Raw genomic sequence first — 115,343 nt, 5'->3', positions numbered from 1 at the left:
ACAAAATATTTCTGTTTAGTTTTTGTCTTGGAAAAATTCTTGACAAAACATGGTCAATCAAGTACTTTTTAGCAGGCTGAATGAGCATTCACTTCTGTCGTAGAAGGGTAGTCGTTCTTGCTCTTATATAACTCGACATACAGACGTACTCTGGTGGGAAAGAATCGCCACCAGGTAGCAGAAAAAGAAAGGACACGATATGAATGGTTTCTCTGAAGGCTGTCCGGCTCAGTCAACAGTTGAATTGGTGGCTGAAGCAAATTTACCAACTGAGCATGGAGATTTTCGAATTATCGGGTTCCGAAGTTTAACCAGCGGTGAAGAGTTTGTGGCGCTTACGATGGGAACACCCCAGGCTGACCAATCAAGTTTGGTCCGGATTCACTCCCAGTGTTTGACTGGGGATGTGTTTCATTCAATTAAATGTGATTGTGGCCGGCAACTGACCCGGGCAATGGAGATGATTGCCGAAGAAGGTCACGGTGTGATTGTGTATCAGCATCAGGAAGGCCGTGGAATTGGCATCCTGAATAAAATTCGAGCCTATGCGCTTCAGGACCAGGGCGCTGATACCATCGAAGCCAATCTGCGATTGGGACTCGAAGTTGATACCCGCGATTACACCCAGTGCGCTGAAATTTTACAGCTCCTGGGTTTGCAAAAAGTTCGGGTGATGTCCAACAACCCCGAAAAAATCTCGACGCTACGTGAAGCTGGCCTGACCGTTGTTGAACGGGTGCCGATTGAAAGCCAGCCGTTTGAACCGTCAATGAATTACCTGCGCACCAAAAAAGAGCGAATGGGCCATTTGTTGAATCTTGTCTAAATTTTTGGCGCACGAATTGCAAGATATTTTTTTGAAATCAATTGCAACCTAAATTTGAGCAAAAAGCTCACACTTTCTGAAAACAAAGACATTAAAGCGAAATCTTAAACATTATCCGGAACGGTTTGGTGAGGATTCCCCGAACCGGTTTCGCTCACTCTGGAGGTTACATATGGGAAAAGTTCATGGCATTGCGAAAATTCATGTCACTGAGGAAAATCGTTTCTCAACGTTTGTCAAAAGCCGAAAGTCCGAAGCGTATCGTGATCTTGAAGCCTGGCAACGCTGGTTTGCCGACCGTGGCATTCCGTCAATTATTGCCAGCACGCCGAGTGGATATGCTTTATACCGCGATGGGTTGGTTGAGGTTGACATTCATGATGAAAGTGTTTTCCAGGCTGCGTAGTTCTTTAGGTAACCCATAGGGAACAAAGGACTAATCTGGATTTGATCTTCTCAATTCGCACCCATTTCGTGTCCTTCGGCTTCTTACACTCAACCATAATTGTATGGTTCTTTCGTTCCCTACGGGTTACCTTGTCCCGCCTCTTTTTCCACTGAGTTCTCTGCGTCCACAAGTTCCTCCACGACGTCAAGTACCGCTTTTGGCAGTAATTTCCCCTTAAAGAAAATGACGGGTCCAACAACACCGGCAAGGTGTTCGTCTGTGACTTTGAGTCGGTCGGAAACAGCCAGAATGAGGTTTTTCATGCCGGCCCGACGCACCTTGTCAAATTTCCGTCGCAAATAATCCGGGTGCCAGAACCCCACGATTTCGACATGAAATACCTGTCCTGATGGATGGCGAAGCGCAAAATCAGGCACCATGACAGTCCCTTTTAAATCAACAATTTCAACTTCTCGTTCAAGTGTCCACAGGGTATCGTGCCGTACCCATCGTTCGACAAAGGACGCTTCGAGCAGGCTGTCATACGCTGGTGGTTTGGGATAGTGTGAGCGCAATGCGGCTTGCGAAGTGACGTGATAGGTGGCAGGCACACCTTTGATTTTTAACTCAGCTTCGATTTCCCAGCGTGTGATATGCAACAACGCTGGAAAAAATGCCGCCATTTTGACACCGTACTTTAAATTTTGACGGAAAAGACTGGCTGGACCATCCACAAAGACCCGATACCCATCGTCCAAATTGCCCTCAACGGCATACATCAACCCATAAAACTTAATCAAATGAAATAATTTTCGATATTCGCCTGGTACATTGCGATGGGCTTGAATGACGATTTGACGGGCGTAATACAGTAACCCCTGAGCCTGAGCCAGATTGTACCGGTCAATGAGTTGTTCAGGCGTTTGGTCTGGAACTGAAACCAGCATGTGATTTTCGGGCAAATCAGCATAAAATGCTTCCCGGAGCATTTCCGGATCCAGCCCAAACCGGTTTGCCAGTTCATTCAAAATATTTTGAACTTCACGTGGTCGGTGACCATGCTCGGCAGCCAGGGTAAAGGCTTCCTGGCGAAGTTCTTCAGGGGGAATTGGGGAAACCACTGAAAAAACAGCATCTTCCAGGGCGAGATGGGCCAGACCACGTACCAGACGATAATCCGGCGAATTGCCTTCAAGGGTTTTCAACGCTTCCATCACCACACTGCGGGGTTTTTGCAGGCAACCAGTAATGGTTTCCAAAACACTGGTCGCCCATTTGGTCCGGGGCCCGTTCAAAAATTGTGGATATGCCTGACCGCCGCGTACGCGATAGGTCAAAAGTTCTGACGGAAGCACAAACGGATCACCTTTCTGGAAAAATTGAAGAATGTGGGTAGTGGTTAGTGATTAGTGGTTAGTGGTTAGAAATCAATACCTTCAAAGAAGAACCACGCATCAAGAACCAAAAACAAACCACTAAGGGAGCGTTAAAAAATAAGTTCCTCGGGCGCGTTCTGCCACGTCCAGGTTTTGGTCTTGCACCGCGAAGCGTTGCCGTTCGGATAGCCGGTCGGTTGGCCGCTTTGGGCCTACCACCGGATCCAAAGGCCACCCCTTGGTGCTCCCACGCTTCGCCCGCGCCCCTGCGGGGCGCGGGCGAAGCGGGGGAGCACTGGACAGAACGAACCTGTTCCCGGTGGTAGCTCACAAAGCCTCGCAACCACCGGCTATCCGAACTGCAGCCCTCCGGGATGCTCAATCCAAATGCCTGATTCCCAAACGAAAACGGGAAGTTGATTTTTTACAGTCCCTAACCACTAATCACTAACCACTAACCACTTGTTCTTCATTCTTCATTCGTCTAGCGGCCACGCCTTCTTCTCGGGTTTGGCGGGTGATGACTTCATAGAGCACCGCTTTTTTGCCTTCAACGCGTCGCAAAATGCGTCCGAGACGCTGGACAAACTCTCGACGAACGGCACTGCCCGATAAAATGACACCGATTGAGGCATCTGGCACGTCCACACCTTCATTTAAAGCTTTGCTGGTAGCCAGGGTTCGGTAGGTTCCATTTCGAAACTGGGTCAAAATGTGGTGGCGCTCTTTAATTGGTGTCTGGTGGGTAATGCAGGGAATCAGGAATTTTTTGGAAAGTTCATACACGGTGGCGTTGTCTTCGGTAAAAACGACGGCTTTTTCCTGTGGATGTTCGGCCAGAATCAATTCCAGTGCCCTCAGTTTGGCTGGGGCGGCGTGCGAGAGCCGCCGAAGTTCCTGATGAGCGTGCATTGCCTGGCGGCCTTCGATGGTCCGGGAAGAAACCATCACAAACCGACTCCATCCATCGAGTTGCTTCAGTGAGATGTTGTTGGCATCGAGGAAGGCATCCCGTTGGCGCTGGGCCGCCGTGTACGCTTCCCGTTCAGTACTGGTGAGTTCCACATACAGTCGTTTGATCTGGTAGGGAGCCAGTACATCTCCGGCCAGATCTTCCGGGTCACAGTGATAGACCAGCGGTCCAATCAGGTTGAATAAATCCCGGTGGCGCATATCGCTGCGTTCCAGCGTCGCAGTCAGCCCGAGCCGATAGGGGGCGAGCGAAAATTCAGCGATGCTTCGGTAAAACTCAGATGGTAGGTGATGGACTTCATCAGCAATCAGGACGCCATACTGATTTCCAAGCCGTTCCATCTGGCGGGCGGCTGAGTCGTAGGTGGATACCAGCAGCGGGCTCGCATCGTGATAGCCGCCTCCGAGCAACCCAACTTCGGTTTCCGGGAAGGCCGCTTTGAGCAAGGCAAACCACTGGTGCATCAGGTCAATTGTCGGGACAATCACCATGCCGCTTCGGCCACAGCTTGCCAGAGCCTGCATTCCGATCAGGCTTTTTCCCGCACCCGTCGGCAGCACCACCAGCCCACGGCGACCAGCTTTGGTCCAGGCTTCGAGCGCCGCCGTTTGGTGAGGATATGGTTCAAATGAAAGTAATGGAGAAAGCTTTAACCGCTGGTATCGTGGTGCTCGATTGGCATCCAGGTCCGGTCCCAATTTTTCGACAATTTCCCGATACTGCTCACAGGAGGCTCGAAACGCGTCAACGCGTGGGTCAAATCGAAACAGACCTGTCACCGAAGCTGGAAGGTCAGTGCTCCCCTCAAGTAATAATGTTCCTCGATCAAACCGAAGTGTAAAACCCATGCCAGACCAATGAAGAATGAAGAATTGAGAATGAAGAATGAAAACCTGGTAAGTCGTTAGGTTTCAATCTTTACAGGCTGGACAAGTCCAAATTTTTCAGCCATGACCAGCAGGATTGGCATAATGGCTCCCCACACCAGGCCGACGACAATCATTGAAAAGGTGGGGTCATATTTAAAGGTGACTGCGCCAAATTTAGTACCGGCCAGGTAGCTTAACGGACCACCAATTGCCCCAAACACTGCCCCAATGACATAGCGCCGGTGCATCCATTCAAGCGAAGTACTAAAACTGCTGGCAAAGAGTACCCAGAGCGAAATAATCCAGGCTGGGGCGAGCCATTGTAGCCGCACAAAGTCATCCATATAGGCCAGCACGCCATACATTTTTTGCAGGCTGTCAGCCACTGCTCCCAACACACCGACAGCCAGTATAAATTTTACTTCACGGAGGCGGTCAGGTGCCACCAGCAGGATGTGTCCAATCAAAAAGAGAACCACAACGAGCGGGCCAAGCCAGACATACCCCTTGGCCGCACCAACCACGCAGGCAAACCAGCCGACCTGGAGGGCAATAAAGTTGAGAATTTTTGAGAGCATAGGTATCGAGGATAAACGGGAGGTTCAAAGTGAACACCCGAGCTTACTCTAAGAATAGCAGTTGATAAAAGCGGCAGTTCCCGCATTGGGTCGCGTTCACTCAGGCAGGTTACCACGAAGTTCAAACCATTTGTTGACATTGTTCGATGGGTAAATAGCTCGATAAAATAAACTTAGTGAGTGATTAACTACTAACTGCTGACGCCTGACTATGTTCAGTTTGAACGCTTGTTCGCTAATGACAACCCAAAATCCCACAAGCGGGCACCGGCCCTGGAATGGACCGCCAGGGTTTGTCTTTCCCGGCATTAAGTGCTATCTGAAAATGATAGAATTCTCGTTGAATTTCCGCGTTTCAAAAAATCAACCAGTCGAAAGTATACCGGCCATCAGTACAGATAAACCTTGTTAATAGAAAGATTTAGCTGAGTGATATTTCGTGGGTGAGTTACCAATCCCAGGTGATACCCCAAGGCAAATCTGATAAACCTGATTGAAAAGAAAACCTGTGGCATAGCATTCGCCTTTTGGCCTGTTGAATCCAATTCAACAGCAGACTTCAACATATGTATTGGGTGCCACATCAGGGCCCAAGGCATAAGGAACTATGGACATCCAACGAAGCAAATCCGTCGCACGAAATCGCCAATTACGCCACGTTGCACTTGCCTTTGTCGTGCTGTGCGCCGTGGTTGGGGTGAGTTTATGGGTTTCCCGATTGAAGCCCGCCGCTCCGACAGTTGACCGGGCAACAGTCTGGATTGACACCGTCAAACGCGGGCCGATGCTGCGTCAGGTTCGGGGACTGGGGACGCTGGTACCCGAAGAAATCCGGTGGATCCCAGCGGGGAGTCAGGGGAAAGTGGAAAATATTCTGGTCAAACCCGGAGCGGAAGTCAAAGCCGACACGATTTTGATGGAATTAAGCAATCCAGAGCTTGAGCAAAGCGTTCTCGATGCCGGACTCCAACTCAAAGCTGCCGAAGCTGAGTATGCCAGCCTCAAAGTCCGGTTGGAAAGCACGCTCCTTGACCAGCAAGCGGCTGCTTCATCGGTCAAATCCGACTTTATCCAGGCCAAAATGCGATCAGACTCAGATGAGCAACTCGCCAAAGATGGGTTGATCTCAGATCTCAACCGAAAATTGTCTCGTGTTACGGCGGACCAGTTGAAAACGCGCACTGAAATTGAACAAAAACGACTGGCCATTCACGATGATTCGGTCAAAGCTCAGCTTGGCGCCCAGCAGGCACGCATCGAACAACTCAAAGCCCTGGCTGACCTGCGCAAGAGCCAGCTCGCTGACTTGAAAGTCAAAGCTGGAATGTCTGGGGTGGTGCAGTTAATTCCGGTTCAGGTTGGACAACAGGTCACTCCAGGCACCAACCTGGCCCGGATTGCCGATCCAACCCGGCTCAAAGCTGAGATTCGGATTGCCGAAACCCAGGCCAAAGATGTGCTTGTCGGGCAATTGACCACTGTGGACACCCGCAACGGCACGGTGAATGGGAAAGTTGTCCGCATTGATCCATCAGTGCAAAATGGCACGGTCACGGTGGATGTCAGCCTGGAAGGCGAACTGCCAAAAGGCGCCCGACCTGACCTGAGCGTTGACGGAACGGTTGAACTTGAGCGGCTCGATGATGTGGTTTTTGTGGGCCGTCCGGTTCAGGGCCAGCCCAACAGCACCATTGGCATATTCAAAATCGAATCCGATGGCAAACACGCGGTTCGAGTCCCAGTGAAACTGGGGCGGAGTTCAGTGAACACTATCGAAGTCGTTGAGGGTCTTAAACCCGGTGAACAGGTCATACTTTCAGATATGTCGGCCTGGGATGCCGTTGATCGAATTCAGCTTAATTGAAAAGAGTTATTCGTCAGTAGTCAGTAGTCAGTAGTCAGTAGTCAGTAGTCAGTAGTCAGTAGTCGAGTGTTGGGAAGTGAGAAATTCTGTCAAGTGTATTCGGTTCTATTTGAGTTATTTAGGAATAATTCTTTTCAAAAATCCCGCAGATTCAACGATCCGGGTTTTATCTACTGACTACTGACTCATCAACTACTGACTACTGACTACTGACTTATCAACTACTGACTAAAAATGAAGGTGGTGCTATGGATTGGGAACGCTGGTGGCAAGATGTACTTGAAGATATTGAAACCTGGTGCCGGAACAAATCCCCGATCTGGCGGGCGATTTTGCTGCTCTATTTCGGATATGCCGGTGTCCATTCGGTGTTTGATCCGGAATATCAAAATTTCTTTTCAGGCATTACCTTTGGCATTCACGAACTCGGCCACGTTATGTTTGGCTTTGCTGGGCTGTTCATTTCGGTTTTGGGTGGGAGTCTGGCTCAGGTGGCGGCACCGATCATCGTCATCGGGGGATTTCTCCACCAGCGTGATTATTTCGCGGTGACAATTGGCAGTAGCTGGCTCTCGCTCAGTCTTTCCAATCTGGCCACGTATGTCGGAGACGCCCGCGCCCAAAGCCTTCCCCTGCTGGGTTTGACGGATGACCCGATCCACGACTGGCATTATTTGTTGTCAGCACTGGGTTTACTGAGTTTTGACACCAAACTGGCGCTCCTGATCCGCGTACTGGCCCTGGGGATTATTCTGGCATCTCTTGCCAGCGGCGCCTGGATTTGTTACCGAATGCACGTGCTGGCTCAAAAAGAATAGTCTTCAACCAAAAAGGCATTGAGATGGTCTACCGTCAAATAGGCGCCGGGATCAACCGTGCTCCGGCTGGCCAGAACCTGCAAGACTTCCCCGTCTGGATCCCCAAGCGATGAAAGCACCATCAGTGCTTCGCTAAAATCTTCCATTTCAGTATAGCGATTGATGGTGATAAGACACCGCAATCCGGCCTGTGTGGCGGCAAGTAACCCGTAGCGGGAATCTTCAATCACCAGCGTTTGCTGAGGATCAAGTCTCAGTTGATCAATCGCCAGATGGTAAATATCTGGAAACGGCTTTTTTCGATCCACTGAATCCCCAGCCAGCACCAGCGCAAACCGGTCCGCCAGTTCTGGGCCGACGCTATGACGTAACACGGCGCCAACGGCATCAGGAGCACTGGTTGAAGCCACCGCCAGTTGCCAGCCATCTGCCACGGCTTCGGTCAACAGCCTCAGAACCCCAGGCCGCGGAGGAATTCGTCCCGAAGCCAGAATCTCAGCATAAATTTGGGTTTTCCGGCGATGCCAGCGCTCAACTTCGGCCAGTTGCTCAGTTTCGTCATCAGAAAGACCGAGGTGCGCCACAAAATCTGGCGTCAATAAACTGGCCAGCCGCTCTTTCCCACCGTTAATCGCCAGATGGCCACCATATTCCTGGGCCGACCAGTTCACCGGCAGACCAAACTCTTCAAACATCTGATTAAAGGCAGGTAAATGCCCAAATGGCTCAGTGTCGGCTAACGTTCCATCGCAATCGAATATCAGGGTTTTTGTCATGGGGCTCGGAATTTAGGGTTCAGGGTTCAGGGTTTGAAAAACCAGGGCTGAGGGCTTGGGGTTTGGGGCTGAAAATCCAGGTTCGAGTTCAAGTTTTTTAAAATTTGGTCTTTTTCGTCTTTTTTGTCCTTTTCAGGAGCAAAAAACAACCTTATCCGGAATTTAGATCTCAAAAAAGTGAAATTTCATGTTACGTCGTTGTTAAATCTGTGTTACAACATAACAGCAAATTGCTGTGGCCTTGCAAGCCGATATCTCATCTATATGGAAGGAGGGGCTTTCACAAATGAATCAGACCTTCAATGTTCGTTCCGCAGCTTCGTCTGAAGCTACCATGCCGCTTCCACACCAAACAGGGGCTGAACAGCAACAATCGATTTTGCCTAATTTTCTTGAATTAGGTCTCGCGATGTTTGGTGGATTGTTTATCCTGTTGCTCGGTATCTGTCTTGACCCTAATCACCTCGGCATCCTGGAGCTCCTCCGGTAAGGCATATCGCCCCACACAAGAGCAACTGTCACAGGATCAGATTTAACCTCTGGCCGGCTTGAGTCCCGCTCAAGCCGGCCTTCGTTTTTCCCTGCCATCCTCAGTCAAGTTGGCGATGACGAACTAAACTTCAATCCCAAAATTCCAACCACAATCAAACCAATGCAAAGAATGCGGGCAAGTTCGCGTGGTTCGTTAAAAAGCACCATTCCCAGGATCGCCGTTCCCACCGCGCCGATTCCGGTCCACACCGCATAGCCAGTGCCAACCGGAAGCGTTCGCATCGCCAGCGAGAGCAGAAAGAAGCTGACGCCCATTGCGGCCAGCGTCCCGAGGCTGGGCCAGAGTTTGGTAAATCCTTCGCAGTATTTCAGCCCAATCGCCCACACAATTTCGAGCAACCCGGCAATAATCAAATAGGTCCAGGCCATAAGCTCCTCATTTAAATATTTAGATGTTTGAGTTTGGTCAAGGTCAAAAACTTCGCGTCAATCCAGATTCTGGTGTAAATGATTTCCCTGTCACTCCAAGGTCTAAAGCAACCACCGCCTGCTCTCTCACCACATCACTCATGGTAATCATTCCAAGCAACCGGCGTTCATCTTCACGATCAACAACAGCTAAGTGTCTGATCTGAGAAGAGTTCATAATGACTACGGCTCGGACAAGTGCATAATCAGGGAAGACGGTGGGAACTCTTTCCACAATATCGGCAATGGTTTGTTTCCCCTGGTTCAAGGCCAGATTTCGCCGAACACGCGCCCGGCTGACCAACCCAAGATACTCACGCTGGGTGCCAACAACCGGGAAGGTGGCAAAGTCATAAGGTGACATCACCTCCAGAGCTTCGGGTAAAGCCATATCGGCTGGAATGGTTATGAGGTCGGTGGTCATGGCGTCCCCCACTCCGATTTGCTCAAGGGCATGGGTTACTTTCCCTGAGGGGTGTGGAAGAAAAATATTGTCCTGTTCCAGCAAAGCCTCATAGATCGGAGTTGGCCGCCATTTTCGCGCCAGACGATAAGCAATCATGTTGGCAATCATGAGTGGCAAGACGAGTTCATAACTGCCTGTCATTTCAAAAATGATCAAGACTGATGTAATCGGCGCCCGAATGATTCCCGCAAAAACTGCCCCCATCCCAACCAGGGCAAAGGCTCCGATTTCAGCACTACTGTGGTGAAACAAACCAACGTCCAGATACCCGATCACACCACCAACCATGGCCCCAATAAACAGCGATGGCGCAAAAATTCCACCAGCGCCACCGCTACTGTAAGAGAATGTCGTAGCCAGCACTTTCATTGCGCACAGAACCAGCATCACCCGTATATCCAGCACTCCGGCCAGTGCCCGGTTGAGTGTTTCATATCCGCCACCAGTTATGCCTGATTCGTTCAACCATAAGAGTGCCACCACGGCCAGAACCCCAGTGACAAGCCCTCCAATTGCTGGGCGAGCCCAGCCAGGCAAGACCCGACTCTGACGAAATTTTTTGCGGAGAACGAGCAGTAAATCAGTGAATACAAGCGAAACCAGGGCTGCCACAACTCCCAACACGGCATACAGCAGGAGGGATGAGGTGTGGTGCAATCCATATCCGGGTGGAATGTGTAAGATCGGATGGGCCCCCAACACATTATGCTCAATCACAGCCGCCAGGGCGGCTGCCACCACTATTCCTGACAGAAGTGTTTGATCAAGGTCTCCGACAATCTCTTCAATGCTAAACGTGACTGCCGCCAGTGGGGCATTGAACGCGGCGGCGACTCCGGCAGCGGCGCCAACTGGCAATAACCGCGTGAGATTCTGGCGTGACAATGCGGCGGCCTGGCCAAATAAGCTGGCAATCCCGGCACAAATTTGGACCGTCGGGCCTTCTCTCCCTAAAGAGGCGCCGGAACCAATTTGCAATGTGCCAAGCAGAAATTTTCCAACAACAGTTCGAAGTGCCAGCCTCCCATCGTGAACCACATATGCCACCTTGACTTGTGGAATCCCACTTCCGCGAGCATCTGGCACCACAAACTCCAGCAAAATCCCGCACACCAGTCCACCCAGTGTTGGAAGTAATATGACCCACCAGATCCAGGAATACCCAGGTGCCGCCTGGGCCCGGTCAATCAAATGTGTTTCGGCAAAATGAATGGCCAGATGAAAAGCCACTGCCGCAATGCCACAGATGGCACCAACAAAAATCGTCAACGCAAAGACGCGTTGGCCTTCTTCAGGAATGAGTTTTAGAAAGACCCGTAACCCGGCAACATTGGCCCGGTGCAGGCGAAACCGCCACAATCGAACAGCGGCTCGAAACCGATGCCCATAATCTTTCACAAGCCCTCCTTTCTACCGCTGACCAGCCTCACATTTATTGTGAGCGCCGATTCAATAGTAATACCAGTTTGTAGTCAGTAGATCGTAGTCAGTAGTTCACTAAATTCAATTGATTGAATTACTTGACTGTTCCCTAATACGATAACTTCATTCCAAAATGGTATAAGCTTATGGATCCCCACAAAGTAAGCACAATCAAAGCGATCCCACTCAGCACAAGCCCCAATTTGAAACGCACTGGCTCAAACCGAAACTCAACCTGATGCTCGCCCGCCGCCAATTTCACGGCCCGCAACGCATGGTCAGCTCGCCAGAGGGGTTGTTTTACACCGTCAACGTACACATTCCAGCCCGGATAGTATGTATCAGACAATACCAGCACCCCGCCGGATGCACTCTTCGCGGCAATCCGAATGGTATTGTTTTGATACCTCACCATTTTGACAAAATCATCTGGCGCCGGACGATATACAACCTCGCCTTGGGCACCTTCTCCTTGAACATAGGCCGTTTGAAGCGGGTCAAACCCTGGGGCTTTGATCAATTTCACAATTTCATCTGGGATTGAGTCTTTCTTGCGAGCCAGCGGTGTGTCAGGCATCCCAATCGCACGAGGGACAAAAAATGCACGGGGTTTGGCCTTTGGATTTTCGTAAATGCGCACGCCTTCCCCGGTGAAACGTTCGACATAGTGTTCCGGCACAAACGGCGTGTCGTCGTTGGTAATCAGATATTTCACATTCCACAGGTCATACCAGGGCGACTGGAGCGGGTCAAAAACCACGTGGCTCAGGTAATTCTGGCTCTGCACCGCAGAAGCCATTTCCCGATACCAGCGCGGAAAAAGTTGATCTTTGCCGCTGATGGTTTGAATGCGATAGGGCACCAGGGTATTTGGTGGAGCGACAATTTTTCGGAACTGGCTGACCTGTCCTTTGGTGCTGAAATTCGCCGGTGCCACGACCACCCGAAACACATCTGGATCCGATTGCAAAAATGTGGTCGCCGCGCTGGAGTGATACACCAGTGACCGGGGGTAACTTTCATTCAACTGACTGGCATTCCATCCCAAATCCACCACGGCCACCACCAGCAACACCGCACAAAACACCGGCTGGCTCAAGCGTCCACGCCGCCAGGCCAGAAACAGCGCAAACACCACGCCAAAAAACACGAGCGGAATCAATGTTCCTGGGAAATAGTCTACATTGGTGAGATCAAAGTTTTCCGAAATGGCCAGCGGGGCCCGGATCATTCGCCGCAAACTGTTGTAGTTAAACATCATTCCCTGATACCAGCCGGTTTGGGCGATGGCTGAAACCACGGTGATGACCAGTCCCATCAGCGAGAGATAGAGCATTCCCAGGCGTTTGATCCAGCGAGTGAAACCATCCAGGACGTCGCCTTCGAGTTGCAACAGGAAGTGCAATCCGTAAGCCACCACGGCTGCCGTCGAAAAAGTAAACAGCACACTCACCCGATTGGTCACCCGGATGGTCTGTAAGACCGGAATGTATTGTGTGATATGGACATAGAGCGGCACCGCGCACATCACAAAGGTCGAAAACACCAACAGAAACAGAAAATACCCAAGTCGCAGCCGGTCTTCAGTCATCAAGGCTGTAACCTTGCGCCGCACCCACCACACATAGCCGCCAAAGCTCCCCAACAACACGCCGCTCAGCCCAAAGTACACCGTGTGCGCATGGGAAACACCGATTCCGACAAACAACACCGCAAATTTGGGGTCATAGGCTTCGCCAAACACGTGCGGGAGCAATGCCGTGATGAGATACCAGGGCGGCAGCCAGTTTGGTGCCAGTTCCGTTGGAACAATTTTCCGATTTGAATATCCAAGCAATTCAAAAATTGGCATCCATTGGGCCGCCGAAAGCGTCATCCCCACCACCAGCGAAATCACCAGCAGTTTGGCAATTGGCACCTTTGCCAGCCATTGATGTACCGAACCAGAAGCTTTGAATTTCGGATTGAAGAGTGCCTGAAATCCATAGTAGGTCACGATGGCGCCGAGATAATAAATTTGATTCGGCATATATCCGCAGTAAAACTGCATCGCCAGACAGACCCCAACGCCAACTGCCGCCCAGTGTGAACCACGTTCAATCGCCCGATCCAGACTCAAGAAAATCAACGGCAGCCACATCAACCCGCCAAGCCACCCGGAACTGGTCACGTGAAAAATCGTCAGGCTGGCAAACATAAAGGTCATCGCCCCGAAAAGTGACGAAAACGGACCAAGGCGGATGTTGATGAAAAACAAATAGGTAAACAGTCCCATCAAAAAGAGTTGCAGCAGGCAGGTCAGATCATAGGCACGCGGAACGTCAAATATCCAGTACAAGACATTGAATGGCGAGAACATGCGAAACACGCCATCCGCATAAATCGGATGCCCGCCCAGGTTATAAGGGCTCCACATTGGCCATTCGCCCTGTTTGTAAGAATCCACCAGAAAATATTCGCGGGTGATGTATGTGTCAGTGATGTCGCGCCGGTTGTACGAATGCCCAAGGTAGGTTGGCCCGGTGTCTCCCCACGGAAGCTGGTTTTGGAGCGTTGCCGCATCAACCATGGTTTCTCCGAGAAAAACCACTCGCCAAAACATTCCAGTGACCAGAATCAAGAGCACCAGCGCCGCAGCCAGATGGGCCAGTTTCGGACGCGCTTTGAAGTAAGATTGAACGGAAGAAAACATAGAAAGGCAGTCAGTAGTCAGTAGTCAGTAGTCAGTCATGCAAAGGAAGAGTTGAGCAGCACCTGAGAAAAGTGGCGACTGTATCGCTTTGGGCTACTTCAAACAAGGGGCTTACGAAGGATACGGTTGTCAGTGCCACCTGCGTAAGGGAATCGGGCATACACTGGACCTGCCAAACCAGGTTGCACAATGGATACCAAAGGGTTAAGAACCAGGGTTTTACTACTTGCTACTCACAATCTCGCGACTCGCTCTCAACTTATGCCTGAACTACCTGAAGTCGAATCTGTTGCGGCCTACCTCCGCCAATTGTTACCTGAACACACCATTGAGCAAGCAGTGATCAACCGTGCCAAATTGATCCCAGCCCATACACCCGAGGAGTTTTGTGACCGGCTCAAAGGTGCCACCTTTACCGATATTGGCCGACGTGGAAAACATATCCTGCTCCACCTGGATTCCAGCGACACGTTGATTGTCCATCTGCGGATGTCAGGACGGTTTCTCTATGTTGATCAATCGGCTGAACTTCCCAAATTTACCCACGCCATTTTTGCGCTGGATGAAAACAAATTGCTGGCGTTTCAGGATCAACGCCACTTTGGAATGATGCACCTGGTCAAAACGGATGAACTCCATCAAGCCAAAGAATTGAGCAGTTTGGCACCAGAACCGCTCGGGCCGGACTTTACGCTTGAATATCTCACGACAACACTCAGCAAATCCAAACGGGCGATCAAAGAAGTGTTGCTTGATCAGACCAGAGTGCTTGGATTGGGCAATATTTATGCCGCTGAAGCCTTGTTTGCCGCCCGGATTCATCCCGAACTCCCTGCCAGCAAAGTGACTCCAACCCAGCTTGAAGATCTTCATCCGGCGATTCAGGCCATTTTGGAAGCCGCCATTGAAGCCGGAAGCACCATCCACACCAACCCTGAAGACATTACAGGCGGTTATTTTGGGAACGCCTTCGAAGAAGCACTGGCCGTCTATGACCGCGAAGGCGAGCCATGCTGGCGCTGTGAAACCCTGATTGAGCGCATCCGGCAAGGTCAACGCTCAACCTATTTTTGCCCCAATTGTCAAAAGAAGGAAGAATTGAGAATTGAGAATGAAGAATGAAGAAATTAAGGACATAAAGGACATAAAGGCAGGTGTGAAGTCGGTTTGGCGGGTGTGACAAGGGAGACCCTGGTGAATTTTCATTCCACGCACGGCTCGCTGAGATTCCCCTGTGCGAGACGTATCCGACCTGGTGGGTACTGATCTTTGAGCAAGGTGTTCCTATTTTTGGCAAAATTCAGGTCATTCTCAATTCTTCATTCTTCATTCTCAATTCTTCATTCTCAATTCTTCATTCTTCATTCTTCATTCTTCATTCATCTCAATGGCTTCACTCTCTTACCTTCAACTGCTGAAACAAAATCCGAATTACCGCCGGCTCTGGTTGGGACAGGTGATCAGTCAAATGGGTGACTGGTTGTATTCAGCCGCGATGTATTCGCTGGTGGAATCATTGACTGGTTCTGGTCGCGCTGTTGCCTGGGTGATTGTGCTGCAATTCTTGCCCTACTTTGTCTTGAGTCCCATTTCGGGTGTGATTGCCGACCGGTTTCCACGCCGGGCAATCATGATCTTTGCGGACCTGATGCGGGCAGTGACGGTTTTAGGATTATTGCTGGTGCGGCGACCGGAACACGTCTGGATGGTGTATGTCGTCGTTGGCATGACCGATGTGATGAGCGCCCTGTTTGAACCAGCCCGCCAGGCACTCTTGCCGTCGCTCTGCAAACGTGAAGAGTTGTTCACGGCAAACGCGCTTTCTTCTCTTACCTGGTCAATGACACTGGCCATCGGCGCCGGAGTTGGCGGTTTCATCACGCTGGCCGTGGGGCGTGAAGCAACCTTCGTTTTGGATTCGCTTTCGTTTTTGTGCTCAGCCTACTTCATCTGGCAAATCAAAAGTTATGTTCGGACCGAACACCTCTCCGTCGAACAATTCAAGGCCAGACAGGAAGCCTTTGGTATCCGGTCGAGCCTGAATGAATTAGGCGCCGGGTTGGCCTATGTCTGGCAGCGACCCGTCGTGCTCTCGTACCTGCTGGTGAAAACTTCGGCCAGCCTTGGCGGAGGCTTTCTGGTGTTGTTTACCATCTTTGGACAACGGCTGTTTCCGATTGGGAAAACTGGAACCGCCATTGCCTTGCTGTATGCCGCTCGGGGATTGGGCACGGCTCTGGGACCAGTGATTGCCCGCCGGGTCGGCGGCGAAACACCAGTGATGCTTCGTCGAGGAATTGGCTGGGCCTTTCTCATTTATGGTTCTTTTTATGTTCTTTTCGGCCAGGCACCAAGTTTACCGGTGGCCATGTGCCTGCTGGTCGGAGCCCATATCGGCGGAAGTATTCAATGGGTGAACAGTACGGTATTGCTCCAGTTAAGCGTCCCCGATGAGTTTCGCGGTCGAGTGTTTGCCCTTGAATGGGGACTGCTGACGCTGGCCGGCGCCATTTCAAATTACACGGTTGGATGGCTGGTGGATAATAGCCAGTTTTCACCCCGCATGATTGCCAGCGGGATTGGGGTCTATCTGATGCTTCCAGGTCTGGCCTGGGTGATCGTTCAATGGTTTATGAAAAACCACTATACGGCGGCAGCTCAGGAACGAAGCCTGTCTCCGTCTTAAACTGGGACTGAGAAAACCAGGGCTTGGGGCTCAGGGCTGAAGAAAACGGGTTCAAATCGCAAAACTCAACTGGTTTGCAGTTTCAAAAACATTCAGGCTAAACTGGCAGATTCCTTGACTCATAACCTGCTTGTCCTATCTAAAACCTTGTATTGAAGCCAGTTATAAATCATTGCCCCACATTGGCAAAAGCGAACGGGTTAGAAGGATTGGAGTTTCCCCAGGCCCTCAGCCCCAGGCCCTCATAAGCTATGGTTCAGTTTAAATTTACCCGCCACCACGTCCCGATGCTGCTGATTTTTTTTGTTGTGTTCATTGACACCATGAGTTGGGCAATGGTGATTCCAATTCTCCCCACATATGCCCTCCGCTTTCAAGCCGACGAATTGACGATTGGTCTGCTGCTTTCGACCTATTCCTTTACTCAATTGCTGGCGGCGCCGTGGTTGGGACTCTGGTCAGATCGTGTTGGCCGCAAACCAGTACTGGTCTACAGCATGCTTGGCACCAGTCTGGCCGCACTGCTCACCGGACTGGCCTCATCGGCAATCGGAATTGGGCTGATGGTCCTGTTTGTGGCACGTGCGTTGGATGGAATTACCGGCGCCAACATTGCCACCGCTCAAAGTTATGTCGCCGATATTACTGAACCTGAGAACCGGGCTCAAGGAATGGGCATGGTCGGAGCGGCAATTGGACTGGGATACACCTTTGGGCCTGCCATTTCCGGCATCATTGCCCGCCATTTCGGAGTGGCAACACCATTCTTTGTGGCTGCCGCCCTGGCTTTTTCCAATATGGTCGCCATGTGGCTCTTGCTCCCTGAAGTCCGCATCCCTAATAAATCAGCATCTTCGACGGAACATACTTCATCACGGCTCTCGAACATCCTTGAAGCCTTCCACAACCCACAGTTAAATAGCTTGCTGGTTGTCGCTTTCCTGATGACCGTGGCTTCGATTTTGTATATGGCGATGCTGCCACTGTTTACCAAAGTCCAGGTCCATTATACCGAGGAAAGAACCGCTTATCTCTTTGCCTTTATGGGATTTACCACCACTCTGGTCCAGGGAGGACTCATTCGGCCACTGGTCAAACGCTTTGGTGAAGCACCAGTTTTACTGGCGGGTTTGTGTATCCTTGGGAGCAGCATGACCTTATTGACCTTCGCCCATATGAATTTCGGGCTCTATGTCTTCACCGGAAGTTTGGCAATTGGCACGGCACTGGTGACGCCAACCGCGTTGGCATTGATTTCCCGCCGTACTTCGGCCAGCGAACAGGGCAAAGTCATCGGTGTGTCGTCTTCGATTTCAAGCTTTGGTCGGATTCTTGGCCCGGCCTGGGGTGGATTTTCCTTCAAGCACTTTGGTCCGCACGCGCCGTTTTACAGCGGCTCGGTTGCCTGTCTCGCCGCAGTACTGATTTTGGGTTTGTTTGGCCTGCGCAGTGCCGAAGCAATGAAATCTGAAGAAGGTGAAACCGTGAAAGCAGGAGGCTGAAAACAACGGGCTTGGGGCTGAATTACCCAACTTCTTCAGCCTGAAGTCTTCAGCCCGAGGTTTTCAGCCCGAAGGTTTTTTCACAAATCCAGCCGTGCGCGGACCAGTTCAGCATACTGGTCACGGGTTGCTTGATCTGAACCTGGAGGATTGCCGGGATAGACACGCAGGAAGTTATCGTCCGGGAGCCGTGGGTGAATGTGGATGTGCAAATGCGGCACTTCCTGGAACGCCGCGGGGCCGATGGAGTGCCAGAGACTCAAGCCGTCATTTGGGAAAGCCAGTCCAACCGCTCGGGTGAGGCGTGACACAGTGTGCATCAAGGCCGCACCTGTTTCACGATCCAATTCCCGAACATCATTGAAATGCTGCCGTGGTATGACCAGGACATGACCCGCATGAAACTGACGAATGTCCATAAATGCCAGCGTGAATTCATCTTCAAAGACAATGCTGGCAGGTTGACTGCCATTGACGATATCACAAAAGACACATTGGCTTGTCATTGAAACCTCATTTTAATTCTATGAATTCAAAAGTTTTCTGGATCACACACGTCGGCGGTGGACGGCTGGCAATTATGCCACGTCCCAGAGGCGGCATGTTTCTCGAAGCTGAAATTGCCCGGTTCGCGGCTGAAAACATTCATATTGTAGTTTCGTGTTTGACACAACCTGAAGTGCTGGCGCAAGGCTTGATGGCAGAGCCCGACCTGTGCCGTGAACAAGGCATCACCTTCATCTCGCACCCTATTGTTGATCATTTTATTCCGGATTCCATGCCAGACACGGCCCGAGTGATTCAGCAGCTTCACGGGTTTCTGTTAGAAGGAAAAAATGTCGCCATTCACTGTTATGCGGGGATTGGTCGGTCGGCATTGCTCGCCGGATGTGTCCTGATTTTGGATGGGATGAACGTCAACGATGCCTTTGAGGTGATAAGCAAGGCCAGGGATTGGCCAGTGCCGGAGATGAAAAAACAATATGACTGGGCAATCAAATTTGCTGAAGGGTATCAAGGACCTGAGTCCTGATAGCATTTTGAGGCGTCATTCGCTTTATTCATTTTTTATACTCTGCCTCAAACACATCTCCCCACGAAAGTTCAGAAAGCAACGTTTCCTGGTTCATTTCCGCTTCGGCATCCCGTTTTGCTGCTTGGAAGCATTTTCCCCACATCTCCCGGACGACGTCGTTGGTCAGACTGGGGGTTTCTTCTTGAATATCGGCGATTTCTTCGCGGGCATTGCCAATGGTTGCCACCCAACTGCGTGATCGTTTTTCCGGCTGGGTCTTCCATTTGATGATGTGGGCCATTAACCGAATGAGCTGACTTTTTAAGGCGCGTTTTTCTGATCGTCCCAAGGCTTCGATTAACTCCTTTAAGCCAGCGGAGGCTTCGGTGATGTTTCCTTTGGCTAACTCGGCTTCAATTTCCAACGCGGTTTGATAGGGCGACATAGCCGATAGATCTTGCCAGTTCATACACGATCTCCTTTGCTTGAAGCCATTTTTGAGTAGCCGCCCACTTACCAGATGTCTTTCAAACTTAAAGTAAATGCTGGCAAAAGCGGGTCACACGAAACGGCTTCTGGATTCTCAAGAACTTCAACCGTCTGTTCTGGCCGATAGACATACACTCGTTTTGCTTTGGGATCAATCAGGAGTCCCAACTGAGCGCCATTCTCCTGGTATTCGACCATTTTCTCTTGAAGGATTGAAAGTGAATCTTCGGGCGAACGCAGCTCCACGACAAAATCAGGACACAGAGGAGCAAACCCTTCCTGTTCTTTTTCGGTCAGTGCCTCCCACCGTTCGCGTTTGATCCAGGCGGCATCAGGTGAACGCTTGGCCCCGTTTGGCAAAGTAAATCCAGTTGAAGAATCGAACGTGAGTCCGGTTCCATCAGCGTCAGCCCAGGCCGTCAGGCGGTAAGTAAGCTTTGCATTGCGCCATCCGGTTAAGGCGCCAGTTGGAGGCATGATGATGAGTTCTCCTTTGGCGGTGAGTTCGAATCTCAGATCTCTGTTATCTCGACAAAGCTGATGAAATTGTTCGTCACTCAACTGTACCGAATGCACATCCAGAGCCACAGGTAAGAACATTGCTAACGGTTGCTCAACTATTTCTCGGGTCATGGGTGCCTCACGGTTCACGAAGGGATTAACTCTCCCAGTATGGGCTCTGCATTATTTACCATCAACTCTGATTCTGCCATTCATCCCGGAACACGATGTTGAAACTTGAGGATCCACTTCATACACCGATGGCCAAAATCTACGTGACCACAGTACATCATCGGGCAGCCTCCGACGATACACTCGATCCCATTTGCCTGGCATTCGCGAATGGCTTCTTCCGACACACTTCCCTCTCCGAACGACCGATGAAACCAGACATGCCGGATTCCTAGCTCGGCGCATTCACGCACTACCTGGGCTGAGACGTTCGGGTGGGTTGCGATGACGACAGCCCCAACTGGTTGAGGAAGTGAGCGGAGGTTGGGATAGCACGGCCCATCTTCCACCTGTTCAGCCTTTGGGTTGACGGCAAACACAAGATGGCCACACTCCTTGAGCCTTCTGAAAATAGCATTTGCGGGTTGGGTGGAATCTCTGGACACACCAGCGACAGCAATTGCATGGTGGCTGAGAAAGGTAGCAACTGATGAAGGAAGTTTGGACATAAGATTTCGCCTGTCACACTCCACAGTTTGGCCAAGCTAAAGCTTGAACTCTGAACAGAAACCATCTGCTGAACGCCGGTAGCTGGCTTGCAACTGACGAAGCTCCTCCATTGGGAATTCGTGCAAGCACCACTTCTGTTTGTACCCGATTTCGCCATGCTCATCCAAAATTTGTTTCATTGCTGATAAAACCTGCCCGCGAAGGTGGGTCAGTCGAGTAACTCCAGACAAAAGTGTTTCAAAATCAGAGCTGCCGATCCCCCAACTGTACCAGTCTTCATACCAGCGAACCTCCAGGGAAACAGTTGTCTGATCTTTTCGTCGAAGAACTAGACGATGTTCGCCCGGTTCATCCATAAAGATAACACTGACTTCAGTTGCTCCATTCAAAAGTGCAATTACTGCCGAGGCAAGATTCCGGAGCGAGTCGTGCAGGTATGAAACTGTCATTTCAATGGTCTGGTCCTGGCACGAAAGAATCGCCGTTGCCCAACCTGCCCGGTGAAGGATGTACTGGAATTTCATCTGGTCGCTCACTCCAGTTTCCCTTCCTTGTATCGCTCAGGAGCGTACCGCCGGGCAATCAGTCCGGTCGCTTCGTCAAGGTTGATGGCCTGGACCAGTACGCCTTCCTGACCATAAGGCAAAAATGCCTGGCACTCGCCCGATGGAGTAATGACGCAGGTCGCTGATTCCTGGAACGGCAGCCCGTAGTTGACACTCGCAAAATAGATCGTGTTCTCGATGCTGCGCATCACCATCGCCTTTTCGTAGTACGGCGCCTCAGCCGAACCCCATTCCGTCAGTCGAACGCCTTCGCGAGTGCTTCCAGTATGCTGCGGGTGAAAGACGATTTTGGCACCCCGGACCGCCGCCCAGCGAACAGTTTCGGGATAGCGCCAGCCTTCATGACAAATCGCAATGCCAAACTTTGTTCCGTTGACTTCGAAAAGTTGACGAGTCGTGCCCGGCACATAGAACTCATCTTCAGTCGGAGCAATCTGATTCTTGGTTTGAAAGCCCTGGATTTGCCCGTCGGTGTCAAACACGCAGGCCACAATTTGGCGGCCAGTCGCCGTAAGCCGTTCCATTCCAAGAATTGTGGCAATGGCATAGGTTTTTGACCATTGCGATACCGTCTGGAGGACACGTTCCTGTTCGGCCTGATCAAAAGGGAAGACGTCGAAATCCTGCCCGCGCAAACCTGGGAGATAGGCTTCTGGGAAACAGACAATTTTGGCTCCCTGGGTGGAAGCTTCAGACAGATACCGTTTTACTTTTTCCAACCCATCATCAAGGGTCGTAGCGACAGCGGGCGATGCCAGAGCGATGATCATAATTATTTAGGGTTCAGGGTTGCGGTGACGGTTCAACCGAAGTTGATAGGAAGCAGAAATTGCCACAGTTGCCATACCCGATGACCAGATAGCTGCTTCACAAAGTCTCCTGATCAGAGAGGAATCTTTCAACGGTATCAATGAACTCGATTATGTTCTTTTCGATCCTTGCAGTTAGATTGTCAAGGTCACCAAAATCAGGGCTTTCGGCCAGATTGCACTCAATGATCGAGTCAACACCTTTTCCGGGTGTCATAATTCGGTATTCGGGCCATTGGCCGTTCCTGACTACCTGCCAGTACTTCCGTTGAATCTGCCGATTGGTTCCGGCAAGCCAGGCTTCGAATCTGAACGCTTCATAGTTGAAGACGATTGCGATCTTCAAACCACGATGCTTGAACGATGGCGGGATGACGGCAAAGTAAGATATATCCAGATATCCGTGATAGAGCCCTGTAATCGAGTAGCTCGGATATCTGCTTTTGAACCGTGCTTGCAGCGCCATCATGTAGCTGAGAAGTGCTCTGTATGCCTTCTGTATCGTCCCGATTTTGAGTTGTCTCCGAAGCTCGACCATATCTTCCTGAATTGATTGCATAGTTCCCTCCAGGTTGTGCAAAAAACAGATTATCTCGCAATTATGCATCAGCGAGGCGATAACCAGGTGCGTGAAGGATTTGTTTAGGGCTTTGTTGTGTAACCGGAGATTAGTAACAAAATCATTCGAGAGCAACTCAATCCCAGAACCAGCTCCGGGTACAACCTTCAACAGTAATCAGATGGACAGATTGAGCTTACTCAATCGTGAAATCCTGTTGCTGCTGAGCCGATTGTTTTGCGTTTGTGCCGTTGGTGACAGTGATGCTCAAGACGTAGCGTCCGGGCGGGAACCCAGCCAGCGGCACTTTCGCTCCGCAGGCAATTCGGTCAAAGTTGTCCGGTGCTCCTTTGACAGGTCGCAATGGCGCCGTGAAGATCGGCGAATTATGGCGCAAGACTTGAATCTGAAGCATTAAATCGTGACCTGGAGTCGCATTGTAAACATAGCTCAGAAATCCCAGAGTCGAACTCTCCGAAAAAATGCGGAGCGCCTGCAACCGGCTATCACTTCCAACCAGAGGGGCGTCACCGGCAACACTGGTTTTGGGCGGAGTCCTGGAAGGATCTTCGCGCAACATCACGATGCTGCTCATCGCCAGTTGTTTCTGGGACAGATCGGGAATTTCAACCCACTCGGAAACACTCCCGATACGGTCGCTCATCGGATCGCGAACGGCAAACCGGAGGTTGTAAAAACCGGGTTTGAGCTTCAGCTTTTTACCAAAGACAAACCAGCCTTTCGAAGCTTTTTCAAAGTTCCGCTCTTCGAAGTTGAGTTGCAACTTGTTGTCGGTCGCTTCAATGATCGTTCCGTCCTGAGCCAGCACAGTCAGCACCGCCGTCAGTGTATTGCGCCGGTGGGTTCCGGTTTTCTCGAAAGCAACCAGTGGAAGATGAATCGCCAGGGAAACCGTCGCGTTTTCTTTTTCGCGCTCTCCAGCCAGAAACGCTCCAGTCACTTTCAGGCGCAGTCCTTCAAGCGGAACAATGGAATAAAGCGCTTTTTGAATCGCTTCAGCAACCGGATCGGCGGGAGCTTTCGGGTTGGATGACTTCCCTTCTTTCCCTTTTTCTTTCCTGGCGGGTTCTTTCTTGTTCGCAGCGTCTTCAGGTTTTGTATCGGAGGGCGCCAGGTACCCTTTGCGGGCTTTCACAATCAGGTCGTTTGGCTTTTTCAGGCGAACTTCGATGGTGCGAAGTTTCCCGTCGCGAGCGGTATTTTCAGGATAGTAAGACAGAATGTAGTACAGTCGGCTGTCTTCGACGAGTTTCTGAAATCCCAATTGAAGATCATTGGTATTGAGCGTTGCGGTGCCTCCCGTCTCCGCCGCGAGCGTGCGGAGCGCCGACGTGCTGGCGTTGAGCGATTGGGTTGCCAGACTGTGCGCCACGCCGGTTGGGTCTAAAACGCCGCTGTTGCTGATGTCGCCACCAAACGGGCTGAGCGCGACCAGGCCAGCACTGCTCTGCGAATAGATCACGACTCCACTTCGGGTCGCGGCGTCAATCACGCGATTCATCTCGGCGCCGTGACTGGCCTCGCGCAACTCAAGCTGAAAACCGTCTGAAACCAGCAGCATGGCTTTACGCCCCGGTATACTTTTGACCGAGGTAATCGCGTTTCTCATGGTGGTCAGGGTCGCGCTGGTCAGTATCGTGATGCTCGTTACAATCTGACGTGCGGTTGATTCGACGATTGTTTCGACGGCTGCCCGAGGAAGCGGATCGCCAGTATTGCGAAGATAGGTCGTTATGGCCAAATCTTTTGCCGGCAGGTCTCCTTCAAGGATCTTTTGGGCCTGATATTCGGTCATCTGGGTGGGGTCGCCCGGCTGTGTTGACGTCCTGGTCAAGGAACTGATTCGGTTGACGGCGAGCTTCATCACGCGGCGGTCAGCGGTGAGCTGTTGCAAAAACCCAGGTCCGCCGCTGGTCGCAACAATCGCGACACGATCTCCGTCCGCGACACTTTCATCAATGAATTTGAGGAGCTGCTTTTTGACGCCCGGCATATGTGCCGAAGCAATGTGCAGATCATCAACCATGAGCACCAGGGTCCGGCCTGGATTTTCTCCGACAGCCGGAATATCAGTTGAGCGAGGCTGGCCCGGATCTGACTTCACGCCCGTTGGGTTCAATGGAGCACCGCTTTTCATCACGGAAAAAAAGGCGATTGCTTGAGGTTTTCCGTCTTCAAGCAGTTCGAAGTCTTCCAGCTTCAGATGATCAACCGGGCGTCCCTGCTTATCGGTGACCACTGCATCAATCTGAAGCAAATCTGTTCCAATTCGGAGTGTGGGCTCTTCTTCATTCCCTTGTGGCGGGGATTGTGGCGTTTGAGCCACCGCCTGGACAGAAAAGATGATCAACAGGATACTCAAGAGCACCTGCAACGGCCTGGTTTTCATAATGCTCATCCAAATATTGAAAATGTGTCTTATACCAGTTTGTAGTCAGTAGTTCACTAACTCCATTTCTTTGAGTTACTTAACTACTCACTAATACGAGTTTTTCATTCCAGAATGGTATAACATTAGCGCGAACCTGCCATATAATAATCAGACTTTCTCAAATAACTATAGAATTTTAGAAAAAGGCACAGCGACTGAGGCAAGTCAGCCTGGATGCCTTTGTCAGAAACGAACTCCGCAGGTCACAGCGTGCGGTAGAGCCACACACTTGGAATTTGCACCCTAAATCCGCTTTCTCATAGGCCCGGCGCGCTGGCGCATGACTTGGGTCCGCACCAGTGGCAACCGTTGCAACCTGCATTCCGGCTTCCTTCATTCGTGCCAGAACGAAGTCATACATGGCGGTCCCAATGCCCTGTCCAGCAGAGTGCGGATGAACCGCGTTGAGTCCGATTTCGCCAACGTGCGTTTCCAGGTTGAGTTTCATGGAAACAAAGCCCACCACGACACCCGCTTGTTCAGCCGCATAGATTTCCCACCCCGAATCAGGTGCCATCAGGGAAACCAGAAACTGGTCGTGCGTCTCATCATCGCGGGCCTGGGCCAGAGTGTAGATTTCCTCACCCAGGATTGCCCGAAAAGAAGCAAACACGGGAACAAAGGCAGCCTGCCGAACGGCTTCCAAATGTGGAAGATCGTCGGCTTCCGCAGGCCGCATCGTGATGTGTTGGGAAAAGGTATCCATCATCGTCTCACCTATCTATTGCCTTTTTTTCCCTGGTTAGTGTTTCATTGGAAACTCAGAAATCATTGAAAAATTTGGATTTCTTGTCTGTATGTTCCGTGTATTCCGTGGTTTCTTCTTCTGAAAATCCCTACTTTGCTGCATCCCCAGTTGGGTTTAATTTCGCTTCAAGCCGGGCTTTGACCTCCGGCCATTCAGATTCGATGATGCTCAACGAGACTGAATCCCGAAACCGACCGTTGGGCATCACCAGGTGATTGCGGAGGATGCCTTCTTCCCTGGCGCCAAGTCGCACAATGGCTGCCCGCGACTGGTGATTGAGCACATCGGTAATGAATGCGACCCGAATACACCTCCAAACCTCAAAGGCGTGGGTCAGCAGCAGCAACTTGGCTTCGGTGTTCACACTGGTGCGCTGGGCACTCGCCGCCAGCCAGGTGTATCCGATTTCCACGCCCCGGTTATTCTGATCAATGTTATAAAACCGGGTGCTTCCAACAACCTGACCCGATGGTTTTCGGATAATGACAAATGGAAGGTGAACCCCCTGGGCCTGGGCCTGGAGCGCTTCCGCAATGTAGCCCGCCATGTTGGTTTGATCAGGCACGATGGTCACAGTTGAGTTCCACAGTTCGCCATCGCCGGCAGCCGCGATGAGTAATTCCTCATGGGCTGGTGAAAGGGGTTCCAGTCGGACGTACCAGCCTTCAAGAATTATTGGCGAGATGTCCATTGTACCTCCTGGATACTAACCAAATCACAATGCAAGGCCGATACGTTGCATCAGGCTGCTAAATCGCGGATCGGCGCGGAGACTGTCCCAGACCGGGTCCACTTTAACAAAAACCAGATGGTCAGAGCGCTTCTCGAAGGCTTTTTCAAGCCAGGCCACCGCTTGATCTTTTTCTCCCAGGCCAATATAGATTTTTGCGATTTCTTCTGGCGGAAAATAACTTCGCGTTGATTGCTTTTTCAACTGCTCAAGTAGCTTCTGCGCTTCTCCACGATTTCCAGATATCCCATAGACATGACCGAGCGACCCTAAAACCCACGGTTCGTCGCCTGACTGGGTTACCTTTTGAAACTCCAGGATAGCTTCCGGGTACATTCCCTTTTGCACATAAGCTTGCCCAAGCCCAAGGTGGGCCTCACCGTAGCCAGGGTCTATGTCAAGCGTTGCCCGTAATTGCGCGATGGAGTGATCGTACTGACGCGCAAAATAGAAACGGGCCCCAAGGTTTTGGTTCATCACCAGCGAAAGTGGATCCAGCTCCTGGGCACGTTTCATTTCTCGAATGGCTTCGTCTGGCCGCCCCATTAATTCACAATAGATCGAGTATAAGTGGTGAGTCCTGGCAATGCCGGGATTGAGGTCCAGCGCGCGTTTGAGTTCGGTTTCGCTACTTCTCCAATCCCATTCATGCCGCATTCTCAGGTACGCCAGCGAGATGTGAGCTTCAGCCAGCCCTTCGTCAATCTCAATGGCCCTGGTTGCCGCTGTCTTTGCTTTCAGGTAGGAATCCACTGGCGGCAGCCCGGAGAGATCGGGCATTGAATACGAATCAGCCAGGCCGGCATAGGCCAGGGCATAATTCTGGTCACTTTTAATTGCCTGCTCGAAATACTCAATGCTTTTCTTCACTCCTTCCGAGGTCCGCTTGTCCCAGGAATACCGGCCCTTCAGATAAAGCTGGTATGCCTCAACATTGTCGGTGTATCGCCGTGCCAGCAGCTTGCGTTCTTCTCCGGTGAGTTCCAGTGCAAGCGCCGTTGCCAGTCGGTCTGAGATCGAGTCTTCCACCGAGAGAATGTTGGTAAATTGCTCATCAAATTTGTCAGCCCAGAGATGACGGCCATCTGCCACACTCACAAGCTGCACCGTCACCCGGATTCGTTCGCCGACGAGATGGATGTTTCCGTCCAACACGGCTTCAACCTTCAGCTCCCGGCCAGCCGCAACCGGATCCTGTTCGACACTGGTGTATTTGCGCACGGCACTGGTTGGCCGCACAGTAATTTGCCTGACATTGCCCAGACGGGTTATCAAGGCATCAGCCAGTCCTAGCCCGAGGTATTCATCCCGGCTATCCGCAGTCAGCGAGTTGAATGGAAGTACGGCGATTGATTGAACCTGTAAACCTGCAGGCTGTTTTGACTTACTCAACATCCACAGGCAGAAAGCCACGATTACCAGCCCGATCACAACACAGGTAGCTACCAACATTTTTTGGCGCCATACTGAGCGACCAGATTCGGGGGCGGCAAGGATAGCCTCTTCTGCGCCGTCACTCTGATTCTCTATTTCTTTCCTGACCTCGTCTTGTTCCTCTTCAATGACAATGGTGGATTTGGTGTGTTCTTCGACAAGCAGGCCGGCCTCTTCATTCCAGACTTCCTCCACACTAGCGATAAACCGGTAACCCCGTCTCGGAAGGGTTTCTATGTATTTATGCTCGCTGGCAGGGTCAGCGAGAATCTTCCTCAGGATGTAAATGTTTTGGGTGAGATTGGACTCTTCGACTATCGTGTCAGGCCAGACCTTGTCCATGATTTCATTTTTCTCAAGCACCTGTCCGCGATGTTCGACCAGCAGTAAAAGGGTATCGAAGGTCTTCGGTTGTAACGCCACCGGTTCTCCGTCTCTGAGGAGCAGGCGGTTTCCGGCATCTATCGAGAAAGGGCCGAACTCATAGAAGTGCTTTATTTGCTTGTTCATGCGCGTCTTGAGAAATTCTTGAGAAATTCTTGAGCGGCGTCTTGAAGACTTTTTCACCGCCCTCAACCCATCATCTGCCACAGGCTGAGATGATGATTCTCAGTCAGTTGGTCCTGACCAAAGGCGCTGAATTTATCATCCTGTATTGGGTGACGCAACACACGCGACTGGCAGCAAGCGAACGCCTCATTGCACGGCAAGTGGCCACTCACCAACCCGGATTTGGAAGCAAGCTCCACTTCACCGAAACAAGCAAACGAAGGATGGCTTATACCAGTTTGTAGTCAGTAGTCAGTAGTCAATAGTTCACTAAGTTTATTTGATTGAATTACTTGACTGTTTTCTAATACGAGGATTCCATTGCAAATTGATATTATCTGCCTCAACTCACTCAGCCCCCCTGAGTAGGAAGGAAAAAGATCGGGTACAACAGAATACAAATTTGGAGTAAACAACCAATAAATCCAATCTTTTCAATATGTTCATTGCCTGTTGCTACGAGATGGTAAATTTTTTCAATGGTGGCATCAGGCTTTATCATTGGCATTCGAAATTTTCAAACCAACAGTACATTAGGAGTACATATTATGAATCTGAAAAGTATCTTCCTGGCTTTTTCCATTGCGGTGGCGATAGCCATCATTCCCAGCCAGTCATTCGCCCAGGAAAATCTCAAACAAAGGCCGGAAGGCACCTGGAACGTCATCCTGACCGCAGCCGAAGTCGGCTTTCAGGAAAAAGAACGCTATACATTTATAACGGGCAGATCCCGAAAGGAAGGGAGCCTGATCTTTTCAAATGAAGTTGATGCCATCCCGCCGTGTGGCACTGACCAAGGCGTGTGGAATCAAACTGGCCGTGGAGAATTTGCGCTGACACACGGAGCCTTTTGCATTGACCCAGAGTCCCAGAACCCAGGGTTCGCGATAAAATTTAGAGAGACAATAATGCTTGACGATAGTGGAGAGTCATTTTCAGGAAGAGGCATCTTCGAGGTATTTGACCCTGAAGGAACCCTTCTTTTCTCTGCGACTTACACTCTGCAGGGCACCCGCATGCAAATCGAACGGCTACCGAATGCGTCACAGTTGGACGGTGCCAACCCGATTCAGGAGGCGAGAGAACCACACTCCGGTTGGCGTACCTGGTCTCAAAAATCATCATTGCGTTGAGAAATGAGCCTGGTCGAGGTAAAGCGCGGCCAGGGAACCTCAACCATTTGAGGAAAGTGCAAACGGTGCTGGTTGGACTCTGGTCCCGCCAGCACCGAGCTTGAGTTGTCTTATTTCCTTCGGTACACGTCAGTGTTGAGGTACTTCAGACCGGAATCAGCCATGAGTGTAACGACTGTGGCGCCTGGCCCTAATTGTTTGGCAACTTGAATCGCCGCAATAACATTGGCGCCCGAGGATGTCCCAGCGAAGAGCGCTTCTTCTCGGGCAAGCCGTCGTGTCATTTCCTTCGCGTCATCGGTTTTGACCGGAATAATCTCATCCACCAGCGACGGTTCCCAGAGCGGCGGCGTGTAGCCAATCCCGACGCCTTCAATTTTGTGCGGCCCTGGCTGTCCACCTGACAGCACTGCGGATTCGGCAGGTTCAACCACAACGATTTTGACACTTGGTTTGTGTTGCTTCAGCACCGTGGCAACTCCACGTGAAGAAGCCCCCGTGCCAACACTGTGAATGAAAGCATCTACTTTTCCTTCGGTTTGATTCCAGATTTCTTCGCCTAATGCGAAGTAGCCCGCGATGCTGTCGTGATTGTTGAGCTGGTCAGTCCAGTAGGTATTCGGCGCCTGGCTTAATTGACGAGCGGTTTCGATCATGTCAAGAATCAGCTTTTTGGTCGTGAGCCCGCCTTCACTTGGAACAAGTGTGAGTTCCGCTCCCAAAGCCATCATTTGATTGAGCTTCTCCGGGCTAAACGCATCTGAAGTAACAATTTGAATACGATACCCTTTGGCGGCACACACCAGCGCCAGCGACGCCCCGGTGCTGCCGCCGGTGTATTCAATCACGGTGTCTCCCGGCTTGAGTCGTCCATCGGCTTCAGCCCGCGAAATCACAGCGTTTGCCATGCGGTCTTTCATACTGCCGGTTGGGTTTTCCCATTCGAGTTTCACCAGAATTTCCGCACAATCGGGCAGAACGATTTTCTGAAGTCGAACAATGGATGTATTTCCAATTGCATCAAGGATGTGCATAGGGTTGGCGCTCCTTCTTGTGACTGGTTTCTGGATGAGGCAGTTACCTTGTCATAACTTTACTGAGAGATTGAATTTCGAATGTGTTTGATTTTTTTCGTGGTTTTCGTGTATTTCGTGGTTAAAAATGTCTTGGAATTTTCGGCGAGGTACTTATCAAGCAGCGTGTTTCGAGTCAAATGAAAAGACCCGCCAGCTTTTCCCATCCTTGACAAAAGAAGTTGGGTCAACGGCTGTGCCAGTAAAATCCTCAATGGCACGCCCCCAGAACGCAGTGGCCTTTTGATTTTGGTCTATGACTCGAACTTCCCACGTTCCTGGAAACTTTTTCCAAATCTCTGCCGCCACCTGTGTTCCAATACCAAGCCGACGATAGCCACGCAGAATAAAAAATTCCGCTATGTCCCAGATATGTTCATCGCCGGAAATTTGAGACCCTTTGTGAACCAATACAAATCCAGCCCAGTGGCCATCAACGGCAATCAGAAACGGAAACCGATGCGGTTCTGTCCAGTATAACGGGAGCTGCGGATAGCCAAACCGCCCGTTATCGTCAAGTTTCAGGTCCATAAGCTCGCTGAAATCATAGATATACAGCTCAAGCAGGTTTGCAAGAATTGGTTTCTGCTCGTGTAAAGCCGGGAGGATTTCAATGCAGACGGATGAGGGCGTTGAGGAGATTTTCATATCGGACTTGGCAGAGCGAGGTTTGCAAGAACAAGTTTGAGTATTTTGGCGGGTTTAGAATAGCAGTTTGATTACGGCTCCAAATTACTGATCTTCCGTCAGATAGACATGTTCCCAGATATAGTGAAATGAGCATCCTGGTGTTGGTTGCAAAGCTCGTGAAGCCCAATACCCATCTTCAGTTTTGATAACGATTGTTCGACCAATAGAATGAAATGCGGGAAATTCACGAGTGATAATTTGCCCGGCCCGCTTCTGAGTAACTGGTTTGGTTGATGCCGTTTCGACAAAGCGTATTTCGACGAGGTGGCGTTGGCGCTCACCGGCTGCCCCACTTTCGTGATACCGACGGAGTGTTACACGTGCCATAGTATTAACCCAATCCTGACTGTTTGTTTGTTCAGTTTGGCTTTCACGCCAGATCAAACACAATTTTGAGTGCTTTATCAATCTGGGCCATTTCTGCCTGGGTCAACTTTCCACGTATTTTGACCAATCTGAAGCGAGAATCAACTGGTCGCGTTTGTAAGCAATCAGCAATTGAGTCATTGGTCAAACCATTGGTTGAATTGGGTTTGATTTCGACATTGGTCTTGATTTGCTGCTTTTTTGGAGTCCAACTTGTGATTGGCACCACTTGAATGACTGGCACTCGCAGGTTGTACACATTATTCGTCACAATAATGCAAGGCCGGGTTTTTCCTGTTTCAGACCCAATTGTTGGATCTAAATTGACGTCAATCACCATTCCCCGCTCAAGGATTCTTGTCATTCAGGCCACCCCGTGAGTGCGGATTCGGTCAGTTCCTGAAGATCAGTCTCTTCAACATACACTTCCAGATACAGATCGGCGGAAGCTTGAAGTTGTTGCTGTTCAAGTTCGCGCTGTAAATGTGCCAGTGCAGCACGAACCAGAGCGCTTTTGTCTTTAAACCCAAACTTGTGATACTGGCCAACAAATTCCAACTGTGATTGATCAAGAGTAAATTTTGCCTGAATCATAACCCCTCACATACGCCCCCGAATGAAGACCCTAAAACAGGGTCAACCTGCGGGTATTGTGGCTTGCGGTGATGAATTGTCAAGCGACTCATCAAACTCAGAATCTTTTAAAGACAATCTCACGCAAATCAGGAAATCCACCGATGACACCCTGGAGCTGAAACCGATTTCCAACCGTTCGGAGTCCAAATGTAAGCCTCCGTGCCACCCGAGCCACCGAGCGAAAAGCCCTGCAATTTGTAAGCCCAGGTCAGGTACACAAGATTCCCTTCTTCCAGAAAACAAAACAGAAGCTGGGCTTTGCTCCTTTCCTTACACAGGGCGAGAAATTCTTCAGGTGTGCAGGGCTCTAGTTCCTGAGAACCACGTTTCCATGCCTGGGTAATGAGTTCCGGCTTTGGAGAACGAAGAAAAAATCGCAACTCGAAGCTCGACTTATCTTGTTTCCGCTGCAAACACTCAGAGGTCACCAGCGCCGCGTGGCTCACAAGATTCACAAAGAGCCGTTTCTGAGTTTTCGCGATGAGTTGATCAATGTCCATTTGAGGAAATTCATCTTCACACAAATGCAGGTATCCTCTTTTTCCCTGGCCGTGAACTTGAAACACCTGCCCACACCCATAGCGTGGGCCAAGCGCATACTCGAAAATCAGAGACTTGCGGTCGGCGGTGATAGAAAACCTGACCTCCCCAACAGGAAAGAACCTGTGACCAGGAACTTCTAAAACCTGACTGATGCCTGGGTCATCGGGTTCGATCAAAACTGGTTGTTCATTGTCAGTGTATTTCCACTGGCGTTTTCGAAACCCTCTGCACATCGCACTCCTGAAATGACCATCCGAATATTCTGAGATGATCAAGGCGACTGGAGCTGAGCCCAAATCAGTCCCCATCGCTTCACTGTCTCGCCAGGCACGGCGCCACAGGCGATCAACTTCAGCAAAAATAAGCAAATACAGCCAGTCGGTTTTCCAACCCATACAATTTTGATCTGAGAGTCCAGATGGTCATTCATCCCCAGGCTTATTCATTGTAGGCACGGAGGTACAATTTGCCTTCATAATCAACCAGGCCAAGCACAAGCTGTTCTAAAAAACCATGCCTGCCCAGTACATTTCGCTGAAAGGATTCATCAGCGGCAAAACAGACTCCGACATCAAAACAATGTCCCAAGACCGCCAAGGTGACAGGATGGCGGTAGGTCGTAAATATTCCAGTAGCGGTACCGATGCGAACCAGACAGCCATCTTCAATTATCAGCCCTAACTGTTCACCATACTGTCGGGCGAAAATACAGTCGGTTGAGCCAGTGTCAAGTTTGGCATTGGTGGTGACCGATATGGTTGCCAGGCTAAGTGTAATCGGAAGACTGATGCCAGGCTGACCCACGTCATACTCAGAAAGGTGTAAATATTCCACCAGATAGCCCATTACCAGCCTCCCGTGTAGCCGACGTAATCCGGCGGATGAACAAATGACACAAAGGCATTCTCCACTCCGGCGTGTTTGGCTGCCGTCGCTGCTTCAGGAAAATTTCTCCCAGTCGCTACAAGTCGGTCACCATCCAGCGCCACATATTGACCGCCGTATTGCTCACGGTTCGCTTTGAGCCAGGCCAGATGCTGTTGGCGGCGGATTTCAGCTACCTCAATATGTGTTTCAGGCTGGGTTGGCAGAGTTGGTTGTTCAGCGGTCTTCATCTGATCTGTAAGAAATTGCCAAACTTCCATTTGTTCTTGTCGAGTTAGAGCCGTTAGTTGTTCTTTGATGGTTTCGATTATTGTTGTTGACATGGGTTTACCTCATTCTTCATTCCCTAAGTTTCGCCCAAAAGAGTGATGACTTCCTCAGTTTTGGTCATCCAGGTGGTTGATTGAGCCCAAATCAAAGGACAAAAAGGACAAAAAGGACTGGTTAGAAGTCGGTTGTGTGGGAGTGACACGGAGCGGTTGGTGAATCTTCATTCCGCCTTTGTCCCATTCTGAATCTCGACTCTCCCGACCATGACGCGAACCAGCTCAGCCGGCGCTGGTTTAATTTTCAGCGGCAAAATCTTGTCCGTTGTCTGGCGGGGAATGATGTAAAACACCCGCAGCCCGTCGGCGGTCCAGACTTCGTTCCAGGTTTTGACCATAGCTCTGGCTTCTTTTTCATACAAACCGTTTGCCACCAGAATGGCTTCGATTTCTGTTTTGAATGCCTCCAGTGACTGAGCTTCAAGGGCAGGACGCTCAATTCGAAGTTCTTCTGTAGCCAGATTGTGGACTGAAAATCCAACTTTTCCTTCCCGGTTTTCAAAGACGGCAACTTTGGGAATCGGTTCGGTGCCATTGTTTTTTACGACAAGCTGATTGCCATCAAGTCGCACACCAAGTGGCAACTCAAAGGTGCCGACACCACGATAAAAGAGGAATTTCTCAAGCTGTTCGCCGGTGTTTTTCCTTTTCATCCTGACTGGAACCGCATCAGTCTCACGTGCCGCGTAGTAATGACTGTCACGCGATTCTTTGGGAAAAGCCGGTTCCGTGGCCGGGTCAATAATGACATTTCGCCAGCTTATGCTTTGTCCGGGGAAACTGGTATCCGGATAGTATTCAGTAATTTTCCCCTGTGGAAACCCAACGTCTACCGTTACATTCATCCGCTTTTCTGTGTAGAAGTAAATCACCGGTGTTTCCATTCGTACAGTTCCAGACACACCGTTTTTGGGTTGATAAATCCGAACAAACCCAGGTAAATCGCTTCGTTCAAAGAGCGGGTTCCAGACCTGGACCGTTCCATTGGGCTCGACGTGGGTGGTGAACGTACCCCATTCGTGGGCAATGAGTTGCTTCTTCTGTGCCTGAGTATCAAACGGGAACCACGCAATTCCCAAACAAAGACACAGGGTAACAATCAACCAGAGACCGTTGCGTCGCATAGGTGAAAATTCCTTTCAGCAGTTGTCGGCCTGGATCTGCTCTAAAAACCCACCCACTAACGCAGGTGGTACTGACATGAACCAATTTTGAAACGCACCCGCTGAGACAGGTGGTACTGACATTAACCGATTGTGGGAAAATCAGATGGAGATTCCGGAGAGGAATCCGATTGAATGTCGCGTTTGATGCCGTGGCCGGGCTTTAACGTTTGCGGTACAACTGGCTGGGCGCGAAAGTTTTCAACTGGACCTTCAACCGTATCAAATGATGGAGGTTTTGCTGGTTTTGGCCGAAAGGCTTCAATTGGGCCTTCGACCGTTTCAGAACCCTGGGAAAACAAAGGTTTGGCGGAAGGTTTGGGAAGTTCGATTTTCTCGGCAACTGTTTCACAGTCCCCAGGTGATGCAACAAGGTCCTGAGCATCAACAACGGTTGGGTGATCGCCACTGCTACCAGTATACCTGATGTCATCCACGGTTTGGTGTTCACCAGAAAGTTCCACAAACGTCGGGCTCTCCATCGAATTCTCAATCTGGGTTTCCGCCAGTGTCGCTTCCGAATAAGCACTGGTCTGGATTTTTGGAACATCCGGTGCGGTTGAGCGCTGGCCAAACTCATGTGCCGTCGTGTGGCCCATTCCCCAAATCTGCTGAAATCCACTGTCGAGTTTGCGGGTTGCTTCATCTTGCTGGTGGATGAGGGTTTCAAGAACTGCTTCAAAGCGCTCGGCAAATTCTCTTGCAGTGGGACGCTGATCAGGATCTTTCTCTAAGGTCTGCATCACAACCGCTTCAATTTTTTCCGGAATGGCGGGGTTGAATTCCCGAATTGTCGGCGGTTTTTTGTTCATATGGGCCATGACCAGATTGACCATGCTGTTGGATTCCGCAACAAAGGGGAGTTTCCCAGTCAGCATCTGAAACACCATAATTCCAAGGCTATACACATCAGATCGCCCGTCATACGGACGATTTCCCCAGCGTTCGGGAGACATATACACCGGCGTTCCAACGATCCCTCCGGTTGCGGTCAGATGCTGGTACTCTCCGCTCGAATCATCCTCAACCAGTTTGGCAATTCCAAAATCAACCACTTTCACAATCTCGCCTTCTGGCGCCCGGTGGAGAAAAATATTGTCTGGTTTGATGTCGCGGTGAACAATTCCAATTCGGTGGGCTTCAGCTAAGGCAGCACAAATTGGCGTGAGAATTTGCGCCGTGCGCTGGATTGAAAGTATTTTACTGCGTTTTAATTCGGCGGCCAGCGAATGCCCGCTCAAAAGTTCCATCACCAGATAGGCAATGCCCTCGGTTGAAATGCCGGAATCAAGCACCGAAATGGCATTTGGATGATTGACCCGCGATGCCGACACGCCTTCCAGCCGAAAGCGTTCAACCGCTTCGGCGGAATCATTTCCGCGACTTGGACGAAAAACCTTGACGGCAACGGTTCGATTTAACGCCAGATGGATTGCTCGAAACACGGCGCCAAACCCACCCGAACCAATTTTTTCCTCCAGCCGGTATTTTCCTTCCAGCACCGTTCCGGGCAACGCTTCGGCCAGGGCTGAAAAAATTCGATCCGCCCGTTGCTGCGAAGCGATCAATTCCTCGTTTTTGCGATTGAGTTCGATGACTTTCTGATCCAGTTCCTGGTTTTTGCGCTCGGTTTCCTGGTTGGCCAGATCAAGCTGATCAACTTTTTGGGCCAGTTCGGTATTGGCCAAATCCAGGGCTGCAGTTCGTTCAGCAACTTTCTGTTCGAGTTCGCGGTTTTGACGCTCCAACCGTTTCAGGCGATAGCGAACACCACCATAAATCAGCCCCGAACCGCCGAAAATGTAGAAGAAATAGGCCCATTTGGTTTTCCAAATCGGAGGGATGACCCGAATTCGAATCTGCGCGCCGGTTTCGTTCCAGACGCCATCCTGATTGCTGGCTTTGACTCGAAAGGTATATTCGCCGCCATCCAAATTGGTAAAGGTAGCGACCCGTTGACCGCCAGCCGGAATCCAATCCTCGTTAAAGCCTTCGAGTTGAAACAGATATTGATTTTTGCCAGGATTGGAAAAACTGAGCCCGGCAAACTCAAACGAAATGAAGTTGTCTTTGTAATTGATTTCGATGTCTTTGATTTCGGTAATCGCGCTGTCCAGTTTGACAAGCTGGTTGAACTTTCGAAACCCGGTAATGACCACTGGCGGCAGGTACTCGCTCTTCACGATTTTGGCGGGATCGAACAGGTTCAATCCATTGACGCCCCCAAAGAGCATTTGGCCATCGCTGGTTTTGAGCGAAGCGCCCATATTGAATTCATTGCTCTGCAGCCCATCACCAACGTCGAAATTCCACACCCTGATAGTCCAGCGACCAGCGTCCTGTTTCGGCGTCAGGCGTGAGAGTCCAACATTGGTGCTAATCCAGATGTTGCCCGCACCATCCGGCAAAATACCGTAAACAGCATTATTTGGGAGTCCTTCCGTTTCACGAAAGGAATAAAAAACCCGTTGCGCCCGGTCAAAACAACTGAGGCCATCTTTGGTACCAATCCAGAGTAACCCGTTTGGAGCTTCGGTTACCGACCAGACCAGGTTGCTGCATAAACTCAGCGTATCTTCAGGTTTATGCGAAAACCACTCGAACGTCTTGCGGGCTCGGTCAATCGCCAGCAACCCAATCTCTGAGCCAAGCCAGAATGTGCCGGCCTGATCTTCATACACCACACGCGCTTCTTTGAAATCAGGGAGTCCCGGAATCTCTGCCGCCAGTGATATACATTCATTGCGCTCCGGGTCAAATCGTCCAAGTCCAAACCCACGAACGCCAACCCAGACGGTTCCATCCCGCGAACAAAACACCAGCCGGGTGTCATTTCCAGGCAAACCAGATGGGCGGTTGGGGTCGTTGGCAAAACTGGTAAATGTTCGACTGGTCAGGTCAAAGCGTGAAAGTCCGCCGTTGTAGGTTGCCACCCAGAGGTTTCCCTGCGAGTCCGGGCAAATTGACCACACATTGTCGTTGGGAAGGCTGCGCGGGTCTCCGTCTTTGTGCCGATAGGTCGTAACCGTGCCCGTCGCTGGATCAAAATTTGAAAGCCCACCTTCAAATGTCCCAACCCAAATTCCTCGATTGCGGTCTTCGGCAAAAGAAAAAACGTTGTTTGACGGAAGTGACCTGGGGTTTTGTGGATCATGAGAAAAAGTCACAAATCGCTGCAGATTTGGGTCAAAGCAGCACAGTCCGCCACCAAATGTCCCGACCCAAAGCAGCCCCGCCCGATCTTCATAAATGGCCCACACAATATTGCTGCTCAGGCTGCCAGGGTTCTGCGGGTGATTCTGGTAGGCCAGAAAGCCATTTTTCTCAGGGAGATATCGGCACAACCCGCCACCCCACGTTCCAACCCAGACCTGTCCTTTTCGATCTGAATACACCGTCCAAATGCGATCCACGCTCAGTGAATTTAAATCACTGGTCTTTGCCCGATACACCTGAAACTTTTTTGTTGTCTGGTCAAAACGACAGACGCCACCGCCGTCGGTACCAACCCAGATATTCCCTGCCTGGTCAGCACACAGCGTGGTTACTTTCAGGTGGCTGAGCGAAGCTGGATTTTTGGGCTCCGGACGATAGGCAGTTATCTCCTGAGTTGCTGGATTGAAAACGCGTATTCCGTCTTCAAGGCACCCCAGCCACAAATTTCCTGATGGATCTTCAGCAATATCAACAATTTCCGCTTTTGGATCATCCTGGAGAAACCGCTCGAACTTTCGGGTTTGTGGGTCAAAGCGACTCAATCCGCCATCAAATGTGCCAATCCATAACCGCCCGGCATGATCTTCATACAGCGTGCGAATATTGTTCCCGCTGATGCTGTGCAGGTCATCAACTGAATGACGAAACGTCTCAAACCGATCATGCTCGCGATCATACCGGCAGAGTCCATTGTGCGTTCCAATCCAGAGCATTCCCTGGCGGTCTTCACACAGCGTCATGACGTCATTATTGGCAAGCGAGAACGGATCACGGGCCTGGTTGCGATAAATGGTAAATCCATATCCATCAAAGCGGTTCAGCCCGTCATTGGTGCCAACCCACAAAAAGCCGCGCTGGTCCTGCAGCACACACCAGACAGTGGATTGCGACAATCCATCTTCAAGGCTATACCGCTGGAACCGTGCCTGAGCCGGAGAAATACCCGACACTGGCATATCACAAGCAACAATCCCAAGACAAACAATGAGAAACAGAAAGCAGAGTTGGGAGAATCTCTGACGCGGCATCAGCTTAAATTCCTTGAAAACAAAATACATCAACCGGGTTTGGGTAACCGGCTGTCGAAATGGCCTTTCGATCAATTGGAGCAAAACAGAACAGTGAGGATTCCAAAGACGGTACTTTTGACAGAGATTGGTGTCAACCTTTTTGGAATGAAGAATGTAGAATTAAGAATGTAGAAATTCAGTGGAATGCTGAATGTTGAATGTAGAATGTAGAATTGAGAATGTAGAAATTCAGTGGATAAAATCTTCATTCTTCATTCTTCATTCTTCACTCTCAATTCTTCATTCTCTCTATGCCTCAACTCGACAGCCAGGAAGATCTCATCATTAAACGGGCGCTGGAACAGGGATTACTCGACGAAGCCGATCTCAATCGGTTTGGCGATATGGATACTCTGGCCCAGCTTCCCCAACAGTCGCCATCCAAATGGGGGCGGCGGATTGATTTTTTTATTCTCAAAGGGCGACTGGACGAAGACACGGTCCGGGCACTGGCGGGCCGCGAAGTCTTTGCCAGCACCGAACCGCTGCTTGGAAAAGGCGAAACCACCGTTTTAAGGCCGTCAACTCTGACCGTGGGCCAGGTATTTCACGGATTGCTGGTTCATAGCCAGCTTGGCGAAGGCGCTATGGGTGCCGCCTATCTGGCCAGTCATCCGGTTTTAAAATCGCCGTTGATCATCAAAACTTTTAAATCTTCACCAGAAGCCAATCTGTTCAAGGAAGCTCATCTGGCGGCTCGCGTGGCCTCTCCGTATGTGGTGAATGTACTTGATGCCGGAATTGAAAATGGTCTGCCGTTTACGGTTCTGCGGTACGTGGATGGAATTGACCTCTGGGAATTGACCACTCGCGTGATGAGTCTTGGGCGCTTGCTTCCAACCAGTGTTGTGACGCGCATTGTCATTGATGCGGCTCAGGGATTGCACACAATTCATCAGGCGGGGGTCGTTCACCGGGATGTCAAACCACCCAATCTGTTCTTAAGCGGAGATGGCACCACGATTTTAGGCGATTTCGGAATTGCGGTTGATACCAGCACGTCACATGAACCGCCAAACATTGCCGGGACACTCATGTTTATGGCACCCGAACAGGCTCTGAGTAGTGGGCTGGACCGACGGAGTGATATTTATTCGTTGGGTGCCACCGGACATTACCTTGCTACTGGCAAATTTGTCGTCGAAGCTCACAATCTGGTCGAACTGGCCAAAGCTCAGTGCCATCCGTACACTCCGCCGGCAACTGATGACCCAAGCAAAGCCTACTTCTTTTCAGTTATTTCCCGAATGCTTAGACATCAACCGGAGGACCGCTACCAGACGGCTGAAACCACGGCCCGGATGCTCAAAGTGATTGCCGAACCGATACCGCGCTACACACTGGCAACCTCATCAGAAGCTGTGGTTGGAAAAATCCGGCTGGTCCTTCAGGTGGGCGACATCGCAACCCAGGAAGTCGGCGTCATCGTCAATGCCGCCAATACCATGATGTTGATGCGAGTTGGTGTCGCCGGCGCCCTGCACCGCGCCGGAGGACCCGAAATTGAACAAGAAGCTCAAACACACGCCCCAGTTCCAATGGGTGAAGTCGTCTGGACGAAAGCCGGGAATCTCCGCGCCGCCTGGATTGCCCACGCGGTGGCGGCGATTGATGGAGCGATTTGTTTGCAACGCTGCACCCTGCGAACTTTGTTGGGTGCCGAAGCCCGATTACAGTCCTCGATTGCCTTTCCGGCGCTTGGCTCTGGCGTCGGCGAAGTTCCAATGGATCTCGTTGCCAAACTGATGCTCGAAGCCATTCGCACCTTCGCCAGCCTGCAACTGCCTTCCGTGCGACTGATCAAAATCGTGCTTCGTGACCAGGACACCCTGACCCGCTGGCAGACGATTTTGCAGGCGATGTAGCCTGAGAGCGAGTAGCAAGGAATCAAACCGGTTTGAAGTTAATCATTTTTGTCTTTAGCCCAGGAACTGGGCGCTGGCTTGTAGCCCCGGATGCAGCGGAGCGGAATCCGGGGAACAGACCCGTCAACATTTCTTAACCTGCGAAGCAGGTGTCGGCTGCCTTACTTCCATAAATACCGCTCATCAAATTCAACGCCATGCATGCGGAGCAACTGGATGAACTCTTCCTCAAATGTGCGTTTCTGGTGATGTTTTTCCTGGTTGAGCACATAGTTTCGCACAACTTCCACCTGTGATTCGCTCACCGTGAATGCTCCATATCCGCTCTGCCAGTAGAATTTTTGACCAGTGGGAAATGTTTCGTGAACCCAATTGGTCGAATTGGCTTTCAAATCCTTGATCACATCCGACAACGCTTTATCCTGGCGAATTTTTGCCAGAATATGAACGTGATTGTTGGTTCCACCGACTCCCAGGGACACACCGCCTGTTTGCCGAATCATTCCGCCAAGATATTCAAAAAGCCGGTCCCGAATTGGTTCGGTTATCAATGGATACCGGTCTTTGGTGGCGAACACAATGTGATAAATCAAATGGACGTATGAATGAGCCATATTGAATTGCCGACGCCCACTGCGTGGGCTGGGAGATGAACCGCCGTGGGTCCCAGGGCTCGAAGACTCACCCTGGGTTACATGCCTTCCACCCGCTTCGCGGGTTCAGAAAATGTATCATTTTCAAATTTACCAAAAAATTTACAGAAGGGAAAATTTCGGAGCTGGGCACCAAATGCACGGCTCTAGCCCAGGAACTGGGCGCCGGCTCATAGCCCCGGATGCAGCGTAGCGGAGTCCGGGGACAACCACACCGTCCATTCCCAGCCTACGCAGTAGGCGTCGGCATCCAGATCTGATTGATTTACCTGGGTTTGTTGTGTGCGTATGTTTTTGCAAGCCAAAGCTTGAACTCTGAACTTTTCCATTAATTACTTACAGCCCTCACCGCAACCACCCGAAAACCGTAGTTCCTGCCGACGTACTCCGGGATAAGCCCGCTACGGTCCGCCGACCGGCAGAAACCAGCATTGCCGTGCCAAGAACCACCTCGCATCACGCGGAACTGTTTATCGGCTCCCAACTCCCAGGCACGCCCATCCGTTGGTGCTCCATTGTAGCTACCCTGATACCAGTCTTGACACCACTCCCACACGTTTCCGTGCATGTCGTGCAATCCCCATTCGTTTGGCTTCTTTTGACCTACCGGGTGGGGTTTACTCCCTGAATTACTGCTATACCACGCCATTTCATCCAAATTTCCCGCATGGTCGCCTGTTGTCCCGGCTCGACACGCATATTCCCATTCCGCTTCGCTCGGCAACCGATAGGTGTAGCCGTCTTTTTTCGCACTCAGTTTTTCCAGGAATTTCTGGCACTCATCCCACGATACATTTTCCACCGGCAATCTGTCACCTTTAAAATTGGACGGATTGTTCCCCATCACTCCCTCCCACTCCGCCTGAGTCACTTCATATTTCCCAAGATAAAATCCCTCGCTGATTTTTACTTTATGCACTGGCTTTTCATCATCAGACTGGGTTGACCCCATCTGAAACTCTCCCGCTGGAATCAAGACAAATTCCATCTCGATACTGTTTTTGAACGACTCCGATTTCCAATTTAAGGCAATCACAATCACCCCAACCACCAGTGCCGCCAACACCAATAGAATCAACCACTTTTGGTTCTTGGGAGATGCCTGGTTCATCGCCGGCACCGCTGGGGATATCACCGGCGGCGCTGGAATCGTTGGGCTCATCATTGGGGGAGGCTGTGGTGCAGGCATGGCGGGTGCCGCTTTTGTTCGCCCTGATTGTAGGGTATCCGCCACTGTTTGCGCTGACTGGTCAACCATCGGTCGAGTTTGAAAAGCTTCCGGCTCAGGTAACGGCACCTGAAATGGTTTGGTACTGACTACGGTTTCGGCTTCGCCCGACATCACTTCTGGGTTTGCTGGTACTGGATCCGAAGGGATTGAAGGTTCAACTGGCCTGACTGGTTCCTTTCTTTTGGTTGCTTCCCGGAGTATCCGCCGAAACTCCGTTGCCGTTGCTGGACGTCCCTCTGACTTCAATGCCAGCGCTTTGTGGAGCACCATCGAAAGTGCTGGATTGATCTCCAGGTTGACGACATGCGCTGGGCGGAGCGGATCCGAATCTCCAAAGCCCACATTCATCGCACGAGTGAGCGCATCCACTGGCGGCGCGCCGGTTATCAAGTGATACAGCGTTGCCCCCAGTGAAAATATATCGCTCCGGGCGTCCGTCCCTGACCCTTGCATTTGCTCGACTGGCGCGTAGCCCGGTGTGTAGGCTTGCACACTCGCTCCACCTGGTCCCGTGACGCGTGACATCTGTGTGTGCAGCCCTTTCGCCAATCCAAAATCAAGCAGAAAAATCTTGCCGTTCGCCGCCAGTTTGAGGTTTGCGGGCTTGATGTCCCGATGAATCACTGGTGGTTGCCGACTATGCAGATATTCCAGCGCATCCAGCAGCTCGTCCGCCCACCACAAAACGTGTTCAACCGGAAATGCCGTGCCTCGTTCCGCCAGCAAGGCACTCAGATCCTTTCCTGGGACAAACTCCATCACCAGAAAATATCCTTCTCCCTCGCTAAAGTAATCACTGACTTTCGGCAGCGCCGGGTGGCTCAGTCCCGCCAGCAACTGCGCTTCGCGTTCAAACGCTTTGGTCAGGTGGTCTTCCAAAAAGAATGTCTCTTTTACTGCTACTGTGTGTTTGAGTTTGGTGTGGTGAGCTTCATACACCGTGCCCATTCCGCCTTTACCAAGCTGACGCACAATCCGATACCGGTCCTGTAAAACTGTTCCAGGTGCAAGCATAAGTAAGAATATCCGGGTCAGTACCACCTGCGTGAGTGGATGGGATATTTGTTTCCGTTGATTTGGTTCGAGACAAGGTCAACTTCAATAACATCCAACTGAGGGTGTGCGTGGATTCAGATGAACAATACGCCAATCATCGCCTCGATGAAAAGCTCTCACGTTCACAAAGCGGATAAATCTATCAGGCCGGTGAGAAAACGAAATAAACGGGCACAAGCCGACGCCCACTACGTGGGCTGGGAGATGAACCACCGCAGGTCCCAGGGCTCGAAGACTCACCCTGGGCTACGAGCCTTCCACCCGCTTCGCGGGTTCAAAACCACCAAAACGTAGCTTCAGGGCAACTGCCACGCTCCCGCACAGTGCCCCAAGAAACACAGTATTTCCCACCCACAGCGTCAGTTGCACCACAAGCCCGCCCCACAGCCATCTTTCCCAAAGATTTACCAGAGGAAACCCCGGAGGAAACGCATCATAGTGTGTTCCCCAGGAGCCAAGGATGGTAAACAACATGACAATCACCACTGGCAGCCGAGCCGTAAAGGCATAGAGGAGCATGACCTGGCCAAGTTCCGGCCATCCTCTAAGCTGTAACAGAACAATGCCCAGTGCTACAACTGCCCCGCCGATGACCTGGGCCTGATAGGGTGGCCAAAAAAACAACATGGCAAACCCAAAAGCGAGAAACAGGCCAAAGCCCAAAACAGCATGGCCGACCGCTCTTTGAGGTGTAGTCGGGCCGTCACCTTGCTTCAACAATTTGAGCGCAAAATAAACTCCCGAAAGCGGCGCCAGCCAGATGATTCCCACAATTGCGCCAAGGCCGCCGGGTTCCCGGCTAAAGAAGGCGGGAGACCAGTTTTGCAATTCCCCGATCAGACGGAGCAGCGTCACGCCAAGAGTTATCAGTGCCGGTACCGCGACAAGTCGCCCCTTTGATGCCATGGTCATCGTCATTTTTTGGTCTCCTGGGTATGGAAATCCCTCTGTTTTATCAAGTTTCATTTGCCTTTTGTTATTCAGAGATGAGCCTGATCTGTGTCAGGTCGAAACGGTGAACTCCCAATCATCGCAAGCAAGTCGAATATTCCCACCAGGTTTGCCCTAAGTTGGTTCAATCGCAACCCGTCGGGATGCAAGCCAAAAACCTGCACGCAAAAGGTTTAGGGAGTGAGAAGGCACTGACCTCAAAGTTCAGTGACCTGATTTATTCCTTTGATTTCAATGCATTTATTGTCTTTCACACTGGCCAACACCGTTTTAACGTCGGGAAGCGATGTTGTTAATTCGCGAACCGTAAGGGCGTTGTTTTTCACTTCAGCAATGAGCACACTCGGTTTCCACTTTCCTTTTTCATCCTTTTCCCTGAGGAACCACACGACACCATCTTTGACATCCGGAAGGCAGTTTCCAACAAACATTCGGGCTTCGAGGACTGGTTGTTTGGTTTCGGCGTCGCGAATCACTCCGGGATGAACAAACCGCTCTTGCGAGTCTTCACCTTGCATCGGCCCAGACTGTGGGTTGTAGAGGTAGACAGCAAGATTGGCATCACAGTCCTGGCAGCCTCTCCCGGCAAGAATCAAGAATGGGGCGCTTCCTGAGCTTGTCAGTTGTCCAAGGTATTTAACTTGAAAAAGTGTGGTGACAAAGGTTTTGCCATTTTGAAAGCGAATTGAAGACGGATAGTCAGGAAAGTTTTCAATTTTCACTGGTGTCCAGACACTGGCATCTTCTTTGTTTTGTAAAAGTTGACTGCTAGCATTTTCAGACTGATTTGGAAAATAAATAAGCAATAAACTAACTGCCAGCGCGACAAAACCGACGAAAGATCTATTTAGCCTAAAAAATCTTTTTTTTCGAAATGACCCAAATTGTGAATTTAAAATCAATATCCCAGCCTGAAAGCACTTCTTAGGGACCCGGAAGAAAATAAAATCCCAATGAAATCGGGTTCAGGGTTCAGGGTTCAGGGCTCAGGGTTTGAGGCGATGAAGTGACTTGATCCCACTCAAGTGAGGGCTGGGGAACCGGCCGGTACTGCTCAAGCTGGAGTATCTTGCTCTAAACCCTGAACCCTGAACCCTGAACCCTGAACCCTGGTGGTATGATATTTCCATCCGACTCCCTTAAATTTCTGAGCCTTCTGGATGGAGTAATGAAAGATCAACCTATGAAAACCATACTCATCCTGGTCTTTTCCGTGTTTGCAATTGCGAGTTCAGGATACGCCCGACAAACCAAAGAAATTAAAATTGGGCCAAATATTCCAACTGTCAAACTCTGTGATCTCATTCACAAGTCCAGACTATATGATCAGCAAATGGTTCGGGTTCAAGGGATCTATAGATATGGAGTTGAATGGTCAGAACTTTATTGTTTGGAGTGCCTGACGGGAGGAAGCATTTGGGTAGAATTTAATGTATCGCTTGAATCTCGGACAAAGAAAAAACTGATCAAGCGGGTAAGCGGGAACGAAGATCTTGGCCGAACCGTCAAGGTTGTTTTTGTCGGCCAGTATTTCACTGGTCGCGGATATGGCCATATGAGCAGACATTCAGCAGAACTGAAAGTGTATGCCATTGAAAAGGCGGAAATTCTTCTGAACGACAGTCCAATTCCAGCAGATCTTCCTCCTGAAGTTCTTCATCGAGCAAAATGTCAGTAACCCTGGCGGGTTAGGACTATTCGACCAGCACACTTTCTGTGCCTGGCTTGAATCTGGTGCTTCCAATCGCGGTCAGCAACTCAAACATTCCGGCTGGATTGGATGATGGGCGGGCGGGGGCTCCGTTGAGCCCGGCTTCGATGGGAAACACCTGGGCTTTTATGACTTGCCCTTGATCGAAAGTGATTCTGGCCACGAGGGCGTCTTTTTCAGTAGTGCAGTCACAATCAAACGCCAGATTCCCAAGTCCCCAGAAAATAACCGCCGTTCCACGCCGTTCAATTGGACCGGGTAAATGACTGCCATGAGCCGCAATCACTTGAGCACCAGCACTCAGAGCAACATCAACGGCCTGCTTTAACTCCTTGGACGGCAAATAGGAAGGCGGCCCCGTCACGTGAAACGTCGCGATCAAAACATCACCCTGGGCACGTGCACTTCGAAGTTCTTCAGCCAATCGTGGAGGAACCCCACTGGTTAAATCGTGGGCCGTCACGACAAGACGTGTTCCCTGCCGTTCAATCACGGCGGCTCCGGCGATGTCTCCGACTGGCTGCAAACCAGCCGTTCGAACCTGCTCAATCGTGTGCAAAAGACTTTGCTCACCAGCATCGCCAGCGTGATTATTGGCCACACCAGCCACGGCAACGCCAGCTTCCTTCAACAGTGCCAGTCGGTGTGGCGCATTGAGCAACACGATTCCTTCCCGGAGTGACGATGTTTCAGCCGCGGCGCCTTCGAGGTTGATAATTCCAACTGCGTTTTGAGTGATTGAGGTAAGTGGCGTCAGGACGTTTGTGTTCCCGTGACCCAGATGAACGTCTCCGCCGAGCCAGATGTCAACTGGTGCTGAAACAACTGGTGGAGGAGGCACAGTTTGACAGCTATTCCCAGCCACAAGCGCCAGGATCATCCACAACCAAAGGAAATAACAACCTTGTGTTCGTTTCATTACCGGGACAACAAAACACGCGCAGCCGGTTTTGCGAGTGAAAGGATGCGTGCGGCTTCGCGTTCGCCGGAAAGCAACGCCCCGTGAACCGTGGCTGGGAAATCACGAAACGTCGCTTCACCGGCAAAAAAGAGGCGATTGGAAACTGGTTCGGCCAGCGCGTCACGATCAGATGCCGAACTCCCCGGCGCCAGAAATGAATATGAGCCAAAACTCAGTGGATCTGAAGCCCAGCGGGTCACCGTCGAGCCATCCGGCGCCGGGATTGAGTTTCCATACATTCGCCGCAGGGCAGTCATGGCATCAGCCACAATCGCTTCATTGGAAAGCGCTTCCAGCCGACGCGCATAGGTGGCGGCATTAAAGCCAAGCAAAACCGGTTCACCAGTGAATTTAAAAAAGTTATACCACTCAGCCCATTCGCCTTTGCGCGGTCCAATATAGCCAAGCAAATCACTTTCACGGTCCCAGAAGACCCGTGGAAAATGCAAAAAGACTTTATTCAGGAGCCCCATTCCAAGTCGTTGAATCGCCGCCTGCTTCCGTTCCGGCAAGGCGGGTGAAAACTGGATACTCCCACGTTTAAGGACTCCGAGCGGAACGGTCACAATCAATCGTTGTGCCACGATTGACCCCTGACGGGTGACGACGGTGACCTGCGATTCAGAATATTCGATTTTCTGCACCACCTGCCCAAACCGAATATCCAGCCCCTCAGCCAGACGTGAAAAAATCTGACCATAGCCGCCAGGAAACAACACATCGCCACCGACAATTTCTTCGCCTTCATCCCAGGAAAACCAGGATAATTCACTGGCATCAGCCGCAAATTCGTGTTCAAGGTTGGTGTTGATCAGGTAATCAAACTGGAGTTTTTCTTCTGCGGTCCAGGAGTTCTCAGCAATCGCAGCCGAAATCGCACTTTGCAGCGACGCATCTGGTCGGCCCTGTTGCTGGGCACGTTCCCCCTGACGCCTCACCCGACGCATAATGCGCGAATATCGTGTATCAAGTTGATCTTGTTGACGGTCGGTAAACGCTGTGCCTTGAGCATCATACAGAGCCACATTGTCATAGTCGGTCGAAACCGTCTCAATCTCATACTGGCGTACCAGCGCAGTGAGTGGATTGCCCTCAATTCCGTGAATCCACGAGGCGCCCAAATCCAGCGGAAGGTTTTTCAGTGACCGATCTGTCCAGACACGACCACCAATCCGGTCGCGAGCTTCCAACACAATCACTTTCACTCCGGCAAGTTTCAATTTACGTGCCGCCCCCAGCCCGGCAGCCCCAGCGCCAATGACGACAACGGTTTCATCCGTCCGGGCTTTCTGCTGGGAAGCAGCCACCACATCGGTCACAGTTCCAAGCAACCCTGGAACAAGGGTTGAAGCAGACAACGATGCAAGAAATTTTCGGCGGGAGAGTTTGTTGTTCATTGCAAGTCCAGAGCAGGTTTGGTTGGAGGAGAAAAAATTGGCGGGCAACAATATAGCAGTCATCAGAAAGGTGAGATACCAAATTCAAATGGTCGTGTCATATTATAGAAGAGCAAACTAACTGGGGAATTTGGAGTTCCTTGAGTTCTATATTTCAAGTAACACGATTAGATATGAAGAAAAAACTTACCCTGAAGAAATCGCAGACTGATTGGAACCAGCTTGAAGCCCTCACCGACGAGGAAATCAACTTTTCCGACAATTCGGAGGCTACGCCCGAGATGTTTGCACGGGCTATCGTCCGAAAAGGACTCAAGCCAGCCCTTAAAACCACTCACGCTGCTCATAAGCGCCAAGATACGGAAAATTAGGCTGTGATCCGTTTTTACAACGCCCTTGCAGGGCTTGGGCCTCGATCTGGTCGAGACCGTGGGCTTCGCACCACGGCTATTGTACGGCGACCCTTCGGGCCTAAATCCTTATCTTGGTGTTTATTCCAAGGTTGTCTGCATGAAAAAAGGGTACGTCAATTGACGTACCCTTTTCAAAATCCACCCCAGAATGCCGACAGCGTTAGGTGTTACTCATATCGCAAAGCCACCACCGGGTCCACATACGCCGCTTTGATGGCTGGCCACAACCCGGAAATCAGCCCGACACTCACCGCCACCAGAAACCCAACCATAATCCAAAAGACCGAAACAAAAGATGGTACGCTGGGGACAAAGGTATTGAGAAACCAGCTAATGAACAACCCAACAAGAATACCCATCACGCCACCCAGCCCGGTCAGGCTCATGGCTTCGATCAAAAACTGGAGAATAATGTCAAATCGCCGGGCACCAAGAGCACGTCGGATGCCAATTTCTTTGGTCCGTTCGGTGACGGAAACCAGCATGATATTGAGTACGCCGATCCCTCCGACCAGCAAGCCCACGGCTGAAATCGGAATCACCATCCAGCCTAACACTTCGGAGATTTTGTTAAAGCCATCAATATTGGACTGAGCGGTTGAAATGCCGAAGTTGTCAGGCTCGTTGAAGGGAACTTTCCGCCGCCGTCGAAGCACTTCCGTGATTTCATCCACCATTTTATCGAGGTGACCGGATTTGGCTTTGGCCACAATCACATAATCTTTTTCCTGTGGGTACATCCGGCTAAATGAATTCAAGGGGATAATTGCGGCATTGTCCTCCCAGTTGTTATTGCCGCCAAACAGCCCGCGCGCCGAACTTTTTTCAAGTACCCCGATGACCCGATAGAGATGGCCGTTGATGGTGATTTCCTTGTCAACGGGCTCCAGTCCTGGGAAGAGCGCTTCGGCCAGATCAAACCCAATGACCGCGACCGGGGCGCTGTGCAGGTCTTCGCTTTCCCCAAACAACCGGCCCTTGGCGAGCACCATGCTGCGGGCATCAAAAAACGATGCTTCCCCGCCGCGGATAACCGATTGTTTTGATTCGTTGTTGCGGTACTTAATGACTGGCGCATTCGGCCCACCTGGCCAGGCACCCAGACAGGCAACTGCCGACTCAACGTGGGGAAGTGCCTTAATTGCCTGTCCATCTTCGAGGGTCAACTCTTTGCGCAGTTCTTCTTCACGATTGGAGTCGCCAAAACTCGGGCCACCATTCCACTTTGAGACAAAGGCAATGTTGGTTCCAAATCGTTCGACCATTTCAGTGACGCGAACATTCATCCCGCTGATAATAGAGGTCACGGCGATGGTGGTGGTGGTACCGACAATGACTCCGAGAACCGTCAACAAGGAACGGAACTTGTGGGCCGACACCGTGGCCATGGCTTGTTTGAGGCATTCTTGAACAGCGACGAATTGCATAATTTTAGGGTTCAGGGTTCAGGGTTCAGGATTTTCAAATTGGGCGCACTTCAAAGCAACAGCGCCCTTACAGTCTTTATTACCAGCCACATCACTCCTGCCGGAGGGCCACAATTGGATCAAGTCTCGCTGCTCGATAGGCAGGATAGAGACCAAATATAATGCCAACGCTTAGGGAAACAAAGAGTGATAAAAAGACGGCCCACAACGGCATTGAAACCGAGAGTGAAAATGCCTGGGCAACAATGAGGAGAATCGCTCCGATTAAGATCACTCCGACCAGCCCGCCAAAACCTGACAACATTGAAGATTCAACCAGAAACTGGAGCAGGATATCTTTTTGTCGGGCACCAAGTGATTTGCGAATCCCGATTTCCCGAGTTCGTTCCGTTACTGACACCATCATAATGTTCATAATCACGATGCCGCCGACAACGAGCGAAATCGAGGTCACCGCCAGAGCGACTGCCGCAATCAAACTCGACAGGCTCTGCCAGAGTTCGTTCAGGGCATCGGCACTGATAAAACCGAAATTATCTTTTTCAGAAAACATCAGGTGGTGGCGGGCACGCATAATCACGCGAATTTGATCTTGTAAGGGTTCCTGTTTTTCAGGGCTGGGGGCTTTGAAGTAAATGGTGAGTGACTGACGAGCGCCAAACATCTTCAGATGGGTTTGGAATGGAATCACCGCGTAGCTATCGCGTTCCTGACCAAAGGTTGATCCAATCGCTTTGGCAACCCCGATGATTTCAAACGGTTCGCCAAGAATCCGCAATTCTTTGCCAATTGGGTTGACCGTCGGGAAGAAAGTTTCTTTGAGCTTGCTGCCGATAAACACCACGTTGCGTCGCTGGTCGTTATCAATGTCAGTGATAAACCGGCCTTCATCCACCGTGGTGCCATTGACCATGATGTTGGCCATGTCCGGGGTCTCGCCATTGATAGCAACGCTGTAGAGTTCCTGGGATCCGACACGGAGCGTTTCAACTGACTGGCTAATCACAATCCCGATATCTTCGGCCAGCGTCACGCCTTCTTTGAGTGCCCGGAAATCATCCTGAGTAATGTCTTTATTGCGTTTTTGGGCATCAATAAAGTCATCAAAGCTGGTGATGAGGCCATATTTATCAAGGGTAATGGTATTGGCCCCAAAGTCATTGGTGACGGTATTCAGCACGGATTTGTTGGCCATCTCAATAAACGAGGCCACTGCCACCACCGCCATCACGCCCAAAATCACACCGAGCAAGGTCAGAAAACTGCGCAATTTGTGCGCCCAGATTGATTCATAGGCCAGCATAATTGCTTCGCGATAAGGCATGGTCTGCGTACTGCTGTTCATTTCAAGAAACCTCGTAAAAATGCTGCTTCAGACAGGTCTTCAGTTGTTTTTGATTCAGACTGAATCGCAGGTGCTGAGTAAATCCAAATTTTTGTGATTTGATTTGAAGGGTTGAAGTTGCCGCCTAGAACGAATCAAACCCAGATGTGGTTTCAAGTTTATCTCTGTTTTTGGAACTACCATCATCGCCAGGTGAGGAGCCACCTAACATATTGATTTTTCAAGCGAACGGCTGGTTCCTAATAACGACTGAAGAAGGCTGATTTCGATTTCCCGTTTTCAACTGTGTAACCAGTGGTGTAATTTGCACCAGTCATTTTCAATCGCTTCCTCAAGATCAATTCAGCTTTCGAACTTATACAATAAGGACTGTCAACTCTGATGCGTGGTGTGTCATTTGCCTGTCGTGCGCAAAGTTTTATGGCCGTTACCAGAATTGTGCTGGTATGCCTGGTGGGTTTCTTCACCGGAGCTGCCTGCCAGCTCCCATCAGCCGCTCCCAAAAACCCAGCCACACCACCAAACCAGTCAAATCAAATTGATCTTTTTATCTACCTTGACCAGTTTCTGCCACAATTCAGCGGGAAACTTGCCGCCAGCACCCCAGGAAAAACCGCCTTTTTGCGTCAGGAAGCAGAACAAATACTGAAGGGCGCCAGGGTGCTTCAGCCCTGGAAACCGGCAGCTCCACCAGAGACAACCGAAGATACCTTCAAAGCCAAAATCCCTGATCTGACGCTTGGAAATTCCCATTACCAGTGCGAAGTCACGCTCCGAACTGCACCTGGGAACCAAACATTGCTCGGCACCACGTTCACCCTCGCCAGTATTGACGGTCAGGAAATTGCTGAAACGGTTGATAATTTTTCTGAAATCGTCACCAAACACTATGGTGAACCGACCCTGACTTATGAAGACGCCGAAGGTGCGGAATGGCTGTTTGCCAACGGTAAGCTGGTCCTGCTCATTGAGCGTGGAAATGACGGTAACACTCTTTCCGGCGTCAAGTCGCGTATCACCTTCCGGTTTGATCCGCTTTCCCCTGATGATCAGGTTCCAGGGGAAATCACTGACCGGGACCGTGACTGACAAGAACTGAGAATGTGGTTAGTGGTTAGTGGTTAGTGGTTAGTGGTTAGTTCTTGATTCTTGGAAGGTATTGACTTCTAACCACTAACCACTAATGCCAGTTAAGAGTTGAAACGGTTTTGGGATTTCAGCCCAGGAACTGGGCGAAAGAGTGAAAGCCTCGGGTGGAGCGGAGCGGAATCCGTGGAAAACAAAATCGGTGGCGATGAATTCAGCCGTCGCCCAGGCCACGCTGACCGGTGATGAAGGCCACGGATTTCATTCGCTGACGCTCATTGCACCCGAGGCTTGAAGAATGCCACCCGCTTCGCGGATTCAAAACCAGTCTTTTTTCAACTCTTAATTTGCATCACTAATCACTAACCACTAGCCACTAACCACTAACCACTAACCACTAACCACTCAATGGGTTCTTCATTCTTCATTCAAAGAGAGGGTTGCTCTGTGATTTCCCGTTTCAATCAGCGCGCGTTCCGTTTGCTCAGCAGCCTCTTGCTGGGACTTTTGCTCCTTCCCTGTTGGCCAATTTTGGCAGCTCATCAACCAACAACCGGACCTCAAAATACACCTTCTGCTACCAGTGCAGACCTGACGGCTCAACTGGCAGCAATTGAGAAAAAGATAGATGACCAGCGCAAGGAACTCGGGATTCCAGGTGTGGCCCTTGCGATTGTCAAAGATGACAAAATCATTTATTTAAAGGGGTTAGGGCTTCGAAACATCGAGAAGAAACTGCCAGTGACCCCCGACACATTGTTTGCCATCGGTTCATCAACCAAAGCGTTTACGGCCATGGCCACAGCCTTGAGCATTGACGATGGCAAGATGGCCTGGGAAGACTCCCCAAAGAAGTTCATTCCCTATTTCAAATTGCAAGACACTGAAGCTGACACCAAAATTACGATTCGCGACCTGCTCTGCCACAACTCTGGACTTAGCCGCACGGACTTGCTCTGGTACACCGGGGTTTTGAATTCCCACGAAGTCATCCAGGCCGTCAGTGCGGCCAAACCGCGCGCCAAATTCCGCGAAAAATTTCAGTATCAAAACGTGATGTTTCTGGTGGCTGGCGAATGTGTTGCAGCCGCCCAGCACAAGCCGTATGACTCTGTTTTGAAAGAGCGGATTTTCAAACCATTGGGAATGAATGCCACGACGCTTTCCGTCCCGGAAATGAAAAAAGCCCGTGACCATTCGCTGGGTTACATCTATGTCCCCTCAGTCAAGAAAACCAGTCAGTTGCCGACCCGTGACTTAAAAATCATTGCTCCGGCGGGTGCGATTAACTCAAACGCCCGCGATATGGCGCAATGGGTCAGATTGATGTTGAACGGCGGTGAATGGAATGGGAAACGGCTGGTTTCAGAAGCCAGCTTTGCCGAACTGGTCAAACTTCAAACCAAAATTCAAGGCCCGGTCAATTATGGGCTCGGCTGGTTTTTGCGTGACTGGCATGGACACAAAGTGGTCGAACATGGCGGCAATATTGATGGCTTTAACGCTCAGGTCGCCGTGATGCCGGACCAGAAACTGGGCTTTGTCCTGTTGACCAATGTCTCAGCTTCGCCGCTTGGGGTGACGGCCATGGAAGCCATCTGGTCAAATCTGGTCGAAGGTGGCGGCCAACCAGCGTCGGCCACCGCGTCGTCCGAACCAACAGGCGACCTGAAACAGGAAGTCGGCAGCTATGAACTTCCGGGTGGTGCGGAACTCGATGTGGCCCTCAAAGATGGCAAACTGGTGTTGACCGTTCCAGGACAGCCTCCGTATCCACTCGCCAACCTGAGCGGACGGCGCTACAAACTCGAATCACCCGCTCCAGATGGGTTTTTCGCTACGTTTCGCTCTGTTAAAGACAAACCCGGCGAGTCTGAAATTTACCTTGAACAGCCCAACGGCAACTTTGCTTTTCCAAAGCGCAAAACCAGCGGCGCCAATGAAGAAGCCAGTACCCTGATGCTGGCGGAAACATTTGGAAGCTACACTCACAAAGAATCAGGACTCACGGTGGACATTGTCGCGGCTGAAAACAAAGTCACGCTGTCCATTCCCGGCCAATCCCCCTACACCTTAAAAGCAACTCCAACCAAAGACTCGTTTGGACTCAAGGGGTTACCGGAAACCTTCAACCTGACCTTTCGACGTGGGGCGGATGGGAAAATCACTGGGGCGTTGCTCAAACAACCGCAAGGTGACCTGGAGCTGGTCCGAATAAGCGGTGGAACCAATATTCCAACACTCACCGTGGATGAACTGATGGCCAAAGTCATTGAGGCAGTTGGTGGAGAAGCCAATCTCAATGGGCGCCAAACAATGATCACTCAGGGAACTCTCACTTTTGAATCCCAGGGGTTTACCGCCCGGAACGTGACCAAACACAAACGACCGAATTTGTGGGCCGAATCAACCACCTTTCACGCAATTGGCAAAACCATTGGCGCCACCGAGGAATATTTTGACGGAACTGCCGGCGCGGGTCTCTCCAGTTTTGCCGAACCTGATACCTACGTTGGGAAAAAGCTGACTTCCGTTCGGTTGGCGGCTGAACTGTTCCCGGAACTGAAATGGAAAACACTCTATAAATCCGTCACGCTCAAAGGGATTGGGAAGGTAAATGACGAAGACGTGTACATCGTGGTCAAGACTCCGGAAGACGGCGAACCAGTTACTGAATATATCTCCGCCAAAACGTTTCTGATTCTGCGTCAAGATGTACTGCAAGTCAGTGATAGTTCCGAACGGATTGCAATTCCAGCCACGATTCTGTTTGAAGACTATCGAGATGTGAATGGGATCAAAATTCCCTTTAAAACCACCCAACGATCTGCCGAAGGTGGTGACATTGTCTTCACCCTCGACAAAGTTTCATTTGACGAAGAAATTCCTGACAGCCTCTTCCAAACCTACAAAAAGAAGAAAAAAGCGACTGGATGGCCCGAAAAACCATCTCGCTAATTGCCTCCAACCCTATCTTTTGATATCAATTACCCGGCGGTTTCGATTGCAGCGACACCCAAACGACAATCGCCGGTTCTTCCTCCATTCTTCCGAACTTCACAACACTTCAGAAGTTCTGTTGCCCCACACGACAATCAGTAAAAACCTTCGCTTATCTTGCAGCTTTCCCAGGAGGACGATGCCGTGATTTGGCCGATTGGAAGCCAGACCACCGCATCGTGAAAACCGATGACTCACACTGACCGACCAGCCCTCCCCACTGTCGTCGTGGAGCGGGCTCATTTTCAGCGGTTGTTTGAAGTTCTGCACCAAAAAGGGTATCGCACGATTGGCCCGACACTACGGGATGGAGCGATTGTGTATGATGAAATCGAAGGTGTGTCGGACTTACCCATCGGCTGGACTGATGAACAGGAAGCCGCTCTCTATCGCATCAAAAAACGCACCGATGACGCCCATTTTGGCTATGTGGTTGGCCCACACTCCTGGAAAAAGTTTTTATTTCCACCACGTGTCAAACTCTGGAGCGCCAGAAAAACCGAGGCTGGATTTCAGGTCGAAACCGAACCTGAAGAAATCCAACCGATGGCGTTCATTGGGGTGCGTTCGTGCGAACTCCACGCCCTGACGATTCAAAAGCAGGTTTTTACCAGCGGCCAGTACACGGATTCCCGCTATCAAGCTCGATCACACAACCTGTTTATTGTGGCAGTCAATTGCACCGTGGTTGGCGGAACTTGTTTTTGCACCTCAATGCAAACCGGTCCCAAAGCCAGTGCCGGGTATGATCTGGCCGTGACTGAAATTCAGGAAGCTGGCCACCATTACTTTGTGGTCGAGGCCGGAACTGAAGCCGGGATCGAAGTCCTCAACCAGATTCCACATCAGACAGCGGATCCAGCCGAAACGACCAAAGTTGACGCCCTGATGACCCAGTCAGCGTCACAAATGGGGCGAACCCTCAACACCGAAAATATCAAAGACCTGCTCTATCGAAATTCTGAAAGCCCGATCTGGGAAGCCATTGCGCAACGGTGTTTGACCTGTGCCAACTGCACGCTGGTATGTCCGACGTGTTTTTGCTCGACTGTGGAAGATGTGACCGACCTGACCGGCGACATTGCCGAACGCTGGCGACGATGGGACTCGTGCTTTACCGTCGAATTTTCCTACATCCACGGCGGCCCGGTCCGCTCATCACCAGAGTCCCGGTATCGCCAGTGGATGACCCACAAACTGGCAAGCTGGATTGACCAGTTTGGGACTTCGGGCTGTGTCGGGTGTGGGCGGTGCATTACCTGGTGCCCAGTCGGAATTGACATCACCAAAGAGGTTCAGACGATTCGGGAATCTGGATGACAAGGTGACAAATGACAAGGTGACCAGGTGACTGGATGACCAGATGACAAGGTGACAAATGACAAGGTGACAGGGTGAATAAGTAAGTCCTTTACCGAAACATTCCAGACATTTAACAACGGAAACCACGGAGAAAAATCAAACACTTACTAAGTTCAATATCTTAGAAAACTTATGGCAAGGTATTTATTATTTTGTCACTCTGTCACCTTGTCACTCTGTCACCCTGTCAGCTTGTCACCTTGTCACCCTGTCACCCTGTCACCCTGTCACCCTGTCACCTTGTCACCTTGTCACCTTGTCACCTTGTCACCTTGTCACCTTGTCACCCAGTCACCTTGTCATTACTGTCTTCCTAACCCGATCTTTAAAGGAGGCGTCCATGGAAAATCTGGAACGATACCTGGCAGAACATTCTTTTTTTAAGGATATCGAGCCCCAATATTTAAAATTGCTTGTCGGTTGCGCCTCAAACGTTCGGTTTCAGCCGGGGCAATTTCTGTTTCGATGTGGCGAGGAAGCCAACAGTTTCTATCTGATCCGGCACGGCAGGGTTGCGGTTGAGTTATTTGCCCCAAACCGAGGTGCCATCACCGTTCAAACGGTCAGCGAAGGCGAGATTTTGGGATGGTCCTGGCTTATTCCACCCTATCGCTGGCACTTTGATGCCAAAGCAACCGAACTCACCAGAGCGATTGCCCTCGATGGAAAGTGCCTGCGCACCAAATGTGAAGCCGATCACAGCCTGGGGTATGAATTGTTGAAACGGTTTTCCTACATACTCAGCCAGCGCCTGGAAGCGACCAGCCTTCAACTGCTCGATATTTACGGGGTCGGGAAATGATTTCGAAAGTACAAATTTCCTATGAAAATGACCCGATGATTCCGACGCCCTTTGTCATTCAACGGGTTCAACATGAAACACACGACACCTTCACCCTGGAACTGGCTGCGTCCAATGGAAATCGTGAATTCCGGTTCGCACCGGGCCAGTTCAATATGCTGTATGTGTTTGGGGTGGGGGAAATCCCAATTTCAATCAGCGGAGATCCCTCCAAACCGGAAATGCTCGTCCATACCACCCGCGCCGTTGGCACTGTGACCAACATTATGCGGCAATCGAAACGAGGCGATGTGATTGGCATTCGGGGGCCCTATGGCACGCACTGGCCAATCGAAACCGTGGAAGGAAGCGACATTGTGCTGGTGGCGGGTGGCATTGGGCTGGCCCCGCTTCGACCGGCGCTCTATCATATTCTGGCGCATCGTGAAAAATATGGGAAAGTGGTGGTCCTCTATGGCACGCGGAGCCCGTCCGACATTCTCTATCACAAAGAACTTGAACTCTGGCGCGGTCGGTTTGATATCGAAGCCCTGGTCACCGTGGATCGTTCCGCCGGAAACTGGCGCGGCCACGTGGGTGTGGTGACAACGCTCATCCGACGGGCCGGGTTTGATCCGCACCATACCGTAGCCTTTGTTTGCGGGCCTGAAGTCATGCTGCACTTCACCATGCTTGAACTCAACCGACGTGGACTCCCCAGCGAGCGGATTTTCATTTCGATGGAGCGCAACATGAAATGTGCGGTCGGCTTTTGCGGCCATTGCCAGTACGGCCCAAATTTTATCTGCAAAGACGGACCCGTGTTCCGATTTGATCAGGTTCAAGGGTTGTTTGGGAAACGGGAAGTGTAGATCAGGGGTCAGGGGTCAGGGGCGTTTGAGGCCCGCAGGGTCGTTGTTCAATAGCCGTGGTGCGAAGCCTACGGTCACGGCCAGGACGAGACCCAAACCCAACAAGAACGTCGTTCAATGCCAACGGAAAGGACACAGGGTTTCTTATCCTGGCGCTTATGGGGGTCAGGGGTCAGGGTTTAGGAAAAAGGACATATAAGGACATAAAGGACATAAGGGGCATAAATTTGAAAACCCGGAACCCGGAACCCGGAACCCGGAACCCGGAACCCGGAACCCGGCTTCCAAGAAAGGCATCACCATGAAAGCGAAGAAGAAACCAAAGCTTGCGGTCTGGAAATTTGCCTCGTGCGACGGGTGTCAGTTGAGCTTGCTCGATTGTGAGGACGAATTGCTGAGTGTGGTAGGCGCCATTGATATTGCCTATTTCCCGGAGGCGACCCGAGCCGTGGTCAAAGGTCCCTATGACCTGTCGCTGGTCGAAGGCTCGATTACGACGCAACACGATGCCGAACGTATTCACGAAGTCCGCCGTGCCTCCCGACGACTGGTTACGATTGGCGCCTGTGCCACGGCTGGTGGGGTTCAGGCACTTCGGAACTTCAACAAAGTCAAAGATTTTATTTCGATTGTGTATGCGACTCCGGAATACATCAGTACCTTGAGCCACTCAACCCCGATTGATTACCACGTGACGGTTGATTTTGAGCTGCGAGGGTGTCCAATCAACAAATATCAGCTCGTCGAAGTCATCAGCGCCTTCGTCAATGACCGCAAACCGGTCATTCCACACCACAGCGTCTGTGTTGAATGCAAACTCAATGGAAATGTGTGTGTATCGGTGGCGCATGGAACGCCCTGTTTGGGTCCCGTCACCCATGCCGGCTGTGGGGCCATTTGCCCGTCATATCATCGTGGGTGTTATGGCTGCTTTGGTCCGATGGAAACCCCAAATACAGCTTCGCTGGGGACACATCTGGTTCAACTCGGGATGAAGTCAGGCGAAGTCTCACGTGTGTTCCGGACCTTTAATGCCTTTGCAGAGCCCTTCCGCAAGGAGAGCGAAGTTTATGATGAAAAAGACAATCAAGGTTGATTATCTGGCACGAGTTGAGGGCGAAGGCGCCCTGTTTGTCAAAATTGCGGGCGACCAGGTCACTGACATCCAGTTCAAGATTTTTGAACCACCTCGCTTTTTTGAAGCGTTTCTGCGTGGACGTGGCTATCAGGAAGCACCCGACATTACCGCCCGCATTTGCGGTATTTGCCCGATTGCCTATCAGATGAGCGCCATTCACGCCATCGAGGATGCCTTTGGAATCAAAGTAACCGGGCAACTCCGGGCACTGCGTCGCCTGATTTATTGTGGTGAATGGATCGAAAGCCATGCCCTGCATATGTTTATGCTCCACGCGCCTGATTTTCTGGGGTACGAAGACGCCATTCAGATGGCCAAAGACCACCCGGAAATTGTGCAACGCGGGTTGCAGATCAAAAAGTGGGGCAATGACATCGTCAGGCTGGTTGGCGGACGGGAAATTCATCCGATCAATGTCAAAGTCGGCGGCTTTTATAAGGTTCCATCGAAACGGGAACTTCGCGAACTTCGGGAAAAACTGCTGATTGGACGTGATGAAACACTGAAGACTGTTGGGTGGTTAAAACAGCTCCCTATCCCGGATTTTGAGAAAGACTATGAATTTGTGGCACTTCGCCATCCGGATGAATACCCATTTAATGAAGGCCGACTGGTTTCAACCGCCGGGCTTGATAGTGCCGTCCAGGACTTTCATACCCATTTTGTTGAAGAACACGTCGCGCACTCAAACGCGCTCCACTGCCGGTTGCGCGAACGGGGCGCCTACTGTGTCGGTCCCCAGGCTCGCTTTAGCCTCAATTTTGATCGCCTGTCGCCACTCGCTCAAGAAGCCGCCCGCGAAGTGGGTCTCCCAGTCCCCTGCCTGAATCCGTTTTTGAGCATTGTGATCCGTGGGGTTGAACTTCTCTATGCCTACGATGAAGCCATCCGGATCATTGACAACTATGAACTCCCAGATCGTCCATCAGTCGAAGTTCACCCGGTGGCGGGCACCGGACATGGTTGTACCGAAGCCCCGCGCGGCATCCTGTATCACCGCTATTCAGTTGATGAGGAAGGACTTATCACCGACGCTCGAATCATCCCGCCGACCTCACAGAACCAAAAATCCATCGAGCAGGATTTGAAAGTGTATATCTCCCGAAACCTGACCCTGCCAACCAAAGACCTCACCTGGCAATGCGAGCAGGCAATCCGCAACTATGACCCGTGCATTTCCTGCGCAACGCATTTCCTAAAGCTGGAAATAGAGCGAAGTTGAATGAAGAATTGAGCATGAAGAAAGTGGTTAGTGGTTAGTGGTTAGTGGTTAGTGGTTAGTGGTGCCAGCTAAGAGTTGAAGCCGTTTTTGGTTCTCAGTCCAGAAACTCCCACGCCGGCTCGTAGCCCAGAGCGAGTCTTCGAGCCCTGGGAACCTGGTCATTCCCTCCGGGATGAAATCAAAAAACCTGCATGTGAAAGGACGCCCTTGGTTCCTGGTGCGTGGTGACTGGTGCCTGATTCTTCTTCGAAAGTATTGATTTCTAACCACTAATCACTAATCACTAACCACTAAATGGTTTCTTCATCCTTCATTATGAAGTTCATCATTGGCGTCGGGAATGATTTTCGCAGTGACGACGCGGTTGGGCTGGTTATTGCTCGCAGGCTGAAAGCTCTGCCTCTCAACCAGTTCACCGTCATTGAATTTACTTCGGACGGTGCCGCCTTGCTTGATTATTTCCAGCAAGCTGAAGGTGTGATTCTGGTTGACGCTGTTTCATCCGGAGCGCCTCCCGGTACAGTTCATCGTCTGGATGTCCATCGCGAAGTGATTTCAAGGCAATATTTTCAATGTTCCACTCACACCGTGAGCGTCGCCGAAGCCATTGAACTGGCCCGGGTTCTGGGAATACTCCCGCAACAACTGCTGGTCTTTGGAATTGAAGCCGTCAATTTCAGCCCTGGGGTTGGGCTCTCTCCACCTGTGGAAAAAGTAGTGGAACACGTCGTGGAGCAAATTCAACAATTGTAAAGAACAAAAGAGTCACACCACCGTCTGGGAGCGCGGGCGTCTCGCCCGCCGTCGGTTGGAATAGAACCGCAAACGGGCAGGATGCCCACGCTCCCATCCGTAACTGGTTACGGTTGAATGACGTCAATCTGGTGAGCCAGATCAAAATCCAGGGCCGTTAGACCACCCCGGTCGTGCGTGGTCAAGGACAGGGTGACTTTGTTCCAATTGATGATGATGTCTGGATGATGGTCCGCCGCCTCGGCCAGTTCAGCCACCTGATTGACAAAATCCATTGCTTCGCGAAAGCTGGGAAAGATGAATTGGCGCCGGAGTTCGTTATTCTGCCGTTCCCACAGCGGGGAATTTACCAGTGATAAAAGGACTTGTTCCTCGGTTAATCGGTGACGACTCATCGTCGTGTGCCTCCCCTCGCTTTTTGTGAATTGTTTCAACCAGTTCTGGAAAGCGATGCAGAACCGTGCTGACCAGTCGGGCGGGACCTTCTTTGAGCACATCCAGAGTTGGCACCCGGTACTCAATTTCATACTCCCCAATCAAACTCTGAATTTCGTCATCCGTCATCCCTTCGTGATTTAAAGTGATGGCGATGACGGGTTTTTGGGTGAGCAATTCAATCACCTTGATTTCATCTTTGAGCGGAATCAAGGCCTGGTTGAGCGCCTGGGTGTGAAATTTTCGTTTCGGGGCGTGCTGAACAATGATTGCATCTGGACGGGCGGCACAGAGGAGTTCGAGCCCTCCGGGTCGAAGCGGATCAGTGAGACTTCCCTGCCCTTCGAGCAAAATCACATCCGGTTGTTCGTTCACGTACGCCTGATAGACGGTATCTTCAATTTCGCCTGTCAGATAGTGGCTCATCATGGTGTCAGTAATCACACAATATTTCATTCCCTGCAGCCATGACGTTTGTCCCGTACCGACCAGAAATGTCTTGAGCCCCACATGGCGGAGTCCCTGGCGAAGATTGATGGCCGTGGTTCGCTTTCCAACCAGCGAATCAGTCCCGAGCACGGCAATCTTGACACAATCAACCTGGCTGATCTTTCCTGAATAGAGGTGTAACTGGCGTGGATCTTTGGGCTTCCGGACGTCCCGGATGCTAATGCCGCGCAACTGAGCCAGCCCAGGCAAGTCAGCGTCTTCGGTCAAAAACTGACGCAACCCGCTGTCAATGTTCATACCGAGATTAATCGCCTGCCGAATAATATTTCGCCCGCCGGGCAAAAGTCCTCCGGTCGGTGAAGATTGCCCGACCACCAGGTATTTGGGCGGTGTGCCCAAAGTTTCAACTGCTTCTTGTAACGAAGCAAAAATCGGAATGCCATTCGGTTTTCCATCCAGGACGTCACCTGAATCTTTTCCCGCCTGCTGGCTATCGAGAATACCCAGAATCTGGTAGCGCTCTGTAAATCGAATCAATCCGTGCGCGGTTTTCCCAGCCGGGGTTCCAAAAGCACCTTCACATAAAACCAGTGCTGTTCCATCCATACAATTTCCTTTCCTGCGGATATGAGCGAATCAAGCTGGGAGAGTAGCGAACCTGTAAGCTCACTGTCACTGAAAATTCAGTCGCGCTTGATGCTGAACCCAAATTTCTCATTCTTTTTTGGTTTGCAAGACACAGTGCACCCATGCCTTTGAATTCAAACCTGTCAGCCTAACCGGCCATAAGCGCCAGGATAAGAGGACAACATCTGATCTGGACCCGGAGATGGGAGACAAGGAGACAATTCACGGGGGTTGTCGGTTTGAATGAGTTCCGATTGAGAGCGGGAGAATGCGACCATTTGCTTTTTCTCCCTGTCGCCCTGTCCCTCTTGTCCAGATTGGACTCTGTTTCCTTATCCTGGCGCTTATAGCCTAACCGGTGGAGGTTACATTTCCATGAATCGCGGGGGAGTTAAAAAAATCAAAAGTTACGGCTCAGCCGTGAAAAAATATCGAACCACCGCAACCAACTGGTCTTTTTTGAATGGTTTTGACAAGTATTCAGCAAAGCCTTGTTTCAAAAAAGTCTCTTTGTCCTGAAGATTGGTTGACGTGGTCATCGCAATGACTTTAGCTGATTGTAAAACCCAAATCGAATGCAATGAGGCCAGAAGTGATTCACTCTCCATTACTGATGACACCTCTATCAAAACAACCGTTGGCCAGACATCTTTGAGCTTGGCTTTGGCGGATTCGAGGGTTGTTGCCAAAACGACCTTGTACCCGGCACTGCGCACCATGGCGCCAGCCAGGTCAAGCAAAGCCCGGTCATGATCAATAATCAATACCTGGGCTCCATCCGGCGGAGCTGAAGATCGCTCATCCAAAGACGGGAAATTGCCAGTAATCCGTCGCCTCCCAGAGACTGGTTGAGGTGGGATCGGCAACCGAACCCGGAAGGTGCTTCCGTGTTTGACTTCGCTTTCGACTGAAATAGAACCACCATGCAGCTCAATCAGCGATTTGACCAGTGCCAGTCCAACACCTGTCCCACCAAAACGACGGGTGGCCGACCCATCACCTTGTCGAAATCCTTCAAAAATATAGGGTAAGGCAGATGGTGAAATACCGACACCGGTATCAGCGACGCTGATTTCAATTTCGCGCCCAATGGATTGAACCGAGACCGTTACCTGACCGCCGTCAGGAGTAAACTTGATGGCATTTGAGAGCAGATTGGTCACAACCTGTTGAATCCGGACCACGTCCTGCTGAAGCAGTGGGAGATTCGGCTCTAAATTAAGGGTAAACGTGATGCCTTTGTTTTTGGCCGCAAATTCAAAAATCTCAAAGGCTTTTTGAACCGGCTCGTTAATTTCCGCCAGTTCAATGTCCAGATTCATAATGCCCCGTTCCATGTGGGCCACATCCAGCAAATCATTGATCAATTGCAGCAATTGCTCAGAAGAAGACCGAATCTGTTCATTTCCGGTGGTTTGTTGCTCAGTGGTCAACACACCCGAAGCAATTAAATCGCTCCAGCCAACAATGGCGCAGAGTGGTGTTCGGAGTTCGTGCGAGATGTTTTGGAGAAATTCATCTTTGAGGCGGTTTGCCTGTCGCAATCCTTCGAGGGCCTGCTGGCGCTCGGTAATATCCCGCATCAAAAAGACCAGTACCGGCTTTCCCACCAGCGTGGCATCATAGACCCGAATGGCAACCGAACGATGGCTTCGGTCTTTGCATAACACCACGGCGTCCATTGAGTCAGCATAGTGTTCGTGGGCGGGAAGCGGATTTAACCGTTTTTTGATGGCCGGATGATCTTCCGCTGGATACAAATCAAACACGGTTCGGGTGAGAAGTTCGTCGCGGCTGTAGGAAAGCTCCTCAAAAGTATGGCGATTGGCATCCAGAATACAACCCGTCACTGGTTCAACGACCAGAATCAGTTCATTGGCATTCTCAAACAGGTTTTCATATCGCTTCTCTGATTCGGCCAGTGATGCCTGCAAAAGCGCATTGCTCTGCAGGATATCCATTGGATCCCGAATGTCTTCAGTGGTTCGATAGGACACCTGCGGAAGCTGTAAATAAAATGCCAGCACGGGACTGATTAAAATGACACTGAACGGACGGCTCAAAACACTTCCGAGCAGGTTTGACACGAACTGTGGTGATTCGATCATTCCCAAGGTGAAAAAAATCAGGTCGTCCAGGACCAGTGAGGTGAGCAGGCTGGCAAAAATTTTCACAACCATGGGCCAGCTTGAAAACCGGTTTGAAAGCCACTGATAAAAGATGACAAAGATAAACAGGGTGACAATCCGAGCCACAGCCGAAGCCGCATTGAGCCGAAAATCCGGGCTGAAGAGAGCAGTTGGAATTGCTCCGCCAAGCCCCCCGCCGCCACTTGCCAGAAGCTGGGCCAGAACCAGTAACCGCCAGAGAATATGACACGCCTGCAATCCAATGAGTGAAAAAATCAGGTTGCGCGCCTGCAATGTGCCTTCGCACAAATACACCAGAAGCAACGCTGTAAACCCAACCACAAAAAAACTGGTTGACCCGGTCACAAAGACCAATTCATTTGGTAAATCAATCTTGATCCACAGGGCGGTGACAAACGTCACAAATAATTCCAAACCACCCAATGCAATATACAACGGACCAAGCCCAAAGCTCTTCCTCCAGTAATGGAAGGCCAGAATCGTGCTCAAGGTGATGAGTATTTGTAAGGTGGCAATGCCAAGCTGACCCCACATAGGGAAAACCTCTGGGCTGAAGAAGTCGGGCTGAAAAAGCCAGGGCTGAGGGCTGAAGACTCGCAAGCTCGGAGCAATTGAAGGGATGAGGGATGAAATAAAACCAATTTTTCAGCCCGAAGTCTTCAGCCCTCAGCCCCAAGCCCTCAGCCCTGGCTTTTTCAGCTCGATGTTTTCATCGTCGCTCTTTCGAATCAGGTTGAGGGGTTTTGTCTTTAGGGGACGATGAAGAAAGCCCGGCTTTGAGTTTGCGGAGTTCAGCAACTCCCTGATCAAAACGTTTTTCCACATCCTGTGACGAGAGAAAAGCCAGTACCTGAGCGCCGGCTTTTAAAATTGGTCCAGTTTGGGCGCCTTCGATAAATTGTAACCGAATTGGAAAGGCGGTAAATGCCAAATAAATCAACGACCAAAACAACACGGCCCGCGCCAAACCAAGCGCACCGCCACCAACTCGATCAAGCACGGTTAACCCCAATTTTTTCAACACTTCCCGTAATGAATAGGAAAGCGCGGCGCTTGCAGCCAGGGCAAGCACCATGGGAGAAATCATCCCCAACCAGAGTGCCGTGACTTCAGAAAAGCCAATCATCTGAAAGAAATGCGCGGCTTCGCGGTAAAAAACCAGTGCGAGCATCAGCCCGACAATCACACCCGCCGTTGTTGACAGGCTGCGCACAAGCCCTTTCATGGCACCGCTTGCGGTTGAATAAGTAGTCAGTAGTCAGTAGTCAGTAGTCAGTAGTCAGTAGTCGAGTGTTGGGATTTTGAATTGCCTGTCAAGTGTATTTTATTCTATTTGCGTCATTTAGGAACAATTCTTTTCAAGAATTCCCACGGATTCAACGATCCGGGTTTTGTCTACTGACTACTGACGACTGACTTATCAACTACTGACGACTGACTACTGACTTATCAACTAAAAACAACTGTTTCCCGGTTAGCCGTTCATAGGCTTCGAGATAACGTGCCTGCGTGGCAGCAACAATCTGATCAGGTAAGGCTGGGGCTGGTGGTTGTTTGTTCCAGTCAAGGGTTTCCAGGTAATCACGCACAAATTGTTTGTCAAACGACCGCTGTGACTGCCCTGGCATGTATTCGTCAGCCGGCCAGAAGCGTGAAGAATCAGGTGTCAGCGCCTCATCAATCCAGATAATCTGGTCATTGAGAAGGCCAAACTCAAACTTTGTATCACACAAAATGATACCGCGTTCGTGAGCATACTGAGCCGCGCGCCGATAGAGTGTCAATGTCAGATTTTTTAACTGGGCAGTGGTTTCAGCACCCACAATCTCAGCCATTCGGGATTCGCTGATATTTTCATCGTGCCCGGTCTCAGCTTTGGTAGCGGGTGTGAAAATCGGCTCCGGCAGTTGGGCTGACTCAACCAGGCCAGATGGAAGTTCAATCCCACAGACGCTTCCGGTTTTCAGGTAATCTTTCCACCCTGATCCAGCCAGATACCCACGTGCCACACACTCGACTGGGAAACAATCGGTCTTGCGCACCAGCATGGAGCGCCCTTCGAGCTGATCGGCAAACGGCTGGAGTCGCGCCGGGTAGTCGGAAACCGAGCTGGTCAGCACGTGATTGGGCACCAGGTCTTTCATTTGCTCAAACCAGAAACGTGACAACGCGGTCAACACACATCCTTTTCCAGGAATGCCGTTTGGCATCACACAATCAAAGGCTGAAATCCGGTCAGTCGCCACAATCAACAATGTATCGCCCAAATCGTAGACATCCCGTACTTTTCCACGCCGGAAAAGCGGAATCCCAGGTAAATCCGTGGTAAGTAAGGCAGTTTGTGTATCCAAGAGGTTCACCTTTTGTGAATAAGTTGGGTGCTGAACCGATATCGAGTCGCTTCTGTGCGGCACACCACTTCGTTCAAATTGAGAGTTGGAATGGAAAAGGCGCGATTATTCGGCGCAATGAGGGGACTGTCAAGCGGGGGATGACTGAATGACAAGGTAACAAGGTGACAGGATGACAAGGTGACAGGGTGACAAGGTGACAGGGGATTTTTTTCATCCCTCATCCCTCATCCCTCATCCCTCATCCCTTGGTTTCGGCCCGGAACCCGGATCAATATCCACTCCCGGAATTGTTCCACCCTGGGAAAAACGTTTCCGCTTCTTTGTTGCGGGCGGTTTCCAAATTGTCTCGATAGAGTTTTTCTTCTGGATCAAGCGTGGCCGCGGTTGAAAATTCATTGGCCGCCTGTGAGTAGTTTCCCGCGTTGAAGTGTAATAACCCCAGGTAATTATGACCATATGCCTGGTCACGGTTCTTTGCTTTGGAGTTGGTAATCAGTTTATTGGCTTGGTCACGCACCTGATCATTGTTTCGGCGCTCATAATACACTTTGATCAACGTTTTGCGTGGGCTGATTTCAAGGCTTGGTCGTGGGGCAACATCAGCCGCAGCAAGAGCTTCCGTCTCAGCATCCTGTAACTTCCCTACATTGGTGGTTTTGTCGTTTAAATATTGCTCCCAATACAAAAAGGCGAGCATGTCATGGGCAAGTGAGGCATATTCCGGGTCAGGATCCAATTGCAGCGTTTTCTTTTGTTCTTCCAGTGCTTTATCTTTTTTTCCATCCTGGAAGTAAAACAACCCCAAAAACTGATGGGCCGGTGCAAAATCGGGGTCTTGTTTTATCACCCGGTCCACGATTTCTTTGCATTCAACTCGTTTGCTTTGCGCAAATAATGATTCGGCTTTTTCAATCAGTGCGGCTGACGAATCACTCTTTAATTTCAGCACCGCATCCATTTCTTTTAAGGCATCTTCAAATTTGCCCTGTTCGCGCAACTTGCGTGACTGGTCAATGGAATCTTTTATTTTACGGGCGGTTTCGGCTTCGACGCGGAGCCGCTCTTTTTCCACCGCAATGCGTTTTTGCTCTTTGACATATTCATTGTATTGATAAATGGCAATCCCACCGCCTCCAATCGTCAACACGATCACCAGCACCCCAACTGAAACCCAAATCAGCGTTTTTGAAGACTTTTTCCGCTGGGTCATTGCGGCACCGCCAGGTGCATAGGGTGGTATCGAATGAGGTGGCGTGGAATATTCAGGTCCAGGTTGGGGCAACTGACCATACCCGGCGCCGGGCGGCACGTAGCCTCCCATACCAGGATGCCCTTGAGGCGGTGGCTGATATCCCCCCATGCCGGCCTGAATCCCCTGAGCCAACACTGGCGGAGGATACTGTTCAGTATCCGGAAGCGTTCTGTTTGGTGAAGAGGAGTACCCGCCACTGGGACTGCCGGGCGGGGCCACTGGCGGTGGTGAAACATAACCAGGTTGACCACCAGCCATATTGGCTTGAAACGAAACCACTGGCCGGGTGGCTTCAAGGCCGGCAGGGTCAGTTTTTCGCTGACCGATGTTTTGGGTTTCCATGTGAATGGAGTGTTCGAGTGTCGCAATAAAATCAGTGACCCGTGGATACCGGTACTCACGTTCGTAATGAAGCGCCCGCATCACCGCAGCTTCAACCGCAGCCGGAATATTGAGTCCAGGCCGGACCCGGCTCATCGGTTGCGGAGGATTTGCCAGGCGATTCACCATTTGCGCCTGGGCTGATTCACCTTCAAAGGGCAAGGCACCGGTCAACATTTCATAAATGACCAGGCCCAGGCTGTAGACATCCGAACGCGGATCAAGCGACTCGCCCATCACCTGTTCTGGCGACATGTACTGCGGCGTTCCAACAATAAACCCGGTGCGCGTGACCGACTGATGTTTCGGATCAACCAGCAATGACTTGGCAATTCCAAAATCCACCACTTTGACCGTATCACCTGGGCCAAGCATGATGTTTTCCGGCTTGAGATCCCGATGGACTACATTCAGGGCATGGGCGGCACCCAGTGCCTGACCAACCTGGCGCGCGATGTGCAACGTTCGTTCCAGAGAAAATGGGGCTTCACGCTTCAGAATACTCTTTAACTGCTGGCCTTCAATCAGTTCCATGGCCAGAAAGACCATTCCGTCTTCAGTTTCCCCATAATCAAAAATACTGACGGCGTTTGGGTGATTGATCTTGCTGGAGGTTTCCGCTTCGCGTTGAAAGCGGGTCAGCGTTGTTTCATCCTGAGCGGAGGCAGGCAAAATCACCTTGATCGCACTGGGGCGCCCTAGTTTGAGGTGTTCGCCACGATAGACCGCTCCCATTCCCCCCTTCCCAATCAGCGACAAAATCCGGTAGCGCCCGGCTAAAACCTTTCCAATCATTGGATCCGCTGCTTGGGGTGAGTCAACCAGGGTTGCCGCCTCTTGTTTATTAAGTGAAACCGGCGCCGGGGCAGGTGCCGCCAGTGTTGGGACAAGCGCGACCAGCCGTTGACCGTCACGATTACAGAATTTCTTGTCATCGGAAAATGTCGAACCGCATTGTGGACAGGTATTCATGCGTGTCTCCTCAACAGCGAACAAAAACGGTGATTTCGGGGAACTCAGTGAGAAGGTAGTCATCTTATACCACTTTTCAGCATGGTTGTCAGTGATGGATTTTTACAGTTCAAGGCAGCCTGTATCAAAAGTTGCCATACTGACATTGATCTGGATCACGCAGTGCTGATTCCCGAAAATGCTTCTCAAGAAAATCACCAGCCCGTGTTTGGCGTCTCAATACAAAGAACCATTGACGCCTTCAAGGGTTCTTGACCAGAATGGCGCGCACTTTTCTCATTCTTTCCTCATACAACTCGCAGTGATTTTTCGAAACAAAGGAGATTTCAACTCGTGGCCGAACAGGATTATCGCATTGAAAAAGACAGCATGGGTGAGATGCGCGTTCCGGCAACTGCCCTTTATGGCGCTCAAACCCAACGGGCAGTTGAGAACTTTCCAATTAGCGGACTCCGCTTTCCACGTGCCTTTATCCGCGCTCTGGGAATGATCAAAGGCGCCGCTGCGGAGGTCAATCTGGGCCTGGGGCTGATGGAAGCCGATATGACCGAAGCTATTCGGAGCGCTTCTCAGGAAGTCACCGACGGTCAACACGACGAACATTTTCCGCTCGACATTTTTCAGACCGGCTCTGGAACCAGCACCAACATGAACACCAACGAAGTGATCGCCACGCTCGCCACCCAGCGACTTGGACGCAAAGTCCACCCCAACGATCACATCAATATGGGCCAGAGCAGCAACGACACGATTCCAACCGCCATTCACGTCAGTGCCTATCTGGAAGTGGCTGAAGCACTTCTTCCATCACTTCGTCACCTCAAGCAAACACTCGATGAAAAAGCCGCCCAGGTTGATCACGTGGTCACAACTGGCCGCACCCATCTGATGGATGCCATGCCGATCCGGCTCAGCCAGGAACTTTCCGGCTGGAGCACCCAGATCGCCTATGGCATCGAGCGGGTTGAAGCTGCCCTTCCCCGACTGGCGAAACTTGCTCAAGGTGGAACCGCCGTCGGAACCGGCATCAATGCCCATCCGGAATTTGGGGCTCGATTTGCCGCCAAACTTTCTGAAATGACTGGGTTGCCGTTTGTTACCAGTCCAAACTATTTTGAATCGCTCAGCAGCCAGGATGCCGCCTGCGAACTCAGCGGCCAGCTCAAAACCGTCGCGGCCAGCCTCACCAAAATTGCCAACGATTTGCGCTGGATGAATAGTGGTCCACAAGCTGGACTGGCCGAAATTGCCCTGCCGGCGCTCCAACCCGGCAGCAGCATTATGCCTGGCAAGGTCAACCCCGTGATTCCCGAAGCCGTCGCCATGGTCTGTGCCCAGGTGATTGGCAATGATGTCACCATCACAATGGGGGCTCAGTCAGGAAACTTCCAGTTGAATGTCATGTTGCCGGTGATTGCTTATAACCTGTTGCAAAGCGTGACATTACTTGCCAACGTCAGCCGACTGCTGGCTGACCGGGCCATTGCTGGATTCACTGTCAATGAAAGCCATATCGGAGACCTGGTTGATCGCAACCCGATTATGGTAACCGCACTGAACCCGGTTATCGGCTATGAACTTGGCGCCAAAATCGCCAAACAATCCTATGCCCAAAACCGCAAGGTCAAAGAAGTCGCCGCCGAAATGACCGACCTGACCCCAGAACACCTCGACCGGTTGCTTGATCCACGACAACTGACTGAAGGCGGTATCAATGAGTAAGGAATGAAGAAAAGACAAAGTGGTTACGGAGCGTTAAAAAATAAATCCCTGGGGGCGCAGGCGTTCTGTCACATCCAGGTTTTGGTTTTGCACCGCGAAGCGTTGCCGTTCGGATAGCCGGTCGGTTGGCCGCTTTGGGCCTACCACCGGATCCACGGGCTATCCCCTATCCCTCCCCGCTTCGCCCGCGCCCTGCGGGGCGCGGGCGAAGCGGGGAGGGATGGACCGGGGAGACAATCGTTTCCCGGTGGTAGCTCCCAAAACCTCGCAACCACCGGCTATGTGAACGGCAGCCTAACAGGGATGCTCAATCCAAATACCTGCCCCCAAACCAAAACGGGAAGTTGTTTTTTAACGCTCCCTAACCACTAACCACATTCTTCATCCAAGGTAGTTTCCCAACGTTCCGCTTCGCATTCGCATCAATTGGATGAACAACCTACACTTTGCCCATTTCAGGTGAAACCATGACTTTTTCAAAGCGCACTCAACACAACCGGCTGAATTCTCTGACCAGCTTTTTGCTTGTCATCGTGATTGGCCTGGGATTTTCCCTGACCACGCTGGCCAGCGACTTTTCACAAGGCAATCAGCAACCAGTTGAATTTTCGCTTCAAACCCTTGATGGGCAAACGGTAAACAGCAATGACGTGCAAGGAAAAATCACGGTCATCCTGTTTGGATGCAAAGGGTTACCATTGATGCGGGAATCACTCGCCCAGATTCAGCGCGTGGCGGACAAACATCCGAAAATCAACGTCTATGTGGTGTTAACCAACAGCAATCGCCCTAAAGATGGAACATTTGTTTCGGATGCCGAACTTCAAACCGCCATTGGAGCCAGTAATTTGCGGGTTCCAGTTTTGCGAGATCCCAACGGAGACCTGCTCTTTAAAAAGCTGGGCTTACGGGTGCTGCCCAGCCTGATCATTTTAAACCGGCAAGGCGAGCTGGCCGCGGCAGCTCGTGAAGGATTTGACCCAACTGTGAATCTGGCGTCGCAACTCACTCTTGAAATCGAACGAGCCCAGCAGTGAGTACAAAATTTAGTGGTTAGTGGTTAGTGGTTAGAATTCAATACATTCCAAGAACTAATCACTAACCACTAACCACCTATCACTACCCACATTCTTCATTCTTCATTCTGCCTTTCCTGGACTGAACTGCGGTGGGTATTCGGTTGGACGTTTTCAACCCCAATCTTTTCAAAGAGTTTGCGCTTGACCATTGAGTCATAAATTTTCCACTTGGCACGCATAAACTCTTCGTCATAGGTTCCCGACAGAAAACCAATTGGGATTTCAAATCCGCCGGCTTCGTATTTTCCACCCCCATAAAAATTTCCCTGATTATCTTTTCCCAAAGCTGATTTCAGAAATGTGTCTGGATTCAAGGTCACTTTGGTGGTGCGCAAACTGCCAATGATGACCTCGCGTTCACCTTCCTTGGTGATAATTCCATACACCACGGCGGTGTGGATATTTTCTTCTGTCAGGAGAAAATCAGCGGCTTGCGGGATGGCGTCACGGTCTTCATAGCGTACATACCCAACCCCGGCAATGCTGTAATTATCACGCACAATTCGGCTTTCGAGCGCGGCTTTAATGACATCAATCACACGTTTGGATCGCTTCACGTTCAAGATGGCACTCAACAGGGATTGATCAACAAAATTGGAAAGGTAGCCAGCAGCCAGAAAATCAGCGTCCCAGGCACGGATCATCCCATTGGTTTCGCTTCGAACCGCGTGCATCAGCGCTGTGGCCAGACGAACGTGCTGCGGATTTGATTTTTCAAACGCGATGGGTGAGTCCTTGAGATATTCAGTGTAAATCGTGGCCGTGGCGCCGACTTTGCGTAAATCGGTAAAGGGGGCTTCGATAATTCCCTGGCGCTCGTGGTGATCCACAATGACGAGCGGTTTCACCCCGGCTTCCTTGAGTTTTCCAGTCAGGCCAGTGGTGGTGCCCTGGTTATCAACAAAAACGCTGGCCTGGTACTGTCCCAGATCCAGGTTTTCGTCATAATCCAGCAATTCAATATGCAGCAACTGCACCAGCGCCAGGTTTTCCTGATGACTGATAAATCCGTCATAGACAATATCAACGGTGATTCCAAATTCAGCCGAAAGCATCTGATGAGCCAGGGCGGAGGCAATGGCATCCGGGTCGGGAAAATTTTGAATCGCCACAATATGCCGCTCGCCTCGATGTTGCGATAACAGCTCCATCAATTCTTTCCCTGAAGACATTTTTTCAGGCATGAGTCGCCCCTCACGGGCATCTTTGACTGGTCGCTCACGATCTGGCAGTGAAGATTCATTTCCATTGATTTCAATCAGTTGGACCTTTTCCTTTGGCATAATTCACCTGCTTTTACTGAAAAATTCGGAGTTCATTTTCTGAAAATCAAGCCTGCCTGATTGCTCGATCCTTCCTTTTGAGTCGAAAGTCAGACTTTCTTTCTCGCCAGAGAGTGCTAGAATGCGCGGCTTTTATCCCCGCCCCTTAGTCAGGACACGTCATTACGCTTATGGAATTCCTCTATTCGTTGATTGATCTGATTTTACACTTAAACAAGCACCTGGACGAACTGGTAAGCCAGTATGGATTTTGGACCTATGGCATTTTGTTTTTGATTATTTTTCTGGAAACGGGCCTGGTGGTCACGCCATTTTTGCCTGGCGATTCGCTTTTATTTGCAGTTGGGGCACTGGCTGCCTCCAGCCAGGTGCTGGATGTGAATTTTCTGTTTGTACTGCTCAGTGTCGGCGCAATTTTGGGCGATACCGTGAACTATGGGATCGGTCACCAGATTGGCCCCAAGGTTTTTCGCCAGGAGCACTCACGATTGTTCAACAAAGCTCACCTTGAACGAACCCACCGGTTTTATGAAAAATATGGAGGCAAGACAATTATTATAGCGCGCTTTATCCCGATTATTCGCACCTTTGCCCCGTTTGTCGCGGGGATTGGCAGCATGACCTATGCACGATTTCTGGTGTACAACATCGTCGGCGGTCTGTTGTGGATTGGCCTGTTGCTCTATGCCGGTTATTTCTTTGGCAATGTTCCCTTTGTGAAGAAAAACTTCTCGCTGGTCATCATTGCGATTATTATTCTTTCAGTGCTACCCGCCGTCTTTGAACTCTGGATGCAACGCCATGGGAGCAAACACCAGGCAGAATAGAAAAGCAGTCGTGTTCCCTTAATGTTTTCAATGTTTTTTCTTGGAGATGCAAATTTTAATGATACCAGGTGGATCCGATGGAAGACGAAACGGTTGAAATGATTGAATGGCCGAAGTTCCTGGAAATCAAATATTCTGGATTTGTTGATGAAAAAACAATGTTTCAACTGGTGCAGGTAATCAAACAAGAATCCCAAAAAAGAAAGAACTGCCATGTTTTGATTGATTTGACTGGCAGTATCGGGAACATAGATTCATCAACCAGATTCAAAATCGGGTTTTATCTGGCCGAGCATTTAGGGTCGGAATTTCGGCTTGGTGTTTGTGCGGACAAAGCCAGAATAAACATGATTGCGAAAACAGTGGCGGAAACCCGAGGTGTGAATATCTTTGTACATCAGGAAAAATCAAAAGTTGAAAGTTGGCTTTTACACGCATAAATCACTTATTTCAATAGATTTCCAGTACACCACAAGACCGGGACCTCAGTTTGTTCTCTCTACACGTTGGCCTTTAAGCACCGCCAACTTTCTTCACCTGTAAAAATCCGCTGCTCATATCACGTCGAATTTCATATTTTGTCCGCACGGGCCGGTTTTGCTTATCGAGCAAAGAAACAGTGAATTCAGTTCGGCCATCTCCGACCTGATACACAATCGGATAGGTCCCGCGGACGTCTGATTCGCGATAGATGCTGGTGTATTCCTCTCGCTTTGGATCCCATTCGACGATGTAAATCCGATCAAAGTCAATTGAGTTGTCACGGTTGAAGGTGCTCTTGTCCAAAACAATGTAGTTAGTCTGCAGCACGCCTTCTTTATCCTTAGTGCTGCCAATCGGCACACATCCCGTCACACGTCGCCCAGAACCAACCAGACTCGGCAATGGTTCAGGCGCAATCAATTCCATGGCCGGGCCATAAACCCATCCACCTGGGAAGATAGATTCTTTTGGAAATCGAACCAGATACCAGTCAACCAGTCTGGTGTCTGTTTCTTCATCATCAGGCTGGTCCGGAGTTTCATCTGAATTTGACTTCACCAGTTTTTCCTCAACCCGCGCATGTTTGATGACATCAAAAGCGGTTTCACTGCGGAGCAACACCACAACTTCAGCATCCCGTTTTGCCGAAAGACGAAGATTGGATTGGACTTTCAGTTTTCCCTGGATTTGAGTGGGCAGGTTTTCCCCTTCTTTCTGAAGCAATTCCTGACACCGGGCCAGGATTTTCTGGCTCACGATATGCCGGCTTTCAATCCAGCCGTATTGGTTGCGGCCCTGCTGATTTTGAAACCGGATTTTGACGTAATCAATGCCATTGGCGGTGATGCGGTCAGTAATGTCGAGCCGATCCCCCTTTTTCACCTGCCCTAACCGGGTGTGAATCAATGCCGTTGAGCTAATGACCTCGACCTTGTCTGAGATGACGACTCCCTCATCAATTTTCTCCTCAAAATCCAGGCAGGCAGCCTGAACAACCAGAAAAAAAATCAGAATGCTCATCGAACAGATGTGACGAAGTTTCATGCGTCTTCTCATTATGAACTGGGATGAAAGTGACGGAACCAGGCGTTTTTTGGACTGGCCACCCCTTATAGCACGGGATTGTCCGATGAGACAAATTTCGATCAGGGAATAATCAGACTGATTGAAAATCACATCCGACCAACCACGACTCTCCCAGCGCCCACAGATCTGGTTAAATCCTAATAAAACCTGAACTTCTGCATTTTGACTTGATCCATTCAATATCAGACTGCTACACTTTGCACTTTCTTTTGGTCCAGGGGCTTCCTTCCTGCCTTTCATCCAAAGCCAACACATCTCAACTTTTTCCGATGCCCACTTCAGTCATTGTGAACTTACCTTGTTCAGGCGTTCATCTTTCGAACCCTCACAAGAAAACACCCCCTCTGTGCCAAATCAAAATACCCACGCTCACCAAAATCAAGCTGGCACGAGACCAGTCCATAAGTGCATTTTGCGTTAAAGCGTCTCTGCTTTTTATAACAATCAAATCCAACGCTTTTGCGGCGGGCCTGCTTCAAGGTCTGCCTTGCTCGATCCAAAGAGGAAATTGCCCATGTATCATTGTACCCGACGCACGGTCTATGTCGTGCTGCTCATTGCCGCCATTTGTGGAGCAATCCTGGTAAATCCAGTTGGGAATACCACCGCTTCGCACCCACAATCCCCAAGACAAAAACCCACGGCTTCGGTTTCGCTTCCAGGTCAACCAGAATCAACCAACCAATCGCAGGGTTCTATCTGGCCATCAGTGGAGAAACAGTTGATCAATGCCCGGGCACCAAAAGGAAGTGCCCTCGAAGCTCTCATTCGAGCCAACCAGGATTTTTCTCTTCTAACTCCTGATGAAGCGACCGACACCATTCGTGTACCAGCCTGGTTACGCGTGTTTTGGCGCAAAGCCCGGCCAGATTATGTTCGGAAGCCAAATGACCCAACGAAAGGGTATCCCTTTGTTCTGAAGGAAATTTACGAGTGGATGGTAACCCATCCTGATCTGCAACCTGGCACGCCAGAGCCGCCGGTCGCTCCGTCGGATGAAGTTCGAGTTCCAGTCATTGGGACAGACAAACGAGTTTCTGGGTCTCAATCGGTTCCTCAGAGTGAATCCGATATCCGAATTAACTACTGGGATCCATCCAAAATTATTTCTGCCTCAAATAATATCGGCGGAAGCGGGATGCAAAGCCAGTATTACTCAACCAATAGCGGGTCAACCTGGGGACGAACCAACCTCAGCCTGTTTTCAGGCGATTCGTTCCATTCTGACCCAACTGTGGATTGGACATCGGATGGTCGTGCCTGGTCAACCACGCTCGGAATTTCCGGGGGCACGCTCCGAGGTCGAAGTTACGTTTCGACCAACAACGGAGTGACCTGGACTCAAGATGGAACCTTTAGCGGAACCCAAACCAATGTGGATAAGCAAATGGTGTGGGTTGACCACAGCAGCAGTTCTTCCTTTAAAGACAATATTTATGCCATCTGGCACAACGGGGCGCCGGTGTATATGAGCCGCCGCCTCAGCAGTTGGAGCAGCCCAATTCAGGTTAGCGGGAGTGAAACAACCGGCACTGGCATTGGGTCAGATGTCAAAACCAATGCGTTTGGCGACGTTTTTGGCTTCTGGCCAGATACGGGCAGTCGAGGTATTTACCTGGTGAAATCCACCAATGGTGGAAGTTCCTATGGTTCCCCGATTCAAATTGCAACCACCTTTGACAGCTTTGATATTGGGGTTCCGTCATTTAACAACCGGCGGGTGTTGATTTATGTCACGGCTGGCGCCTATCGGACGGCGGTCAAAAACAATGTGTATGCGATTTGGGCCGACCTGGATGCCTCAGGATCCGAACCTGGCTCAAATGCGTCATCACCACGCAAAACTCGAATCTGGTTTTCACGGTCAACCAATGGTGGGACGAGCTGGTCAGCCAAAGCCATGATCAACAATCAGGCCGGGTTGAATGACCAGCACAACCCCTGGATGGTGGTTGACGAAACCAGCGGCGCGCTTGGGGTGATTTATTATGACACGGTCGGAGACTCTACCCGGAGAACCGTTAACGTCTGGTATCAGGCTTCTTATGACGATGGCGTCACCTGGGAAGTCCCGGTCAAAGTTACAACCGCTGTCACCGATGAGACAATCAGTGGGGCTGATTCCGGCAATCAGTTTGGCGATTACAATGGACTCTCAGGGTTTGCCGGAAAGTTCTTTCCAAGCTGGACGGATCGCCGAAGCGGCGGACGCGAAGAAATCTGGACCGCTGAAATTACTGATAATGCGGTTCCTTCACCATCCGTCATTGCGGCTGGCTCTAGCATCACGAACGGGAATTGTGGAAGCCCAGCCACAACCGCAATTGACCCAGGTGAAACCGTGACAGTTTCCTTTTCCTTGCAAAACGTGGGGAGTGCCAATACCGGCGCGAATACCACAGCGACATTGCGTTCCACTGGCGGGGTCACCCTGCCGAGCGCCGCCCAAAACTATGGGCAATTGACCAGTGGCGGCGGCGCTGTTAGTCGGTCATTTACCTTCACAGCGAATGGAAACTGTGGAGACACCATCACCGCAACCTTTGATGTCACTGACGGAACCTATACCACAACCGTCACTTATCAATTTGTGCTTGGTGGCGGTGCACTCAATACCATCTTCAGTCAGAATTTTGATGGTGTGACAGCGCCGGCGCTGCCATCAGGTTGGACCACATCCGTTCTCTCTGGATCGGTTGGAAGCTGGGCGAGCACGACGACCAACCCGGATACAGCGGCAAACACCACCTTTACCAACGGCATTACCACTGTTGCGTCCAATGCGCTGATTTCACCATCCATTGCGCTTCCGGCTGGCAGCACAGGGGTCACGCTGAGCTTCCGTCACGCCTGGAACTTTGAAAGCCCCTGGGACGGCGGGGTGCTTGAAATTAGCACGAATGCCGGCTCAACCTGGACGGATGCTGTCACCCTTGGAGCAACATTTGATCAAGGTGGCTATACTGGGGCCTTAAACTCATCAGGCAACCCACTGTCAACCCGGCAAGCCTGGACCGGAGCACAGACCGGTTATGTCACCACAACCGCAACATTGCCAGCCAGTCTGAATGGTCAATCCATCCAACTGCGGTGGCGGGGTGGTTGGGATGCATCAGTAGCCAACACCAACCCGAACTGGCGTGTGGATACGGTTTCGATTGCCACACCAGCCTGCTCGTCGTGCTCTGGCGGTTGCCCAACGATAAGTGGCACAGTAAGCGGAACAACGACGATTTGTTCCGGCAACAGCACCAACGTTTCGGTCACAGTGAGTGGTGGAACCAGTCCATACACGGTGACGATCAGCAACGGTGGTGGTACGCAAAACGGCTCCGGGCCAACATTTAATTTTTCTGTATCACCCACAACATCAACGACATACCTGGTATCTGGGACTGATGCCAACAATTGTACAATTTCAGGTATTGGTAATGCTGTGGTGACCGTCAACCAACCACCAGCAGGTGCAAATGCTGGGCTTGATCAGACTATTTGCACTGGGGGGGCTGCCGCGCTTAATGCTTCGCAAACGTCAGGTACAGGTGTTTGGTCAGTCTTTAATGGCCCCAACACATCAACATCACAGTTTAGTAATACAACTGTGTCAAATGCTGTTTTTACTCCAACAACAACTGGAACGTATACCTTGCGGTGGACAGTTACTAATTCACCATGTGTTGGGTCAGTAACGGATGATGTTGTAGTCACAGTTAATGCTGGGCCACCAACGGCTGAAGCTGGATCCAATCAGACTTTATGTTTCCCAACAACCACCACTTTAGGCGCCAATTCCCCATCACCAGGTACGGGAGCCTGGACAGTCCTTGTTGGACCAAACACTTCACTTTCACAGTTTAGCAACCCGACATCACCAACCTCAACGTTCACGCCAACCGCTTCTGGTCAATATACATTGCAATGGACAATTTCACAGTCCCCATGTGTACCAACTAGCGATGTTATTGCCCTAAACTATGTTGCGCCCCCGAGTACGGCGAATGCCGGTCCAGATCGGCAAACATGTGCAGGGGTTCCAGTAGGGCTATCTGCAACCAATCCAACAAGTGGTAGTGGAATGTGGTCAGTTGTGTCAGGTCCTTCAACCTCAAGTAGTCAGTTCAGCATTGTGACTGGATTTAATGCTACCTTTACACCGGCTGGGGGGGCTGGAACCTATCTATTACAATGGACTGTCTCAAATTCACCCTGTAGCACAAGTTCAGACCAAATGATTGTTGACGTGGTAGCATCCTGCGCCAGCGGTTCAGCCACCCTGTATGTGGCCGACACGACCAACAACCGGGTTCAGAAGTTCAACGGAACGACCTGGACGGTGATCGGAACCGGGGTTTCCGGAACAGGAAATGGTCAATTCCTAACGCCGGAAGCGGTCACCGCAAGCCTTGACGGTGTGCGGATTTATGTGGCCGACACGGGCAACAACCGCATTCAATGGTCAACCAACAGTGGTGCCACCTGGTTCAACTTCGCCACCAGTGGCACCGGATTGAATCAGGTGAGCGGACCACGGGGTCTGGCGCTGGATTCAGCCGGCAACCTGTATGTGGCCGATGGTGGCAACAACCGGGTACTGCGCTTCAACGACGGTACACCAGGAACGGGTGTGTTGCTGGCAGCCAGTGGAACGACCTCCGGTCGGGTGCGAACCCCGAACGGATTGGCAGTTGACAGCAACTTCAATCTGTTTATCGCCGACACCCTCAACAACCGCATTCTGAAAGTTACCAACGCCAATACCAGAACCAACGCCAACACGGGCACGGTCCTGGCTGGTTTGAGTTCAGGGTTGACAGGTGTCCGGGCACCACAGGGACTGGCGGTTGATTCAGCCAACAACCTGTATGTCGCCGATACTGGCAACAACCGCGTCATCCGATTTGCTGGAGGTACTTCTGGCACGGCTACGGCATTGTGCTTAAGCGGCACAACGCTGGGCAAAGTGCGAGCACCGGAAGGCGTCACCATCAGCGTGTTCACGGCTGGGTCACTGACCGGCGGCGAATTCCTGGTGGTCAGCGACACGACCAACAACCGAATTCAAGGCAAACTGTTGAGTGGCACGACCTGGACACTGGTCGGCACACCCAATGGCCTGGGAAGCGGCATTGGTCAATTTCGTGCCCCAAGCAAAATCCGATAAACCTTTAAACTGAATGTTTAGGTAAGGTTAAGGGAGTTTGAATCATTCAAGCTCCCTTTTTCTTTGCTTTTGGAAAAATTAGTCGTTGACAAACACTCGTTTATCTGTACAATCCGACGTTTCCAGTGACGCGGGGTGGAGCAGCCTGGTAGCTCGTTGGGCTCAAGACGCAAAACCCTTCCCGTCAGCCTTGACTTAACTACAAACCAATTCAAAGCTGGCACTTACAGACAACAACCACCGTCGTTGCCTGTGATATGGGAGATGTTCTTGCATTGGGCGGTATGTGGGGTAACTCACATATGTTGACCTGTCAAATTCGGGGAAGCCACTGGTGGGGTAATCCCGAGCCAAGCCCAAAAATGAAGTTTGTTTTTGGGAAGGTGTAGAGACTGTCACTGATGTTCGAAGAGGTCCGACACATTGATGAAGGACATTGATCATTTGATAACTGTTTCATATAAGCGGTCATTTGTGATCGGAATGCTCCTGGCTGGTGCGACATCGCGCCGAACGGATCTTCCACATAAACTGCGCGCTACGTTTACCGTGGTTCACAGTCTGGCACAAACTGACCTGGCTGAGTGGAAAGCTTCCGAAGTGAGACGATTGTTTGGCTTGCCGGTTCAGATTCTTCGAAATCAGCAAGCAGATCAAACAAGCTTCTCTTTTGTGCAGGAAGGCCGACTGAGAGTCATCCACGATTGGTTTCATCGGGCAAACCAAAAAACGATTACCGATAAGGTTCGCTTTTTGTCACATCCGATTGGACTTGCGGTGATTCTGAGTGATTGCGGGTTTGTACACGATTCCAACTCGATTGGAATTCAGCTTCCCGACATCAATCGTGCCAGTACACAACGGTTGCTCGAACACATCACAGGTTTCTGTGGTGCAACCGGCCACCTCACCCCTGAAAACAATGAACCTGGAGCGACTGGAACCCAGATCATTTATTCAGAAAATGAGGCCCGAAAGCTCTGGGAATGCGCATCCTCGTGGATGCCGTCAATTCCCTCAGTGGTTGAAAAGTTCTCAGTTTTAAATGATATATTCGACATTAGTTAAGATGGCAGGCACCCGAACGGTATCAACCGAGGGTGAAGAGAAAGTCCAGACCACAAACTGATTTTCAGGCAGCGAAAGCTGTAGTGGTACGCATAACCCAAAGGTCGCGGGTTCAAATCCCGCCCCCGCAACCAATTTGCTTCAAAGAAAAAGCCACCGGGCAACCGGTGGCTTTTTCTTTTGTGATTCAAAACCAGGGCTGAAGACATCGGGCTTGGGGCTCAGGGATGAAGACTCGCAAGCTCGGAGCAAGGGAAGGGATGAGGGATGAAGGATGAGGGATGAAATAAAACCAATTTCTTTAGCCCGAAGTCTTCAGCCCTGAGCCCTCAGCCCCAGTCTTCAGCCTGACTTTGTTTGGAGTGAATTGAGCAGATTCTGGGCATCGGTTAACCCTGGTTTCAACTTCAGGGCGGTTTGCAGGTGGCCAATCGCGTCAGGTTGTTTTCCGTTCGAATTGAGCAAAATAGCCAGGCGATAATGAACATCAGCCTGATTCGGATCGCGATAGAGTGATTTTTGATAGGCATCAATCGCGTCTTTGGGACGATTGGCCGCACTTAACGCATTTCCCAAGATTTGAAATCCGATGGCTGATTCTGGATGGAGCCTAAGGGCATAGTTCAAATGGACAATCGCGGCGTTGGGGTCTTTATTTGAGGTCAACACATTGGCCAGGTTGAGACGGGCTTCAAAGAAATCAGGCTGAAGGTCAATGGCTTTGGAGTAATGCTGAGTGGCTTCCGGGTACATTTTCTTGTTGAAGTAGTAGGTACCCAAGGCACAATAGGTTTTGGCGTGTTTTGGATCAGACTTCAGTACATCCTGAAGGTATTCAAAAGCCTCATTCCCTCGATTGAGGTTTACCAGTGCATTGCCATAGTTGAATAACAGATCAGGCATCTCGGGCCTTTTCCGGAGTGCTTGTTCGTAATATTTGATCGCTTCAGCGTGATTTCCCCGTTGCTCATAAATTCTTCCCAATGCAGAGAGCGTTGTGACAAAAGTCGGATCCATCCGATGGGCTTCCTTGAGGTGTTTTTCAGCTTCCTCAAGCCGATTATTTTTGAGATACTCCACCCCTAAATTTGACTCCGTGACAAAGTTACTGACTCCGCAACCAACCGCGTGCTGAAACAAGGTCAGGTTGTTTTTCCAAACCTGGGTTTGTGCCCAGGACAACCCAATACAGGCCACCATGAAAAACCCTAAAGCCAGTTGCAGCATTTTTCTGTGAGCCTGGTTTGATTGAAGCCACACGTGCCCTCCCCAAACCACAATCAAGAACAACCCAATAAATGAAAAGTAGGCATACCGATCAGATCGAGGAGTATTCAGATTGGCAAACCCCACCATTGGCAACAGAGTGGCACCAAACCAGAGCCAGCCGACCAGCACCGCCCGCTCATGACGACTCAGTAACACCACCCATCCAGAGAGACAGACCAGTACCGCCAGACACAGCAGACCAAGCCAAAACGGCGTTAACGGAACATCATAAAAAATGGCCAGATTGGTTGGTAAAAACAGCTTTTTGATGTAGTAGACATACCCACTGAACCCATCCCAAATCAATGTGGTTGAAGGTCTTCGAATCTGAAGTTCCGAGCCGCCAGCGATTTTTCCACTGGCTCGGGTGAAAAACACAATGGCCAGGGCAAACAACCCAAACGGAATTTTCTCAAGGATCAGTGGCAGCAGGTGTTCTTTCAAAGTCACCCAGGAGAAACTGAACGGTTCCGGTAAGCGATTGAGCGGCCAGATATCAAGTAAGATTAAAACCGGCGGTACGACAATCCCCAACGGCTTGGCCATCAGCGAGAGCATAAAACACATCAAGGTCAGCCCATAGGCAAGCCAGTTTCGCCTGGGTTGGGCAAACCAGACATAGGCCCATAGAGTCAGAAATCCAAAAAATGTACAAATCAGGTCCTTGCGCGCCGCTATCCAGGCGACTGGTTCAACCTGCATGGGGTGAACCGCAAAGAAAAACGCCACCACTCCGCTCAGCCATGCCTGCCCGGTGAGATATCGCAATAACCCAAATAACAACAATGTATTGGCGACATGAAACAACACATTGGTCAGATGGTGACCACCAGCCTTTGATCCGAATAACGACCAGTCCAGGATATGTGAAAACCACGACACGGGCATCCAGTAGTTTGAAGCATAGGTGGTGGTAAATGCCCACTTGATTGTTTCTAGGGTAAATCCCTTTTTGATCTCAGCATTTGAAGTCACAAACTGAAGGTCATCAAAATCAACAAACCCAAACGTGACCACATTGCTATAAACAATGGCGATGCAAACCAGGAGGCCAAGGGCAATACCAAGCTCTGCTTGATATGACCGGAGCCAGGTCTGAAAACCAGTTGCCCAAGATTGGGTCGTTTTTTGAGGTTGCGCCGATGTTGTAGCCTCTTTGACTGTCAGTTCCGTCTTTTTTTTGGATTGTTTCGCCATAGGTTCAGGGTTTGAAAACCAGGGTTTAGAGTTCAGGATTTTCGGAAGCGATGAGTCATGAGCGATGACGGATAGGAAAAATCATCTTGTCATCCTGCCACCTTGTCATCTTGTCACCTTGTCATTCAGTCATCCTTCCAGGGTTCAGGGTTTTCAAAACTGAGCACCAAACACTTTGTATCAGGTATCAGGATCAGCACCCTTTTCGTGGTCGTGCTTTTGTGCTTATTTTGTTTTTTGATATAGTGGTGAGTCCTCCAAGCATTCAAAGGAATACACATCATGTCAACTGTTTTGCCCTCAAGGAGTGAAATTCAGGTCCTTGCCACACAGGCGTCCCTTCCTGCCGTTCGACCCAAGACGGAGGCGCCGTCCCGACTGGAGTATGGCTTCCGACTCGTCTATGTGATCTGGGTTTTGGCTGGGTTTGGGTTGTATTTGTATTTCGATCTGCGTGGCTGGCTGCGAAAACGCGGCCAGAATGAAAACACCGAACAGCGAATGCGTCGGCAAGCCGCCCGACTTCGCGAACGACTTATCAAACTCGGGCCAACCTTTATCAAAATTGGACAGGCACTGGGAACACGAGCCGACCTGCTTCCGGTCGCTTATGTAGATGAACTGGCCAAATTGCAAAACCGAGTCCCTCCATTTCCAAACCGCGAAGCCTACGCCATCATCGAACGCGAATTAGGTCGCCCACCCCAGCAGGTCTTTGCCCGTTTTGAACCCGACCCGATTGCAGCGGCCAGTCTGGGTCAGGTGTATCGTGCCCGACTGCAAAACGGCAAAGAAGTCGTCGTCAAAGTCCAACGCCCACATTTGGAAACTCTGATTACCCTGGATCTGGCCATTTTGCGCCGGATTGGCCGGTTTCTGCTCCGATACCCTCAATTTTTCAAAGGCGCTGACTGGCTCGGGATGATTGATGAATTTGAACGGGTGATCCATGAAGAAATGGATTACCGAATGGAAGGCCGCAATGCCGAGCGATTTAAGAAAAATTTTGCATCCTGGCCCGAAGTTCACGTCCCGATTATTTACTGGGAATATTCAACGTCCCAGGTCTTGACCATGGAATTTATCCAGGGTATTCGAGTGACTGACACCAAATCACTGGCTGCGGCTGGGATCAATGCCCGGCAAGTCAACGAGGTCATGCACCGGGCCTATTTTAAACAACTTCTTGAAGACGGCTTCTTCCACGCCGATCCGCATCCGGGCAATATTCTGGTGATGCGCGATGGCCGGCTGGCATTTTTTGATTTCGGGATGGTTGGTCGGATTACACCCAAACTCCAGAGCCAGATGGTGAGCGCGTTTTTTCACATTCTTGACCGGGACTTCGACGGCATCGTCAACGACCTGATCAGCCTCGAATTTCTCTCGCCAGAAGTCAACCTTGATGAATTTCGTCCGATTGTGGTGGATCTTTTCAAACGCAAGGTTGACATCAAGCTTTCGGAAGTTCGCTTTAAGGATTTGACCTACGAACTTGGCGAAATCATTTACAAATACCCATTTACCACTCCGACGGCGTTTACCTTCATTATGCGGGCGTTGATGACGCTCGAAGGCATCAGCATCCAGATGAACCCGGAATTTAACTTCCTTGAAGTCGCCCGGCCCTATGCGCGTGATTTTCTCTTCCGGCGTGACAGCGCCAAATTGCGCGAAAAAGTGTGGCAAAGCCTGCACGATGTGCGCTCCGGCAAGTTTGACTGGCACCGGTTCTACACGCTGGCCAAAAGCGCGGTATCACTTTATTTTGCATGAAAAGACTCTGAACCAAACCTCAAATATGATTCGAACCCTGAAAATCGAACGCTTTAAGTCGCTGGTAAAGCTTGAATTGGAACTTGGCCAAATCAATGTTTTCATCGGTGCAAACGGGAGCGGAAAAAGCAATTTGCTAGAGGGATTGGGAGTACTTGGTGCTGCGGCATCAGGTCGAGTAGATGACGAAGCTCTGTTACGGCGTGGGGTCCGACCTGGGGTGCCAAAACTCTACAAAGCGGCTTTCCCCACGAAAGATAAAGTACCTCATCTCACATTTGGTGCCACCTCAAATGAAGGAGCACGTTATGAAGTAAATCTCTGGAATCCGATTTCAGATCCTGAGCCAGCCTGGCGATTTAAAACCGAGAGACTTAACGGCGCTGAAGGCAAAAAGGTCGTAACTCGTGGAGTTAAAACACACGGTAAGCGCAATCAAGAACAAGGTTTAGCCGCACTTGGGGTTGTAAATCTGGAACCTGGGGATGCGGCATTAACTCTTATGGACGAGCTTCGAGGATATCGTATTCATTGCCCCAACACACCGACCTTACGAAGTCTTGTTCAAGATCAACAATCGCAACTGCCTGTAGGATTGGCGGGTGGGCGGTTACCTGAAACAATCACAGAGATACTGTCGGCTGCAAAAAAAAAGAACCTTTTGCTTGAGGTTCTTGACGAAGTCCGTGACCTGCTTGATTGGGCCAGTGATTTTTCCGCAGGTCCTTCAATTGGGCTTCCACTATCTCCGTCAGCGGCACGGTCTCCTCAGGTAATTAAGTTTGAAGACCGATTTATGGCCAAAAGGCGAAATAAATTGACCGGATATGATGCCAGCGAAGGAGCACTCTACATCCTTTTTGCCGCTGTGCTTGCGCTCCATCCCAAATCACCTTCCTGCCTTGCTGTTGACAATCTGGATCAGGCGCTCAATCCTCGTCTTGCACAAAGGCTTATGACGGCTTTGTGTTCGTGGACTGTCAGGCTTGAGAAAAAACAACAATGGCTCATCACGGTTCATAATCCAGCGATTCTGGATGGCTTACCACTGAATAATCCAGAAATCCGGCTTTTTACAGTAGATAGAAATAACCACGGGCACACAGTTGTGAGACACATTGATTTAGCAACAGCCCTCAAAGCTCGACCAAACGCCGAATGGACACTTTCTCGCATGTGGATGACAAGCTTGCTTGGAGGCGTTCCTAATGTCTGACTCTTTACGCATTGCCTTAGCCGCCGAAGGACCGACAGACAAAATCGTGATTGAAGCAGCCCTGAATTCTATCCTGGAAGGTCGCCGCGAGTTTGTCCTCAAACACTGAAGCCTGGGTGGTTGCAGCTTTATTTCTAAATGATCAGGCCGTTTCAAGAGGTATTGAGTGTTACCCGGCTCCAGAAGCGCGACTGAGCCAGCAATCAAAGGCAACTCGGATTCGCAAAACACAGCGTGACTATCAAACAAAAGCCCAGGGACTAAGAAATGCCTGGCCACGACTTGCCGCTCCAGATGCACTCAGCGAAGCCCATCGCTTTCAAACTGAGTTTTTAGCCCAGCTTTCAACTGAATAGAACAACATATTATCTTGTTTTAATAATTTAAGTGGATGCCCCCGCCTGACGGGGCCATCCACTCGGGTGACTGACTACAGGGTAAATCGAAATGTCAGAATCCCTGTGACTTTGACAGGAACTTTATTGAGCAACGTGGGCTTGAATTTCCACTGCCAGGCAGCATTGATAGCCGCCTGTCGCAGCAAGGCATGGCCGGAAACAACACGCACGCTTTCGACATTCCCTTTTTCGTCAATTACAAGTTCAACCACAACATCCCCCGCAACCCGTGCAGAAAGCTTCGGGTATTCGGGCGTGACCCGAGTGAGTGCATTCCCGCGCATAACGCCTTCGCTTCGTCTCACAACTGAAGGTGGGGCAGGTTGTCTGCCTGGCGGGGGCGGGGGTGCGGGCATAGGTAACAAATTTGGGTCAGCACAGCTTATCTTCGCAGGCGGAGGCGTGTTCACGATCTCTTTTGGTGCCTCCCTCGGTGGAGCAAACACTGGAGACGCAACTGCCCCGGAGGCTTCCCCATCCCCAAAATCCCCATCCCCATCTCCAAACCCTGCCAAACCAGTCGCCGGCCCCTGAGGACCGACGGATCCGTCGCCATCTCCTTTATCTGGGGCTGCTGCCAGAACCTGTTCCTTTTCAAGTTTGCCACCTTGAACTGGACCACGATCAATCGCCAGAAATGAAGTAAACGGTGTCATCAACCGATATTTCAGACCAAGCTGCGTGACCCTGGCTTCCAGATCGGACGATACCCTTCCGTATTGGAAACCCTCATAGTCCTCACGCATTAACTCTCGGAGTTGCTGCCGGGCCCACAACGTTGCCAGTTCGTCGTGCCGGGGTTCAGTGGCGGGTAATTCCATCTGGATTCGCTGCTCAACTGGCCGCCCAGCCACCTTTCCACGGAGCACAACTTCGCCCTGAGCCTGCCCATTAAACCTTCCTGTAACCACAACTGGTGTGGCACTGAACAAATCCGGAATATTGACTGGATAGACATCCTTTACCGGTAAACTTCCCCAATCAATTGAAATATCAGTCAGTAACGGCGAGCGAACTCGTTCGTGAAATCGCTGCGCCGCCGCCGAACCATCATCCTCAAGCCCCACAAATTCAACTTCTCCGCGCCCGAGCCGCGCCATTTCTTCAAGCAAAAACCGATTGACCGAACTGCCGATTCCAAATGAAAACACGCGGGCATTCGGGTGTTTTTTGACTTCGCTGAGGATTTCCAGATCATTTCCGACATAGCCATCGGTCATAAAACATACGACTCGAAGATGATTTTGCGAATCTGACGGCTCAAGCGCGGCACGAATTGCTTTCATCATTTCCGTTCCACCACTGCCAGACCGGGATTTGAGAAAGGTACGGGCTGTCGCCAAATTTTCAGGTGTTGCCGAAACAGGTTCCGGAAACAAAATGTGAGTGTCTCCGGCAAAAGTAATCAGGTTGAAGGTGTCTTGCGGATACAAACCGTTGAGCGCGTGATCCATGGCTTCTTTGGCTTTTTCGATTGGAAAACCTTCCATTGACCCGGAAGTATCAAGGACAAATACCAGCTCCTTTGGTGTCAGATCTTTTTCCCGAATTTCTGATGGTGGCTGTACCATCAATGTGAAATACCCGCCAAGCGGCCCGTTGTGGGTCAGCACTCCCTGTGTTACGGCTGGACCAGCCACCTTGCACCGCACAATAAAGTCTTTATTTGGAATCTCAGCCTCCGCTTTGAGATGGAGCGCGGCAGTGCTCATGGTTTTCGATTGATCCAGGATGACCCGATGCGTAGGTGAAACAACCGATTGAATCGGAACTCCGGCATCAATTTGAAGCTTGAGGGAAATGTCATGACCTGGACGAGTTGACAGTGGTGGAGTAACACGGGCTGCATCAGGAACTGTCACGGCCAATCCTTTTGTTTCTGAATCAGGTGGCGATTGACCCCGAATGTAGCGTTCCCCAACTGTCATTGGAAAAACAAACTCGTATTCACCATCCTCATATTTTAAGGTTTCAACATAACTGATTGAAATAACGACAGTTGCACCAGGCGGGATATTCGTCACTGACTGGGTGAAAACATTTGACCGCTCCTGATCAAGCAAGGCAGCGGTTTCACCATTGTCACGTGCCTGTTTGAAAAGTCGGGCGGCTTCTTCGCGTGACAGGATTTCACCTTCGATCACACGACCTCCAATATTCATCGTCATTCGATCAACCGCTGCCATTTGCGGAAGCGGAAAGATATAAACGGCTTCGAGGCGATTGGAGTGCCGATTGACAAAAGTTTGCTCAACCGTGACTCGACCCACATTGCCACTCAACGAAGCGTTGACTGCGGTGTGCTTCAGAGCACATTGCCCAACTGGATGTTGTTTTTCATCCAGAATAATCAGCGCCCCACCTTCACTCGCTTCCTGAGATTGAGCCTGAACTACAGCCGAAAGCGGCATTTCCCAACTGTATTTCACCCCAAAACTCACCGCCAGCACACACAGCATGGCGGTGGTCAGTCGCATCAACCATTTTTTGACGTGCATATAGACAGACCTCTCCCACCCACACGATGGCCTTGACGGATAGACACACATCCTGCGGTTGTTTCTTCAAAAGATTGTCCTGATTGGATTTGTGTACTTTGACACCAGAACGGGAAGTTGGTTCCCGGTTTTTTGAGGTGGAAAATCCCGCGACTGAGAAGAGAAAAGACAAAAAGGACGAAAAGGACTGAAGGGACAAAAGAAACTCAATTCGAAAACCCTGAACCCTGAACCCAAAGCTCTGACAGGATGACTGGCTGACAAGGTGACAGAGTGATTTTTTCATCCCTCATCCTTCATCCCTCATCCCTTCCGAAAACCCTGAACCCTGAACCCAGTTTCTCAATACACTTCCATCTTCATACAAAACACGCTGCCGCCTGATTTGATGAACTCACTGGTGTCTACTTCGGTGACGTGAAAACCGACCCGACGCAGTTCGGCCACGGTTTTGGTCGCTCCCCACTGGATGACCACTTTTCGACCATCAAAAGCAAACGCATTGCAGGCAAAGGTTTGATGAGCTTCAGCAGACGGGGCTTCGATAACCAGTGGAAAAAAGCGATGAATCAACGCCAGCCCTTCGCTGGTGAAAGCCTGTGGGTAGATTAAAACGCTTTGTTCATCGAGCGCACAAAAGCAGGTATCGAGGTGGTAAAACTCCGGCGTGCTGAGTTCCATGGCGATAATCGGAACACCAAGTCGCTCAGATAACTCAGGATAGATGGCAAAATCAGTGCGCTGGCCGTGCCCGCCCCAGAGCAATTTTCGACCGGGATGCCAGATGGCGTCGCCTTGACCTTCAAAGCATACGTCAGGCTGTTCGATTTCCAGAATGCGATAGCCCTGACTGGCAAACCACTGGCGATAGAAGGGGATTTCCCGTTGCCGTGATGGATAGCGCATCCGGGAAATCACCACATACGGCGTACCGTCTTCATCCAGTCCCGGAAGTACCTGATTGGCTGAAAACACCATGTCTTCCAAATCAGGAATCGGCTCAATGGTAACAACCGGTTTTCCAAGTTGCTCGAAAGTGGTTTTCAGCACGTCCCACTGTGCCAGCGCCAGAGCTTTATCAAGTGTTCCAATGTTGCCTTGCATAAAGGCATTTTTGACATCCTTGATTTCAAAGTAGTCTGGCGGGCACATCAAAATCCTGGACGGCTCAGGACGAGTCGGAAGGGCGAGTTTGTCAAGTGACTGGGCTTTGGCAAGTGTGGTAATGACGTGGGGTTGCGGCATAGGAGTCTGGGGTTCAGGGTTCAGGGTTCAGGGTTTGGGGTTCAGGACAATACGAAAGGACCAAAGTGACAAAAAGGACCAGCAGGACAGGAATTTAAAACCCTGAACCCTGAACCCTGAACCCTGAACCCTATCTAACCATTGATTTCAATAGTGGATTCAAGGCATCTACTAGCGTTGGATAACCAATTTCCTGGAGTTCATAGCCAATTCGGCACGTTGGATGTTTGATGTCAATCACCCGCGAGAGATTGATGGGTGTGGCAATCAGTACCAGATCACAGTCAATCCGGTTGATGGTTTCGGCCAGATCGTGCATCTGGTCGGCACCATAGCCCATGGCCGGCAACAGTCGGCCAATTCCCGGATAATGATGAAATGTCTCGGCCAGACTGCCGACCACATATGGTCGTGGATCAATGATTTCGCGGGCACCAAACTTTTCAGCCGCCAGAACGCCAGCTCCATACTTCATCGAACCATGCGTTAAAGTTGGCCCGTCTTCGACCACCAAAACCCGTTTGCCGCGGATCGCCTCTGGTTTTTCAACTGTCAACGGCATCGCAGCGTCAATCACCATCGCGGTTGGATTCACTGCGCGGATGTTGGCACGAACCAGCGCAATACCTTCTGGTGTCGCGGAGTCAATTTTATTGAGAATGATCACATCAGCACGGCGCAGATTGACCTCACCTGGAAAATATGTCAACTCATGGCCTGGGCGATGTGGGTCGGCAATCACAATTTCCAGATCCGGAACATAAAACGAGAAGTCGTTATTGCCTCCGTCCCACAAAATAACATCCGCTTCGGTTTCGGCCTGCCGGATAATCCCTTCATAGTCCACGCCGGCAAAAACGGTCACACCTTTGATCAGGTGGGGCTCATATTCTTCCATTTCTTCAATCGTGCAGTCCTGAGCGGCCAGATCTTCAAGGGTGGTAAAGCGTTGCACCCGCTGTTTGACCAGGTCGCCATATGGCATCGGGTGACGAATGACCGCCACCTTCAAACCGGCATCAAGCAAGAGTTGCACAATGCGCCGCGAAGCCGGACTTTTGCCACACCCAGTTCGAACCGCACACACCGAAATTACCGGTTTGGTGGACTTGATCATCGTGGCTTTGGTGCCCAACAACCGGAAATCAGCACCAGCCGCATTCACACGTGCAGCCAGATGCATGACATCCTGATGAGCAATGTCCGAATAAGAAAAAACCACCTCATCAACTTTGAGGCGGCTTATCAATCGTTCGAGATCATCTTCCGGGTAAATTGGAATGCCTTGTGGGTAAAATCCCCCAGCCAGTTCCGCCGGGTATTTTCGACCATCAATGTTTGGAATCTGGGTGGCGGTAAAGGCAACCACTTCACACACGTTGTGGTTGCGAAAAACAGTATTGAAGTTATGAAAATCTCGACCAGCGGCACCTAAAATCAGAACGCGTTTTCGATTCATACCTGATTCTCCTGTAAAGCTAGCAATGCCTGACGCGCAGCAGTTTCGCCTTCGGAAACCATTGCCTGGACAGCCTGACGACCGGGCAGATACCCAACCACCGGAATTGGCGGCTGGATCAAAATGTCGGTGGACTGAAGCGCCCGCCGATAATGTTCCGGAAAAACCTGGCTCGTCACCGGGTCAAGTCCAACCACGCGCAAGCACCAGCCATATCCCCAGACATCGGACGCAATCACGAAATCAGCCCCGAACTGACGACATACTTCTGACGGCAGCACGCACGTGGTGCCGCCATCTTCAAACAATTTTCCGTCCCGCACCACCGGACGACGGACATACGGCAAAGCACAACTGGCATTGATTGCTGTGGCCAGCCGACCTTCGCGAATGACCACCGTCTGGTGATCCACAATCGAAGTCACGACGGCGGCAAACGGGTGCTCAAGATCGGCAAAGGTTGCCGGAAGGTGCGAGTCGCAAAACTGTTCGAGCAGATGGCTGTTGAGGAGGTTTGGCCAGAAAACCGATGTGGCCATTTCCGCAATGCCCTGCCAGTTTTTTCCTGCTGCAAATGCTGCGCCAATCAAACTGCCGACGCTGGTACCGACAATAATCTCGGGATAAATTTCAAGTTCGGCCAGGGCTTTTAAAACGCCAATGTGTGCCAGACCTCGGACGGCGCCTCCACTGAGGGCTAAACCGATGCGCGGACGAGAAGTTGAGGATGTGCGTGGTGACATAAGCTCAGGGTTCAGGGTTCAGGGTTTACTTCATTCTCGTGATGCCGCCCGGTTCCGGCAGGTGGCTGTGACACTTTGGCAATTGTGTTTATCGCGCGGGGAAAGCCTCAAAAAACACCTTCGAAAACACGATGTAACTCAATCATAGACAAGGGGTTTGTCGTTTGCAAAACCTGCCGGTTTGAGATATAGTGCCGCCATTCTAAAAACCGCTTGAGAAATCCGCTTCAAACCGCTCTTAACCCTTCATTCCTAAGAAGTTAGGTGGTTTCCCTGCATTCAGTGTGGAGATTTTCTTGAAGACCTGATACAATTACTCAGTTATAGACAGGGTACAACGTCTCACACTGTGCTCCCCTGTTGACCAACCAGTCAGACATCTCTCTGGACGCTCCCAGTTGCCTTTCAAAAACTGATGGGCTGGCCTGAGATTTGGCTGCATTCTCTGACGGATACCTGAACCAAACCCACATCCGTGACTGGTAACAGGGCACAACAAAAATTCAGTTTTTCTAACCTCAGTTGATTTTCATTTGGAGTACAAGCATGGATGAGCAGAAGTTAGTCATCGCAAATATCGAAGACGAGATGAAACGTAGCTACCTGGACTACGCGATGTCGGTCATCATCGGGCGCGCGCTGCCAGATGTCCGCGACGGCCTCAAACCGGTCCATCGCCGTATCCTGTGGGCAATGCACGAGTTAAGCAATACATACAACAAGCCGTACAAAAAGAGCGCCCGTATCGTCGGATCGGTCATCGGTCAGTACCATCCCCACGGAGACTCCGCCGTCTATGATTCCATCGTGCGCATGGTGCAGGATTTTTCCCTCCGTATTCCGTTGATTGATGGTCAGGGGAATTTCGGCAGCGTTGATGGCGATTCCGCGGCTGCTATGAGATATACGGAAATTCGTCTCGCCCGCGTAGCAGAGGCGATGCTGGCGGATATTGATAAAGAAACGGTGGATTTCCAGCCCAATTACGATGAATCGCAGTGGGAGCCGATGGTGCTACCGGTCCGCTTCCCTAATTTGCTGGTGAATGGCTCATCTGGAATTGCCGTCGGAATGGCGACCAATATTCCACCGCACAACCTGGGCGAAATTATTGATGCCACAATTCATCTGGTTCAAAAACCTGCCGCCACGGTTGAAGATTTGATGAAATTTGTCCAGGGGCCAGACTTCCCGACCGGTGCCTTTATCTGTGGCCGGAAAGGGATTTTACAGGCGTACCTGACCGGACGCGGTTCAGTTACCATGCGGGCCCGGGCAGCGATTGATTATGTCGGCAAAAATGGGGCTGAGCGTCAGGCGATTGTGGTGACCGAACTTCCCTACCAGGTCAATAAAGCCAGACTGATCGAAAAAATTGCTGAACTTATTACCGACAAGAAGATTGAGGATATTTCGGATCTGCGTGACGAATCTGACCGCGACGGAATGCGCATTGTGATCGAACTCAAACGCAGCGCCGTCGCCCAGGTTGTGCTCAATAACCTCTATAAACAGACCCAGATGCAGTTGAACTTCGGCACCATCAACCTCTCGATTGTCAACGGACAACCTCGGGTGCTCAATCTGGTTGATACCCTGCAGTTGTTTATTGACCACCGCAAAGACGTGGTGCGCCGCCGAACCCTCTTTGAGTTGCGCAAAGCCGAAGCCCGCGCCCATATCCTCGAAGGTCTCAAGAAAGCGCTCGGGATTTTGGACGAAGTGATTGCGCTGATTCGGGCCGCCAAACAGCCCAAGGAAGCCAAAGAAGGACTTGTTCAGAAATTTGGGTTCACTGAAATCCAGGCTCAGTCAATCCTGGATATGCAACTCCAGCGGTTGACCGGCATGGAACAGCAGAAAATCGTTGAGGAATACACCAATATTATTAAGCGGATTGCCGAACTCAACGAAATTCTGGCCAATGAAACCGTACTCAAGAACCTGATTATTAAAGAACTGGCTGACGTCAAACGCGAATTTGCCAATGAGCGTCGGACACAAATCGTTGATGAGGAAACTGAACTCACCATCGAAGACCTGATTCCAGATGAAGAGGTCGTCATCACAATCACCCACGGCGGCTACATCAAACGCACCCCGCTTTCGTCATACCGCACCCAGCGGCGTGGTGGCGTTGGTCGGCGTGGAATGGCGACCAAGGCCGAAGATGTGCTCGATGCCATGTTTATTGCTTCAACGCACAGCTATATGTTGATCTTCACGGATAAAGGTCAGGTGTATAAGGTCAAGGTTCACGAAATTCCAGATGCAGCCACCGCCGGACGCGGCAAAGCAATTGTCAATCTGGTCGAACTGCCGCAGGGTGAAAAAGTCGCGGGCATGTTCCCGATTCGGGAGTTTGCCGAAGGCCGATATGTGGTGATGGTCACCCGACGCGGCATCATCAAGAAAACCGAACTCACCGAATTTGCCAACATCCGGTCAAACGGCATTATCGCGATCAGTATTGAAGACGGTGATGTGTTGATGGGCATCCAGATGAGCGACGGCAACAAAAACATCCTGCTTTCAACCTATCACGGAATGGCCATTCACTTTAAGGAAACCGATGTCCGGGCAATGGGTCGCAATGCCTATGGCGTGATTGGCATCAATCTGCGCCAGGATGACTATGTGACCGGTGTTTCCGTGGTGGACGGAACAGAACACATCCTGGCGCTCTCAGAACTCGGTCTTGGCAAACGCACACTGGTCAGTGAATACCCACCTCAAAGCCGTGGCGGCGTTGGGGTCATCAATATGAAGGTCACAGATCGGACGGGCGGCGTCATCACGGCGCTTCCGGTCAAAAATGACGATCAATTGATGGTGATTACCCAGCAGGGGCAGGTGGTGCGGATTGAAGTCGAGCCGATCCGTGAAACGAGCCGTTCGGCTCAAGGCGTCAAGATCATCAATCTGAGCGATGATGACCGGGTGGTCTCAGCCTCGCTGATTGATATGCAGAATGTCGAACCAGTTGAATAGAAGCCAGCGAAAGAGCGGGATAGCGAGATAGCCAGGTGCACCACCTGTGTGTTCTAAACCTCTTCGCGACACCAACTCAGATCTGATTCACTTCCCTTCCGACGACCAACGCAGTACATTTGTCTTTGAGACTGTGTTGGTCGTTTTTCTTTTGCAAACCTCAATATACAATCAACACTCTTCCAAACTACAGAATTTGCTACCGTTGACACAGGATCGGAATGCCCCTGGCTTTGTTCCTGCCTGATTTGATTGATCACCAATTCCACATTTGAGACAGAGTATTATGCGCCTTTTTTCTCAACAACTTACCAGGCAAGCAATCGTCATCTTGAGCCTCACCCTGACTGTTCTGACGTCAATTGCTCCAGTTTTTGCAATGCCGGTGACTTTCAGGGCAACTGGCAGGACCTCTTTCCCGGCACAACCCCAATCCCAGGAACTACTGGTTGGGAAAACGGTCGAATTCAAAGTTTCCAGCTCGGAGCCACGGATTCACACCTTTGTGCTGGCAGCCAATCACTTCATCAAGCTGACCCTGCAATCTCAATACAAAGAAATTAACGTGAGTGTGCAAGGCCCAAATCAGGAAGTGATCCTTCCCCAAACCAGTTTCACTCCAGGGGTTTTCATTTTCCCGATTCTCATTCTGGCCAAAACAGATGGGGCCTACCAGCTCGAAATTTCTTCAAGTGCGATAGCAGATGCACCTGCCAGATATGTGCTCACTCAAGTCGGGTCTGGCGTTCCTACGGATCGTGAACTTCATCAACTGGCGGCGTTTCAACTGCTTAAAGAAGCAGATCAGTTCAGAAACCAGCAAACCAAAGCGGGCTTAGTGAAAGCAATTGAAAAAGTCCAGGCAGCGGTTGACCAATACCGGCTGGCTGAAGATTCGATATCTGAAGCCCAGGCGATCAATACGATTGGGAACGATTCTTACCAGTTAGGTGACCTCACACTGGCCCGAGAATACTATGAAAAATCTCTTGAACTGGGCCGTAAGATCAATGATCCAAAGGTGATCGGCCAGGCAATGACCAACAGTGGCCTGACATATCATATTCAGGGAAATCTTACCAAAGCAGCAGAGTTGTATGGCGAAGCGTTGATCCTACGTCAAAAGTGCGGTGATCTGCAGGGCGAAGGCGAAACATTGGCCAATATTGGCGGCATCTATCAGGATCAAAATCAGTGGTATAAAGCCCTGGATTATTTCAATCAATCGCTCACTCGATTTCAGCAAAATGGCTTTCAAGAGGGCGAGGCCAACATGTTAAATCAGGTTGGGGTGATCTATTTCAGATTAGGTGACTTACAGAAGGCAGCCGATGCGTATGCTCTGGGGTTGTCCATCAGACGTGCTCGAAAACAGCAAACAGAAATTGCGGAGTCACTCTCTAGTCTGGCCAACATCGCTACCACCCAGGGAGAATTCCAAAAGGCACTGGATTTATATGAAGAATCCTTACAACTGATTCAAGACAGCGGTCAAGCCTACCATCATGCCCTGGCTTTCGGAGGTTTGGGACATCTCTACCTGCAAATCGGGGACTATCGGCAGGCAGAAACCGCGCTTCGTCAAGGGATGGAATTTGTTCGCAAGATGGGAAATCGAAGCTGGGAATGCATCTTCCTGGTAGACATTGGAAACGCGTACCTGGGTCGAAACCAATTTACTGAAGCGCTCGACTATTTCACTCAGGCTCTGGCCAATTCGAGGGAGCGCAAGAATGTATTTGATGAAGGAAATGTGCTTCATAACATTGCATTTACCTGCAACAAACTTGGAAAACAAGATGAAGCGCTCAAAAATTACGAAGCAGCACTGGTCCTGCGCCGTCAGGTCAAAGACCTGATGGGTGAGTTAAGTACCCTCTTCAACATGGCCGATATCTATGTTTACCGTAAGGAAGATCAAAGAGCAATTCAATACATTCAAGACATATTGAACCGCTGGCCAGAAGGAATTCAGCCAACCCAACGTGCCGTGGTACTCAATTTACTGGCGGTCCTTCGAATGAAAGCCAAAGACTATTCACAGGCCAGAACACTCCTCGAAGAAGCAATTCAATTGATTGAGGGAATTCGTGGCAAAGTGCGGAAAACCGAGCTGCGGACTGCATTTTTTGCCCAAAACCAGAAGGTGTATCAGCGCTACATCGAGTTGCTCATTTCCCAACATGGTCAGGACCGACAGGCTGGCTATGATCGGCTGGCACTTCAAGTAAGTGAGCGCACGCGAGCAAGGGCCCTTTTGGATTTGTTGAATGAATCAGGGGTTGATATTCGGCAAGGGGTTGATCTTGAACTGATTGAACGCGAACGGACGATCCGGCAACGACTGGCGGATAAAATTGATGGATTCACCCGTCTGCAAACACGTTCCGCACTGACCAAAGAAACCGAAGCTGAGTTCCGCGCTGAAATTGAGGCGATTTCCAAAGAATATCAACAAATCGAAGACAACCTCCGCCGAACCAGTCCGCGGTATGCCGCTTTATCCCAGCCCAAACCACTCACCGTCAATGAAATTCAATCCAGAATCGTCGCGCCAGATACGGTGCTTCTGGAATATTCTCTGGGACCGGAGCGCAGTTTTGTGTGGGTGGTGACCCCAGATTCACTGACCACCGTGGAACTCCCGAAAGAGGCCGAAATTGAACAGCTCGCCCGAAAAGCGTATGACTTGATGGCTGAAACCGGTGGCACCAATCGCGCGATTCGGCTGCATTCCATCAAACCAGGACAGTCGCAAACAAACCTGAATGAAGCCCTCTCAAAATTGAGTCAACTGATTTTGCAGCCGGTTGTCTCACACCTGGGTAACAAACGGGTACTGATCGTTCCGGATGGCGTTTTGCATTTCATTCCATTTGCGGCGCTTCCAGTTGAAAACGCTCCATCAAAACCCGAACCGCTCCTTACCAGCCACGAGGTGGTGGTTTTGCCTTCAGCCTCGGCGCTTGATTTACTGCGAACTGAAACCCTCAACCGTCCAAAACCAACCAAAAACCTGGCGATTGTGGCAGATCCGGTGTTTGAACCAACTGATGGTCGGTTTCCCAGGCTGGCAGCACTCTCAACAACTGCCACGCCCACAAAGCAGAAACTTGACCGGAGCCGGAGCCTCCGGCTGGAACAAACCAAATCCTCGATTCAGGAAGTTGGCATTGCTGACGAAACCAATCAGATTCCACGCCTCCCTGGGACACGCCGCGAAGCCGAATCCATTCTTAAATTGGTTCCCAAAACCCAAAATGCCCTGGCGTTTGACTTTGCCGCGAACCGAAGCTTTTTTGATCGCCCAGATCTCGATCAATTTCGGTTGCTTCATATTGCCACGCACGGTTTTATCAATAGCGACCGCCCTGAATTCTCAGGCTTGATTTTTTCAATGTTTGACCAGCAAGGAAAAACTCAAAATGGATTCTTGCTCCTGCCAGACGTGTTTAACCTCAAACTCAACACGGATCTGGTCACCCTTTCCGCCTGCCAGAGCGGCCTGGGCAAGGAAATCAAAGGCGAAGGCATGGTCGGACTCACCCAGGGGTTTCTCTATGCGGGAACATCGCGGGTCCTGGTCAGCCTGTGGAACGTCAGCGACCAGGCCACGGCAGAACTGATGAAGCACTTTTATCGAGGAATGCTGGTTGAAAAGCTCCGGCCTGCCGAAGCACTTCGTCGGGCACAACTTCACCTGCGGCAGCATAAACAATGGTCGTCGCCTTATTACTGGGCGGCATTCCAGCTTACGGGAGAATGGAAATAGCTTCGGTTGGTCGAGAAGTTGACGCCAAAAGTGATTGACCGCTCCTGAACCAACCAGCCACATTTAAACCCATATCAGGGAACGGCCAGGTGGTTGGCCTCTTTTCTCTCCACATCCAATTCCCTAACAATTCTTTCCTAACGATTGAGTGCTATGCAATTTTTGTTTCAGCAGTTTCCCAAGCCGGCAATCACGGCGGTCTGTCTTAACCTGATTACACTGACATCAATCTTTCCCGTGTTCGCAACTCCATTGAAGTTCAGCCCCGCCTGGAAAATCAGTGTTCCAGGACAAAGCCAGACCCTGGAGCTGCCGATAGGAAAAGCAGTCGAATTTGAAGCCTCCAGCACTGAGCCACGGATTCACACCTTTCAATTGGGAGTGAATGAATACCTTGAGCTTGAACTGCAATCCAACCAGAAAGACGTTCACATTTGGCTTCTGGAGCCCGGGAAAGAGTGGGATGAGATTACTGACACTTTTGTCCCAGAAAAAAACATTCATCAGATCGTCCTCCTGTCGGAGGCAACTGGTCCTCACCAATTCAAGATTGCCCCGGCTACTCCGAATGGGCAACTACAATACACCCTCAAAATTACTGAATACCGGGCGGCAACAGCAGAAGAATTGCATCAAATCAAAGCATACCAATTGATTCGCGAAGGAAATCAGCTTACCCGATTGGGAACGAAAGAAGGGACCCGCCAGTCACTGGATAAATTTGAGGCGGCGGCTGAGCAATATCGGCTGGCTGGAAAACTGGATTCAGCAGCTCACCTGTTGAATGGTATTGGAAACGGCTATTACACGTTTGGTGAAATGGATACCGCCCGCACGTTTTATGAGCGGTCACTTGCCATGGCTCGCACCATCAATGATTCGAAACTGATTGGACAGGCCACAACCAACCTGGCGCTGATCTTTCACGTGCAGGGAAATCCCACCAAAGCCCTGGAAATGTATGAACAAGCCCTGGTTTTACGCCGAACCAGTCAGGATGTGAAGGGCGAAGGTGAAACACTGACCAATATTGCGGGGGTCTATCTGAATCAAAATCAGTTTGCAACCACCCTGAAATATTATGATCAGGCGTTGCACTGCTTTCAAAAAGCCGGGTTCAGGGAAGGTAAAGCTGCCATATGGCATCGAATGGGGGTGGTTTATTTTAAGCTTGGCGACTACCAAAAAGCCACGGACACCCATTCTCAGTCACTGGCAATGAGGCGCACGCTCCAACAACAGATGGGAATTGTTGAATCACTCAACAGCCTGGCGCTGGTGGCCTCCCAACAAGGAAACATTCAAAAAGCCCTCGACCTGTTTGAAGAAGCTGACCAGTTAAACCAGCAAACAGGCAATGCCCGACTTCAGGAAGAAATTTATGAAGGTCTCGGTCTGCTCTACTTACACGTTGGGGAACTTCAACAGGCAGAGGTACTGATGCGGCAGGCATTACCGCTTGTGCGCAAAATCGGAGACCCGGTGCGGGAAGTCGTACTCCTTATCAACCTGGCCAATGTCTTTCTGCAGCGTCAGCAATTTGCCGAAGCCCTTGAATATGCCACCCAGGCCCTGTCTCTCTCACGGAAATTCAAAGATCAAGCTGGCGAAGCAACGGCCCTTCATAATATTGCGTTTGCGGTTGATAAGCTGGGAAAAGTTGATGATGCCTGCACATACCTGGAAGAGGCATTGCCTCTTCGGCGCCAGGCCAAAGACCTGATGGGCGAACTCAGTACATTGAATAATTTGGCCAAACTTTATTTTGATCGCGGAGAAAAACAAAAAGCGCTTGAAACCAGCAAAGAGGTGGTCAACCGGTGGCCACAGGGCGTTGACCCCAGAAATAAAGCCCTGGTGCTCTCTCAACTTGCCCGGTTTTATACCGAAACCAACCAGTATGATCCGGCTCAAACAACCATTGAAGAAGCCTTGAAGCTGGTTGAATTGATCCGCAGCGGAGTGCGTAAACCTACCTTGCGAACCAGTTTTTTTGCCAACAATCAGGGGATCTATGAGTTCTACATTCACCTTCTGATGAAAAGGCATGCCCAAAATCCGAAAGCCGGATACGACCGGGTGGCTTTGCACATCAGCGAACGCTCCCGAGCCCGAAGTCTTCTGGAGTTACTCAATGAAGCTGGGGCGGACATTCGGCAAGGGGGAAACCTCGAACTTCTGGCCCGTGAACGAGCTGTCCGCCAACAACTCGCGGACAAAGTTGATAGCCTCACCCGGTTAATGGCTCGCCAGGAACTCACCCCAGAAACTGAAGCCAGCCTTCAGGCCGAGATTGCCGCGATCACCAAAGAATATCAGCAACTTGAAGATGAACTCCGCCGAACCAGCCCCCGCTATGCAGCATTGACTCAACCGAAACCACTCACGGTCAGTGAAATTCAATCCACGGTTGTCACCCCAGATACTGTCCTGCTTGAATATTCACTGGGTCCACAAGGCAGTTACGTGTGGGTTGTCACTCCCGACACGCTGACGACGGTTGAGCTTCCTCAAAGAGAGAAAATTCAGTCAGCCGCCCGCAAAGCCTATGACCTGCTGTCTCAAACCAACAGTCTCAAGCGGATCCTTGGCCGGGAAGAAGATATTCAGAAAAAATCAGCCGTGGAATTAAAACGCGAACTCGACCAGGCCATCTCAGAATTAAGCCACCTGATTCTTGAACCAGTGGCATCGCATTTGGGCAACAAACGACTGTTGATCGTTCCGGACGGCGTGCTGCATTACATTCCATTTGGGGTACTTACACTCACCAGTCCAACTTCCGGCAAAGGCAAGTCGGAACCATTGTTGGCCAACCATGAACTGGTCATGCTGCCTTCGGCGTCTGCCCTTGATTTATTGCGTAAGGAAAATCTCAATCGCTCCACAGCATCAAAAGACCTGGCGGTGGTGGCTGACCCGGTATTTGAGCCAACTGATGACCGCATTCCAAAACTCCCCGCAAAAACCAAACCGACTCCACCCACGACGAAGAAACTCACCCTCAGCCGCAAACTGTTACTGGAAAAAACCGAATCATCGGTTCAGGAAGTCGGCCTGATTGACGAATCCAAAGAAATTCCACGACTCCCCGGCACGCGTCGCGAAGCTGAATCCATTCTCAAACTCGTGCCCAAGACCCAGATGACCCAGGCGTTTGACTTTGCCGCCAACCGTGACTTTTTCAACCGTTCAGACCTTGATCAATTTCGTCTGCTCCATATCGCCACCCACGGGTTTGTCAACAGCGAACACCCTGAGCTTTCTGGACTGATTTTTTCGATGGTTGACCGGCAAGGAAACGACCAGAATGGTTTCTTGCTCTTGCCCGATGTGTTTAACCTCAACCTCAATGCCGATCTCGTGACCCTTTCGGCTTGCCAGAGCGGTCTGGGCAAAGAAATCAAAGGTGAAGGCATGGTCGGCCTCACTCAGGGGTTCCTCTATGCTGGAACGTCCCGCGTCGTGGTCAGTCTGTGGAGCGTCAGCGACCAGGCCACGGCAGAACTCATGAAGTACTTCTATCAGGGACTTCTGGTTGAGAAACTCCGACCAGCTGAGGCGCTTCGCCAGGCACAACTCAAGTTGCAGCAGAATAAAAAATGGTCATCACCCTATTACTGGGCAGCCTTCCAGCTTACTGGTGAATGGAAATAACCGGGCTGAAGCATTTGGGTCTGGGGCTGATGGCTGGAAGATTCGGGCCTGGGATTTCGCCCCGTTTTGGCTTATTCTGGAGCCAAGGTTTTCAGAAAGGTGAAATACGCTATGTCAATGTATTTGAAGGATTCACCGCCACGTTCACCGCGTGAGACATTGCCCACAATGTATGATCTGCCCAGTGAAACCATCGGAGAACCAGGCATGCCAGACGAATTTCATGGAATCCAGGCCCTTTTCCTCAAAGAAACGTTTCGCCCGCCCTGCATTCCACCGGATGAAGTTTTTTCCGCGATGGATCTCAATTTGTACTATGACGTCAGGTATCCACTTCGATATAAGCGTCCTGACTGGTTTGGCGTAGTTGGCGTGCCTCGGCTGTATGACGGACAGGTCATGCGCAACAGTTATGTGGTCTGGCAGGAGGGCGTCAGTCCACTGGTCATTGTGGAATTACTCTCACCGGGAACACAAAAAGAAGACCTGGGCCAGATATTGCGTGATGTTGAGGGCGTTCCAACCAAATGGGAAGTGTATGAGCGTTTTTTAAGAGTTCCGTACTATGTTGCATTGAATGGTGATACAGGTGAGCTACACTTTTTCCAGTTGTCTGGTGACCGCTATCAGACCATTTCATCCGAAGAAAAAAAGCTTTGGATTCCATCAATCGAACTTGGGTTAGGTCTCTGGCAAGGCAGTTATGACGGCAAGCAACGATTGTGGCTGCGCTGGTTTGATAAAGAAGGCACCTGGATTCCAACTTCGAACGAACAGGCGGCCCAGGCAAAAGCTGAAGCGGCCCAGGCGAAAGCTGAAAAAGAAGCGGTTTTGCATCAGATGACTCAAGAAAAGACTGAAAAAGAAGCGGCACTCCAGCAATTGGAAAAACTCACTGCCAAACTCAAAGAACTCGGTATTGATCCAGGGCAGATATAATACCAGTTTGTGGTCAGTAGTTCGTAGTCAGTAGTTCGCGAACTTCATTTGAATGAATAACTTGACTATTTTCTAATACGAGGACTCCGTTCCAAAATGGTATAATACCTGCGAAGCTGAGCAAGTAATCCCAAACTGGTAAAGTTTGGATAGAGTTTCTTTCTCCGTTGCGGAAAGGTCACTTGAGTTTGACAATCACCGCCCGGAGGGCGCTGGATAGTAGCCGGTGGTTTGCCGCTTTGGGCATACCACCGGGATTCGTGCTCATTTCCCTCGCGCCCGGATGGGCGCTGGATCAAAACCCCAGGCACGATGGAACGGTTACCGAAACTTTGCTGATGAAAGCTTCCAGCGCCCATCCGGGCGCGAACCGTTGGCGGTCCGTATTCCGGTGGGTGCGCCGCAAAGCCGGCTTCCACACCGGCTACTTTCCGGCGCCCTCCGGGCGAAATCCGACCTTTCCGCAACGGAGAGAGTTTCTTTTCCAGATCATTCACCTCAGGAGGACACGATATGACAGCCACGCTGTTTTGTCCTCGACAGTATGCCCTGGTGTGGGCTGATGGTCGCTCAAACTGAACGCAATTCTGGTCGAAAACAAGGGTTTTTTGCTGCATTTTGACGCAATTCGTCATTTCTCCACTTCTCTGTATTGCAGCCAATCGCACAACGTGATAAACCTTCCATTTTCACAGCTTCTCGTGATTTCAACTGTCTCCATCCTCTTGATTGATGTCCTGTTTCGAGCCCTGGATCCTCCCCAAAGCGGTTTCGATTCGGTTCATCAGTACCGACTCCAGGGGGGTCTGACAGTCATCACCCAAAATTCCCTGATTTACCAGCCCTCAAATGAATTATGAATTATGAATTATGAATTATGAAAAGGTTATACTGTTGATTCGCAACAAGTTATCATTTTCTTCATTCTTCATTCTTCATTCTTCATTCCTCTCAATTGTGGTTGCCCCTTCATCCTGACGAGTATGCGATCTGGGTAAATCAGTGATTGTGTTTTCAGTCTTAATCTTCTCTTTATAGTCTCGGAGGTCACCTTGAAAATTGCAGTATGTCTCAAAGCGGTGCCGGATACCGACACCCGCATTAAAATCGCGGCAGATGGTCGGTCCATCGACCGATCCGAAATCAAATACATTATGAGCCCATATGACGAATATGCCTTGGAAGAGGCGATTCGGACCAAAGAAGCCAAAGGCGGTGATGTGGTGGTGGTTGGTCTTGGCGGAGATGAAGTGCCGGCGGTTCTGCGTGACGGTCTGGCTCGCGGCGGCGATTCAGCCATCCATGTCAGCAGCAACGGCGTGGCCACCGACGATCCACTCGCGGTGGGCAAAGCGTTGGCTACCGCCCTCAAGTCAGTCAACGCCGATATTATCTTCTTTGGCAAACACGGGGTTGGCGGCGACAACCAGCAGGTTCACACCATCGTGGCTGAATTACTGGGCCTGCCACAGGCGACCATGGTCGTCAAGCTTGAGATCAATGATCGCAAAGTGCGCTGTGAACGTGAAATCGAAGGCGGTCTGGAAGTGATTGAAACAACGCTGCCAGTTGTCATCGGCGCCAACAAAGGCATGAATGAACCGCGCTATCCAAAGCTGCCAGCCATCATGCAAGCCAAGAAAAAACCGTTTGCCACCAAGACCATCGCGGATCTGGGGCTCTCAGCGGCTGATGTCAGCGAAGCAGCTTCAGCCACCTACATCACTGGCATGTATTTGCCTCCGGCCCGTCAGGCTGGGCGCAAACTCGAAGGCGATGTCAACGAACAGGTCACTGGCCTGATTCAAGCCCTGCAAGGCGAAGCGAAGGTCCTCTAAAAGAAAAAGGAAAGGAATTGATATGGCAAACGGAGTGTTAGTGTTTATTGAGCAACGCGATGGAAAAATTCGCAAAGCCAGCTATGAGGCCCTTTCAGAAGGCCGCCGCCTGGCAGACAAACTGGGCCAGTCAGTGAGCGCCCTTGTGATCGGGTCGGGAATCAACGAACTGGCAACCGAAGCCGCCCACTATGGCGCCGATACGGTCTATGTGACCGACAATGCTGCCCTGAAAAACTACTCGACCGACGGCTATGCCAAAGTCCTGGCCGAAGTGATCCAAACGGCGCAACCAGCGGTGGTGCTGGCTTCAGCCACGGCGCTGTGCAAGGACCTCGCGCCACGAGTGACGGCCCGGCTGAATATCGGACTGGCTTCGGACATCACTGAAATCCACGTCGAAGGCGGCGCGGTGTCAGTGGTTCGCCCGGTCTATGCCGGGAAAGCTTTTGCCAAAGTCGCGTTCCGGAGCGCCACGGCCTTTATGACATTGCGGCCAAATGTGTTCCCAGCCAGTGCCCCAGACACCAGCCGAACGGCTGAAGTCAAAGCGGTCGGCGGTGTGATGGTGGATGGTTTGCAAGCCAAAGTGACCGATATTTTGGCCGCCGCTGGTGGCAAAGTCGAATTGACCGAAGCCAACATTGTGGTCTCAGGTGGTCGCGGTATTAAAGGACCGGAAAACTACTACCTGATTCAAAATCTGGCCGATGCCCTGGGCGGTGCCGCTGGTGCCTCACGCGCCGTGGTGGATGCCGGATGGGTTGATCATTCACGTCAGGTAGGTCAAACCGGAAAAACCGTTAGCCCGCAACTGTATGTGGCGTGCGGGATTTCAGGCGCGATTCAGCATCTGGCGGGTATGTCATCGTCCAAGTTCATTGTGGCGATCAACAAAGATCCGGATGCGCCGATTTTCAAACTGGCCGACTACGGCATTGTGGGCGATCTGTTTGAAGTTCTCCCACGATTAACCGAACAGGCCAAAGCGCTCGGCGCCAAAAAGTAAGTTCTCTGACCAGTCCAACCAGTCAGTACTACCTGCCTGAACGGGTGGTACTGACTTCCTCACCTCACTTTCATGACACTTACTGATCTCCAGGCCGACATTTATCAAGCTCTTGGAGAGCGTGCCATCCCAGTCATTTATCGCGAAAAGATTTTGACTGAGCGAACCCGGCAGTTTGTGTTATTCCCGCCTGAAACCCCCAAAGTTTCTCCTGAAAAAGTTCAGATTCACCACACCTTACTTGGTATCGAACTTAAACTTGCGAGCCGTCGCCTCTCGTGCCCGGACCTGGGAACAGCACGCTATCTCCAAGTTTTGGGACGACTTGGCGTGCCAACCGTGGCGGTGCCATACGACATCAGCCAGATTCCGCGCATTGCCGATGATCTGGAATCAGGCTGGCAACACCTGCTGCTCCTGATTGAAGACCGCGCTGGTGACCGCCCGCTTCGTACCCGCCTGACTCTGCGCAACCGGTTAGTTGATCAAATGCGCCAGGAAATCGAAAAACTCGGCGCGGGGACAAAAGTCCCTCAGTTCAATCAAAATACCCGCCAGCGGAAATAGCACTAAGGGCTGGGGGCTGGGGGCTTGGGGCTGAGGGCTGAAGATTATCGGGCTGAAGAAATTGGCTTTATCTCATCCCTCATCCTTCATCCCTCATCCCTTCGATTGCCCTCAGCCCCAAGCCCTGGTTTTCTCATTTGATCCTGAAAAAGTCGTCCGAGTCATCCGAACCGCTATTTCCCGCCGCCTCTTCGGCAATGACTCGCAAGACGGCTTGTTTGGTTTGATATTCCCGCGAAGCTGGCGGCGTAAATTCAAACTCCTGAACAGTTCCAGCTAACCCCGTGGCAATGGAAATATCAAAGGTTTCCGCTCCGTCCAAAGAAAGTCGAATTTCCTGGGTGGTGACTCCGATATCATCAATTGCCTCCCATTCGAGAAGATACGTCCGACCTGGCTTCAGCTTTTCCCCGCCATTCGGAGAAAACACAGTGACTTGTGGCGGTGTGACATCCCCGCCTGAACCCACATTGAGGGTGAAACTGGTATCGGTAATGTCAAAAAAGATGTTTCCAACGGCTTCAACCCGCACCCGAGCCGTTGTCACCGGAGCGGTAATCGGCACATTTGGTACAACCACTGAAGCTGTGCCCGAGTTAAGTAGTTCAATCAAATAAAGTTATGGAACTACTGACTACTGACTACTGACTACTGACTACTGACTACAAACCGGTATAACCAATATTCTTCTTTTCGTTTCATTGCAATGAGCTGCATGACATAGTTAGAAGCTTCATTTTCTGATCGAATTCACCAACCTGGGTGACGGCTGAAGTCAAACACGATACAATTTTTCAACACCACCAAAACAACACTTCTGGATTCAGGTCGCATCAGACCCGCAGCCTGTCTCTCTCGCCTTTCCACTTTCGCCATCACTCCCCGGGGTTTTTTATGAAGTCGCAGTTCAGATGGGTGTCGTCTGTCTTGTTTGCGGTTGTGTGTGTCATATGTTTGACCGCACTCTGTCTTCCAGTCTCGGCCCAGTCGGGCAGAAAACGATCTTCTCCACCAGTCAAAGCCAACACCGAGGATCTTTCCTCACCGGCACCGCCGCGCAAAGAAGAAGTCATCATGGCTGGGGCAGATGACCCGGCATTGCAGGATGATGAAGTTTTAAAGATTGATGCCACGTTGATTACCGTCCCGGCGGTTGTCAGCGATAGCAACGGCTATTACCTGCCCTTTTTGCGCAAAGACCAGTTCAAATTGTTTGAAGACGGCACCGAACAAGATATTTCGTTTTTTGCCTCGGAACGGGTTCCGTTCCATGTCGCGCTGGTGCTCGATATGAGCGGGAGTACTATCTTGAGCGCTCCGGACATTCAAACCGCGGCGCGGGCGTTTGTAAATCACATGCGCGATGACGACAAAGTGGCCGTCGTGACGTTTGCCAGTTCGATTGAACTGATGTGTGACTTCACCGATGACCGCCAGGTTCTGGAAAATGCCATTGAACGCACCCGCTCTGGCGGCAGCACCAAGCTCTATGAAGCGGTGTATAAGACGGTGCGCAACTACATGCGCAACATCGAAGGTCGCAAAGCCATCATCCTGCTGACAGATGGTGAAGATACGTCAAGCAAAGGCGTTTCCTATCACGATGCGATTGATGCCGTGGTCGAATCCGATGTGTTGACCTATGTGATTCGATATCCGGTGAGTGACTGGTCAGGTCAGACCGGCGCCCCTGGACGACCCAACCGGATTCCGTTTCCGCTGCCGATTCCAGGCAATCCATTCCCACTTCCCTGGCCTCGACGCCCACAGGGGACACCACCAACCCGGTGGCCAATGACTGCCGCATTCACACCACCGCAAGGCCGCATTCCACAAACAGCCCGGCCTTACTATTCAAAAGATACGTTTTTAAATGATTTAGCCCAGGCCACCGGCGGCGACCTCTATCAATATGAATCAATGGGGTCGCTGTCATCGGTTTTCACCCACATTGCCGAAGAACTCCGCCACATTTATGTCCTTGGGTATTATCCAACCAACCCGGTTGACAATGGCGGCTACCGCAAGCTGAAAGTCACGGTTTCCCAACCTGACGCCAAAGTTCGCGCCCGTGCCGGCTATATGGCGAGGCCAATCGGAACAAAAGATTGACTGGCGGCTTGACGCCTGTGGAGTGCGGCCCACTTGACGCCGCTTTTCGTTTTTCGTTCTTCTTTTTCGTCGGTGACGCTTCCCTGAAAAACCTTCTCTCACAAAGCAGCCTGTTTTTCCATTCCTTTTTTATCTCTTCCGCAGGAATTATCAGTTGACTCACACTGATGAGCTTTGTTATTTTGAAGCGCTAACATACCATGCCGAATAATAATATTGGTTGAACCTCAGAAATCATTGCATTGCAATGAGATTTTGGTTCTCTTTTCAATGGATGTAGGTCTCTGTCCTTTTACGAAGGACTCATTTCCGGCTGGTTTATACCTGCATACACTCAAGGTTTGTTTTATGAAATTGACCAACACTTTGTTCCATCGAAGGAAACCCGTTCTTTTGGCGCTGGTGGTGCTCCTGGTGCTGATTGGCGTCGGCATCGGGTTGACTGGTCGGAGTTCCCAGGCAAAAAGCGGTACGTCGTCGGTTGCCGTGCCCACTCCGGTCCCGACCCCGGTGGCTCCGCTTCCGGCCAAAGTTCAAAGCGAACAGGTGGGCTGGATCGTGGTCTATGCCACGCCATTCGGATTTGAACCAGCCGAAGTAACCGTTCCGGCGGGAACCCGCGTTCTGAATGTGCAGACCTGCACCGGGACGCTCGTGGCCCCGACCTATCGGTTGACACGACCGAATTCCTCGCCGCTCGACCTTCCCCAGGAAGGCAACGACGCCAAGGCGGAACTGACTTTGACTGCTGGTACCTATCAACTCTCTGATCCGGCCAATGCCGATGTGGGAAGCTGCACCATCACGGTCACGCCGTGAAACCGAATGAAGAATGAAGAATCTCCGTTGCGGAAAGGTCGCTTGGGCTTGACAGCTCCCGCCCGGATGGGCGCCGGAAAGTAGCCGGTGGTTTGCCGCTTTGGGCATACCACCGGATCATGGCCCATTCCGCTCGCGCCCGGATGGGCGCTGGAAGCGTTCGTCGGTCAGGTTTCGGCGAAAGTTCCGGGGACCTTCGGATTTTGATCCAGCGCCCATCCGGGCGCGAACCATTCCTGACCCGCATTCCGGTGGGTGCGCCTCAAAGCAGGCTGCCCACCGGCTACTGTCCGGCGCCCATCCGGGCGAAAACCGACCTTTCCGCAACGGAGTGAAGAATGAAGAATGAAGAAGAAAACCCCATCACTGGTGGTTGCCCGCCTTTCATCTGACTTCGGATTTCAAGTATCGGTGTTGAACTCCTGAACCCTGAACCCTGAACCCTGAACCCTGATTATATGAAATATTTCCGTCTCCTACCGCTGCTGCTTGTTTTTTCATGCTTCATTCTCAATGCTTCATTGGCTCTGGCACAGGTATCGCCATCGTCGGTGACGACGCCGTCTTCACTGGCCAAAGGCGTGCCTCCGTTGGGGAGCTATGATGGAGGATCTTTCGATACCGTAAACCTCTATAACGGCAATCTCTCGATGCGCTTCCCGTTGGGAGCGCTGTCGGGACGCGGCGGGATGACGGCGGCGGTGGTGCTGTCCTACAACGCCAAGCTGTGGCGGGCGGAACAGAAACGACGACCCGTGTCGCAGGGCGCGCCTCCGGGCACCGAACTGGATCCGGTTTCAGTTCCGGTGTTTCGCGACTGGGACACGGGCGTGCCGATGATCGCTCCGGGCTGGAATCTCCATGCCGGGCGGCTATCAGCGCGGCAGAGTGGGTGGAATGACATTCCGGTGGCGTGCCAGAACGCCGGCGGCGCCGGGTATTTTCCGCGCTATGTCTGGACGTTGACCACGATCACCTTCACCGCACCGGATGGGACGGAATATGAATTTCGCGACACGGTGGCCAACGGGGCGCCGCTGCTGGTCAATGGCTGTGAAGGTCTATCGCGTGGCGCCACCTGGGTCTCGACCGATGGCACAGCCGCGACATTTTATAGCCAGGACGGGAACGGCAACCCGGTTGAGATTCGGGATCGGGCGTCCAAACTTGGGGCGGGAAGTGTCCAGCCGTTCTTGAGCGGAACGGTGGTGCTGCGCGATGGAACACGGTTCACGATTGACCAGAACCGGGTTGTGAAACAGCAGGACCGGAACGGCAATGTCATCCGCTATGAATACAAACCCAATTCCTCGATTCTGACGAAAATCATTGACACGCTCGGGCGGGAAATCCAGATCCAGTACAATGTCCAGGTGTCGGGCAAAGACCTGCTGATGCGGGTGACGCTGCCGGGAACCACCGAAGCCGGGAATCCACGCCTGATTGATGTTGAG

The 115,343-nt window shown here is 50.9% G+C and carries 93 protein-coding genes and 1 pseudogene; 43 read left to right on the top strand and 51 right to left on the bottom strand.

Annotated elements, in window-relative coordinates; translation table 11 throughout:
• Positions 1 to 199: 199 nt before the first annotated feature.
• Entirely contained in the window at positions 200 to 826 is a 627-nt protein-coding gene (gene ribA, locus HY774_22065; GenBank protein MBI4751173.1) for a GTP cyclohydrolase II, read from the top strand.
• Between the two features lie 172 nt (positions 827 to 998).
• Positions 999 to 1,232, top strand: coding sequence for a hypothetical protein (locus tag HY774_22060; protein ID MBI4751172.1), 234 nt, complete (start codon positions 999 to 1,001; stop codon positions 1,230 to 1,232).
• 119 nt (positions 1,233 to 1,351) lie between these two features.
• On the opposite strand, the gene HY774_22055 is transcribed toward HY774_22060, so the two are convergent.
• The 3 genes from HY774_22055 to HY774_22045 all read right to left on the bottom strand — a co-directional run bounded on the left by HY774_22055 (position 1,352) and on the right by HY774_22045 (position 5,010).
• A complete protein-coding gene (locus tag HY774_22055; GenBank protein MBI4751171.1) occupies positions 1,352 to 2,569 on the bottom strand; it encodes a DUF790 family protein in 1,218 nt (405 codons plus the stop codon).
• Positions 2,570 to 3,037: 468 nt separating this feature from the next.
• Positions 3,038 to 4,411, bottom strand: a complete 1,374-nt coding sequence (locus tag HY774_22050; protein ID MBI4751170.1) for a DEAD/DEAH box helicase — start codon at positions 4,409 to 4,411, stop codon at positions 3,038 to 3,040.
• Between the two features lie 56 nt (positions 4,412 to 4,467).
• A complete protein-coding gene (locus tag HY774_22045) occupies positions 4,468 to 5,010 on the bottom strand; it encodes a DUF2878 domain-containing protein (protein ID MBI4751169.1) in 543 nt (180 codons plus the stop codon).
• 607 nt (positions 5,011 to 5,617) lie between these two features.
• On the opposite strand from HY774_22045, the gene HY774_22040 reads away from it, so the two are divergent.
• Together HY774_22040 and HY774_22035 are read left to right on the top strand one after the other, a co-directional pair.
• Positions 5,618 to 6,874: an HlyD family efflux transporter periplasmic adaptor subunit gene (locus tag HY774_22040; GenBank protein ID MBI4751168.1), complete on the top strand. Its 1,257-nt coding sequence runs from the start codon at positions 5,618 to 5,620 to the stop codon at positions 6,872 to 6,874.
• A gap of 248 nt (positions 6,875 to 7,122) precedes the next feature.
• On the top strand, positions 7,123 to 7,692 hold the full coding sequence (locus HY774_22035; GenBank protein ID MBI4751167.1) for a hypothetical protein: 570 nt from the start codon (positions 7,123 to 7,125) through the stop codon (positions 7,690 to 7,692).
• Here the strand turns inward: HY774_22035 and HY774_22030 are convergent.
• The gene (locus HY774_22030; GenBank protein MBI4751166.1) at positions 7,680 to 8,468 is read right to left on the bottom strand and encodes an HAD-IA family hydrolase; all 789 of its coding nucleotides are present in this window, start codon (positions 8,466 to 8,468) and stop codon (positions 7,680 to 7,682) included. The genes HY774_22035 and HY774_22030 overlap by 13 nt on opposite strands.
• A gap of 235 nt (positions 8,469 to 8,703) precedes the next feature.
• Between HY774_22030 and HY774_22025 the strand changes: the two genes are divergently transcribed.
• Positions 8,704 to 8,958: a hypothetical protein gene (locus HY774_22025; protein MBI4751165.1), complete on the top strand. Its 255-nt coding sequence runs from the start codon at positions 8,704 to 8,706 to the stop codon at positions 8,956 to 8,958.
• 104 nt (positions 8,959 to 9,062) lie between these two features.
• On the opposite strand, the gene sugE is transcribed toward HY774_22025, so the two are convergent.
• From sugE to HY774_22010, 3 genes are all read right to left on the bottom strand, one after another.
• Positions 9,063 to 9,389 (bottom strand): quaternary ammonium compound efflux SMR transporter SugE, encoded by a 327-nt coding sequence (sugE, locus tag HY774_22020; GenBank protein MBI4751164.1) that lies wholly within the window; start codon positions 9,387 to 9,389, stop codon positions 9,063 to 9,065.
• 43 nt (positions 9,390 to 9,432) lie between these two features.
• Positions 9,433 to 11,292: a chloride channel protein gene (locus tag HY774_22015; GenBank protein ID MBI4751163.1), complete on the bottom strand. Its 1,860-nt coding sequence runs from the start codon at positions 11,290 to 11,292 to the stop codon at positions 9,433 to 9,435.
• A 133-nt stretch (positions 11,293 to 11,425) separates the two neighbouring features.
• Positions 11,426 to 14,008 (bottom strand): YfhO family protein, encoded by a 2,583-nt coding sequence (locus HY774_22010; protein MBI4751162.1) that lies wholly within the window; start codon positions 14,006 to 14,008, stop codon positions 11,426 to 11,428.
• Between the two features lie 261 nt (positions 14,009 to 14,269).
• Between HY774_22010 and mutM the strand changes: the two genes are divergently transcribed.
• The 3 genes from mutM to HY774_21995 all read left to right on the top strand — a co-directional run bounded on the left by mutM (position 14,270) and on the right by HY774_21995 (position 18,196).
• Positions 14,270 to 15,130, top strand: coding sequence for a bifunctional DNA-formamidopyrimidine glycosylase/DNA-(apurinic or apyrimidinic site) lyase (mutM, locus tag HY774_22005; GenBank protein MBI4751161.1), 861 nt, complete (start codon positions 14,270 to 14,272; stop codon positions 15,128 to 15,130).
• Positions 15,131 to 15,395: 265 nt separating this feature from the next.
• Entirely contained in the window at positions 15,396 to 16,694 is a 1,299-nt protein-coding gene (locus HY774_22000; GenBank protein ID MBI4751160.1) for an MFS transporter, read from the top strand.
• Positions 16,695 to 16,945: 251 nt separating this feature from the next.
• On the top strand, positions 16,946 to 18,196 hold the full coding sequence (locus HY774_21995) for an MFS transporter (GenBank protein MBI4751159.1): 1,251 nt from the start codon (positions 16,946 to 16,948) through the stop codon (positions 18,194 to 18,196).
• Positions 18,197 to 18,276: 80 nt separating this feature from the next.
• Here HY774_21995 and HY774_21990 read toward each other — a convergent pair whose 3' ends face one another.
• Entirely contained in the window at positions 18,277 to 18,702 is a 426-nt protein-coding gene (locus tag HY774_21990) for an HIT domain-containing protein (protein MBI4751158.1), read from the bottom strand.
• 20 nt (positions 18,703 to 18,722) lie between these two features.
• Between HY774_21990 and HY774_21985 the strand changes: the two genes are divergently transcribed.
• A complete protein-coding gene (locus HY774_21985; protein ID MBI4751157.1) occupies positions 18,723 to 19,229 on the top strand; it encodes a dual specificity protein phosphatase family protein in 507 nt (168 codons plus the stop codon).
• 28 nt (positions 19,230 to 19,257) lie between these two features.
• Here HY774_21985 and HY774_21980 read toward each other — a convergent pair whose 3' ends face one another.
• From HY774_21980 to HY774_21935, 10 genes and pseudogenes are all read right to left on the bottom strand, one after another.
• A complete protein-coding gene (locus tag HY774_21980) occupies positions 19,258 to 19,680 on the bottom strand; it encodes a DUF29 domain-containing protein (protein ID MBI4751156.1) in 423 nt (140 codons plus the stop codon).
• Positions 19,681 to 19,724: 44 nt separating this feature from the next.
• Entirely contained in the window at positions 19,725 to 20,300 is a 576-nt protein-coding gene (locus tag HY774_21975) for a Uma2 family endonuclease (protein ID MBI4751155.1), read from the bottom strand.
• A gap of 113 nt (positions 20,301 to 20,413) precedes the next feature.
• A complete protein-coding gene (locus tag HY774_21970; protein ID MBI4751154.1) occupies positions 20,414 to 20,881 on the bottom strand; it encodes a CoA-binding protein in 468 nt (155 codons plus the stop codon).
• A gap of 36 nt (positions 20,882 to 20,917) precedes the next feature.
• Positions 20,918 to 21,406 (bottom strand): hypothetical protein, encoded by a 489-nt coding sequence (locus tag HY774_21965; protein ID MBI4751153.1) that lies wholly within the window; start codon positions 21,404 to 21,406, stop codon positions 20,918 to 20,920.
• An 8-nt stretch (positions 21,407 to 21,414) separates the two neighbouring features.
• Positions 21,415 to 22,218 carry a carbon-nitrogen hydrolase family protein gene (locus HY774_21960; GenBank protein MBI4751152.1) on the bottom strand — a complete coding sequence of 268 codons (804 nt, stop codon included), beginning with the start codon at positions 22,216 to 22,218 and terminating at the stop codon, positions 21,415 to 21,417.
• Between the two features lie 97 nt (positions 22,219 to 22,315).
• Positions 22,316 to 22,816 (bottom strand): hypothetical protein, encoded by a 501-nt coding sequence (locus HY774_21955; GenBank protein ID MBI4751151.1) that lies wholly within the window; start codon positions 22,814 to 22,816, stop codon positions 22,316 to 22,318.
• 196 nt (positions 22,817 to 23,012) lie between these two features.
• Complete coding sequence (locus HY774_21950; GenBank protein ID MBI4751150.1) at positions 23,013 to 25,226, bottom strand: VWA domain-containing protein; 2,214 nt, start codon at positions 25,224 to 25,226, stop codon at positions 23,013 to 23,015.
• Positions 25,227 to 25,471: 245 nt separating this feature from the next.
• Positions 25,472 to 25,974, bottom strand: a pseudogene (locus tag HY774_21945) (GNAT family N-acetyltransferase).
• Between the two features lie 130 nt (positions 25,975 to 26,104).
• Positions 26,105 to 26,707, bottom strand: a complete 603-nt coding sequence (locus HY774_21940; protein ID MBI4751149.1) for a GNAT family N-acetyltransferase — start codon at positions 26,705 to 26,707, stop codon at positions 26,105 to 26,107.
• 24 nt (positions 26,708 to 26,731) lie between these two features.
• Positions 26,732 to 28,690: a winged helix-turn-helix domain-containing protein gene (locus HY774_21935; protein MBI4751148.1), complete on the bottom strand. Its 1,959-nt coding sequence runs from the start codon at positions 28,688 to 28,690 to the stop codon at positions 26,732 to 26,734.
• 41 nt (positions 28,691 to 28,731) lie between these two features.
• On the opposite strand from HY774_21935, the gene HY774_21930 reads away from it, so the two are divergent.
• Both HY774_21930 and HY774_21925 read left to right on the top strand, forming a co-directional pair.
• The gene (locus tag HY774_21930) at positions 28,732 to 28,974 is read left to right on the top strand and encodes a hypothetical protein (GenBank protein ID MBI4751147.1); all 243 of its coding nucleotides are present in this window, start codon (positions 28,732 to 28,734) and stop codon (positions 28,972 to 28,974) included.
• Positions 28,975 to 29,208: 234 nt separating this feature from the next.
• Entirely contained in the window at positions 29,209 to 29,862 is a 654-nt protein-coding gene (locus HY774_21925; GenBank protein ID MBI4751146.1) for a hypothetical protein, read from the top strand.
• A 110-nt stretch (positions 29,863 to 29,972) separates the two neighbouring features.
• On the opposite strand, the gene HY774_21920 is transcribed toward HY774_21925, so the two are convergent.
• From HY774_21920 to HY774_21875, 10 genes are all read right to left on the bottom strand, one after another.
• Positions 29,973 to 30,896, bottom strand: a complete 924-nt coding sequence (locus HY774_21920; GenBank protein MBI4751145.1) for a cysteine synthase family protein — start codon at positions 30,894 to 30,896, stop codon at positions 29,973 to 29,975.
• A 156-nt stretch (positions 30,897 to 31,052) separates the two neighbouring features.
• A complete protein-coding gene (locus HY774_21915) occupies positions 31,053 to 31,583 on the bottom strand; it encodes a GNAT family N-acetyltransferase (GenBank protein ID MBI4751144.1) in 531 nt (176 codons plus the stop codon).
• 84 nt (positions 31,584 to 31,667) lie between these two features.
• The gene (locus HY774_21910; protein ID MBI4751143.1) at positions 31,668 to 31,952 is read right to left on the bottom strand and encodes a hypothetical protein; all 285 of its coding nucleotides are present in this window, start codon (positions 31,950 to 31,952) and stop codon (positions 31,668 to 31,670) included.
• A gap of 43 nt (positions 31,953 to 31,995) precedes the next feature.
• Positions 31,996 to 32,355 (bottom strand): type II toxin-antitoxin system PemK/MazF family toxin, encoded by a 360-nt coding sequence (locus HY774_21905; GenBank protein MBI4751142.1) that lies wholly within the window; start codon positions 32,353 to 32,355, stop codon positions 31,996 to 31,998.
• Positions 32,352 to 32,585: a hypothetical protein gene (locus tag HY774_21900; GenBank protein MBI4751141.1), complete on the bottom strand. Its 234-nt coding sequence runs from the start codon at positions 32,583 to 32,585 to the stop codon at positions 32,352 to 32,354. The genes HY774_21905 and HY774_21900 overlap by 4 nt, the downstream gene beginning before the upstream one ends.
• Positions 32,586 to 32,713: 128 nt before the next feature.
• A complete protein-coding gene (locus HY774_21895) occupies positions 32,714 to 33,565 on the bottom strand; it encodes a hypothetical protein (protein ID MBI4751140.1) in 852 nt (283 codons plus the stop codon).
• 43 nt (positions 33,566 to 33,608) lie between these two features.
• Positions 33,609 to 34,016, bottom strand: coding sequence for a hypothetical protein (locus tag HY774_21890; protein MBI4751139.1), 408 nt, complete (start codon positions 34,014 to 34,016; stop codon positions 33,609 to 33,611).
• The gene (locus HY774_21885; protein ID MBI4751138.1) at positions 34,016 to 34,378 is read right to left on the bottom strand and encodes a hypothetical protein; all 363 of its coding nucleotides are present in this window, start codon (positions 34,376 to 34,378) and stop codon (positions 34,016 to 34,018) included. The genes HY774_21890 and HY774_21885 overlap by 1 nt, the downstream gene beginning before the upstream one ends.
• 167 nt (positions 34,379 to 34,545) lie before the next feature.
• Positions 34,546 to 35,505 carry a hypothetical protein gene (locus tag HY774_21880; protein MBI4751137.1) on the bottom strand — a complete coding sequence of 320 codons (960 nt, stop codon included), beginning with the start codon at positions 35,503 to 35,505 and terminating at the stop codon, positions 34,546 to 34,548.
• A gap of 122 nt (positions 35,506 to 35,627) precedes the next feature.
• The gene (locus HY774_21875; protein ID MBI4751136.1) at positions 35,628 to 39,788 is read right to left on the bottom strand and encodes a protein kinase; all 4,161 of its coding nucleotides are present in this window, start codon (positions 39,786 to 39,788) and stop codon (positions 35,628 to 35,630) included.
• 293 nt (positions 39,789 to 40,081) lie between these two features.
• Here HY774_21875 and HY774_21870 point away from each other — a divergent pair, with 293 nt between their 5' ends.
• Positions 40,082 to 41,695 (top strand): serine/threonine-protein kinase, encoded by a 1,614-nt coding sequence (locus tag HY774_21870; GenBank protein MBI4751135.1) that lies wholly within the window; start codon positions 40,082 to 40,084, stop codon positions 41,693 to 41,695.
• A gap of 161 nt (positions 41,696 to 41,856) precedes the next feature.
• Here HY774_21870 and tnpA read toward each other — a convergent pair whose 3' ends face one another.
• The 4 genes from tnpA to HY774_21850 form a co-directional block, all read right to left on the bottom strand.
• On the bottom strand, positions 41,857 to 42,309 hold the full coding sequence (gene tnpA, locus HY774_21865; GenBank protein MBI4751134.1) for an IS200/IS605 family transposase: 453 nt from the start codon (positions 42,307 to 42,309) through the stop codon (positions 41,857 to 41,859).
• A 367-nt stretch (positions 42,310 to 42,676) separates the two neighbouring features.
• The gene (locus HY774_21860; GenBank protein ID MBI4751133.1) at positions 42,677 to 44,593 is read right to left on the bottom strand and encodes an SUMF1/EgtB/PvdO family nonheme iron enzyme; all 1,917 of its coding nucleotides are present in this window, start codon (positions 44,591 to 44,593) and stop codon (positions 42,677 to 42,679) included.
• Positions 44,594 to 44,881: 288 nt separating this feature from the next.
• A complete protein-coding gene (locus HY774_21855; GenBank protein MBI4751132.1) occupies positions 44,882 to 45,553 on the bottom strand; it encodes a hypothetical protein in 672 nt (223 codons plus the stop codon).
• A gap of 230 nt (positions 45,554 to 45,783) precedes the next feature.
• Positions 45,784 to 46,308, bottom strand: coding sequence for a hypothetical protein (locus HY774_21850; GenBank protein MBI4751131.1), 525 nt, complete (start codon positions 46,306 to 46,308; stop codon positions 45,784 to 45,786).
• Between the two features lie 461 nt (positions 46,309 to 46,769).
• Here HY774_21850 and HY774_21845 point away from each other — a divergent pair, with 461 nt between their 5' ends.
• Positions 46,770 to 47,264 (top strand): hypothetical protein, encoded by a 495-nt coding sequence (locus tag HY774_21845; protein ID MBI4751130.1) that lies wholly within the window; start codon positions 46,770 to 46,772, stop codon positions 47,262 to 47,264.
• A gap of 16 nt (positions 47,265 to 47,280) precedes the next feature.
• Here HY774_21845 and HY774_21840 read toward each other — a convergent pair whose 3' ends face one another.
• Together HY774_21840 and HY774_21835 are read right to left on the bottom strand one after the other, a co-directional pair.
• Positions 47,281 to 48,138: a CapA family protein gene (locus HY774_21840; GenBank protein MBI4751129.1), complete on the bottom strand. Its 858-nt coding sequence runs from the start codon at positions 48,136 to 48,138 to the stop codon at positions 47,281 to 47,283.
• 77 nt (positions 48,139 to 48,215) lie between these two features.
• A complete protein-coding gene (locus tag HY774_21835; protein ID MBI4751128.1) occupies positions 48,216 to 49,655 on the bottom strand; it encodes an FAD-dependent oxidoreductase in 1,440 nt (479 codons plus the stop codon).
• A 173-nt stretch (positions 49,656 to 49,828) separates the two neighbouring features.
• Here HY774_21835 and HY774_21830 point away from each other — a divergent pair, with 173 nt between their 5' ends.
• Entirely contained in the window at positions 49,829 to 50,026 is a 198-nt protein-coding gene (locus HY774_21830) for a hypothetical protein (protein MBI4751127.1), read from the top strand.
• A gap of 209 nt (positions 50,027 to 50,235) precedes the next feature.
• Here HY774_21830 and HY774_21825 read toward each other — a convergent pair whose 3' ends face one another.
• Positions 50,236 to 51,495, bottom strand: a complete 1,260-nt coding sequence (locus HY774_21825) for an ABC transporter permease (protein MBI4751126.1) — start codon at positions 51,493 to 51,495, stop codon at positions 50,236 to 50,238.
• A gap of 91 nt (positions 51,496 to 51,586) precedes the next feature.
• Positions 51,587 to 52,840: an ABC transporter permease gene (locus HY774_21820; GenBank protein ID MBI4751125.1), complete on the bottom strand. Its 1,254-nt coding sequence runs from the start codon at positions 52,838 to 52,840 to the stop codon at positions 51,587 to 51,589.
• A 420-nt stretch (positions 52,841 to 53,260) separates the two neighbouring features.
• On the opposite strand from HY774_21820, the gene HY774_21815 reads away from it, so the two are divergent.
• From HY774_21815 to HY774_21775, 9 genes are all read left to right on the top strand, one after another.
• Entirely contained in the window at positions 53,261 to 53,929 is a 669-nt protein-coding gene (locus tag HY774_21815) for a hypothetical protein (GenBank protein MBI4751124.1), read from the top strand.
• Between the two features lie 151 nt (positions 53,930 to 54,080).
• Positions 54,081 to 54,221, top strand: a complete 141-nt coding sequence (locus HY774_21810; GenBank protein ID MBI4751123.1) for a hypothetical protein — start codon at positions 54,081 to 54,083, stop codon at positions 54,219 to 54,221.
• Between the two features lie 236 nt (positions 54,222 to 54,457).
• Entirely contained in the window at positions 54,458 to 56,884 is a 2,427-nt protein-coding gene (locus HY774_21805; GenBank protein MBI4751122.1) for a serine hydrolase, read from the top strand.
• 231 nt (positions 56,885 to 57,115) lie between these two features.
• A complete protein-coding gene (locus HY774_21800; protein ID MBI4751121.1) occupies positions 57,116 to 58,246 on the top strand; it encodes a 4Fe-4S dicluster domain-containing protein in 1,131 nt (376 codons plus the stop codon).
• Positions 58,247 to 58,628: 382 nt separating this feature from the next.
• Positions 58,629 to 59,090, top strand: a complete 462-nt coding sequence (locus tag HY774_21795) for a cyclic nucleotide-binding domain-containing protein (GenBank protein ID MBI4751120.1) — start codon at positions 58,629 to 58,631, stop codon at positions 59,088 to 59,090.
• The gene (locus HY774_21790; protein ID MBI4751119.1) at positions 59,087 to 59,941 is read left to right on the top strand and encodes an FAD/NAD(P)-binding protein; all 855 of its coding nucleotides are present in this window, start codon (positions 59,087 to 59,089) and stop codon (positions 59,939 to 59,941) included. The genes HY774_21795 and HY774_21790 overlap by 4 nt, the downstream gene beginning before the upstream one ends.
• 301 nt (positions 59,942 to 60,242) lie before the next feature.
• Positions 60,243 to 61,037, top strand: coding sequence for an oxidoreductase (locus HY774_21785; protein MBI4751118.1), 795 nt, complete (start codon positions 60,243 to 60,245; stop codon positions 61,035 to 61,037).
• Positions 61,012 to 62,301, top strand: coding sequence for a Ni/Fe hydrogenase subunit alpha (locus HY774_21780; GenBank protein ID MBI4751117.1), 1,290 nt, complete (start codon positions 61,012 to 61,014; stop codon positions 62,299 to 62,301). Before HY774_21785 ends, HY774_21780 begins: the two co-directional genes overlap by 26 nt.
• A gap of 315 nt (positions 62,302 to 62,616) precedes the next feature.
• A complete protein-coding gene (locus tag HY774_21775) occupies positions 62,617 to 63,054 on the top strand; it encodes a hydrogenase maturation protease (GenBank protein MBI4751116.1) in 438 nt (145 codons plus the stop codon).
• Positions 63,055 to 63,161: 107 nt separating this feature from the next.
• On the opposite strand, the gene HY774_21770 is transcribed toward HY774_21775, so the two are convergent.
• The 6 genes from HY774_21770 to HY774_21745 all read right to left on the bottom strand — a co-directional run bounded on the left by HY774_21770 (position 63,162) and on the right by HY774_21745 (position 71,675).
• On the bottom strand, positions 63,162 to 63,449 hold the full coding sequence (locus HY774_21770; protein ID MBI4751115.1) for a 4a-hydroxytetrahydrobiopterin dehydratase: 288 nt from the start codon (positions 63,447 to 63,449) through the stop codon (positions 63,162 to 63,164).
• Positions 63,373 to 64,545 carry a DUF1611 domain-containing protein gene (locus HY774_21765; protein ID MBI4751114.1) on the bottom strand — a complete coding sequence of 391 codons (1,173 nt, stop codon included), beginning with the start codon at positions 64,543 to 64,545 and terminating at the stop codon, positions 63,373 to 63,375. The genes HY774_21770 and HY774_21765 overlap by 77 nt, the downstream gene beginning before the upstream one ends.
• A 428-nt stretch (positions 64,546 to 64,973) precedes the next feature.
• Entirely contained in the window at positions 64,974 to 67,250 is a 2,277-nt protein-coding gene (locus HY774_21760; protein MBI4751113.1) for a PAS domain S-box protein, read from the bottom strand.
• Positions 67,251 to 67,425: 175 nt separating this feature from the next.
• Positions 67,426 to 67,941, bottom strand: a complete 516-nt coding sequence (locus HY774_21755; protein MBI4751112.1) for a CvpA family protein — start codon at positions 67,939 to 67,941, stop codon at positions 67,426 to 67,428.
• A gap of 199 nt (positions 67,942 to 68,140) precedes the next feature.
• Positions 68,141 to 69,067: a phosphoribosylaminoimidazolesuccinocarboxamide synthase gene (locus tag HY774_21750; protein ID MBI4751111.1), complete on the bottom strand. Its 927-nt coding sequence runs from the start codon at positions 69,065 to 69,067 to the stop codon at positions 68,141 to 68,143.
• Positions 69,068 to 69,338: 271 nt separating this feature from the next.
• Positions 69,339 to 71,675, bottom strand: coding sequence for a protein kinase (locus HY774_21745; GenBank protein MBI4751110.1), 2,337 nt, complete (start codon positions 71,673 to 71,675; stop codon positions 69,339 to 69,341).
• 333 nt (positions 71,676 to 72,008) lie between these two features.
• On the opposite strand from HY774_21745, the gene HY774_21740 reads away from it, so the two are divergent.
• Positions 72,009 to 73,397 carry a class II fumarate hydratase gene (locus tag HY774_21740; protein ID MBI4751109.1) on the top strand — a complete coding sequence of 463 codons (1,389 nt, stop codon included), beginning with the start codon at positions 72,009 to 72,011 and terminating at the stop codon, positions 73,395 to 73,397.
• Between the two features lie 467 nt (positions 73,398 to 73,864).
• Positions 73,865 to 74,434: a TlpA family protein disulfide reductase gene (locus HY774_21735; protein ID MBI4751108.1), complete on the top strand. Its 570-nt coding sequence runs from the start codon at positions 73,865 to 73,867 to the stop codon at positions 74,432 to 74,434.
• Positions 74,435 to 74,529: 95 nt separating this feature from the next.
• Here HY774_21735 and HY774_21730 read toward each other — a convergent pair whose 3' ends face one another.
• Complete coding sequence (locus HY774_21730) at positions 74,530 to 75,759, bottom strand: bifunctional oligoribonuclease/PAP phosphatase NrnA (protein ID MBI4751107.1); 1,230 nt, start codon at positions 75,757 to 75,759, stop codon at positions 74,530 to 74,532.
• A 170-nt stretch (positions 75,760 to 75,929) separates the two neighbouring features.
• Here HY774_21730 and HY774_21725 point away from each other — a divergent pair, with 170 nt between their 5' ends.
• Together HY774_21725 and HY774_21720 are read left to right on the top strand one after the other, a co-directional pair.
• Positions 75,930 to 76,586 (top strand): DedA family protein, encoded by a 657-nt coding sequence (locus HY774_21725; GenBank protein ID MBI4751106.1) that lies wholly within the window; start codon positions 75,930 to 75,932, stop codon positions 76,584 to 76,586.
• A 77-nt stretch (positions 76,587 to 76,663) separates the two neighbouring features.
• Entirely contained in the window at positions 76,664 to 77,026 is a 363-nt protein-coding gene (locus tag HY774_21720) for a hypothetical protein (GenBank protein MBI4751105.1), read from the top strand.
• Positions 77,027 to 77,099: 73 nt separating this feature from the next.
• Here HY774_21720 and HY774_21715 read toward each other — a convergent pair whose 3' ends face one another.
• Entirely contained in the window at positions 77,100 to 78,113 is a 1,014-nt protein-coding gene (locus tag HY774_21715; protein MBI4751104.1) for a hypothetical protein, read from the bottom strand.
• 556 nt (positions 78,114 to 78,669) lie between these two features.
• Between HY774_21715 and HY774_21710 the strand changes: the two genes are divergently transcribed.
• Both HY774_21710 and HY774_21705 read left to right on the top strand, forming a co-directional pair.
• Positions 78,670 to 83,316 (top strand): SMP-30/gluconolactonase/LRE family protein, encoded by a 4,647-nt coding sequence (locus HY774_21710; protein MBI4751103.1) that lies wholly within the window; start codon positions 78,670 to 78,672, stop codon positions 83,314 to 83,316.
• Positions 83,317 to 83,742: 426 nt separating this feature from the next.
• The gene (locus HY774_21705) at positions 83,743 to 84,384 is read left to right on the top strand and encodes a hypothetical protein (protein ID MBI4751102.1); all 642 of its coding nucleotides are present in this window, start codon (positions 83,743 to 83,745) and stop codon (positions 84,382 to 84,384) included.
• 342 nt (positions 84,385 to 84,726) lie between these two features.
• On the opposite strand, the gene HY774_21700 is transcribed toward HY774_21705, so the two are convergent.
• On the bottom strand, positions 84,727 to 86,850 hold the full coding sequence (locus HY774_21700; GenBank protein ID MBI4751101.1) for a tetratricopeptide repeat protein: 2,124 nt from the start codon (positions 86,848 to 86,850) through the stop codon (positions 84,727 to 84,729).
• A 282-nt stretch (positions 86,851 to 87,132) separates the two neighbouring features.
• Between HY774_21700 and HY774_21695 the strand changes: the two genes are divergently transcribed.
• From HY774_21695 to HY774_21685, 3 genes are all read left to right on the top strand, one after another.
• Positions 87,133 to 88,626 (top strand): AarF/ABC1/UbiB kinase family protein, encoded by a 1,494-nt coding sequence (locus HY774_21695; protein MBI4751100.1) that lies wholly within the window; start codon positions 87,133 to 87,135, stop codon positions 88,624 to 88,626.
• Positions 88,627 to 88,651: 25 nt separating this feature from the next.
• A complete protein-coding gene (locus tag HY774_21690; GenBank protein MBI4751099.1) occupies positions 88,652 to 89,842 on the top strand; it encodes an AAA family ATPase in 1,191 nt (396 codons plus the stop codon).
• A 92-nt stretch (positions 89,843 to 89,934) separates the two neighbouring features.
• Positions 89,935 to 90,198 carry a hypothetical protein gene (locus HY774_21685; GenBank protein MBI4751098.1) on the top strand — a complete coding sequence of 88 codons (264 nt, stop codon included), beginning with the start codon at positions 89,935 to 89,937 and terminating at the stop codon, positions 90,196 to 90,198.
• Positions 90,199 to 90,272: 74 nt separating this feature from the next.
• On the opposite strand, the gene HY774_21680 is transcribed toward HY774_21685, so the two are convergent.
• The 4 genes from HY774_21680 to HY774_21665 form a co-directional block, all read right to left on the bottom strand.
• Positions 90,273 to 92,738: a TonB family protein gene (locus tag HY774_21680; protein ID MBI4751097.1), complete on the bottom strand. Its 2,466-nt coding sequence runs from the start codon at positions 92,736 to 92,738 to the stop codon at positions 90,273 to 90,275.
• Between the two features lie 342 nt (positions 92,739 to 93,080).
• Positions 93,081 to 93,983: an amidinotransferase gene (locus tag HY774_21675; protein ID MBI4751096.1), complete on the bottom strand. Its 903-nt coding sequence runs from the start codon at positions 93,981 to 93,983 to the stop codon at positions 93,081 to 93,083.
• Between the two features lie 130 nt (positions 93,984 to 94,113).
• Positions 94,114 to 95,442: a GTPase gene (locus HY774_21670; GenBank protein ID MBI4751095.1), complete on the bottom strand. Its 1,329-nt coding sequence runs from the start codon at positions 95,440 to 95,442 to the stop codon at positions 94,114 to 94,116.
• Positions 95,439 to 96,185 carry a patatin-like phospholipase family protein gene (locus HY774_21665; GenBank protein ID MBI4751094.1) on the bottom strand — a complete coding sequence of 249 codons (747 nt, stop codon included), beginning with the start codon at positions 96,183 to 96,185 and terminating at the stop codon, positions 95,439 to 95,441. The genes HY774_21670 and HY774_21665 overlap by 4 nt, the downstream gene beginning before the upstream one ends.
• Before the next feature lie 546 nt (positions 96,186 to 96,731).
• On the opposite strand from HY774_21665, the gene gyrA reads away from it, so the two are divergent.
• From gyrA to HY774_21645, 4 genes are all read left to right on the top strand, one after another.
• Entirely contained in the window at positions 96,732 to 99,176 is a 2,445-nt protein-coding gene (gyrA, locus tag HY774_21660; protein ID MBI4751093.1) for a DNA gyrase subunit A, read from the top strand.
• Between the two features lie 286 nt (positions 99,177 to 99,462).
• On the top strand, positions 99,463 to 102,948 hold the full coding sequence (locus tag HY774_21655) for a CHAT domain-containing protein (GenBank protein ID MBI4751092.1): 3,486 nt from the start codon (positions 99,463 to 99,465) through the stop codon (positions 102,946 to 102,948).
• Between the two features lie 153 nt (positions 102,949 to 103,101).
• The gene (locus tag HY774_21650) at positions 103,102 to 106,605 is read left to right on the top strand and encodes a tetratricopeptide repeat protein (protein MBI4751091.1); all 3,504 of its coding nucleotides are present in this window, start codon (positions 103,102 to 103,104) and stop codon (positions 106,603 to 106,605) included.
• A 117-nt stretch (positions 106,606 to 106,722) separates the two neighbouring features.
• Positions 106,723 to 107,544: a Uma2 family endonuclease gene (locus tag HY774_21645; protein MBI4751090.1), complete on the top strand. Its 822-nt coding sequence runs from the start codon at positions 106,723 to 106,725 to the stop codon at positions 107,542 to 107,544.
• A 65-nt stretch (positions 107,545 to 107,609) separates the two neighbouring features.
• On the opposite strand, the gene HY774_21640 is transcribed toward HY774_21645, so the two are convergent.
• Positions 107,610 to 108,179: a hypothetical protein gene (locus HY774_21640; protein ID MBI4751089.1), complete on the bottom strand. Its 570-nt coding sequence runs from the start codon at positions 108,177 to 108,179 to the stop codon at positions 107,610 to 107,612.
• 417 nt (positions 108,180 to 108,596) lie between these two features.
• On the opposite strand from HY774_21640, the gene HY774_21635 reads away from it, so the two are divergent.
• From HY774_21635 to HY774_21625, 3 genes are all read left to right on the top strand, one after another.
• Positions 108,597 to 109,382 (top strand): electron transfer flavoprotein subunit beta/FixA family protein, encoded by a 786-nt coding sequence (locus HY774_21635; protein ID MBI4751088.1) that lies wholly within the window; start codon positions 108,597 to 108,599, stop codon positions 109,380 to 109,382.
• Between the two features lie 22 nt (positions 109,383 to 109,404).
• Positions 109,405 to 110,391: an electron transfer flavoprotein subunit alpha/FixB family protein gene (locus HY774_21630; protein MBI4751087.1), complete on the top strand. Its 987-nt coding sequence runs from the start codon at positions 109,405 to 109,407 to the stop codon at positions 110,389 to 110,391.
• Positions 110,392 to 110,463: 72 nt separating this feature from the next.
• Positions 110,464 to 110,958 carry a hypothetical protein gene (locus HY774_21625; GenBank protein MBI4751086.1) on the top strand — a complete coding sequence of 165 codons (495 nt, stop codon included), beginning with the start codon at positions 110,464 to 110,466 and terminating at the stop codon, positions 110,956 to 110,958.
• Between the two features lie 133 nt (positions 110,959 to 111,091).
• Here HY774_21625 and HY774_21620 read toward each other — a convergent pair whose 3' ends face one another.
• Positions 111,092 to 111,538, bottom strand: a complete 447-nt coding sequence (locus HY774_21620) for a hypothetical protein (protein MBI4751085.1) — start codon at positions 111,536 to 111,538, stop codon at positions 111,092 to 111,094.
• Between the two features lie 314 nt (positions 111,539 to 111,852).
• Here HY774_21620 and HY774_21615 point away from each other — a divergent pair, with 314 nt between their 5' ends.
• The 4 genes from HY774_21615 to HY774_21600 form a co-directional block, all read left to right on the top strand.
• On the top strand, positions 111,853 to 113,070 hold the full coding sequence (locus HY774_21615; protein MBI4751084.1) for a VWA domain-containing protein: 1,218 nt from the start codon (positions 111,853 to 111,855) through the stop codon (positions 113,068 to 113,070).
• A 348-nt stretch (positions 113,071 to 113,418) separates the two neighbouring features.
• Complete coding sequence (locus HY774_21610) at positions 113,419 to 113,889, top strand: hypothetical protein (protein MBI4751083.1); 471 nt, start codon at positions 113,419 to 113,421, stop codon at positions 113,887 to 113,889.
• 119 nt (positions 113,890 to 114,008) lie between these two features.
• A complete protein-coding gene (locus tag HY774_21605) occupies positions 114,009 to 114,224 on the top strand; it encodes a hypothetical protein (protein ID MBI4751082.1) in 216 nt (71 codons plus the stop codon).
• Between the two features lie 123 nt (positions 114,225 to 114,347).
• A partial coding sequence (locus HY774_21600; GenBank protein MBI4751081.1) for a hypothetical protein occupies positions 114,348 to 115,343 on the top strand: 996 nt, incomplete at its 3' end.

This window comes from Acidobacteriota bacterium, assembly GCA_016208495.1.
Taxonomy (GTDB): Bacteria; Acidobacteriota; Blastocatellia; order Chloracidobacteriales; family Chloracidobacteriaceae; genus JACQXX01.
Note: the sequence above shows the minus strand (reverse complement) of the source record. Positions and strands in the feature narration are given on the sequence as shown.

What these genes read in the sequence shown, in the direction of transcription:
- ribA (MBI4751173.1), top strand. Translation starts at nt 200, where the DNA reads ATGAATGGTTTCTCTGAAGGCTGTCCGGCTCAGTCAACAGTTGAATTG.
- HY774_22060 (MBI4751172.1), top strand. Translation starts at nt 999, where the DNA reads ATGGGAAAAGTTCATGGCATTGCGAAAATTCATGTCACTGAGGAAAAT.
- HY774_22050 (MBI4751170.1), bottom strand. Translation starts at nt 4,411, where the DNA reads ATGGGTTTTACACTTCGGTTTGATCGAGGAACATTATTACTTGAGGGG.
- HY774_22045 (MBI4751169.1), bottom strand. Translation starts at nt 5,010, where the DNA reads ATGCTCTCAAAAATTCTCAACTTTATTGCCCTCCAGGTCGGCTGGTTT.
- HY774_22040 (MBI4751168.1), top strand. Translation starts at nt 5,618, where the DNA reads ATGGACATCCAACGAAGCAAATCCGTCGCACGAAATCGCCAATTACGC.
- HY774_22035 (MBI4751167.1), top strand. Translation starts at nt 7,123, where the DNA reads ATGGATTGGGAACGCTGGTGGCAAGATGTACTTGAAGATATTGAAACC.
- HY774_22030 (MBI4751166.1), bottom strand. Translation starts at nt 8,468, where the DNA reads ATGACAAAAACCCTGATATTCGATTGCGATGGAACGTTAGCCGACACT.
- sugE (MBI4751164.1), bottom strand. Translation starts at nt 9,389, where the DNA reads ATGGCCTGGACCTATTTGATTATTGCCGGGTTGCTCGAAATTGTGTGG.
- HY774_22010 (MBI4751162.1), bottom strand. Translation starts at nt 14,008, where the DNA reads ATGTTTTCTTCCGTTCAATCTTACTTCAAAGCGCGTCCGAAACTGGCC.
- mutM (MBI4751161.1), top strand. Translation starts at nt 14,270, where the DNA reads ATGCCTGAACTACCTGAAGTCGAATCTGTTGCGGCCTACCTCCGCCAA.
- HY774_22000 (MBI4751160.1), top strand. Translation starts at nt 15,396, where the DNA reads ATGGCTTCACTCTCTTACCTTCAACTGCTGAAACAAAATCCGAATTAC.
- HY774_21995 (MBI4751159.1), top strand. Translation starts at nt 16,946, where the DNA reads ATGGTTCAGTTTAAATTTACCCGCCACCACGTCCCGATGCTGCTGATT.
- HY774_21990 (MBI4751158.1), bottom strand. Translation starts at nt 18,702, where the DNA reads ATGACAAGCCAATGTGTCTTTTGTGATATCGTCAATGGCAGTCAACCT.
- HY774_21985 (MBI4751157.1), top strand. Translation starts at nt 18,723, where the DNA reads ATGAATTCAAAAGTTTTCTGGATCACACACGTCGGCGGTGGACGGCTG.
- HY774_21980 (MBI4751156.1), bottom strand. Translation starts at nt 19,680, where the DNA reads ATGAACTGGCAAGATCTATCGGCTATGTCGCCCTATCAAACCGCGTTG.
- HY774_21975 (MBI4751155.1), bottom strand. Translation starts at nt 20,300, where the DNA reads ATGTTCTTACCTGTGGCTCTGGATGTGCATTCGGTACAGTTGAGTGAC.
- HY774_21970 (MBI4751154.1), bottom strand. Translation starts at nt 20,881, where the DNA reads ATGTCCAAACTTCCTTCATCAGTTGCTACCTTTCTCAGCCACCATGCA.
- HY774_21965 (MBI4751153.1), bottom strand. Translation starts at nt 21,406, where the DNA reads ATGAAATTCCAGTACATCCTTCACCGGGCAGGTTGGGCAACGGCGATT.
- HY774_21960 (MBI4751152.1), bottom strand. Translation starts at nt 22,218, where the DNA reads ATGATCATCGCTCTGGCATCGCCCGCTGTCGCTACGACCCTTGATGAT.
- HY774_21955 (MBI4751151.1), bottom strand. Translation starts at nt 22,816, where the DNA reads ATGCAATCAATTCAGGAAGATATGGTCGAGCTTCGGAGACAACTCAAA.
- HY774_21950 (MBI4751150.1), bottom strand. Translation starts at nt 25,226, where the DNA reads ATGAAAACCAGGCCGTTGCAGGTGCTCTTGAGTATCCTGTTGATCATC.
- HY774_21940 (MBI4751149.1), bottom strand. Translation starts at nt 26,707, where the DNA reads ATGGACATCTCGCCAATAATTCTTGAAGGCTGGTACGTCCGACTGGAA.
- HY774_21935 (MBI4751148.1), bottom strand. Translation starts at nt 28,690, where the DNA reads ATGAACAAGCAAATAAAGCACTTCTATGAGTTCGGCCCTTTCTCGATA.
- HY774_21925 (MBI4751146.1), top strand. Translation starts at nt 29,209, where the DNA reads ATGGTGGCATCAGGCTTTATCATTGGCATTCGAAATTTTCAAACCAAC.
- HY774_21920 (MBI4751145.1), bottom strand. Translation starts at nt 30,896, where the DNA reads ATGCACATCCTTGATGCAATTGGAAATACATCCATTGTTCGACTTCAG.
- HY774_21915 (MBI4751144.1), bottom strand. Translation starts at nt 31,583, where the DNA reads ATGAAAATCTCCTCAACGCCCTCATCCGTCTGCATTGAAATCCTCCCG.
- HY774_21910 (MBI4751143.1), bottom strand. Translation starts at nt 31,952, where the DNA reads ATGGCACGTGTAACACTCCGTCGGTATCACGAAAGTGGGGCAGCCGGT.
- HY774_21905 (MBI4751142.1), bottom strand. Translation starts at nt 32,355, where the DNA reads ATGACAAGAATCCTTGAGCGGGGAATGGTGATTGACGTCAATTTAGAT.
- HY774_21900 (MBI4751141.1), bottom strand. Translation starts at nt 32,585, where the DNA reads ATGATTCAGGCAAAATTTACTCTTGATCAATCACAGTTGGAATTTGTT.
- HY774_21895 (MBI4751140.1), bottom strand. Translation starts at nt 33,565, where the DNA reads ATGGGTTGGAAAACCGACTGGCTGTATTTGCTTATTTTTGCTGAAGTT.
- HY774_21890 (MBI4751139.1), bottom strand. Translation starts at nt 34,016, where the DNA reads ATGGGCTATCTGGTGGAATATTTACACCTTTCTGAGTATGACGTGGGT.
- HY774_21885 (MBI4751138.1), bottom strand. Translation starts at nt 34,378, where the DNA reads ATGTCAACAACAATAATCGAAACCATCAAAGAACAACTAACGGCTCTA.
- HY774_21880 (MBI4751137.1), bottom strand. Translation starts at nt 35,505, where the DNA reads ATGCGACGCAACGGTCTCTGGTTGATTGTTACCCTGTGTCTTTGTTTG.
- HY774_21875 (MBI4751136.1), bottom strand. Translation starts at nt 39,788, where the DNA reads ATGCCGCGTCAGAGATTCTCCCAACTCTGCTTTCTGTTTCTCATTGTT.
- HY774_21870 (MBI4751135.1), top strand. Translation starts at nt 40,082, where the DNA reads ATGCCTCAACTCGACAGCCAGGAAGATCTCATCATTAAACGGGCGCTG.
- tnpA (MBI4751134.1), bottom strand. Translation starts at nt 42,309, where the DNA reads ATGGCTCATTCATACGTCCATTTGATTTATCACATTGTGTTCGCCACC.
- HY774_21860 (MBI4751133.1), bottom strand. Translation starts at nt 44,593, where the DNA reads ATGCTTGCACCTGGAACAGTTTTACAGGACCGGTATCGGATTGTGCGT.
- HY774_21855 (MBI4751132.1), bottom strand. Translation starts at nt 45,553, where the DNA reads ATGACGATGACCATGGCATCAAAGGGGCGACTTGTCGCGGTACCGGCA.
- HY774_21845 (MBI4751130.1), top strand. Translation starts at nt 46,770, where the DNA reads ATGAAAACCATACTCATCCTGGTCTTTTCCGTGTTTGCAATTGCGAGT.
- HY774_21835 (MBI4751128.1), bottom strand. Translation starts at nt 49,655, where the DNA reads ATGAACAACAAACTCTCCCGCCGAAAATTTCTTGCATCGTTGTCTGCT.
- HY774_21830 (MBI4751127.1), top strand. Translation starts at nt 49,829, where the DNA reads ATGAAGAAAAAACTTACCCTGAAGAAATCGCAGACTGATTGGAACCAG.
- HY774_21825 (MBI4751126.1), bottom strand. Translation starts at nt 51,495, where the DNA reads ATGCAATTCGTCGCTGTTCAAGAATGCCTCAAACAAGCCATGGCCACG.
- HY774_21820 (MBI4751125.1), bottom strand. Translation starts at nt 52,840, where the DNA reads ATGAACAGCAGTACGCAGACCATGCCTTATCGCGAAGCAATTATGCTG.
- HY774_21815 (MBI4751124.1), top strand. Translation starts at nt 53,261, where the DNA reads ATGGCCGTTACCAGAATTGTGCTGGTATGCCTGGTGGGTTTCTTCACC.
- HY774_21800 (MBI4751121.1), top strand. Translation starts at nt 57,116, where the DNA reads ATGACTCACACTGACCGACCAGCCCTCCCCACTGTCGTCGTGGAGCGG.
- HY774_21795 (MBI4751120.1), top strand. Translation starts at nt 58,629, where the DNA reads ATGGAAAATCTGGAACGATACCTGGCAGAACATTCTTTTTTTAAGGAT.
- HY774_21790 (MBI4751119.1), top strand. Translation starts at nt 59,087, where the DNA reads ATGATTTCGAAAGTACAAATTTCCTATGAAAATGACCCGATGATTCCG.
- HY774_21785 (MBI4751118.1), top strand. Translation starts at nt 60,243, where the DNA reads ATGAAAGCGAAGAAGAAACCAAAGCTTGCGGTCTGGAAATTTGCCTCG.
- HY774_21780 (MBI4751117.1), top strand. Translation starts at nt 61,012, where the DNA reads ATGATGAAAAAGACAATCAAGGTTGATTATCTGGCACGAGTTGAGGGC.
- HY774_21775 (MBI4751116.1), top strand. Translation starts at nt 62,617, where the DNA reads ATGAAGTTCATCATTGGCGTCGGGAATGATTTTCGCAGTGACGACGCG.
- HY774_21770 (MBI4751115.1), bottom strand. Translation starts at nt 63,449, where the DNA reads ATGAGTCGTCACCGATTAACCGAGGAACAAGTCCTTTTATCACTGGTA.
- HY774_21765 (MBI4751114.1), bottom strand. Translation starts at nt 64,545, where the DNA reads ATGGATGGAACAGCACTGGTTTTATGTGAAGGTGCTTTTGGAACCCCG.
- HY774_21760 (MBI4751113.1), bottom strand. Translation starts at nt 67,250, where the DNA reads ATGTGGGGTCAGCTTGGCATTGCCACCTTACAAATACTCATCACCTTG.
- HY774_21755 (MBI4751112.1), bottom strand. Translation starts at nt 67,941, where the DNA reads ATGAAAGGGCTTGTGCGCAGCCTGTCAACAACGGCGGGTGTGATTGTC.
- HY774_21745 (MBI4751110.1), bottom strand. Translation starts at nt 71,675, where the DNA reads ATGAATACCTGTCCACAATGCGGTTCGACATTTTCCGATGACAAGAAA.
- HY774_21735 (MBI4751108.1), top strand. Translation starts at nt 73,865, where the DNA reads ATGACTTTTTCAAAGCGCACTCAACACAACCGGCTGAATTCTCTGACC.
- HY774_21730 (MBI4751107.1), bottom strand. Translation starts at nt 75,759, where the DNA reads ATGCCAAAGGAAAAGGTCCAACTGATTGAAATCAATGGAAATGAATCT.
- HY774_21725 (MBI4751106.1), top strand. Translation starts at nt 75,930, where the DNA reads ATGGAATTCCTCTATTCGTTGATTGATCTGATTTTACACTTAAACAAG.
- HY774_21720 (MBI4751105.1), top strand. Translation starts at nt 76,664, where the DNA reads ATGGAAGACGAAACGGTTGAAATGATTGAATGGCCGAAGTTCCTGGAA.
- HY774_21715 (MBI4751104.1), bottom strand. Translation starts at nt 78,113, where the DNA reads ATGAAACTTCGTCACATCTGTTCGATGAGCATTCTGATTTTTTTTCTG.
- HY774_21710 (MBI4751103.1), top strand. Translation starts at nt 78,670, where the DNA reads ATGTATCATTGTACCCGACGCACGGTCTATGTCGTGCTGCTCATTGCC.
- HY774_21705 (MBI4751102.1), top strand. Translation starts at nt 83,743, where the DNA reads ATGAAGGACATTGATCATTTGATAACTGTTTCATATAAGCGGTCATTT.
- HY774_21700 (MBI4751101.1), bottom strand. Translation starts at nt 86,850, where the DNA reads ATGGCGAAACAATCCAAAAAAAAGACGGAACTGACAGTCAAAGAGGCT.
- HY774_21695 (MBI4751100.1), top strand. Translation starts at nt 87,133, where the DNA reads ATGTCAACTGTTTTGCCCTCAAGGAGTGAAATTCAGGTCCTTGCCACA.
- HY774_21690 (MBI4751099.1), top strand. Translation starts at nt 88,652, where the DNA reads ATGATTCGAACCCTGAAAATCGAACGCTTTAAGTCGCTGGTAAAGCTT.
- HY774_21680 (MBI4751097.1), bottom strand. Translation starts at nt 92,738, where the DNA reads ATGCACGTCAAAAAATGGTTGATGCGACTGACCACCGCCATGCTGTGT.
- HY774_21675 (MBI4751096.1), bottom strand. Translation starts at nt 93,983, where the DNA reads ATGCCGCAACCCCACGTCATTACCACACTTGCCAAAGCCCAGTCACTT.
- HY774_21670 (MBI4751095.1), bottom strand. Translation starts at nt 95,442, where the DNA reads ATGAATCGAAAACGCGTTCTGATTTTAGGTGCCGCTGGTCGAGATTTT.
- HY774_21665 (MBI4751094.1), bottom strand. Translation starts at nt 96,185, where the DNA reads ATGTCACCACGCACATCCTCAACTTCTCGTCCGCGCATCGGTTTAGCC.
- gyrA (MBI4751093.1), top strand. Translation starts at nt 96,732, where the DNA reads ATGGATGAGCAGAAGTTAGTCATCGCAAATATCGAAGACGAGATGAAA.
- HY774_21655 (MBI4751092.1), top strand. Translation starts at nt 99,463, where the DNA reads ATGCGCCTTTTTTCTCAACAACTTACCAGGCAAGCAATCGTCATCTTG.
- HY774_21650 (MBI4751091.1), top strand. Translation starts at nt 103,102, where the DNA reads ATGCAATTTTTGTTTCAGCAGTTTCCCAAGCCGGCAATCACGGCGGTC.
- HY774_21645 (MBI4751090.1), top strand. Translation starts at nt 106,723, where the DNA reads ATGTATTTGAAGGATTCACCGCCACGTTCACCGCGTGAGACATTGCCC.
- HY774_21640 (MBI4751089.1), bottom strand. Translation starts at nt 108,179, where the DNA reads ATGACGAATTGCGTCAAAATGCAGCAAAAAACCCTTGTTTTCGACCAG.
- HY774_21630 (MBI4751087.1), top strand. Translation starts at nt 109,405, where the DNA reads ATGGCAAACGGAGTGTTAGTGTTTATTGAGCAACGCGATGGAAAAATT.
- HY774_21625 (MBI4751086.1), top strand. Translation starts at nt 110,464, where the DNA reads ATGACACTTACTGATCTCCAGGCCGACATTTATCAAGCTCTTGGAGAG.
- HY774_21615 (MBI4751084.1), top strand. Translation starts at nt 111,853, where the DNA reads ATGAAGTCGCAGTTCAGATGGGTGTCGTCTGTCTTGTTTGCGGTTGTG.
- HY774_21610 (MBI4751083.1), top strand. Translation starts at nt 113,419, where the DNA reads ATGAAATTGACCAACACTTTGTTCCATCGAAGGAAACCCGTTCTTTTG.
- HY774_21605 (MBI4751082.1), top strand. Translation starts at nt 114,009, where the DNA reads ATGGCCCATTCCGCTCGCGCCCGGATGGGCGCTGGAAGCGTTCGTCGG.